This window comes from uncultured Polaribacter sp. (assembly GCF_947497125.1).
GTDB lineage: Bacteria > Bacteroidota > Bacteroidia > Flavobacteriales > Flavobacteriaceae > Polaribacter.
On the sequence record NZ_CANMFI010000007.1, the window covers coordinates 1 to 115343 of the forward strand.

At 31.7% G+C, this 115343-nt stretch carries 113 protein-coding genes (1 of these 113 running past the window's edge); 46 read left to right on the plus strand and 67 right to left on the minus strand.

The genetic code is table 11. The annotated features are described in order from the left end of the window. Positions 1 to 248 precede the first annotated feature (248 nt). Positions 249 to 596, plus strand: a complete 348-nt coding sequence (locus tag Q0678_RS10400; RefSeq protein WP_299057573.1) for a tRNA-binding protein — start codon at positions 249 to 251, stop codon at positions 594 to 596. A 7-nt stretch (positions 597 to 603) separates the two neighbouring features. Here Q0678_RS10400 and Q0678_RS10405 read toward each other — a convergent pair whose 3' ends face one another. The 23 genes from Q0678_RS10405 to Q0678_RS10515 form a co-directional block, all read right to left on the minus strand. After that, a complete protein-coding gene (locus tag Q0678_RS10405) occupies positions 604 to 1470 on the minus strand; it encodes an aldo/keto reductase (RefSeq protein ID WP_299057574.1) in 867 nt (288 codons plus the stop codon). Then, positions 1471 to 2223, minus strand: a complete 753-nt coding sequence (locus Q0678_RS10410) for an SDR family NAD(P)-dependent oxidoreductase (RefSeq protein WP_299057577.1) — start codon at positions 2221 to 2223, stop codon at positions 1471 to 1473. Between the two features lie 191 nt (positions 2224 to 2414). Beyond that, positions 2415 to 3356 (minus strand): hypothetical protein, encoded by a 942-nt coding sequence (locus tag Q0678_RS10415; RefSeq protein ID WP_299057579.1) that lies wholly within the window; start codon positions 3354 to 3356, stop codon positions 2415 to 2417. Between the two features lie 99 nt (positions 3357 to 3455). Next, positions 3456 to 3935: a hypothetical protein gene (locus Q0678_RS10420; protein WP_299057581.1), complete on the minus strand. Its 480-nt coding sequence runs from the start codon at positions 3933 to 3935 to the stop codon at positions 3456 to 3458. A gap of 144 nt (positions 3936 to 4079) precedes the next feature. After that, positions 4080 to 4952 carry an ATP synthase F1 subunit gamma gene (gene atpG / locus Q0678_RS10425; protein WP_299057583.1) on the minus strand — a complete coding sequence of 291 codons (873 nt, stop codon included), beginning with the start codon at positions 4950 to 4952 and terminating at the stop codon, positions 4080 to 4082. A gap of 65 nt (positions 4953 to 5017) precedes the next feature. After that, positions 5018 to 6595, minus strand: coding sequence for a F0F1 ATP synthase subunit alpha (gene atpA, locus Q0678_RS10430; RefSeq protein WP_299057585.1), 1578 nt, complete (start codon positions 6593 to 6595; stop codon positions 5018 to 5020). Positions 6596 to 6664: 69 nt separating this feature from the next. Next, positions 6665 to 7222 (minus strand): ATP synthase F1 subunit delta, encoded by a 558-nt coding sequence (gene atpH, locus Q0678_RS10435; RefSeq protein ID WP_299057587.1) that lies wholly within the window; start codon positions 7220 to 7222, stop codon positions 6665 to 6667. Between the two features lie 7 nt (positions 7223 to 7229). After that, positions 7230 to 7730 carry a F0F1 ATP synthase subunit B gene (locus Q0678_RS10440; RefSeq protein WP_299057589.1) on the minus strand — a complete coding sequence of 167 codons (501 nt, stop codon included), beginning with the start codon at positions 7728 to 7730 and terminating at the stop codon, positions 7230 to 7232. A 91-nt stretch (positions 7731 to 7821) separates the two neighbouring features. Continuing rightward, on the minus strand, positions 7822 to 8010 hold the full coding sequence (gene atpE, locus Q0678_RS10445) for an ATP synthase F0 subunit C (protein ID WP_004569351.1): 189 nt from the start codon (positions 8008 to 8010) through the stop codon (positions 7822 to 7824). A 192-nt stretch (positions 8011 to 8202) separates the two neighbouring features. After that, positions 8203 to 9336 (minus strand): F0F1 ATP synthase subunit A, encoded by a 1134-nt coding sequence (atpB, locus tag Q0678_RS10450; protein ID WP_299057590.1) that lies wholly within the window; start codon positions 9334 to 9336, stop codon positions 8203 to 8205. Positions 9337 to 9413: 77 nt separating this feature from the next. Then, complete coding sequence (locus Q0678_RS10455; protein WP_299057592.1) at positions 9414 to 9803, minus strand: DUF6168 family protein; 390 nt, start codon at positions 9801 to 9803, stop codon at positions 9414 to 9416. Then, the gene (locus tag Q0678_RS10460; protein WP_299057594.1) at positions 9796 to 10014 is read right to left on the minus strand and encodes an AtpZ/AtpI family protein; all 219 of its coding nucleotides are present in this window, start codon (positions 10012 to 10014) and stop codon (positions 9796 to 9798) included. Before Q0678_RS10460 ends, Q0678_RS10455 begins: the two co-directional genes overlap by 8 nt. Continuing rightward, positions 9977 to 10351, minus strand: coding sequence for a polymer-forming cytoskeletal protein (locus Q0678_RS10465; protein ID WP_299057595.1), 375 nt, complete (start codon positions 10349 to 10351; stop codon positions 9977 to 9979). Before Q0678_RS10465 ends, Q0678_RS10460 begins: the two co-directional genes overlap by 38 nt. 43 nt (positions 10352 to 10394) lie before the next feature. Further along, positions 10395 to 12632, minus strand: coding sequence for a tetratricopeptide repeat protein (locus Q0678_RS10470; protein ID WP_299057597.1), 2238 nt, complete (start codon positions 12630 to 12632; stop codon positions 10395 to 10397). 118 nt (positions 12633 to 12750) lie between these two features. Beyond that, positions 12751 to 13446 (minus strand): ABC transporter ATP-binding protein, encoded by a 696-nt coding sequence (locus Q0678_RS10475; protein ID WP_299057599.1) that lies wholly within the window; start codon positions 13444 to 13446, stop codon positions 12751 to 12753. Between the two features lie 11 nt (positions 13447 to 13457). Then, positions 13458 to 14924, minus strand: coding sequence for a DUF5687 family protein (locus tag Q0678_RS10480; protein WP_299057601.1), 1467 nt, complete (start codon positions 14922 to 14924; stop codon positions 13458 to 13460). Positions 14925 to 15126: 202 nt separating this feature from the next. Further along, on the minus strand, positions 15127 to 15834 hold the full coding sequence (locus tag Q0678_RS10485; RefSeq protein ID WP_299057603.1) for a hypothetical protein: 708 nt from the start codon (positions 15832 to 15834) through the stop codon (positions 15127 to 15129). Next, positions 15831 to 16505, minus strand: coding sequence for a hypothetical protein (locus Q0678_RS10490; RefSeq protein ID WP_299057605.1), 675 nt, complete (start codon positions 16503 to 16505; stop codon positions 15831 to 15833). The genes Q0678_RS10485 and Q0678_RS10490 overlap by 4 nt, the downstream gene beginning before the upstream one ends. A gap of 2 nt (positions 16506 to 16507) precedes the next feature. Beyond that, positions 16508 to 17173, minus strand: coding sequence for a hypothetical protein (locus tag Q0678_RS10495; RefSeq protein ID WP_299057607.1), 666 nt, complete (start codon positions 17171 to 17173; stop codon positions 16508 to 16510). Between the two features lie 3 nt (positions 17174 to 17176). Beyond that, positions 17177 to 17830, minus strand: coding sequence for a hypothetical protein (locus Q0678_RS10500; protein WP_299057609.1), 654 nt, complete (start codon positions 17828 to 17830; stop codon positions 17177 to 17179). Position 17831: 1 nt separating this feature from the next. Further along, positions 17832 to 18170, minus strand: coding sequence for a PadR family transcriptional regulator (locus Q0678_RS10505; protein WP_299057611.1), 339 nt, complete (start codon positions 18168 to 18170; stop codon positions 17832 to 17834). 258 nt (positions 18171 to 18428) lie between these two features. Continuing rightward, the gene (locus Q0678_RS10510; protein ID WP_299057613.1) at positions 18429 to 20822 is read right to left on the minus strand and encodes a ribonucleoside-diphosphate reductase subunit alpha; all 2394 of its coding nucleotides are present in this window, start codon (positions 20820 to 20822) and stop codon (positions 18429 to 18431) included. A gap of 102 nt (positions 20823 to 20924) precedes the next feature. After that, on the minus strand, positions 20925 to 21896 hold the full coding sequence (locus Q0678_RS10515) for a ribonucleotide-diphosphate reductase subunit beta (RefSeq protein ID WP_299057615.1): 972 nt from the start codon (positions 21894 to 21896) through the stop codon (positions 20925 to 20927). Positions 21897 to 22306: 410 nt separating this feature from the next. On the opposite strand from Q0678_RS10515, the gene Q0678_RS10520 reads away from it, so the two are divergent. Continuing rightward, positions 22307 to 22498, plus strand: coding sequence for a cold-shock protein (locus tag Q0678_RS10520; RefSeq protein WP_036825331.1), 192 nt, complete (start codon positions 22307 to 22309; stop codon positions 22496 to 22498). An 88-nt stretch (positions 22499 to 22586) separates the two neighbouring features. Next, complete coding sequence (locus tag Q0678_RS10525; RefSeq protein ID WP_299057913.1) at positions 22587 to 23603, plus strand: COX15/CtaA family protein; 1017 nt, start codon at positions 22587 to 22589, stop codon at positions 23601 to 23603. Positions 23604 to 23609: 6 nt separating this feature from the next. On the opposite strand, the gene Q0678_RS10530 is transcribed toward Q0678_RS10525, so the two are convergent. Continuing rightward, complete coding sequence (locus Q0678_RS10530) at positions 23610 to 24032, minus strand: molybdenum cofactor biosynthesis protein MoaE (protein WP_299057624.1); 423 nt, start codon at positions 24030 to 24032, stop codon at positions 23610 to 23612. Positions 24033 to 24129: 97 nt separating this feature from the next. Here Q0678_RS10530 and Q0678_RS10535 point away from each other — a divergent pair, with 97 nt between their 5' ends. After that, a complete protein-coding gene (locus Q0678_RS10535; protein ID WP_299057626.1) occupies positions 24130 to 24405 on the plus strand; it encodes a DUF3817 domain-containing protein in 276 nt (91 codons plus the stop codon). A 1-nt stretch (position 24406) separates the two neighbouring features. Here Q0678_RS10535 and Q0678_RS10540 read toward each other — a convergent pair whose 3' ends face one another. Both Q0678_RS10540 and Q0678_RS10545 read right to left on the minus strand, forming a co-directional pair. Beyond that, entirely contained in the window at positions 24407 to 24649 is a 243-nt protein-coding gene (locus tag Q0678_RS10540; protein ID WP_299057628.1) for a MoaD/ThiS family protein, read from the minus strand. A 1-nt stretch (position 24650) separates the two neighbouring features. After that, the gene (locus tag Q0678_RS10545; protein ID WP_299057630.1) at positions 24651 to 27119 is read right to left on the minus strand and encodes a DUF5686 and carboxypeptidase regulatory-like domain-containing protein; all 2469 of its coding nucleotides are present in this window, start codon (positions 27117 to 27119) and stop codon (positions 24651 to 24653) included. A gap of 246 nt (positions 27120 to 27365) precedes the next feature. Here Q0678_RS10545 and Q0678_RS10550 point away from each other — a divergent pair, with 246 nt between their 5' ends. The 7 genes from Q0678_RS10550 (at position 27366) to Q0678_RS10580 (ending at position 39893) form a co-directional block, all read left to right on the plus strand. Then, the gene (locus tag Q0678_RS10550) at positions 27366 to 29645 is read left to right on the plus strand and encodes an NADP-dependent malic enzyme (protein WP_299057632.1); all 2280 of its coding nucleotides are present in this window, start codon (positions 27366 to 27368) and stop codon (positions 29643 to 29645) included. A 20-nt stretch (positions 29646 to 29665) separates the two neighbouring features. Beyond that, the gene (gene ruvA / locus Q0678_RS10555; RefSeq protein WP_299057634.1) at positions 29666 to 30247 is read left to right on the plus strand and encodes a Holliday junction branch migration protein RuvA; all 582 of its coding nucleotides are present in this window, start codon (positions 29666 to 29668) and stop codon (positions 30245 to 30247) included. Positions 30248 to 30251: 4 nt separating this feature from the next. After that, positions 30252 to 37400 carry a cell surface protein SprA gene (gene sprA / locus Q0678_RS10560; protein WP_299057636.1) on the plus strand — a complete coding sequence of 2383 codons (7149 nt, stop codon included), beginning with the start codon at positions 30252 to 30254 and terminating at the stop codon, positions 37398 to 37400. Positions 37401 to 37417: 17 nt separating this feature from the next. Then, positions 37418 to 37798, plus strand: coding sequence for a glycine cleavage system protein GcvH (gene gcvH / locus Q0678_RS10565; RefSeq protein ID WP_299057638.1), 381 nt, complete (start codon positions 37418 to 37420; stop codon positions 37796 to 37798). Further along, positions 37788 to 38141 carry a VanZ family protein gene (locus Q0678_RS10570; RefSeq protein ID WP_299057640.1) on the plus strand — a complete coding sequence of 118 codons (354 nt, stop codon included), beginning with the start codon at positions 37788 to 37790 and terminating at the stop codon, positions 38139 to 38141. Before gcvH ends, Q0678_RS10570 begins: the two co-directional genes overlap by 11 nt. A 65-nt stretch (positions 38142 to 38206) precedes the next feature. Continuing rightward, positions 38207 to 38926, plus strand: coding sequence for an energy transducer TonB (locus Q0678_RS10575; RefSeq protein WP_299057642.1), 720 nt, complete (start codon positions 38207 to 38209; stop codon positions 38924 to 38926). Between the two features lie 166 nt (positions 38927 to 39092). Continuing rightward, positions 39093 to 39893 carry a mechanosensitive ion channel domain-containing protein gene (locus Q0678_RS10580; protein ID WP_299057644.1) on the plus strand — a complete coding sequence of 267 codons (801 nt, stop codon included), beginning with the start codon at positions 39093 to 39095 and terminating at the stop codon, positions 39891 to 39893. Here Q0678_RS10580 and tsaB read toward each other — a convergent pair. From tsaB to Q0678_RS10655, 15 genes are all read right to left on the minus strand, one after another. After that, on the minus strand, positions 39883 to 40569 hold the full coding sequence (gene tsaB, locus Q0678_RS10585; protein WP_299057646.1) for a tRNA (adenosine(37)-N6)-threonylcarbamoyltransferase complex dimerization subunit type 1 TsaB: 687 nt from the start codon (positions 40567 to 40569) through the stop codon (positions 39883 to 39885). The genes Q0678_RS10580 and tsaB overlap by 11 nt on opposite strands. Before the next feature lie 91 nt (positions 40570 to 40660). Continuing rightward, entirely contained in the window at positions 40661 to 41983 is a 1323-nt protein-coding gene (locus Q0678_RS10590) for a TolC family protein (protein ID WP_299057648.1), read from the minus strand. Between the two features lie 126 nt (positions 41984 to 42109). Next, on the minus strand, positions 42110 to 42331 hold the full coding sequence (locus Q0678_RS10595) for a hypothetical protein (protein WP_299057650.1): 222 nt from the start codon (positions 42329 to 42331) through the stop codon (positions 42110 to 42112). Then, on the minus strand, positions 42324 to 42863 hold the full coding sequence (locus tag Q0678_RS10600; RefSeq protein ID WP_299057652.1) for a DUF420 domain-containing protein: 540 nt from the start codon (positions 42861 to 42863) through the stop codon (positions 42324 to 42326). The genes Q0678_RS10595 and Q0678_RS10600 overlap by 8 nt, the downstream gene beginning before the upstream one ends. After that, complete coding sequence (locus Q0678_RS10605) at positions 42856 to 43557, minus strand: SCO family protein (RefSeq protein ID WP_299057654.1); 702 nt, start codon at positions 43555 to 43557, stop codon at positions 42856 to 42858. The genes Q0678_RS10600 and Q0678_RS10605 overlap by 8 nt, the downstream gene beginning before the upstream one ends. Then, complete coding sequence (locus tag Q0678_RS10610) at positions 43554 to 44216, minus strand: hypothetical protein (RefSeq protein WP_299057657.1); 663 nt, start codon at positions 44214 to 44216, stop codon at positions 43554 to 43556. Before Q0678_RS10610 ends, Q0678_RS10605 begins: the two co-directional genes overlap by 4 nt. A gap of 82 nt (positions 44217 to 44298) precedes the next feature. Then, complete coding sequence (locus Q0678_RS10615; protein ID WP_299057659.1) at positions 44299 to 44640, minus strand: cytochrome C oxidase subunit IV family protein; 342 nt, start codon at positions 44638 to 44640, stop codon at positions 44299 to 44301. An 18-nt stretch (positions 44641 to 44658) separates the two neighbouring features. Beyond that, on the minus strand, positions 44659 to 45642 hold the full coding sequence (locus tag Q0678_RS10620; RefSeq protein ID WP_299057661.1) for a cytochrome c oxidase subunit 3: 984 nt from the start codon (positions 45640 to 45642) through the stop codon (positions 44659 to 44661). A 57-nt stretch (positions 45643 to 45699) separates the two neighbouring features. After that, positions 45700 to 46287 carry a cytochrome c oxidase subunit 3 gene (locus Q0678_RS10625; protein WP_299057663.1) on the minus strand — a complete coding sequence of 196 codons (588 nt, stop codon included), beginning with the start codon at positions 46285 to 46287 and terminating at the stop codon, positions 45700 to 45702. Between the two features lie 4 nt (positions 46288 to 46291). Further along, the gene (cyoE, locus tag Q0678_RS10630; protein ID WP_299057666.1) at positions 46292 to 47194 is read right to left on the minus strand and encodes a heme o synthase; all 903 of its coding nucleotides are present in this window, start codon (positions 47192 to 47194) and stop codon (positions 46292 to 46294) included. Positions 47195 to 47392: 198 nt separating this feature from the next. Next, positions 47393 to 49459, minus strand: a complete 2067-nt coding sequence (locus Q0678_RS10635) for a gliding motility protein RemB (protein WP_299057668.1) — start codon at positions 49457 to 49459, stop codon at positions 47393 to 47395. 1 nt (position 49460) lies between these two features. Next, a complete protein-coding gene (locus Q0678_RS10640) occupies positions 49461 to 50033 on the minus strand; it encodes an acyltransferase (protein WP_299057669.1) in 573 nt (190 codons plus the stop codon). Between the two features lies 1 nt (position 50034). Continuing rightward, positions 50035 to 50781: a deoxyribose-phosphate aldolase gene (gene deoC, locus Q0678_RS10645; protein WP_299057671.1), complete on the minus strand. Its 747-nt coding sequence runs from the start codon at positions 50779 to 50781 to the stop codon at positions 50035 to 50037. 69 nt (positions 50782 to 50850) lie between these two features. Continuing rightward, positions 50851 to 51579 carry an energy transducer TonB gene (locus tag Q0678_RS10650; protein ID WP_299057673.1) on the minus strand — a complete coding sequence of 243 codons (729 nt, stop codon included), beginning with the start codon at positions 51577 to 51579 and terminating at the stop codon, positions 50851 to 50853. Positions 51580 to 51683: 104 nt separating this feature from the next. Continuing rightward, positions 51684 to 52259 carry a DUF3109 family protein gene (locus Q0678_RS10655; RefSeq protein WP_299057675.1) on the minus strand — a complete coding sequence of 192 codons (576 nt, stop codon included), beginning with the start codon at positions 52257 to 52259 and terminating at the stop codon, positions 51684 to 51686. Between the two features lie 83 nt (positions 52260 to 52342). On the opposite strand from Q0678_RS10655, the gene Q0678_RS10660 reads away from it, so the two are divergent. After that, positions 52343 to 52924 carry a MarC family protein gene (locus tag Q0678_RS10660; protein ID WP_299057677.1) on the plus strand — a complete coding sequence of 194 codons (582 nt, stop codon included), beginning with the start codon at positions 52343 to 52345 and terminating at the stop codon, positions 52922 to 52924. Positions 52925 to 52926: 2 nt separating this feature from the next. Beyond that, positions 52927 to 53532 (plus strand): NAD(P)/FAD-dependent oxidoreductase, encoded by a 606-nt coding sequence (locus tag Q0678_RS10665; protein WP_299057679.1) that lies wholly within the window; start codon positions 52927 to 52929, stop codon positions 53530 to 53532. Between the two features lie 65 nt (positions 53533 to 53597). Here Q0678_RS10665 and glmS read toward each other — a convergent pair whose 3' ends face one another. From glmS to Q0678_RS10680, 3 genes are read right to left on the minus strand one after another with little or no spacing between them, the layout of a single operon-like run. After that, the gene (gene glmS / locus Q0678_RS10670) at positions 53598 to 55454 is read right to left on the minus strand and encodes a glutamine--fructose-6-phosphate transaminase (isomerizing) (protein ID WP_299057681.1); all 1857 of its coding nucleotides are present in this window, start codon (positions 55452 to 55454) and stop codon (positions 53598 to 53600) included. A gap of 13 nt (positions 55455 to 55467) precedes the next feature. After that, positions 55468 to 57030 carry a DUF4270 family protein gene (locus Q0678_RS10675; RefSeq protein WP_299057683.1) on the minus strand — a complete coding sequence of 521 codons (1563 nt, stop codon included), beginning with the start codon at positions 57028 to 57030 and terminating at the stop codon, positions 55468 to 55470. A gap of 10 nt (positions 57031 to 57040) precedes the next feature. Next, a complete protein-coding gene (locus tag Q0678_RS10680) occupies positions 57041 to 57850 on the minus strand; it encodes a glycogen/starch synthase (RefSeq protein ID WP_299057685.1) in 810 nt (269 codons plus the stop codon). A 98-nt stretch (positions 57851 to 57948) separates the two neighbouring features. On the opposite strand from Q0678_RS10680, the gene panC reads away from it, so the two are divergent. The 4 genes from panC to radA all read left to right on the plus strand — a co-directional run bounded on the left by panC (position 57949) and on the right by radA (position 61689). Continuing rightward, entirely contained in the window at positions 57949 to 58800 is an 852-nt protein-coding gene (gene panC / locus Q0678_RS10685) for a pantoate--beta-alanine ligase (RefSeq protein WP_299057687.1), read from the plus strand. 24 nt (positions 58801 to 58824) lie between these two features. Beyond that, the gene (panD, locus tag Q0678_RS10690) at positions 58825 to 59175 is read left to right on the plus strand and encodes an aspartate 1-decarboxylase (protein WP_299057690.1); all 351 of its coding nucleotides are present in this window, start codon (positions 58825 to 58827) and stop codon (positions 59173 to 59175) included. Positions 59176 to 59177: 2 nt separating this feature from the next. Next, positions 59178 to 60122 carry a lysylphosphatidylglycerol synthase transmembrane domain-containing protein gene (locus tag Q0678_RS10695; protein ID WP_299057692.1) on the plus strand — a complete coding sequence of 315 codons (945 nt, stop codon included), beginning with the start codon at positions 59178 to 59180 and terminating at the stop codon, positions 60120 to 60122. Between the two features lie 205 nt (positions 60123 to 60327). Then, a complete protein-coding gene (radA, locus tag Q0678_RS10700) occupies positions 60328 to 61689 on the plus strand; it encodes a DNA repair protein RadA (protein ID WP_299057694.1) in 1362 nt (453 codons plus the stop codon). A 64-nt stretch (positions 61690 to 61753) separates the two neighbouring features. Here radA and Q0678_RS10705 read toward each other — a convergent pair whose 3' ends face one another. The 4 genes from Q0678_RS10705 to Q0678_RS11685 form a co-directional block, all read right to left on the minus strand. Beyond that, entirely contained in the window at positions 61754 to 61966 is a 213-nt protein-coding gene (locus tag Q0678_RS10705; protein ID WP_299057696.1) for a DUF2892 domain-containing protein, read from the minus strand. Between the two features lie 76 nt (positions 61967 to 62042). Then, positions 62043 to 62669 carry a Crp/Fnr family transcriptional regulator gene (locus tag Q0678_RS10710; RefSeq protein WP_299057698.1) on the minus strand — a complete coding sequence of 209 codons (627 nt, stop codon included), beginning with the start codon at positions 62667 to 62669 and terminating at the stop codon, positions 62043 to 62045. A 194-nt stretch (positions 62670 to 62863) separates the two neighbouring features. Beyond that, positions 62864 to 63610: a uroporphyrinogen-III synthase gene (locus Q0678_RS10715; protein WP_299057700.1), complete on the minus strand. Its 747-nt coding sequence runs from the start codon at positions 63608 to 63610 to the stop codon at positions 62864 to 62866. Positions 63611 to 63627: 17 nt separating this feature from the next. Further along, positions 63628 to 64218, minus strand: coding sequence for a DUF4271 domain-containing protein (locus Q0678_RS11685; RefSeq protein WP_367181519.1), 591 nt, complete (start codon positions 64216 to 64218; stop codon positions 63628 to 63630). Between the two features lie 126 nt (positions 64219 to 64344). Here Q0678_RS11685 and Q0678_RS10720 point away from each other — a divergent pair, with 126 nt between their 5' ends. The 4 genes from Q0678_RS10720 to Q0678_RS10735 all read left to right on the plus strand — a co-directional run bounded on the left by Q0678_RS10720 (position 64345) and on the right by Q0678_RS10735 (position 67165). Next, positions 64345 to 65064 carry a polyprenol monophosphomannose synthase gene (locus Q0678_RS10720; RefSeq protein WP_299057702.1) on the plus strand — a complete coding sequence of 240 codons (720 nt, stop codon included), beginning with the start codon at positions 64345 to 64347 and terminating at the stop codon, positions 65062 to 65064. After that, positions 65065 to 65310 (plus strand): hypothetical protein, encoded by a 246-nt coding sequence (locus Q0678_RS10725; protein ID WP_299057704.1) that lies wholly within the window; start codon positions 65065 to 65067, stop codon positions 65308 to 65310. It abuts the gene before it with no gap. A gap of 65 nt (positions 65311 to 65375) precedes the next feature. After that, entirely contained in the window at positions 65376 to 66716 is a 1341-nt protein-coding gene (locus Q0678_RS10730; protein WP_299057706.1) for a dihydroorotase, read from the plus strand. 2 nt (positions 66717 to 66718) lie between these two features. Beyond that, positions 66719 to 67165 (plus strand): DUF4296 domain-containing protein, encoded by a 447-nt coding sequence (locus Q0678_RS10735; RefSeq protein WP_299057708.1) that lies wholly within the window; start codon positions 66719 to 66721, stop codon positions 67163 to 67165. Here the strand turns inward: Q0678_RS10735 and Q0678_RS10740 are convergent. Beyond that, positions 67162 to 68169, minus strand: a complete 1008-nt coding sequence (locus tag Q0678_RS10740; RefSeq protein WP_299057710.1) for an NAD-dependent epimerase/dehydratase family protein — start codon at positions 68167 to 68169, stop codon at positions 67162 to 67164. The genes Q0678_RS10735 and Q0678_RS10740 overlap by 4 nt on opposite strands. A 161-nt stretch (positions 68170 to 68330) precedes the next feature. Between Q0678_RS10740 and tyrS the strand changes: the two genes are divergently transcribed. After that, positions 68331 to 69623 carry a tyrosine--tRNA ligase gene (tyrS, locus tag Q0678_RS10745; protein ID WP_299057712.1) on the plus strand — a complete coding sequence of 431 codons (1293 nt, stop codon included), beginning with the start codon at positions 68331 to 68333 and terminating at the stop codon, positions 69621 to 69623. 83 nt (positions 69624 to 69706) lie between these two features. Here the strand turns inward: tyrS and Q0678_RS10750 are convergent, their stop codons facing one another. Next, positions 69707 to 70156: a YHS domain-containing (seleno)protein gene (locus Q0678_RS10750; protein WP_367181517.1), complete on the minus strand. Its 450-nt coding sequence runs from the start codon at positions 70154 to 70156 to the stop codon at positions 69707 to 69709. A gap of 46 nt (positions 70157 to 70202) precedes the next feature. After that, the gene (locus Q0678_RS10755; protein ID WP_299057714.1) at positions 70203 to 70988 is read right to left on the minus strand and encodes an alpha/beta hydrolase; all 786 of its coding nucleotides are present in this window, start codon (positions 70986 to 70988) and stop codon (positions 70203 to 70205) included. A 44-nt stretch (positions 70989 to 71032) separates the two neighbouring features. Between Q0678_RS10755 and brnQ the strand changes: the two genes are divergently transcribed. Then, a complete protein-coding gene (gene brnQ / locus Q0678_RS10760) occupies positions 71033 to 72307 on the plus strand; it encodes a branched-chain amino acid transport system II carrier protein (RefSeq protein WP_299057716.1) in 1275 nt (424 codons plus the stop codon). 34 nt (positions 72308 to 72341) lie between these two features. Here brnQ and Q0678_RS10765 read toward each other — a convergent pair whose 3' ends face one another. Beyond that, positions 72342 to 74159: a TonB-dependent siderophore receptor gene (locus Q0678_RS10765; RefSeq protein WP_299057718.1), complete on the minus strand. Its 1818-nt coding sequence runs from the start codon at positions 74157 to 74159 to the stop codon at positions 72342 to 72344. Positions 74160 to 74233: 74 nt separating this feature from the next. Here Q0678_RS10765 and Q0678_RS10770 point away from each other — a divergent pair, with 74 nt between their 5' ends. From Q0678_RS10770 to Q0678_RS10780, 3 genes are all read left to right on the plus strand, one after another. Continuing rightward, positions 74234 to 75745 (plus strand): PLP-dependent aminotransferase family protein, encoded by a 1512-nt coding sequence (locus Q0678_RS10770; protein ID WP_299057720.1) that lies wholly within the window; start codon positions 74234 to 74236, stop codon positions 75743 to 75745. Positions 75746 to 75813: 68 nt separating this feature from the next. Further along, a complete protein-coding gene (locus Q0678_RS10775; RefSeq protein ID WP_299057722.1) occupies positions 75814 to 77088 on the plus strand; it encodes a Y-family DNA polymerase in 1275 nt (424 codons plus the stop codon). 21 nt (positions 77089 to 77109) lie between these two features. Further along, complete coding sequence (locus Q0678_RS10780) at positions 77110 to 77544, plus strand: LexA family transcriptional regulator (protein WP_299057724.1); 435 nt, start codon at positions 77110 to 77112, stop codon at positions 77542 to 77544. 13 nt (positions 77545 to 77557) lie between these two features. On the opposite strand, the gene Q0678_RS10785 is transcribed toward Q0678_RS10780, so the two are convergent. Next, positions 77558 to 78007 (minus strand): nucleoside deaminase, encoded by a 450-nt coding sequence (locus Q0678_RS10785; RefSeq protein WP_299057725.1) that lies wholly within the window; start codon positions 78005 to 78007, stop codon positions 77558 to 77560. A gap of 112 nt (positions 78008 to 78119) precedes the next feature. Here Q0678_RS10785 and dxs point away from each other — a divergent pair, with 112 nt between their 5' ends. Then, positions 78120 to 79889: a 1-deoxy-D-xylulose-5-phosphate synthase gene (dxs, locus tag Q0678_RS10790; protein ID WP_299057726.1), complete on the plus strand. Its 1770-nt coding sequence runs from the start codon at positions 78120 to 78122 to the stop codon at positions 79887 to 79889. A 46-nt stretch (positions 79890 to 79935) separates the two neighbouring features. On the opposite strand, the gene Q0678_RS10795 is transcribed toward dxs, so the two are convergent. Genes Q0678_RS10795 through rseP form a run of 3 tightly spaced genes read right to left on the minus strand, consistent with a single transcriptional unit; the run spans position 79936 to position 84489 of the window. Continuing rightward, positions 79936 to 80406 carry a hypothetical protein gene (locus Q0678_RS10795; protein WP_299057728.1) on the minus strand — a complete coding sequence of 157 codons (471 nt, stop codon included), beginning with the start codon at positions 80404 to 80406 and terminating at the stop codon, positions 79936 to 79938. A 6-nt stretch (positions 80407 to 80412) separates the two neighbouring features. Continuing rightward, complete coding sequence (locus Q0678_RS10800) at positions 80413 to 83106, minus strand: T9SS type A sorting domain-containing protein (protein ID WP_299057730.1); 2694 nt, start codon at positions 83104 to 83106, stop codon at positions 80413 to 80415. Positions 83107 to 83142: 36 nt separating this feature from the next. Continuing rightward, entirely contained in the window at positions 83143 to 84489 is a 1347-nt protein-coding gene (gene rseP / locus Q0678_RS10805; protein WP_299057732.1) for an RIP metalloprotease RseP, read from the minus strand. A 171-nt stretch (positions 84490 to 84660) separates the two neighbouring features. Here rseP and Q0678_RS10810 point away from each other — a divergent pair, with 171 nt between their 5' ends. The 4 genes from Q0678_RS10810 to Q0678_RS10830 all read left to right on the plus strand — a co-directional run bounded on the left by Q0678_RS10810 (position 84661) and on the right by Q0678_RS10830 (position 88439). Further along, entirely contained in the window at positions 84661 to 85341 is a 681-nt protein-coding gene (locus Q0678_RS10810; RefSeq protein ID WP_299057734.1) for an SCO family protein, read from the plus strand. 51 nt (positions 85342 to 85392) lie between these two features. Next, entirely contained in the window at positions 85393 to 85617 is a 225-nt protein-coding gene (locus Q0678_RS10815; RefSeq protein WP_299057736.1) for a FeoA family protein, read from the plus strand. Positions 85618 to 85624: 7 nt separating this feature from the next. Next, on the plus strand, positions 85625 to 87736 hold the full coding sequence (gene feoB, locus Q0678_RS10820) for a ferrous iron transport protein B (protein WP_299057738.1): 2112 nt from the start codon (positions 85625 to 85627) through the stop codon (positions 87734 to 87736). A 145-nt stretch (positions 87737 to 87881) separates the two neighbouring features. Next, positions 87882 to 88439 carry a DUF2911 domain-containing protein gene (locus tag Q0678_RS10830; protein WP_299057742.1) on the plus strand — a complete coding sequence of 186 codons (558 nt, stop codon included), beginning with the start codon at positions 87882 to 87884 and terminating at the stop codon, positions 88437 to 88439. A 4-nt stretch (positions 88440 to 88443) separates the two neighbouring features. Here Q0678_RS10830 and Q0678_RS10835 read toward each other — a convergent pair whose 3' ends face one another. After that, positions 88444 to 88812 carry an SPOR domain-containing protein gene (locus Q0678_RS10835; RefSeq protein ID WP_299057745.1) on the minus strand — a complete coding sequence of 123 codons (369 nt, stop codon included), beginning with the start codon at positions 88810 to 88812 and terminating at the stop codon, positions 88444 to 88446. Between the two features lie 195 nt (positions 88813 to 89007). On the opposite strand from Q0678_RS10835, the gene Q0678_RS10840 reads away from it, so the two are divergent. From Q0678_RS10840 to Q0678_RS10900, 13 genes are all read left to right on the plus strand, one after another. After that, the gene (locus Q0678_RS10840; RefSeq protein ID WP_299057747.1) at positions 89008 to 90315 is read left to right on the plus strand and encodes a c-type cytochrome; all 1308 of its coding nucleotides are present in this window, start codon (positions 89008 to 89010) and stop codon (positions 90313 to 90315) included. A 77-nt stretch (positions 90316 to 90392) separates the two neighbouring features. Next, entirely contained in the window at positions 90393 to 93443 is a 3051-nt protein-coding gene (locus Q0678_RS10845; protein ID WP_299057749.1) for a TAT-variant-translocated molybdopterin oxidoreductase, read from the plus strand. Positions 93444 to 93551: 108 nt separating this feature from the next. Next, positions 93552 to 95006 carry an NrfD/PsrC family molybdoenzyme membrane anchor subunit gene (gene nrfD, locus Q0678_RS10850; RefSeq protein WP_299057751.1) on the plus strand — a complete coding sequence of 485 codons (1455 nt, stop codon included), beginning with the start codon at positions 93552 to 93554 and terminating at the stop codon, positions 95004 to 95006. Positions 95007 to 95008: 2 nt separating this feature from the next. Further along, complete coding sequence (locus Q0678_RS10855) at positions 95009 to 95536, plus strand: DUF3341 domain-containing protein (RefSeq protein WP_299057753.1); 528 nt, start codon at positions 95009 to 95011, stop codon at positions 95534 to 95536. 10 nt (positions 95537 to 95546) lie between these two features. Continuing rightward, positions 95547 to 96095, plus strand: coding sequence for a cytochrome c (locus Q0678_RS10860; protein WP_299057755.1), 549 nt, complete (start codon positions 95547 to 95549; stop codon positions 96093 to 96095). Positions 96096 to 96123: 28 nt separating this feature from the next. Then, positions 96124 to 97605: a quinol:cytochrome C oxidoreductase gene (locus Q0678_RS10865; protein WP_299057757.1), complete on the plus strand. Its 1482-nt coding sequence runs from the start codon at positions 96124 to 96126 to the stop codon at positions 97603 to 97605. A 38-nt stretch (positions 97606 to 97643) separates the two neighbouring features. Then, positions 97644 to 98651, plus strand: coding sequence for a cytochrome c oxidase subunit II (locus Q0678_RS10870; protein ID WP_299057759.1), 1008 nt, complete (start codon positions 97644 to 97646; stop codon positions 98649 to 98651). A gap of 36 nt (positions 98652 to 98687) precedes the next feature. After that, the gene (locus Q0678_RS10875; protein ID WP_299057762.1) at positions 98688 to 100469 is read left to right on the plus strand and encodes a cbb3-type cytochrome c oxidase subunit I; all 1782 of its coding nucleotides are present in this window, start codon (positions 98688 to 98690) and stop codon (positions 100467 to 100469) included. Between the two features lie 120 nt (positions 100470 to 100589). After that, positions 100590 to 101612, plus strand: coding sequence for a Holliday junction branch migration DNA helicase RuvB (gene ruvB / locus Q0678_RS10880; protein ID WP_299057764.1), 1023 nt, complete (start codon positions 100590 to 100592; stop codon positions 101610 to 101612). Between the two features lie 61 nt (positions 101613 to 101673). Continuing rightward, positions 101674 to 103401: a SulP family inorganic anion transporter gene (locus tag Q0678_RS10885; RefSeq protein ID WP_299057766.1), complete on the plus strand. Its 1728-nt coding sequence runs from the start codon at positions 101674 to 101676 to the stop codon at positions 103399 to 103401. Between the two features lie 28 nt (positions 103402 to 103429). After that, on the plus strand, positions 103430 to 104836 hold the full coding sequence (locus Q0678_RS10890; protein ID WP_299057768.1) for an MBL fold metallo-hydrolase: 1407 nt from the start codon (positions 103430 to 103432) through the stop codon (positions 104834 to 104836). Positions 104837 to 104841: 5 nt separating this feature from the next. Then, positions 104842 to 105207, plus strand: a complete 366-nt coding sequence (locus Q0678_RS10895) for a rhodanese-like domain-containing protein (protein WP_299057770.1) — start codon at positions 104842 to 104844, stop codon at positions 105205 to 105207. Positions 105208 to 105212: 5 nt separating this feature from the next. Further along, the gene (locus Q0678_RS10900; RefSeq protein ID WP_299057772.1) at positions 105213 to 105482 is read left to right on the plus strand and encodes a heavy-metal-associated domain-containing protein; all 270 of its coding nucleotides are present in this window, start codon (positions 105213 to 105215) and stop codon (positions 105480 to 105482) included. Positions 105483 to 105547: 65 nt separating this feature from the next. Here the strand turns inward: Q0678_RS10900 and Q0678_RS10905 are convergent, their stop codons facing one another. The 7 genes from Q0678_RS10905 to Q0678_RS10935 all read right to left on the minus strand — a co-directional run bounded on the left by Q0678_RS10905 (position 105548) and on the right by Q0678_RS10935 (position 112530). Next, positions 105548 to 105925, minus strand: a complete 378-nt coding sequence (locus Q0678_RS10905; protein WP_299057776.1) for a hypothetical protein — start codon at positions 105923 to 105925, stop codon at positions 105548 to 105550. Between the two features lie 318 nt (positions 105926 to 106243). Beyond that, positions 106244 to 108592, minus strand: a complete 2349-nt coding sequence (locus tag Q0678_RS10910) for a TonB-dependent receptor (RefSeq protein WP_299057778.1) — start codon at positions 108590 to 108592, stop codon at positions 106244 to 106246. Between the two features lie 513 nt (positions 108593 to 109105). Then, entirely contained in the window at positions 109106 to 109510 is a 405-nt protein-coding gene (gene arfB, locus Q0678_RS10915; RefSeq protein WP_299057780.1) for an alternative ribosome rescue aminoacyl-tRNA hydrolase ArfB, read from the minus strand. Continuing rightward, the gene (locus Q0678_RS10920) at positions 109510 to 110112 is read right to left on the minus strand and encodes an ATP-binding protein (protein WP_299057782.1); all 603 of its coding nucleotides are present in this window, start codon (positions 110110 to 110112) and stop codon (positions 109510 to 109512) included. The genes arfB and Q0678_RS10920 overlap by 1 nt, the downstream gene beginning before the upstream one ends. Next, positions 110082 to 110705 carry a nicotinamide riboside transporter PnuC gene (gene pnuC / locus Q0678_RS10925; RefSeq protein WP_299057784.1) on the minus strand — a complete coding sequence of 208 codons (624 nt, stop codon included), beginning with the start codon at positions 110703 to 110705 and terminating at the stop codon, positions 110082 to 110084. The genes Q0678_RS10920 and pnuC overlap by 31 nt, the downstream gene beginning before the upstream one ends. Positions 110706 to 110971: 266 nt before the next feature. After that, positions 110972 to 111694, minus strand: a complete 723-nt coding sequence (locus Q0678_RS10930) for a geranylgeranylglyceryl/heptaprenylglyceryl phosphate synthase (protein WP_299057785.1) — start codon at positions 111692 to 111694, stop codon at positions 110972 to 110974. Between the two features lie 209 nt (positions 111695 to 111903). Then, positions 111904 to 112530 (minus strand): 4'-phosphopantetheinyl transferase superfamily protein, encoded by a 627-nt coding sequence (locus Q0678_RS10935; RefSeq protein WP_299057786.1) that lies wholly within the window; start codon positions 112528 to 112530, stop codon positions 111904 to 111906. 63 nt (positions 112531 to 112593) lie between these two features. Here Q0678_RS10935 and ahcY point away from each other — a divergent pair, with 63 nt between their 5' ends. Then, entirely contained in the window at positions 112594 to 113901 is a 1308-nt protein-coding gene (ahcY, locus tag Q0678_RS10940) for an adenosylhomocysteinase (RefSeq protein ID WP_299057788.1), read from the plus strand. Between the two features lie 283 nt (positions 113902 to 114184). Here ahcY and Q0678_RS10945 read toward each other — a convergent pair whose 3' ends face one another. Together Q0678_RS10945 and Q0678_RS10950 are read right to left on the minus strand one after the other, a co-directional pair. Continuing rightward, on the minus strand, positions 114185 to 114487 hold the full coding sequence (locus Q0678_RS10945; protein ID WP_299057790.1) for a type II toxin-antitoxin system RelE/ParE family toxin: 303 nt from the start codon (positions 114485 to 114487) through the stop codon (positions 114185 to 114187). Then, positions 114484 to 114726 carry a type II toxin-antitoxin system ParD family antitoxin gene (locus Q0678_RS10950; protein WP_299057792.1) on the minus strand — a complete coding sequence of 81 codons (243 nt, stop codon included), beginning with the start codon at positions 114724 to 114726 and terminating at the stop codon, positions 114484 to 114486. Before Q0678_RS10950 ends, Q0678_RS10945 begins: the two co-directional genes overlap by 4 nt. 119 nt (positions 114727 to 114845) lie before the next feature. On the opposite strand from Q0678_RS10950, the gene Q0678_RS10955 reads away from it, so the two are divergent. Next, positions 114846 to 115310, plus strand: a complete 465-nt coding sequence (locus tag Q0678_RS10955; RefSeq protein ID WP_299057794.1) for a DUF1569 domain-containing protein — start codon at positions 114846 to 114848, stop codon at positions 115308 to 115310. Between the two features lie 3 nt (positions 115311 to 115313). Here the strand turns inward: Q0678_RS10955 and Q0678_RS10960 are convergent, their stop codons facing one another. Next, positions 115314 to 115343 carry the end of a YifB family Mg chelatase-like AAA ATPase gene (locus tag Q0678_RS10960; RefSeq protein WP_299057796.1) on the minus strand. Its footprint extends 1506 nt past the window's final position, so 30 of the gene's 1536 nt are visible here — the last part of the coding sequence; the start codon falls outside the window, past its right edge; the stop codon is at positions 115314 to 115316.

A 115343-nucleotide genomic window follows, 5' to 3' on the forward strand; every position in this document is an offset into this window, starting at 1 on the left:
TCCTATTGTCGAAGTGACAGGGTATGTATTTCAGTTAGTTCTGTCATTTCGAGTGTTAACGAGAAATCTCATAAAGCTGATTTTGTTTGTCTAGTTTCTAGAGTCTAGACTCTAATCTCTATCATCTAGTCCCTTTTCTGTTTCTCACTGTTATGAGACTTCTTCTGAAATTACAATTGAAATAAATGATAGAGGAGTAAGTAAGATATCATATATTAGAAGCAAGAAATTAAACATCAAAAAATCAAATGAAATTAATTAATGATAAAATTAGTTGGAGCGACTTTGCTAAAATCGAAATGAGAGTAGGCACTATTATCTCTGCAGAGTTTTTTAAACAAGTAAAAAAGCCTGCTTATAAAATGATGGTAGATTTTGGCGAATATGGTATTCGAAAAACATCTGCTCAAATAACTACATTATATACCCCAGAAATGCTAATAGGCAAACAAGTAATTGCTGTATTAAATTTTCCACCGAAGCAGATTGCTAATATTATGAGCGAGTGTTTGGTGTTAGGAGCACTTGGCGATGATAAAGAAGTAACGCTTATACAACCCGAAAAAAGTATTAAAAACGGTTTAAAAATAGGGTAATTTAATTTTAGGCAACTTCATAACCATTACTTGCTTCTAAAAGTAGAAACCAATCTTTAGTTTCTAGATTGATCTCTAACGCTTTATTTGCATTTAAAATTCTTTCTTTGTTAGTGGTTCCAATTACCGGAGATATTTTGGCAGGATGCTTTAAAATCCAACTTAATAATAGAACATCGCTACTAACTGCATATTTTTCAGACATTTCTTTTAAGACTTTTTTTATGCGCTTAGTCTGCTCATTTTCTTCTCTAAAAACACTTCCTAAAGGGCTCCAGCTCATTGGTTGTATGTTTTTTTGTAACATTAAATCTAAAGAGCCATTGTTCATTGCTACAGGGTTTGTTAAAGAAAACTCTACCTGATTTGCAGAAATATTAATCTTCTCTGAAAGTAAATTAACTTGAGTCGGTGTAAAGTTAGAAACTCCAAAATTAAGAATTTTACCACTATCTTTTAGTGTTGTAATTGCTTCGGCAATTTCATCTGGTTGTATTAACGGACTTGGTCTGTGCAGTAAATAGGTGTCTATATACCCTGTTTTTAAATTTTTTAAAGATTGTTCTACACTATCAATTATATACTTTTTATCATATTGATAATGTTTTACAACATTTTTTCTGATGCCTGCATGTAACTGAATTCCGCATTTAGATATTAATTGAATATTTTTTCTTTGGATACCGCTTTCAGCCAAGCCTTTTCCAAAATCTGCTTCTGTGGTGTAATCGCCATAAATATCTGCATGATCAAAAATTGTGTTTCCATTATCAACACAAAACCGAATCATTTCTGCTTGTTCTTTTGTAGAAAATTGTTTTCCCCAACTTCCCCAAGACATACATCCGATAATTATTTTAGAAGCTATTTTCATTTATTTTCTATTTAAAATTGTTGGTGTTGCTTGTGCTGTTGGATACACTACTAAATCTTCAATATTTACATGATAAGGTCTGGTAATTACAAAATGAATAATATCTGCAATATCTGCAGCTTGCAAAGCTTTATAACCAGCATAAACTGATTTTGCTTTTTCTGTATCACCTTTAAAACGTATATCAGAAAAAGCTGTTTCTACAGCACCAGGATGAATGGCAGAAACACGAATGTTATACTTGTTTAAGTCGATTCGCATGGCTTTGTTTAGCGCGTTTACGGCGTGTTTAGAAGCGCAATAAACATTGCCGTTTGCATAGACATCTTTTGCCGCTATAGAGCCAATATTTACTATAAAACCATGGTTTTTTTCTGTCATTTTTGGTATGATTGCTTTAGAAACGTATAAGAGCCCTTTTACATTAATATCAATCATAGCATCCCAATCATCTATGCTACCATTTTGTATGGTAGAAAATCCGTGAGCATTACCAGCATTATTTATTAAGATATCGATATTGCTAAAATTTTCTGGCAGAGAATTGATTGCTGTAAAAACAGCTTCTTTGTTGCTTACATCGAATTGTAGGGTAGTTACTTCTGTAAATTGCCCTAATTCTTTTTGAAGTTCTTGCAAACGTTCTTTTCTTCGGCCACAAAGAATTAAACGAATATTATTTTTTGCAAATATTTCTGCAGTTGCTTTTCCAATTCCAGAGGTTGCGCCGGTTATAAATGCTGTTTGTTTCATGGTTTTGATAGACAAATTTTACTCTTATTTTGTTTTTTGTTCACTTCTATAAATGTATAAAAACAAGATGGTAAGCCCTTTTAAAAGTATCTTATTTATTTATAAATTATCAACAACAAAAAACCGCTCGATTAAGAGCGGTTTTCTTTTCAATTGAGTTTCTCTCAACTGAACAATCAACTAACCAAACTTTATTTTAAATTTCTTCTATTTTTAATCTTTCTTTCTACTTTAGTTCGTTTTCTTCCTTCATTCCTTACAATATCTTTTGCTTCTTTTTTTATTTCTGCTCCTTTTAAATATTGAATAAATCCTTTGCCTTCAAAAACATAGATCGTTTCAGAATTTAGGCTAAATAATTCTATGGTTTGATCGTTTAAAATACTCAACTCAAACTCTTCAATGTAACCATTATCGTAACTTAAAGATAAAATTTTAAGGTCTTCATAGCCAGTTACATCAAACACTTCATAACCACCAATATAGTTCCAGTCAATTAAATCTATAGGGGTGTTAAATGCGTTTTCAGAGCTGTAAAATGTAGTTATATTTTCTGGTGTAAAAGCTAAGTAATTTTCCGCATCAAATATATTTGGCACACCACCATTTGTGGTTGTTTTTTCCCAAGCTTCATATTCTTGTAAAAAATATTCTATGTTTTCGTAAAATAGTTTATCGTAATCAAACTCGTTTATTTGATATCCAATTAAGTAATAATTTACATTTTCTCTGTAGTTATACAACCTAATTTCGTTATTCGAAAGAACGGTAACTTCAAAATCATTTGCGCCATCTAAATCGTGGTTAGTTTCTAGTATGCCGTTAAATGTATTGTAAGTACCAACATCAATACCAAAACCATTACCTGTTCTGCCAATATCTGCAATATTATTGTTTGCATATAAAGTTCCGTTTAAAAAAGAGATTGTAAAAGCTCTAGATAGGTAAGGAATATCTCCGTTACCAGTAGTTCTGTGATAGTCTACATACCATACATCGAAATCAGTTACCAAATTATTTAAGGCAACTTCTTGTTCATATTCATCTTGAAAATTAACATCGTAAACGGTAGTACAAGCATTAAATACTACCACTGTAAATAATATTGATAAAAGTAGTTTTGTAAGTTTCATAAGCTTGTGTTTTATGGTGTTGCTTATGTAATTTCAAAATGCGTGCCAAACTTAAAAAACCACTCATTTTAGCGTGGTTTTTAAATTTATATTTTCTGATTATTTTATTTTAGGATACGTTTCTCCGTTTTGTTTTTGAAGGTCTTTAATCTTAAAATAATTTATTTTTTTACCAACGTAATAACTAATTACAGCTTGGTTTTCTTTTAATTGAAAAGGGAATTCTTTTATTTCTGGTATGCTATTCTTTATTTCTTTTGTTGAATTTGAATGTAAAATTAGTTCTTTTTTATTTGTTGATGTATTAAAATAACCAACTATCACTTTGCTATCAAGTGTTTTTTTAACTTCTAGTGTTACTATTTTATTTGCATAGTAAATTTGATCAAATTTAATTTCTGTGTTAGATGAATAGTAAATTTTTACGTTAGTACCAGAAACACCAGGCACACCACCAGTCCAATTTTCATAGGTTGCATTGGTAATTTTAAATGGTGGATTTTTGCTGAACTTTATACTTTTACACTGTATAAAACTAGTAAGGATTAATAGGATTGATAAAGTTTTTATGGTTTTCATTTTTCATAAATTAAGTCAAACAATATGCCAATATATAAAAAAAGCGAACCTAATTGGTTCGCTTTATATTTTTATAATTTAACTCCGTTTAATTATTAAGTGCTTCCGCACCTTTTAACAATCTAACTTCGTAAAAAACTCCGTTTAATTATTTAGTGCTTCCGCACCACCAACAATTTCTAAAATTTCGTTGGTAATAGCTGCTTGTCTTGCTTTGTTATATGTTAATAACAACTCGTCTCTTAACTCTGTTGCATTGTCGGTTGCTTTGTGCATTGCCGTCATACGCGCACCATGTTCTGATGCAAAACTATCTCTAATAGATTTATACAATTGAGTCTTTAAAGATTTAGGTATCAAAGCCTCTATAATTTCTAATTTCGAAGGTTCAAAAATATAATCAGAATTTACTGCAGCATCCGTTGTATTTTCTATCGGTTTAATTGGTAAAAATTGCTCTACTTGTGTAATTTGCGTAGCAGCGTTTTTAAACTGATTGTAAATAACTTCTATTTTATCATACGTTCCGTCTGCATACATTGCCATTAAGCTTTCTGCAATTTCAGAAACATTATCAAACGTTAAATTGTCAAATAGTTCATTTTTGGTAGCAATAACGTTGTATTTCTTCGATAAAATATCGTTCCCTTTTTTACCAATTGCATAGATATCAACGTCTACGTTGCTATATTTTTCTTGTACAGTTTGTATTACTTTTTTAGTAATCGATGAATTAAAACCACCACACAAACCTCTGTTAGAAGTTATAGCAACTATAAGCACTTTAGAGACTTCTCTTTGTTCAGAGTAGTTACCACCAGCATTACTATCACTATCTAAGGTTGCACTTAAATTCTGCAATAACTCAGTTAGTTTAGAAGAATACGGTCTCATTGCCGTAATTGCATCTTGCGCTTTTTTTAACTTTGCAGCAGATACCATTTTCATGGCAGATGTAATCTGCATTGTCGATTTAATAGAGGTTATTCTATTACGTATTTCTTTTAAGTTTGCCATATTTATTAGTTATTAGTTGATAGTAATTAGTAGTTAAGCGATGCCTAACTACTAAAACTTAACTACTAATTAAAATGAGTAGAAATCTTTTTAGCAGCCGCTTCTAAAACAGCAATAGCCTCGTCGGTTAATTTACCAGACTTTAATACATCTAAAGTATCTCTATGTTTTGCGTTTAAGAAATCGATATAATCTCTTTCGAATTTTTTAACTTGCTCTACAGGCACATCTTTTAACAAGTTTTTAGAACCTGCATAAATAATTGCTACTTGGTCTTCTACAGAATAAGGATCGTTTTGTGCTTGTTTTAAAATTTCAACATTACGTTGTCCTTTAGAAATTACACTCATTGTTGCTGCATCTAAATCAGATCCAAACTTAGCAAATGCCTCTAATTCTCTATATTGTGCTTGATCTAGTTTTAAAGTACCAGATACTTTTTTCATTGCTTTTATCTGTGCATTACCACCAACACGAGATACAGAAATACCTACGTTAATTGCTGGACGAACACCAGAGTTAAATAAATCTCCATCTAAGAAAATTTGTCCATCAGTAATAGATATTACGTTTGTTGGTATGTATGCAGATACATCTCCTGCTTGTGTTTCAATAATTGGCAATGCAGTTAAAGAACCTCCACCTTTTACAATTCCTTTTAAAGAATCTGGTAAATCGTTCATTTCACTAGCAATCTTGTCATCATTAATAACTTTTGCAGCTCTTTCTAATAATCTTGAGTGTAAATAAAATACATCACCAGGATATGCCTCACGTCCTGGAGGTCTTCTTAATAATAAAGAAATTTCACGGTAAGCAACTGCTTGCTTTGATAAATCATCATAAATAATTAAAGCAGGTCTTCCAGAATCTCTAAAGTATTCTCCAATTGCTGCTCCAGCAAATGGTGCATATACTTGCATTGCTGCAGGGTCTGATGCATTTGCTGCTACAATTGTAGTGTATGCTAAAGCACCTTTTTCTTCTAACATGTTTGCAATTGCTGCAACGGTAGAAGCTTTTTGTCCGATAGCTACATAAATACAATATACTGGCTCGCCAGCATCAAAAAATTCTTTCTGATTTAAAATAGTATCAATAGCAACGGTAGACTTTCCTGTTTGACGGTCTCCAATAATCAACTCACGTTGACCTCTACCTACAGGAATCATAGCATCAATAGATTTAATACCTGTCTGTAATGGTTCTGTTACAGGCTCACGATAAATAACTCCAGGAGCTCTACGCTCTAAAGGCATTTCGTAAGTTGTACCTTCAATAGGTCCTTTACCATCGATTGGGCTTCCTAAAGTATCTACAACACGTCCTACAATTCCTTCACCAGCTCTTAAAGAAGCAATACGTTCTGTACGTTTTACGGTAGAACCTTCTTTAATTGATGTAGAAGCACCTAACAATACAACACCTGCATTGTCTTCTTCTAAGTTTAATACGATACCTTCTAATCCGTTTTCGAATTCTACTAGTTCTCCGTATTGAACATTAGACAGACCGTAAACACGTGCGATACCATCACCTACTTGTAAAACAGTTCCTACTTCGTTTAAAGTAGCTTTTGCCTCAAAATTTGTTAACTGTTGCTTTAAAATTGCTGATACTTCAGCTGGTTTAATACTTGCCATTTTTAATTGCTTTAGACTTTAGGCTTTAGACTATATACTTGGGCATATAGCTTCGAGCTTATAGCTTTTTTATATTTTTGGAATGTAATGACTGTTGTCAAATTCCTTTTTCAATTCGTTTAAATAGTTAGAAATACTAGCATCATACTGTACATCTCCAACTCGTAAAATAAAACCACCTAAAATAGCTGGATTTATTTCGTTTTCTAGATTGGCTTTTTCACCGGTTAAAGCTACTATTTTAGCCAATACTTGTGCTTCTATTTCTTCTGATAAAGGAACGGCAGTAGTTACTTTGGCTACTTGAGTACGTTTATCAAAATCATAAATAATTGCAAACTGCTTTGCAATAGCTTGCAACATTGCTATTCTCTTATTGTCTTGTAATAAATGAAACAAGCCAAGCGTAATGTTGTTTATTTTATCGCTAAAGATAGCGTTTAAAACTTTTATTTTGTCAGACGATTTTACAATCGGACTTCTTAACATTACTTCAAACTCATCATTTTCAGAAATTGTATTTGCTATTAATAACATATCGTTATTTACCAAATCTTCTTCTTTAGAGTCTTTCGCAAGGTTTAAGATTGCCTTTGCATAACGTATTGCTGCTCTTGCGTCTTTCATGCCTGACTTAGTTTAAAGTAACATCTTTTAAGATACCTTCAACCAATTCTAGCTGATCTTTCTTATTAGATAATTCTTTTTTAATTACAGATTCTGCAATACCTATAGATAGTTCTGCAACATTCTTTTTAATTTCTGCTAAAGCGGCTTGCTTTTCTTGGTTAATAGAGGCTTGTGCTTTTTCTATTAATGCAGCTGTTACTTCTTTTGCATCTTCTTTTGCTTCTGCAATCATAGCATCTCTAACATCTCTAGCTTCTTTCATCATTGCCTCTCGCTCTGCTCTCGCTTCTTTTACCAACTTAGCATTGTCTGCTTGTAGGTTTTGCATTTCTTTACGTGCATTTTCTGCAGCAGATAATGCATCTTCGATACCAGATTCTCTTTCATCTAAAGAGGTTAAAATAGGTTTCCAAGCAAATTTAGCTAATAATACAATTAGTATTACTAGAATTAATAGTTGCATAAAGAACAACCCTGGCGAAAAATCGTTTAATAAAGTTTCCATTTTTATATGGCTTTTATATTGTTTTTGTTTAATTTAAAAACACTTTCTGTAACCAACCGTTACAGAAAAGTGTTTTTGTCTTTTTTGGGAATTATTTCCCTAAGATTAATGCACCAAATGCTAAACCTTCTAATAAGGCTCCAATGATGATCATTGCAGTTTGAATTTTTCCAGCTGCTTCTGGTTGTCTAGCAATACCTTCCATTGCTTTACCACCAATTTGACCTAGTCCGATTCCACCACCGATTACGATTAATCCTGCTCCAATTAAATTGTACATACTAATTGATTTTAAATATATTAATTAAACAAACTCTAATTCTCTTTTATTTGCTTCCCTTCGGAAGACTTTCTAACTTTTGTTAGATTCCGATTTTCATCGGAGATATCAAAAACAACTTTTTACTTTTGATAATATTCCGATTTTCATCGGAATTAGTTCAACTTACAAAATCATAGATTTTGAGTTTCACTAATGATGCTCGTGCTCTTCTACTGCCATCCCTATAAATAAAGAAGACAACATTGTAAATATAAATGCTTGTAAAAAAGCTACTAAAATTTCAATAACCATAATAAACAATGCAAGTACTAAAGACATTCCTGTAGAGGCTACTGGGCCAAAAGCTTCTTTCATTGTAATCATTAATGCAATTAAACTCATTACCACAAAATGGCCTGCAGTTATGTTTGCAAACAAACGAACTAGTAAAGAGAATGGCTTAATTACAATAAATCCAACCAATTCTATTACGGCTAAAACTGGTCTTAAAATGTAAGGAACACCTGGCATCCACAAGGTGTGTGCCCAAAAATCTTTAGATCCGTTTGTAATGTAGATAATCATTGTTAACAAAGCCAAACAAACTGTTACAGCAATTTGCCCTGTTACGTTGAATCCTAACGGAGTTAATCCTAAAAGATTTAAAAGCCATATAAAAAAGAATACCGTTAATAAAAAAGGCATAAATTTTTTGTGCTTTTTCTCACCAATATTTGGTCTTGCTATTTCATCTCTAACATAAATTACTAAAGGCTCTAAAACACGTCCAAATCCTTTAGGAATTTCTCTTTTTTTGTATTGTTTCGCTAGCTTAGTAAAAGCGAAAAAGATTAACAAACTAGCTAATAAAATACCTACAACAGATTTTGTTATAGAAAAGTCTAATATTTTTTTAGCATTTGTTGCATGGTGAGTTTCATCAAAAGAAACTGTTGCAGCACTACTGTCTAATTCGTAAATTTTAGAATGTATTTTTGCGAATTTTAAGCCATTTTTTTCTACAAGAACATGGCCATCATCATTGTGATGAAATTCTGAAGACATAAAAGTCACAATTCCTTTGCTTGTCCATAAAACCACTGGTAATGGAAAACCAAAATGTTTTCTTTCTCCTTCTTCTGATGTATAAGAAAAGAAAGTAAAATCGTGCGAATCTTTAAGGTGATGTTGAATGTAAGCTTTTACTTCAGTCGGAGTATTTACTTCGCCACCATCTTTTTGTGAAGGGTTCTTTTTGTCTGCTTCTGATGCAAAAGTTGTCGTTGAAATAACGGCTATAACCGCTATTATAAGAAACTTGATTGTTTTTTGTGCAATCTTCATTGTAAAAATACGCTTTCTAAATTCGGTGCAAATGTAAGCAATAAATCAAAAACACAAACTTTTTTTTTTGAAAAAAATCACAGTTTTCTCTTTAGGAATTTTACAACAAAAAGTAGCTCTATCAATAAAAATAAAAATGTAGGTATTAAGATCGATAATTTAATAATGAGACTGCTTTTTTCTTCGGAGGTTATAGTTGGATAAAAGGCGGCAATAAATAACATTATTTTTATAAATAAACTTCCTAAATAAATAAAGCCAATTTGCTCTAAAACTTTTTTTATTTTAGAAATTAAAATGATATTGATACCTACAAGAGTCGAAAACCCTGCGTGAAAGAGGTATAATTTTTTTAATGAAAAAGGCAGCGTTACTTCTATGTTGTTTAAAAGCATCAAATGACCTAAATAGCCAAAATAACCAATACTTAAAAAAACAAAAAGAACAATAATTATTTTTTTAGTCATTAATTTTATTCGCTTGTTTTATCAGTAAATACATAGATAAAAAAATAGCAATTAGCGTTATTGTTTCGGTTAAAAAACTAGTTAAAAACTTACTATCTAACCATTTTCCTAATAAAAATCCTGCATAAATAGTAACGCCCATTTGCAAACCTGCACCAGATAATGCAATTGCTTTATGAAGCGGTTTTTTCTGAGGCTTTTTTTGCTTCATTTCCGGTATTTAATTCTTTTATGGTGCCTTTCATTGCACAAGTTGCATTAAAAGATGCGCCTGGTTCTACAGAAAGTTTTCCAATAATAACATCGCCTGTAATGTTTGCACTTGCTTTTATTGTTAAAGTGTTATTTGCCAATAGTTCTCCAGAAAAAGTGCCTTCAATATCTGTGTTTGTACTATCAATTTTACCTTTAACAACACCATCTGTCCCAATAATAACTCTTCCTTTTGTTATTAAAGATCCTTCTAGAGTTCCGTCTATTCTAAAATCTCCTTCAGATTTAATGTCTCCAATTATTGTCGTATTTTTTGCAATCACGTTTCTTTCCATAACTTTATTTTTCTGTGTATTATTTTCTTTAGCACTAAACATATTATTTTTTTAATTGTTTTTGTATTTCTTTTGCTTTTTTTCCTTCTTCTGTGCTGCCGTAATTTACAGCCACAAATTGTAATGCTGCTTCGTAACTTTCTTTATTCTGAAATTTACCAATAGCAAAAGCTTTTAAAAGCTCGAATTTAGGTAATAATTTAGAACCTTGTATAGAGGGCAGTAGTTTATTTATTGCGGCTACAGTTTCTTCAAACTTATACTCTTTAAAGAGGTAATAAATTTCTTTATAAGTTTCTTCTAATTGATTAACAGACGTTTCTTCTTTAAACGTTGTGTTAGGATTATTAATAATTTGAGCAAATTTTGTCTTTGGATACGTTGTTAAAATAAAGTTCTTATATTTTAATGCTTCTTCATTATTACTGTCATTGTTTAGGTAAAGGTTGTATAAATGCCAGTTGATAGGCAGTATTAAATCTTCTTTAGGATTTAAACTTGCTACTCTTTCTAATCTTTTTACAGCTAGTTTAGGGTCTTTAAACTGTTCTTTATAGATAATTCCGGCTTCATACAAAGCATTGTTTCTATCTAATTTTAAGGTATCAATAGCTCCTTTCCTCGTAGGTATTGTATTGATGTAAGTTTCTAAATTATATCGTAAATTAACCTTTTCGGTTTTTGCGGTATCGCTATTTGTATTATTAATAACTCTTTTAGAAGCCCATCTCCATCCATCTTCAAGAGCTCTGTTTCCCCATATTTTATTAAACTCTGTCTTTCCAAAATCTAATGATTGGCTGTTGTAGAAATACCATTTTCCTTTTTTGTTAGCTTTTAAGGAATTTGCCCCAAAACTTGCTCCAAAAGCTTGTTGATTAAGTTTTAATTGCGCAGCTTCTTCGTCTTTCTTTTTTAAATTCTCTATGTAGTCTTTAAAATAAGTTTCTTTATCAGCATCGGTTAAAGAGGCAATTTTAATAATACTATCATTTTTAATAACTATTTTTTCGAAGCTAATAAGAGATGCTAAATTTTTGTGCTTTCTTTTTATTCTTCTAATTCTAAGATTTAAAGTGTCTTTAGAGATCGATAAAATACTATCAAAATATGCACTTGCATTAATATAATTAGAATTCTTAAAGTTAATGTTGGCTAATTTTTCGAAAGTATATGTTTTTTGTTTATCACTACCAGATAATGCTCTAAGCGATTTATTGTAGTAGTTTACAGCTAAATTTATACTGTCGGTATTTTCGTATAACGAACCAATTTGGTAATACAAAGCATCTAAATATGCCCTATTTTCTCTTTCTTTTGTTAGCTTTTGCAGTCTTTGTAATGTTATGTTAGCAACAGAATCTGAAGTAATATTTTTTGCCAAAGCTGCATAAGCATTCATTTTATACTTGTAGGGCGCTTTTTTAAAGTCGATTAATTTATTTAAATATAGCAATGCAGAATCCTTCTTATTTTCTTGATGATATAATTGCCCAAGAATGAATAAATTTCTGGCTCCTTGATTTTTATTTTGTAAGGTTTTTGTTGCTCTAATTAGGCTTTTTTTAGCCATATCTAAACTATCTGCTTTTACATAAGCCATTGCCAATGCAGTATAACCTTGTTCTTTTATGGCGTCTGGTAATAAAGTTTCTAGAGTATCTTTTACTTTTAATAGCAATTTCAAAGATTCTATTGCAAATTCTTCATTGTCTATTCTAATATTTGCCTTTGCTCTCCAAATTTTTGTTTCCTCTATTAAACTTGCGTTTGGGTAATTAGTAATTACATAATTAAATGCTTCGATTGCCGGTATAAAACGTTGATCGTAATACCTTGCTTTACCCAATAAAAGATAAGCGTCATCAATTTGGCTATTTCGCTCGATACCATTAATATTCATACCATGTTTTTGAATGGCTTTTACAGCTTTTTCTTCTGCAATATCAAAAGGTGTTTTGTTTTCTTCTGCAGCGGTATCTGTATCACCAAAACCACTACCCATAGTAGTTGATGTGCTTTTGATAACAATTTTATCTTCATCAAATTTAATAGGCTCTATTGGTAATTGTGCAAACCAATCGTCTTTATAATCGTTGTTTATCTTTTCTACACCTTCATTAAAAGCTTCTTTACCATTAAATAACACATTAAACTTTGTGGTTAATGCATGGTAATTTCTACTAACTATTGTGTCTTTGTTTGTTTTACAGGCAAGTAAAAGCACAGAAACAGTAATAATAAATAGTATTTTTGAGATGTATTTCGAGGAAATAAACATTTGCTAGGTAACTTTTTTTAAAGGCTAATAAAATAAAAAACTCTTATTTAAAACTCTTTTTTGTGTAAAAAAGTATAAATAAGAATGTAAAAATAGTAATAAATTAAGAACCTAATACTTATATAGAAAAATAGCTTTCTAATTCTTGTAAAGTTGCTGCAGATGTTTCAATATCTTTTACTACGTTTCCTTTATCTAACACTACTATTCGTTCGCAAACTTCGGTTACATGACTTAAATCGTGACTAGAAACCAACAGGGTAATTTCTTTGTTTTCTGTTAATTCTTTTAAAATCTTTTTTAAGCGAATTTGTGTTGTAGGATCTAGGTTGGCAAAAGGTTCATCTAAAATTACTACCTTAGGATTGCCAATCAGTGCTGCTATAATTCCTGCTTTTTTCTGATTTCCCTTACTTAAATCTCTTAAATATTTCTTTTTCCCGATAATTTCACCATTAAAAAACTCCTCAAATTTTGCTACAAAACTGGTTACATCTGCTTTATTCATCCCTCGTAAATCACCTATAAACTCAAAATATTCTTCGGGTGTTAAGTAACCTATCAAAAAAGATTCATCAATAAAAGAACCGGTAAAGTTTTTCCAAGCTTCGCTTTGGTTTACTTGAATTTCATGATTTATAACCGAGCCTGTTGTTGGTCTAATTAAGTCTAATAATAGGTTAAAATAGGTTGTTTTTCCGGCACCATTATTACCAACCAACCCAAAAGATTGCCCTTTCGGAATTTCTAATGCATCGATCTGTAAAACAGCAGTTTGTCCGTATTTTTTTGAAAGTTGTGTTGTTTGTATCATTCTATTTTTTCTTAGTTTTCTTGTTTAAATGCATGAATCATTACGTATTTATTTGCAATGTATTTTTTTGTAATTGTAGCCATTAATTTTTGATGAAAAGCAATGCCAATAAGCCCTAAAATACCCAAAGTAACGGTAGCAATTTCAAAACTTACTAAATAATTAATTAATGCGAATAATCCCATTGGTAAAATCATTAGAGGCAACCCAATTAGCCATTGTACTGCACCAGTTCCCTGAAAATTAAAAGCCGCTTTTTCATCTAAATTTATTTTCTTTCTGTTAAAAGTACCTCCGTATAAAATTACATGCGTGTTTACACCAATGTTATAAATCATGGCAGCAAAGTGTACCGCTAAAATTTTCCATCCAAAGTAAACGTAAGGTATGCCTAGCACAAAAAGCAGTAAAACACTAATAGTCATAATTGTAAATTTCGATTTTAAATAACGTTCGTATTTAAAATTCTGACTCATTAACATGTTGTAATAACTGCTGTCCCAGGCAGGTATAAACTGACCAAAATTGATTAGAAAAGCACCTGTAGAAAAGATACCGACTAAAACAGGCATAAAATTCATTTTTGAATACATTGGGTTTGGATAGAAAAACAAACCATATAATAGGCCCATAGCTAACATCCAGATAGAAGATTTTGTGCGTTTATTTCTCCACATTAAACGTAAATCGTTTTTAATAAATGGCGCTACATCGCCTAGTTTCTCTGTCCAAGATAAATCTGACGAGTTTGCTTCTTTTACTTTTGTAGCAATTGCTTCATCTAAATAAGCTTCGCTTTTTAATTTCTTAAAATTTAAAATGTACAGTATTACTAGTAAAATAACGCCTAATACACTATAGCTTGGGTTTTGGTATACAAAATTAAAACCTTGCCCAACAAACTGATGAATGTTGAATACATTGTAATATTGAATTAAAAATCCACCAATTATTATGGTTAACAAAACACTAAATGCAATGTTACTTTTATTGATTAAAAAATTTAAAAAATTAGCAGATTGTATGAGTAAAAACATCAGGAATAACCAACCTAAGACACCATTTGTATGATACCCTTCTTTTATTAATACAAACGAAAAAGGCACATAAAAAAACAGGCTCATGATGTTAAAGAATGAGCAGGCCGATTTTGCCAATACAAAATGTACTATGTTGTTCTTTTTTATCGATAAAACTAATAGCGGTTTAATGTTTAATACCGGTAAATTTTGCATAAGGTATCTAAAAATTAAATCTGCTGTTATTGCAAAAAGTAAAAAACTATTTACAAGAAATAACGGGTCTTTAGTTGGGTATTGTTTTTTTAGTAGATAAAATCCGCCAATGCCAAAACCTGTAAACATTAAAACAAAGTAGAGTGCAAAAAAGGCTAAAAGTATTTTTACACCAATACTTTTACCAAATGCAGCAGAACGAAAAAATTGTTTCCATTCTAATTTTAAAAAATGTAAAACCATAAGTTTTGTATGTTAGTTTATTTGTTTAATAACGTATTCTTTTGATAAAACATTGAAAATGAATTTGTTTCTCTTTATCCTATTTTTACAATTATTTTTTTGGGGGAAGTTTTATAAAATTACTAAATTTTATCTTCTCTACGGGTAAGAATTTATCTTAAAAAAGTAGAAAGTTAATTTTAGGTTTTATTTAAACCCAAATCTATAAGTTTTTTACCAACTTATATTCTGGGTAGGTTTCTAATAATAACTCTTCTGCTTTTTGTGGCATTAAATAACTAGTAACATAAAATAGAATAACTACCATTGTTAATGATAAAGAAAGTAGTACTAACCAATGGGTTTCTAGATCGCTAAAAGAAACCTTAAAAGCATTTGCAGTGTTAAAAAAATTGATATACAAAAGACCAGAAAAACTGTTTTTGGTATCGCCAATCATTGCTTCTAATAAAAATATTTTTTCTTGCTCTTCTTTTTTCTTTTTTAATTTTTTTCTTGAAATAGTTTGTTTTGTTAAATCGAATACTGCCAGTATTAATAAAAGCCCAAAAAGAACATATTTAGAGTTCGGAATTTTTAAAACCCAGAAAAAAAGGAAAAAGATACCTAGTGTAGTTATAATTTTTGGCATAGTAAACCATTCTTTAAAAAAGCGCCACATTATATTTCTATAACGTTTGTTCATTTGTTTTTGTTTTGCTTCTACAACATCCATAAAACCGAAAACCCCAAACTTTTTAAATGATTTATCTCGTGCATCTTCAAATGATAAAAGTGGCTGTGCTTGCCAAATTTCTTCAATATCATTTGCTAAATGGTCTACCAATTCTGTCTGTACATCATAATGATACACAAAATGTTTTCTGGTGAATTTGTAAAGATTGTCTATTTGTAATGCTGTTAGTTTCATATGCTTTTCAATTTCAATTCCATATTTTTAATTTTTTCACTCGTATCTAAATGGACTAATATGCCTGCAAAAGAAAATATTGTATTTAAAACAGTAATTAAAAACCAAACAAATAAATGTGTGTCTTTTGATACAGGGATAAAACCATCTGGTTTTACAAACTGAATAACCCCGTTTAAAATTAAGAAAGAGAAAAAAATATAAAAACTGCTATAGGTTAAGTGTCCTGATTTTCCTCTTTTTGAGAATTCTAATAAATACGAAATAATACCAAAAATTATAGGTGTAAATAAAATTATTAGCGTAATTAATTTATAAACTTTTAAACTTGAGTACTTGTAAAAAATATAATAAGTTGTTACAAATAGAATTATAAATACTAAAGATTTCAATTTTGTGAAAAGGTTTTTTATTTTTAAAAAATATAGTTTTTTCACAAAACTATTGATAGAGAATAGTCTTTGTTTTGTTAGTTGTTCAAAGTTACCATCCCAACCTAAAAATATAAATGAATTCATTACCGCATTTTTGAAATTTCCACCTAAATCAAGTCTTTTTTCTACATCTAAAACTACATGGTCTAACATTTCTAAACGAATGTCCCAATATTTTACCCCTTCGTTTTCTAAACGATGGTCTATGTATTGTATTTGCTCTTTTGTTAATTCCATACTTATAATGTAACTAAAGGATATAGCGTTCTTACTGTTTTTTTATTTTGATTATATACTGTATTTACAGACCATAATAAGAGTATAAGCATTACATAAATTGTTAACTGAATATTATTGTATAATGGGTTTGTGAAGCTTTCTTTATTTCTAAAAATAGTTAAAGTATTAAATAATATAATCATATTGTGTATAATATGAAAAAGGGCATTGTTTAAGTTTAAAGCTAAAAATTTATTTTTCTTTTCCTTCCTTTTGATTAAAAAAGCGATCAGGTACAAAAACCCAATACCAGTTAGTACATAAAAGTAAAGTTCTTTATCATCAAATAGTTGCATTAATAGCTGTAAGCAATAAAATAAAGCTGCAGCAATAATTATTTTAGGCACTTTAAAAAAGGTAATAAAGTTCTTTAAAGATTGTTTGAAAAATCTTTTTTGTACCGATTTTGTTTTTTCTTTTAAAAGTCTGCTAAAACCTCTATCAGAAAAATTTCTGTGGATATTTTCTATTTCTTTTTTAAAATTTAAATCAGGGTTTTTATTTAATTTTTGTTCTAAAATATTTGCAAAATGATCTACTATTTCTGTTCTAACATCATAGAATTTTATGCCACAAGCAAATATATAATTGTCTATCTGTAAATGTTGCTCTTTTGTTAATTCCATAGTTTATGAAATTCTATTTTTTAATATGGCTTCTTTATGTTTTTTGTAAAAGTGATTGCAGATTAATAAAGCACTAAACCCAGCACCTGTAAAGCTCGCAAACAAAGGGTTAACAAAACCATCCTTATCATTAATACTATCTAAAAATGTGAGGATAACTAAAAAAATTACTCCTAAATATTGTGTTTTTAGAATAAACCTATAGGTAGATTTTACTTTAGTTTGTGTTGTTTTTAGAACCATATAAAGGATGTAGATTGTCGCTAAAACGGCAAGACTTCTAGTTAGAGTGCTAATTGCTTCTCCCATCTGATTTTCAACTTTAAAAGGTATTTTTTTAAATAAAATAAGAGGAAATATGTACGTAGCTAAATATATAAAGTAATATTTTTTAAATATTTTTTTAGCTTTTTTAACGACAATTTTTGATTCAGAAAACTGTAAACCAAAGTAAAAACTAGAAGTTTCTCTAAAGTGTTTTTCCCACCTAATTTTTACCATTATAAATGCCTCAGAAAAAGTATAACCTTTTATTACAAGTGATTCAATATCAGAAATGATATGATCTAAAACTTCAATTTTTAAATCTATAAAATCGAATTTCTTTTCTTTTAGGTAGTTATCTATTTGTAAGAGTTGCTCTTTTGTTAATTCCATCTTATTCTAAACTAAATTTAGGATTCACCAATTGCTGCATGGTTCTTAAAAACTCTTGCATTTCTTCTAACTTGTTGGCTGTTTCTTTGGTGCCATTTTCGGTTAGTTTGTAATATTTGCGTAATCTATTGCCCACTTTTGCAACCTCTACATCTAGCAACCCATCGGCTTCTAATTTGTGTAAAGCAGGGTATAAAGCTCCCTCTGTTATTTTAAGTTCACCTTTGGTTAATTCTTTTACGTGTTGTGTAATTTCGTAACCATACATTTTATCATTGCTTTCTAACAATTTTAAAATAATGGTTTGTAAAGACCCTTTGTATAATTTCTGATTTCCCATTTTTTTGGTGTGTAATCGTATAATTGTTTTTACTAGTAACTTACCTTATCTAAGCTTTTAGCTGAAGCAATCCATAATTTAAACGTATAGATTACTTCATTTTAGACTGTCTAAAAAGACATTTTAAAAATTGTCTATCCGACTCGCATCAAATATACATAATTTTTGTATGCATTGGTTTCTTATGTATTGTTTTTTAATAAAAAAAAGAGAAACCAATTTGGTTTCTCTTTTAATATTTTATGATTAATTGTTGGTTTAAGAACCACACATTAAGCAATCATCATCTGGTGCAGCATTTTTAGAGGCATCTACCATTGCTTTAAATTCTGCAGGAGACATTGGTTTTTCTACCAATTCTTCTGTTTTATCAATATTTAAAGTAAATTGTTTTGCATTTACTGCAGATTTTGTTCTTAAGTAATACATTCCTGTTTTTAAACCAGATTTCCATCCGTAGAAATGCATAGAAGTAAGCTTACCATAATCTGGGTCTTTCATAAATAAGTTTAAAGACTGAGATTGATCTATAAAATAACCTCTATGGCGTGCCATATCAATAATGTCTTTCATACTCATTTCCCAAACCGTTTTATAAAGCTCTCTTAATTCTGCAGGAATCTTTTCTATATGTTGTATAGATCCGTTTGCACGCATAATGTCTTCTTTCATTTCATTGTCCCACAAGCCTAATTCTACTAAGTCTTCTAGTAGGTGTTTGTTTACAACAATAAATTCTCCAGAAAGTACTCTACGAGTGTAAATATTAGATGTATATGGTTCAAAAGCTTCATTGTTACCTAGTATTTGAGAGGTAGAAGCCGTTGGCATTGGTGCAACTAATAAAGAGTTTCTTACACCGTGTTTTTTAACGTCTTTACGTAATTTAGCCCAGTCCCAGTTACCACTTAGTTCATCATCTTTAATGCCCCACATGTTAAACTGAAATTCTCCTTCAGACATTGGCGATCCTTTAAATGTAGAGTATGGTTCTTTTGCTTTTGCTAGCTCCATAGAAGAAGTTACCGCACCAAAATACATGGTTTCAAAAATGTCTTTATTTAACTGTTTTGCTGCATCACTTGTAAAAGGCAAGCGCAAATTAATAAATGTATCTGCTAAACCTTGTATACCTAACCCAACAGGTCTGTGTCTAAAGTTAGAGTTTTCTGCTTCTTTAACAGGATAGTAGTTCATGTCTATCACTGTGTCTAAGTTGCGAGTCACTTTTTTTGTTACATCGAATAATTTTTTGTGATTAAAAAACTTTTCTCCGTTATCTCTTTCAGAAACAAACATTGGCAAAGCAATAGAAGCAAGGTTACATACTGCTACTTCATCGTTTGCAGTGTATTCCATAATTTCTGTACACAAGTTAGAAGAACGAATAGTTCCTAAATTTTTGTGATTCGTTTTACGGTTTACAGCGTCTTTGTATAGCATGTAAGGTGTGCCTGTTTCTATTTGAGATTCTAGAATTTTTTCCCATAATTCTCTGGCCTTAATTGTTTTTCTTCCTTTACCGGCTGCTTCGTAGCTTGTGTATAGGCGCTCAAACTCATCACCATAAGTATCAAATAAATGTGGGCACTCATTTGGGCACATTAATGTCCATTCTGCATCTTGCTCTACACGTTTCATAAATAAATCAGAAATCCACATTGCATAGAAAAGGTCTCTAGCACGCATTTCTTCTTTACCATGATTCTTTTTTAGGTCTAGAAAATCAAAGATATCTGCATGCCATGTTTCTAAGTACATTGCAAAAGAACCTTTACGTTTACCACCACCTTGATCTACATAACGAGCAGTATCATTAAATACTTTTAGCATTGGTACAATTCCGTTAGAGGTACCGTTTGTTCCTCTAATATAAGAACCTGTAGCTCTTACATTGTGTATAGATAATCCGATACCACCTGCAGATTGAGATATTTTTGCTGTTTGTTGTAGTGTGTCGTAAATACCCTCTATACTATCGTCTTGCATTTGTAATAAAAAACAAGATGACATTTGTGGTTTTGGGGTACCTGCGTTAAATAATGTTGGTGTTGCATGGGTAAAGTATTTTTTACTCATTAGCTCATAAGTAGCAATTGCTTCATCAATATCATTTTTATGAATACCGATAGAAACACGCATTAACATGTGCTGTGGTCTTTCGGCAATTTTACCATTTAATTTAAGTAAGTAAGAGCGTTCTAATGTTTTAAACCCAAAATAATCGTAATTAAAATCTCTGTTGTAAATGATGGTAGAGTCTAGTTTTTCTGCGTTGTCTTTTATAATCTTATAAACATCGTCTGCTAGTAATGGAGCTTTTTTGTCTGTACGAGGATTTACATAGTAATACAAATCATCCATCGTTTCCGAAAATGATTTTTTGGTATTTTTATGTAAGTTAGAAACGGCAATTCTTGCAGCTAATTTAGCATAGTCTGGGTGAGCAGTTGTCATTGTTGCTGCAGTTTCTGCGGCAAGGTTGTCTAATTCTGGAGTGGTAACCCCATCATACAAGCCTTCTATTACTCGCATTGCAACTTTTACAGGATCTACAATTTTGTTTAATCCGTAACACATTTTTTTAACTCTCGCTGTAATCTTATCGAACATTACAGGCTCTTTTTTGCCGTCTCTTTTTAATACAAACATTTTTATTTTTTTTGGGTTTATTAATTATTAGAGCCACCAAAAACTCCAATTTTTGGACACTCTTTTTACTGATTAGTTGTTTTTACGTTTTTTAAGTCGCGTTTAAAAGTCAGAATCGAAGCTAATGCTACCTGTACCACCAGATTTTACACCTGCTTTTTGGTATTCTGAAACTCTTTTTTCGAAGAAATTAGTTTTTCCTTCTAAGGAAATCATTTCCATAAAATCGAAAGGATTTGTAGATTCGTATACTTTATCGCATCCAAACTCTAACAATAATCTATCGGTTACGTACTCTAAATATTGCGTCATTAGTTTTGCGTTCATTCCTATTAAACTAACAGGTAAAGACTCTGTAACAAACTCTCTTTCAATATTTAATGCGTCTACTATAATTTCTTTAATACGTTCTGGCGATACTCTATTTACAATATGGTTGTTGTGTAAGTGAACGGCAAAGTCACAGTGCATGCCTTCGTCACGAGAAATTAACTCATTAGAAAAAGTTAATCCTGGTAACAATCCTCTTTTCTTTAACCAGAAGATAGAACAAAATGCTCCTGAAAAGAAGATGCCTTCTACAGCTGCAAAAGCGATTAATCGCTCTGCAAAAGAGTCAGATTCAATCCATTTTAATGCCCAATCTGCTTTCTTTTTAATTGCAGGAAATACTTCTATAGCTCTAAATAAGTTATCTTTTTCAACTTCATCTTTTACATAACTATCTATTAGTAGAGAATAGGTTTCAGAATGAATGTTTTCCATCATTATTTGAAAACCATAGAAAAATTTAGCTTCAGAATATTGTACTTCATTTACAAAGTTTTCTGCTAAATTTTCGTTTACAATACCATCAGAAGCAGCAAAAAACGCTAAAATGTGTTTTATAAAGTAACGTTCGTCGTTGGTAAGTTTTGTAGTCCAGTCTACAATGTCTGCAGTTAAATCAATTTCTTCGGCAGTCCAAAAACAAGCTTGTTGTTTTTTGTACCATTCCCACAAGTCGTCATGTTGTATGGGGAAAATAACAAATCGATTATCATTGTGTTGTAAAATTGGTTCTTGTTTAGACATTTCTCGTGGAGTTTTATGTGTTAATTTGTAAATATTGATCTCAAAATTGGACCCTTACAAAGATTGAATTTTTTGCTCCAAAATAAAAGGCATACTTATCCACAATCCCTATAAGTTTTTAACAATTCATGTTTTTTTTACGCATATTTTTTGTTTTTATACTTTTTTTAATGAATTGATAGTTAGTTTTTTAAGTTGTTAAAAGCGCTGTAAGCACTATGCTTGTTGGTCTTCTTAAATCACTTTTTAATTTTGTTGTTTTTGATGAAAAAATATTTTTTAAAAAAGAATTTTTTGCTCTTAATTAATACAAATTTGGTTGAACAAAATGGTAATAATTTTTGCTTTTGTAAAACCGACTACTATTCTTCTTATATTTGTAATATTATTAACATTTATATTATATTATAGTGAAAAAAGGAACCGTAAAATTCTTCAACGAATCTAAAGGATTTGGATTTGTAACTGAAGATGATTCAAACACAGAGTACTTTGTACATGTATCAGGATTAATTGACGAAATTAGAGAAGGCGACGCCGTAGAGTTTGACCTTAAAGAAGGTAGAAAAGGTTTAAATGCTGTAGACGTTAGAGTTATCTAATAACCACTCTTTTAAATTTTAAAAACAAGTCGCTTAATTTTTTGAGCGACTTTTTTTTTGTCTTATTTTTGTATAAAGTTTTTTGATGATGAAAAATAGATTCCCTCAAATTGTTCAAGTAGCCATTATCTCGGTTTATTTAATATTTTTAGCAGGTGCTGTTGTTCGAATGACAGGTTCTGGAATGGGTTGCCCAGATTGGCCAAAATGCTTTGGCTATTACATACCGCCAACATCAGAATCTCAAATTACTTGGCAACCAAATGCCACTTTTAAAAAAGGAGTTATCATTATTAAAGATGAAGCTTTATTTGTTGCTCAAAAAACATTAAAAACAGGTGCTGCTTTTAATCTTGATAATTGGCAGCCTTATACCAAACACACTTATAATGTATTTAATAAATACCATACCTGGACAGAGTATATCAATAGATTGGCCTCTGTTTTGTCTGGTTTTGTATTCTTATTTTTAGTTTTTGCAGCGTCTAAGTTTTGGTCTACCGATAAAAGAATACCAGTCTTAGCCTACATTGCTTTTGCTTTAATGTTGTTTGAAGCTTGGCTCGGTAAAACGGTGGTAGACACGAATTTAAAACCTACAATTATTACCATTCATATGGTTGTAGGTCTAATTATCATTGGGTTGTTATTACGTTTACAATTTATAACATCTACAAAAAAGAAGGTTTATAAGTACAATGCTCTTTTCTCTAAATTATTAATTGTTTCTGTCTTATTTTCTTTGGTTCAGATAGCAATGGGAACACAGGTAAGGCAATTTATAGACGAGCAAGTAAAGTTATTTGGTTTCGAAAACAAACAATACAGCTTACTTAACCCAAGTTTTAAGTTCTATTTTCATCGTTCTTTTACTATTTTGATAGTTTTAGTGAATTTTGGTCTGTTTTATTTAAATCAAATAAAAAACCTAGGCTATAAACTTGTTAATTGGATTTTACTTTTACTCTTTTTAGAAACCATTACAGGTATTTTAATGTATTATGCATCTTTTCCTATAGGAACACAAGCAGTACATTTATTGTCTGGTGCTGTTTTATTCGGATTGCAATATTACTTACTGTTGCAAAGTCGTTCTGCAAAATAATTGTTTTTATGGGTGTGCATTTACCCATACTTCTCCGTCAGAAAAATATTCTTTTTTCCAGATAGGTACGGTTTCTTTTAAAGTGTCAATCGCAAACTGACAAGCGCTAAACGCTGCTTTTCTATGTTTAGATGAAACGGTTATAATAACAGGAATATCGCCTATTTTTAAAAGACCCTCGGCATGGTGAATGGCAATTTTTTTTATATCAAAATCAGATAGCGCTTTTCTTGCAATTTTTTCTATCTCTTTAATTGCCATGGGTTTATAGGTAGAAAAATCTAACTTAGTTACCTCTTTACCATCAGTGTCGTTTCTAACAGTACCAATAAAAGCAGCAATTCCGCCACTAGAAGCATCTTCAACAAACTGGTAACATGTTTGTAAATCTAATTTATCCGAAGTAATTTTAATAGAAATATTGCTCATTAAGTGTTTGTAAATCTAGTTGCTTATTAGGCAAAAATAGGAAAACAAATTTGTATTTTTGTATTGCAAACATTACTGCTGATAAATAAGATAAGTTATGAAAAACATTTTTAGAGTTGTTAGTTTTTTTGAAGGAGTTTCTTACCTATTACTACTCTTTGTAGCAGTACCCATTAAGTATTTTAGTGCAGATGCTAGTTATGTAAAAATGTTAGGGATGCCTCATGGAATCCTTTTTATGCTTTATATTATTATAGCTTTTTTAATTAAAAAAGAAATGAAATGGAGTCTTAAAGACTTTTGCATTGTTTTGTTAGCATCAATACTTCCTTTTGGTACTTTTTATGTTGATAAAAAATATTTACAAGGCTAAATTATCCTCCGCTAACTGGTGGTATAATTGCAACAACATCTCCCTCTTTTATTACTTCGTTTTCTGTTGCGTAGCTTTCATTTACGGCTATTGCAAAAGAGCTGTTGTTTTGTAACTGCGGATATTTTTCAATAAGCAACACTTTAAAAAGGGCTACAGAACATGCTTCTGGTAGTGTAAATGCAGCTGAAGAGTTGCCTATTAAATCTGTTGTAATTCCGAAAAAAAGAAGTTGAATAGTCATATTAAAAAATATTTAATCGAAATAGGAAACCATTATTTGTAATGCCATTATAATTAGATTGAACAAAGTCTATTCTTAAAAATCGCCATTTATCAAAACCAATGTTATCAATCCCTATCGAGTATTCTGTATATGGTTTTTGGTTTGCCATTAATAATGTTTTAGCACCACCAACCAAATGAAGACTTAGTTTATTTAGCAACGGTATTTTGCCTAAAATAGCTCCTTTAAAACTATGCTCTAAATGTGCTTCTAAATATTTATCATTGGTGTAAAATTGATAATAGTTAAGCAAACCAAAACTGTTTAATTGATTGTCTGTTACAAATGTTAATTGATTGCCGTTGGGTTGCAGGTAATCCATAAAAGCAATGTCTTTCTTTTTAAGAAACATTCCAGCTCTAAGATGATAGGTTAAGTTTCCGTAATTACCAGCACTTATATATTGTCTTAAATTGGTGGTAATAAGGTCTGAATTTAATGCGTTGTTTTCAGCGCCAAAATTTTTTCTATAATTTACATCTAATGTTGGGTACTTGTTGTTGTCTACACGAACTTTTCTATTCGGATATGACAAGTACTTTTGACCAAAAACAAACTCTGCACCAATATTTAAAGAAGCAATTTTATGAGAGGTAAAAGCAGCATCTGTATAATTTGTTTCATCTAACGGATTGTTAGAAGTGTATGGCGCATTGGTACTTTGTTTGGCAAAAGAATAATTACTGGTATTAAAAAGTGGTTTTCTGTTGGCGTACTCTAACGAGGTAGAAAGGTAAATGCCGTTTGTAATCTCTTCTGAATAGCTAATTTTAGCAAATTCTTTTTCGTATATTTTTAAATAATTATCTCGTAATAATAGAGATCTTATAGTGTTGTCTTTTCTAGAAATTGGGTTTCTTGGGTTAAATTGTGCCGTTGTAATACCTGCTGTTATGGCTAGAGTTGGTTTCGATAACGAGTTCCATTTTTTTGTAAAAAAGACAGTAGGTCTTATTTTTTTTTCAGAAAAACCATAGTCTAATTTGGCGCCTGTAGAAAACCATTTGCCGGTTTTATTTACTCTCTTAAAGTAGTTAAAACCTGTAGAGGTTGTAAATCCTTGTACGGTATTAAATCCAAAATCACTTAAAAAACCATTGTAAGAGGCAGACCATTTTTCGTAAGAATTTCGATACGTATACCCCATCAAAGGACTTAATATGTTAAATTTATTTTGCTTTCTGTTTACAGAGTCTAGGTATTTTTTTGATACACGTATGCTTTTTAAGCTATCTTTAACTTTGTAGTCTTTTACTTCTTCTTTGGTAAGCGGTACGGGTCTTAAATTGTTCCAATAAGTATTGTCTTTCTCGGTCGCTTGTTTTTCGAAAGTTAATACCTCATTTGTAAAGGTATTTTTTAAAAAGGTAGGAGAAAAATTATAGTTAGAGTAAGCTGCAGAGAATCGTCCGTCTACCTTAAAACCCAAAACATTTACTTTAAAATCTATGCTTTGCCCAATCAATACCCAAGCATCATTTTGTGTAGCGTAATTGTAGTTTTGCTTTAATAGAAGCACATCTACAACTGGTACATTTATTTGTGCGCCAGTAACCGACACATCAACACCGTAAAGTGCCCAATCATCTTCTACAATATAAATAGCACCATTAAAAACATTATCGTTTTTTCGTTTTGGTAGCAGTTTTATTTTATTGATTAGTTTGCCGTTTTTGTCATAAAAAGAACCCTCTAGCTTATACTTGTAGTAGCTAAATGCATTGTTAGCAATTGGTGATATTAAATTATTACCAAACTCAACATTGTTGCTGTAAAAATTAATATTTGCATCTTCTGCTCTGTTAAAACTAATACCGTTATCTGTACCACTTACTTTTGATGCAATAATAGTTTCTTTAAATCGACTCGGTTTTTTTTGAAATTTAATTTTAGAGACTGTTTCAGAAAGGTAAATAATACCACTTCTGGTAGAATCTAATCCGCCACCAAAATCGCCCATTGTTTGTCCTAAAAATTTTTCAGGAGCATCTTTTATTTTATACAATCCTCTTGAATAGAAATCGGCGGTGTAGGCTGCGTTTTTGTCGGTGTTTTTTTCTTTGTTAGCAATAACTTTTCTAATAATTGCATTTGCAGGGTTGTCTTTTGTAGAAATATAAATTTCGTTTAAAACAACCTGTTCTTCTTCTAGTTCGATATTTAAATTAAAAGGAAAAGAAGTAATAGTTACCTCTTTTTTTACAGTGGTAAAGCCTATAAATTGAAATACCACCGTATACGTTCCTTTTTTAGTGATGTCTAAAATATATTCTCCATTATCGTTAGAGGTTGTGCCTGTAACTGTTTTGTTAAGATAAACACTAACAAATGACAAAGGATTGTTGTTTTTATCTGTAATGGTACCTTGTATTTGTGCAAAAGCACTAGAAGTGATTAATAGCAATAAAAGGAAAGAAAACTTATTCATCTTTTTTTATTACAAACATAAACTTTCTGTTGTAAATAGCGATAAAAACAATGTTAAACCATCAAAAAAAGATATGTTTATTAAGATTTTTATTGCTGAAGGCAATCGTTTTTAAATATTAAAGCATGCTTTAAAGAATGCGAATTTTAACGTCTTTTTTCTGAATTTATATTCTTTTACTATTTCATTTTCTCTTCCGTTGAAAATCATATATTTGTAAGTCAAAAATAAGTAAACAAAAAATATATGAGCGATTCTAGAAAAAGACATGAAGCTTTACTTTACCACGCAAAACCAAAGCCAGGAAAAATAGAAGTTGTACCTACTAAAAAGTATGCTACACAACACGATTTAGCCTTAGCATATTCACCAGGTGTGGCAGAGCCTTGTTTAGAAATTGCAAAAGATAAAAATAACGCATATAAGTATACTGCCAAAGGAAATTTAGTTGCTGTAATTACAGATGGTTCTGCGGTTTTAGGCTTGGGAGATATTGGCCCAGATGCATCTAAACCGGTAATGGAAGGTAAAGGATTGCTTTTTAAGATATTTGCAGATATTGATGTTTTTGATATTGAAGTAGATTCTAAGAATGTAGAGCATTTTATAAGCACTGTAAAAGCAATAGCACCTACTTTTGGAGGTATTAATTTAGAAGATATTAAAGCGCCAGAAGCTTTTGAAATAGAAAGACGTTTAAAAGAAGAATTAGACATACCGGTCATGCATGATGACCAGCACGGAACTGCAATTATTTCTGCAGCTGCCTTAAAAAATGCTGTAGATATTACCGAAAAAGACATTCGTGAAATTAAAATTGTAGTAAACGGAGCAGGTGCTGCGGCCATTTCTTGTACTCGCCTATATTTAAAATTAGGGGTAAAAAGAGAGAACGTAATTATGTGTGATAGTAAGGGTGTTATCAGAAAAGATAGAGACAATCTTACTTCTCAGAAAGCAGAATTTGCTACCGACAGAGATTTACAAACTTTAGAAGAAGCAATGCATCATGCAGATGTTTTTATAGGCTTGTCTAAAGGAAATATAGTTTCGCCAGAGATGCTTTTATCAATGGCAAAAAACCCAATTGTGTTTGCTATGGCAAACCCAGAGCCAGAAATAGAATATGATATTGCTGTTGCTACCAGAGACGATATTATTATGGCAACAGGTAGATCTGATCATCCTAATCAAGTAAATAATGTATTAGGTTTTCCGTTTATTTTTAGAGGCGCTTTAGATGTAAGAGCTACTAAAATTAATGAAGAGATGAAAATGGCAGCGGTACACGCCTTGGCAGATTTAGCAAAAAAATCGGTGCCAGAACAAGTAAATATTGTGTACGATGAGGTAAGCTTAACGTACGGTAAAGAATACATTATTCCAAAACCATTCGATCCAAGATTAATTTATGAAATACCACCAGCAATTGCCAAAGCAGCTATGGATTCTGGTGTAGCTTTAGAGCCAATTGAAGATTGGGAAAAATATAGAGAAGCTTTAATGGAGCGTTCTGGTTCTGGTAATAAAGAAATAAGACTGTTACATAACAGAGCAAAGAGCAATAAAAAAAGTATTGTTTTTGCAGAGGCAGACCATTTAGATGTTTTAAAAGCAGCACAAAGAGTTTATGATGAAAAAATTGGAAACCCTATTTTATTGGGTAGAAAAGACGTTATTTTAGACTTGATGGAAGAAATAGGTTTTACAGCAGATGTGCCTATTATAGACCCAAAAACAGATGAAGAATCGGAGAGAAGAGAGCGATTTGGACAAGCTTACTGGAAAAATAGACAACGTAAAGGACGTACCTTTACAGAGGCAAAAAAATTAATGCGAGAGCGTAATTACTTTGCAGCGATGATGGTTAACGAAGGAGAAGCAGATGCTTTAGTTACCGGATATTCTAGACCTTATCCTACCGTATTAAAGCCAATTTTAGAACTTATTGAAAAAGATAAAGGAATTACAAGAATAGCTGCGAGTAATTTAATGCTTACCAAGCAAGGTCCTTTGTTTTTAGCAGATACCACAATCAATATAAACCCTACAGCAAAAGACCTAGTTAAAATTGCACAAATGACGGGCAACTTTGCAAAAATGTTTGGGATGAAACCAAATATGGCAATGCTCTCTTTTTCTAATTTTGGGGCATCGAGTTCAGAAACTTCTAAGAAAATTAATGAAGCAGTTTCTTATTTGCATCGTCATTTTCCGGAAACAATAGTAGACGGAGAGTTACAAGCAGATTTTGCACTTAACCCAGAAATGCTAGCAAAAGAGTTTCCTTTTTCTAAATTAAATGGTAAAAAAGTAAATGTGTTAATTTTTCCGAACTTAGAGTCGGCAAACATTACATATAAACTTTTAAAGGAAGTAAATAAGGCAGAATCTATAGGCCCTGTAATTTTAGGTTTAAGCAAACCAGTTCATATTTTACAGTTAGGTGCAAGTGTAGATGAAATGGTAAATATGGCTGCTTTAGCTGCTGTAGATGCACAAGAAAAAGAGAAAAGAAACAAATAATAGCGACCTTAAAAAAAGCGATGATTACACAAATTAGAGGAAGACTAGTAGAAAAAAATCCGACAGAAGTTGTTGTAGATTGTAATGGCGTAGGGTATTTGTTACACATATCATTAAATACATTTTCTAGCTTACCAGAAGGAGAAGCGGTTGTTTTGTACACGCATTTGTCTATAAGAGAAGATGCACACACGTTATTTGGTTTTATATCAAAAACAGAAAGAGCCGTTTTTAAGTTCTTAATCTCTGTTTCTGGTGTGGGGCCAAGCATTGCCAGAACGATGTTGTCTTCTATGACATCCGAAGAAATACAGCAAGCAATAGCGTCAGAGAATGTAGCTTTAATTCAGTCTGTAAAAGGTATTGGGGCTAAAACAGCCCAAAGAGTTATTGTAGATTTAAAAGATAAAATACTTAAAACCTTCGAATTAGATGAAGTTTCTATCTCTAATAACAATACAAACAAAGAAGAAGCGTTATCTGCTTTAGAAGTTTTAGGTTTTCATAAGAAACAATCAGAAAAAGTGGTTGCTTCAATTTTAAAAGAAAATCCCGATGCTACTGTAGAGAACTTAATAAAATTAGCTTTAAAGAATTTATAATAAATTGACTACTTTTCTAAAACACGTATTTTTAATTATTGCCTTTGTTTTTGTAGCAAACAATATTGCTTACGCACAAACTGAACAAAAGCAAGACTCTAGCCTTGTAAAAAATGATAGCTTAAGGTATAATTTTAAAAAAGAACAAACAGGTGGTTTGTTTTTAGATTATTTGGCTGAAAAAGAAATTGTTTTTGACAAAGAATTAAACAAGTACGTAATTATAGAAAAAATTGGTGATTATGAAACAAGAACACCTGTTTTTCTTACCCCAAAAGAGTATGCTAATTATCGATTAAAGAGAGATATGTTGCAGTACTTTAAAGAAAAGGTAAGCGCAACAAATAGTAAAAAGAAAGGATCTAAAGAAACACAAAAAAACTTACTGCCAACTTATTATGTAAATTCTAAATTTTTTGAAACAATTTTTGGCGGAAATACGGTTGAGGTTACACCAACCGGGAATTTAAACTTAAAGCTGGGTTTTATTTATCAGAATACAGAAAACCCACAATTATCCGAAGAAAATAGAAGTAGTTTTACGTTTGATTTTGATCAGCAAATAAATGCAAGTATACAAGCAAAAGTAGGTAACCGACTAAAATTTACTGCAAATTATGATACCCAATCTACTTTCGATTTTCAGAATTTAGTAAGAGTAGAATTTATACCACCTTCTTTGTCGGATATTAAATATGGCGAAGACGGAATTATACAAGGCATCGAGGCGGGTAATATTGCCATGCCAATTAAAAACTCTTTAATTAACGGTGCGCAAAGTTTATTTGGTTTAAAAACAGACCTTCAGTTTGGTAATACAAGAGTAACTGCTGTTTTTTCTCAGCAAAACTCAGAAAGTAAAACAGTAGTTGCAGAAGGCGGCGCATCTATTCAAGAATTTGAATTAAGAGCCACCGATTATGATAACGACAGACACTTTTTTTTAGGACAGTATTTTGTTGATAATTATGCAAATTCACTTAAAAATTACCCGTTAATTAACAGTCAGGTTAACGTAACAAGAATAGAAGTTTGGATTACCAATAGAAATTCTAGCACCGAAGATTTTAGAAGCATAGTTGCCTTGGCAGATATTGGTGAGTCTGATGCAGATGTTTTAGTGAACCAAACCGGAGATGTACAACCTACAAACCCACCATTTACTAGTGGCGGAAAGATACCTACAAATAAATCTAACAATATTGCTAGTTTGTTAACACCCAACAGTGGTCTTAGAAGTATTGCTACTATAAATAGTACTTTGCGAACTTTTGGAAATGGTAACATGAACGAAGGTACTGATTATTCGGTGCTAGAAAATGCCAGAAAATTAGAGCCGAATGAGTTTAAATTAAACAGTCAGTTAGGTTTTATTTCTTTAAATAGAAGATTAAATGATGGCGAAGTTTTAGCGGTTTCTTATGAATATACAGTGGCTGGTGGTGTAAGTGGTAGCACAGAAACTTCATTTAAGGTAGGAGAATTTTCTAATGATGGTATTCAATCGCCAGAAGTGTTGGCTGTAAAGTTATTACGTAGCGAAATTTTAACAACGAAGAGAGATAAAATTGTAAATGGGCAAACTATAGAGACTTCTTTTCCTACTTGGCGTTTGATGATGAAAAACGTGTATGCATTAGGTGCTTATCCGTTAACCCAAGACGGTTTTCGATTCGAAATTCAATATAGAGATGATCAAACGGGGATTCCTTCTAATGTATTGCAAAATGCTACTACTGCGGGTATTTCTAACTTACCATTAATACAGGTTTTAAAACTAGATCAGTTAGACCAAAGTCAGTTTAGAGCTTCTGATGGTTTTTTTGATTATGTAGAAGGAATTACTGTAAACTCTGAAAACGGATTTATATTTTTTCCGGAGCCAGAGCCTTTTGGTAATGATTTAGTAGCACAAAATACCAACGATATTGGTTTAGATGAAACTTTAGATGCTGCTTTTTTGTTTAAAGAACTGTATTTAAATACAAAGATTAACATCAAAAACAACTTTCAGAATAAAGATAAATACCTTTTAAAAGGGTATTTTAAGTCAGAAAATTCTGGCGGAATTTCAATAGGCGCTTTCAACGTGCCTAGAGGTTCTGTAAAAGTAACAACTGGCGGAAGGCAATTGGTAGAAGGGGTAGATTATGTAGTTGATTATCAATTAGGACGAGTGCAAATTATAGACCCTGGTTTACAGGCATCCGGATCGCCAATAAACGTATCAACAGAAAACAATGCTATTTTTAATCAACAAAGAAAAACCTTTATGGGTGTTGATGTAGAGCATACTTTTTCTGATAAATTTACACTTGGTGCTACTATTTTAAATGTAAACGAACGCCCAATAACACCTAAAGTAAATTTTGGATCAGACCCGATAAACAATACGATGTTTGGGGTAAATTTAGACTATGCCACAGAAGTACCTTATTTTACAAAACTTGCCAATAAATTGCCTTTTGTAGATACAGATGTGCCTTCTAATTTATCGGTAAGAGCAGATATGGCGTATTTATTACCAGGCACACCAAGCGGAATAGATGTAACCGGAGCAGCAACTACTTATATAGATGATTTTGAAGCCTCGCAAATACCAATTAGTATTTTATCGCCATTAGATTGGTACGAAGCAAGTACACCTAGGTATTTTAATGGATTTAATGGTGCACAAGACGACTTAACCTATAACTATAAAAGAGCCAAGTTGGCTTGGTATAATATTGATCAAATTTTTTATGGTGCTGGTGATACGCCTTCTAATATTGATGCAGATCAACTTTCTAGAGCAGAAACAAGGCAAGTGAATTACACAGAACTCTTTCCGAATGTTCAGTTAGATGTTACTCAAAACTCTTTGGTTAGAACCTTAGATTTAGCCTATTTCCCTTCAGAAAGAGGTTCTTATAATTTAGATACAGGTAATAATGTAGCTACAAATGGTACTTTTTTAGACCCTCAGAATCGTTGGGCCGGTATCATGAGAGCTTTAACGACCAACAATTTCGATCAGGCAAATGTAGAGTATCTTCAGTTTTGGATTATGGATCCATACGAAAATTACTCAATTACCACAGAAGAAGGGTTGCCTGCAGAATTAAATCCGATGAGTGTTGTAAATCAAGTGGGAGATTTATACATTAACCTAGGAAACGTTTCAGAAGATATTTTAAAAGATAGTAGAAAAATGTTTGAAAACGGCTTGCCTGCAGACGGTAGTAGTTTACAAACAGATGCTACAAGTTGGGGTAAAGTACCTACAAACCCATCAATTATATATGCTTTTAACGAGCAAGATGATGCTAGAGCCAATCAAGATCTTGGTTTAGATGGTTTAAAGAATGAAGACGAATTGGCTTTTTACTCGACCAATTATCCATCATTAAATGTAAGTAAGTTAAATCCTGAAGATCCTGCATCAGACAATTTTCAATTTTTTAGAGGTGCCGAACTAGATAATAGAGATGCTTCTATACTAACAAGATATAAAGATTACAATAATACCGAAGGCAACTCGCCAACTCTAAATCAATCTCCGGCCTCTTATCCTACTTCATCTACCACTTATCCAGATGTAGAAGATATTAATAGAGATCAGACAATGAATACTGTAGAGAGCTATTATGAGTATAAAATTTCTTTAGACAAAAACAACTTACAAGTAGGGCAAAATTTTATTGTAGATAAAAAAACTACAGATGTACGTTTAGAAAACGGTAACAATCAAACTACAACTTGGTATCAATTTAGAGTACCGGTTAGAAGTGGTACTCCAATAAATGGTATTTCAGATTTTAATAGCATTCGTTTTATGAGAATGTTTTTAACCAATTTTAAGATGCCTGTTGTACTTCGTTTTGGTGAAATAGATTTAGTTCGTGGAGATTGGAGACGCTATTTAAGAACGTTAGATGAAACCATTACCACACCTGTAGATTTAGACGTAACCGAATTAAAAGATTTTGAAGTAGGTGTAGTAAGTATTGAACAAAACGAGGGTAGTTACATACAACCACCAGGTATAGAAAGAGAAAGATTACAAGGTACTACCACTGTTCAATTACAAAACGAACAATCTGTTACCTTAAAAGTAAACAATTTAGCACCTTTAAAAACTAGGGCTATTTATAAAAATATTAGCATCGATTTAAGGCGTTTTAAAAATTTAAAAATGTTTATGCATCTTCAAAAAAATGAAGGAGCATTAGCTATTAATGATGATGATTTTGCAGCAGTAATTAGGTTAGGTACAGATTTAGATGACAACTATTATCAAATAGAATTGCCATTAAAGGTATCTACAACCGGTACTTCTGCGATTGATATTTGGCCAGAAGCAAACAACTTAAATGCTTTTTTAGAAAACTTTGGTTTGGTAAAGTTAGAGCGAGATTCTCAAAATTTTGCCATTACAGAATTGTTTACTTCTACCAAACAAAATGGAGATATACCTTATAAAATTTCTGTAAAGGGTAACCCTACATTGGCACAATTACAAACCATTGTTTTAGGATTAAAAAATAATACCACCGCTCCTATTAGTGGAGAGGTTTGGTTTAATGAATTACGTGCTGCAGGTTTTGATAACAAAGGCGGTTGGGCGGCAGTTGTAAATGCCGATGTAAATTTTGCAGATGTAGCCAATGTATCTTTGGCAGGTAGTATGTCTACAATAGGTTTTGGTAATGTAGAACAGAGAGTAAACCAACGTAGTTTAGATGAAACAAAACAGTATGATGTTGCTACTACTGTTAATTTAGGCAAAGTATTTACACCAAAAAAATGGGGCATTCAATTGCCAATGAGCTATAGCATTGGCGAAAAATTTATAGACCCTAAGTTCGATCCGCAGTACCAAGATGTTAAGTTAGAAGATGCTTTGGGTGTTAATGAAAATAGCGAGTTTTCTAGAGATTATACCAAAAGAACGAGCATTAGTTTTATCAATGTTAAAAAGAATAGAAACCCTAATTCTACTAAAAAACCTGCTTTTTATGATGTAGAAAACCTTGCGGTTTCTTATGCGCATAACAAAGAGTTTCAAAGAAATTATAACATTAAGAAAAGAATTAACGAAAGCGTAAAAGCAAGTGCTTCGTATAACTTTAGTTTCGATTCTAAGCCAATTGTTCCTTTTAAAAGCGATTCTATTTTAAAGCACAAGTACTGGAAACTAATAAAAGACATCAATTTTAATCCGATACCAAAAACATTGGCCGTTAATTCTACCATACTTAGAAATTACAACGAGCAACAATCTCGAAATTTAGTTGCAGGTTTAGCGCCACAACCAGAATTAAAACAACGAAGATTTTTGTTTGATTGGGATTATACTATAGGTTTCGATTTAACAAAATCGTTACAGTTAAACTTTAACGCGACCAATAGTTATATTTATGATACGTTTAATAGTACAGAAGATATACAAGTTTTTGATGACTTTTTTAATACCGGTAGGGCTAACCATTATCATCAAAAGTTAAACGCAACGTATAATTTACCGATAGATAAAATACCTTTCTTAAAGTTTATAAAAGCAGATTATGCTTATACAGCAGATTTTGATTGGCAAGCGGCACCTCAAAACACGATAAATGTAAACGGAGTAGATGTGTCTTCGGTAGATTTAATTGGTAATGTAATTCAGAATGCAAATACCCACAACCTTAATACTACCTTAAATTTTGAAAGTTTTTATAAAACCTTAGGGTTTGAGAAACTACTACTAACCAAAAGCAAGCGTAAAAGTTTAAAAAGTAAAAAAGGACCTAGTTTACCAAGGATGCCAAAAAATGTTACCTTAAAGAAAACCGCTCCGTTATCAAAAAAGATATTAAAAGGCGTTTATGATGTTTTAACATCTGTAAAACAAGGTAAGCTTAGTTATTCTGAAAATAATGGGCAATTGTTACCTGGTTACAATCAAGATATTGGCTTTTTAGGTGGCGCGCCTACTTCTTTTGCATTTGGTAGTCAAGTAGATATTAGAAATAAAGCATTAGAAAATGGTTGGTTTGTTACCAGAGGTGCAACAGATGAGTATTACAGTAAAACTTTTAGTAAAACACATTACAATAAATTAGATTACACTTTTACTGTAAAACCTGTAAAAGATTTAAATATTGATGTTAGAGGAAATAAAATTCAAACCAGAGATTTATCGCAGCAATTAGATTTAGTAAACGGTGAAACTACTTTTGAAGAAACTCCGTTTTTCGAAAACGGAAACTTTAGCACTAGTTATTCTATGTTATCTACTGTATTTACAGATTCTGATGTGTTGTTTCAAAATTTAAGAGATTACAGAAGTCAAATATCCAATAGATTGGCAAGAGAAAATGGTGTTCCTGCAGATGGTTTTGGTGCAAATAGCCAGCAAGTATTATTGCCGGCATTTATGGCAGCTTACTCAGGTTTAAATCCAGAGAAAGTAAATACAGGTTTGTTTAGAAATGTACCTATTCCTAATTGGACACTTCGTTACAACGGTTTAATGAAAAAGAAATTTTTTAAGAAACACTTTAGCAATTTTGTAATTTCTCACGGATACAGATCTTCTTACACAGTATCTAGTTACACCAATAATTTGCAGTTTGATAGTAGCAATCCGTTTGCAAATAGAAATGTTGCCGACAATTATGAGCCTTCATTATTAGTATCTGCAGTAACTTTGGTTGATGAGTTTTCTCCTTTAATAAAGTTAGATATGAAAATGAGAAACTCTTTTTCTTTACGAGGAGAAGTAAAAAGTGATAGAACCCTAACCATGAACTTTAATAATAGCACATTAACCGATATTAAAGGTACAGAATACATACTTGGTATGGGGTATGTTATTAAAGACGTAAAGTTTAACACCCGTTTTACAGGTAAAAAGCAAACGCTAAAAGGCGATGTTAATATACGAGCAGATGTGTCTTTAAGAGACAATTTAACACAAATAAGAGCCGTAGATGAAGATAATGATCAAATAAGTGGTGGTCAGAAACTTTTTTCTATTAAATTTACAGCCGATTATAGATTAAGTAGTAGTTTAACTGCCTCTTTTTATTACAATCATCAAACATCTAAATATGCTATTTCTACCACATTTCCTAGACAGGCAATTAATGGCGGATTTAATATTATTTACAACTTAGGAGGAAACTAACTTATAAAATTATAAAAATGAATTTACCAGTAGAATTAAAATACACCAAAGACCACGAGTGGATTAAAATTGAAGGAAATATAGCAACTGTTGGAATTACAGATTTTGCGCAAGGAGAATTAGGTGACATTGTTTATGTAGATGTAGATACTTTAGATGATACCGTAGAAGAAGGAGAAGTATTTGGCTCTGTAGAAGCAGTAAAAACAGTTTCTGATTTATTTATGCCTTTAACAGGAGAAGTTGTTGCTTTTAATGAAGAATTAGAAGAAGACCCAGAATTAGTAAATACTGACCCTTACGGAAAAGGTTGGATGATTAAGTTAGAACTTTCAGACAGTTCTCAAATAGCAAACCTATTAGATGCAGCATCGTATAAAACGCTTATTGAAGGGTAATTTTATTATCATAGCTTTTTTTGTTACGCTAGCAGTAGCTTATTTAAGTTTGATAAAAATTACTAAAGTAAGTGTAAAAATTGGTCATATAGATAAGGTGTACCATTTTATTTCTTACTTTACAATTACAATATGCTGGTTATTATCTTTTTATAAGAAGCCAAACCTAAAATACATTATTGTTTTTTGCTGTATTTTATTTGGCATTATTATTGAGTTGTTACAACAAGCAACTACCAGTTATAGAACAGCAGATTATAAAGACGTAATTGCAAATACGATTGGTATATTCTTAGGATTGATAGTATTTAACTATTTTTTTAAAAAAATAGACATTAAATAAGACTAAGAATTGTAAATAAACCAATAATTTATTTAAATTAGCGAACTATTAAAAACTCTTATACAATGGAAATTAAGAAAAACCCAAAGTCTAACTTAGAAAACTACAGTAAAATATTTATGCAAATAGGTTTAGTTTTAGCCCTTTTTGTAACATATGCCGCTATAGAAAAGAAGACTTACGATAGAAATATTGGTGATTTAGGTACTGTAAATATGAACGCAGAAATGGAAGAAGATATTCCAATTACTGAAAGAATTGAGCCGGTACAGCCAAAAACACCACCACCACCAGCACCAGAAAAAATTGAAATCGTAGAAGATGAAAAAGAAGTAGAAGAAACTGTTATAGAATCTACAGAAACAGATGAAACTGAAGCGATTGAAGTAGAAGAAATTGTTGAAGTAGAAGAAGCAGAAGAGGTTATAGAAGATGTAAGTTTTATGATTATCGAAGATGTGCCTGTTTTTCCTGGTTGTAAAGGAAACAAAAATGAGTTAAAAGCTTGTTTTAGTAAAATGGTTCAAAAGCATTTTTCAAGAAAATTTGATGCTGATTTACCTAACGAGTTAGGATTATCTGCAGGAAGAAAAAGAGTGTTTATCGGTTTTAAAATTGATAAAAACGGAAACATTGTAAATGTAAATGCACGTGCACCTCACCCAAAAATTAAGAGTGAAGTTATTAAAGTAATGAAACAATTACCTAAAATGACGCCAGGTAGACAAAGAGGTAAGCCAGTAGGTGTAAAATATAGTATTCCTTTTACATTAATTGTAGAGTAAAAGAAATTATTTAATTTATAAAAAACGTTTAAGGTTAAAACTTTAAACGTTTTTTTTTTGATTAAAACACAACTTGTTTTACAATAGACTTTTTAAAATAAGGGAGTTTTCTAATTTGTTTTCATCAAAGAATTTTTACTTTTGCTAAAAATCAAAATAAAAAAATATGGAAAAGTATATTGAAAATTTAAAAAATTTAATTGTAGAATTTACTCCTAAAATTATAGTAGCACTTGCTATTTTAATTATTGGGCTTTTTGTAATTAAAATAGTTGTTAATAGTAGCAAGAAATTAATGAAAACTAGAGGTGTAGATGTTACACTTCAGAATTTTCTAGGAAACTTAGTAGGAGTTTCTTTAAAGGTATTATTACTAATAACTGTTATTGCAAAGTTAGGGATAGAAACTGCTTCTTTTGCTGCTATTATTGCAGCTGCAGGTTTGGCTGTAGGTTTGGCATTACAAGGTTCTTTAGGGAATTTTGCAGGAGGTGTTTTAATAATGCTTTTTAAGCCTTTTAAAATTGGAGATTTAATTGAAGCTCAAGGAGAAACAGGTGTTGTAAAAGAAATAGAAATTTTTACAACCAAGTTAACAGGTCTTTCAAATAGAGAAATTATTATACCAAACGGTACCCTTTCTAACGGAACAATTATAAATTTTTCTACAGAAGGCACTAGAAGAGTAGATTTGGTAATTGGCGTTTCTTATGATGCAGATATTAAGCAGACAAAAGAGGTAATTACAGCTGTTTTAACAGCACATACAAAAGTTTTAAAGGCTCCATTGCCAACTGTTTCTGTATTAGAATTAGCAGACAGTTCTGTTAATTTTGCAGTAAGACCATGGTGTAATACCGCCGATTATTGGGACGTATATTTTGAAGTTACAGAAAACATAAAATTAGCGTTAGACAAGGCAGGTATAGAAATACCTTATCCACATCAAGTAAACGTTAAAAAGTAGGTTTTTTCTTTTTTTCAGGAATTACAACAAAATCTTTTAAGTAAAAAGGTTCAAAATAAGCGACATCTTCGATGTCGTTTTTTTTGTATTTATCAAAAGACAATTTTGCCATTTCTATTGCTGATGGAAATTTATCATCTATAAAATTAGCATTCTTGTGTAAAATTGTTTGTTTGCATTTGTGAGCACCATCACCTAAAAAATATACTTGCGAATTCTCTAAATACTCACTAAAAGAATTTTCGGAGATTATTTCTGCTTTTATGTCTCTAATTTGTTGATACTTGGCATTGTATACCGATGCATAAACTTCCATTCTTCTTGCGTCTAATAGAGGTATTATTATGCCTTCTTTTATACTTACACTATGTGCTAAAGAATGTAGTGTATGTATAGAAATTAATGGCTTATTAAGCGCAAAACAAAGCCCTTTTGCCGCAGATACACCTATTCTTAAACCTGTGTAAGAGCCAGGGCCTTTACTAATGGCTACAGCATCTATTTGATTGGTATTTATGTTTGCTTCTTTTAATACTTCTAAAATAAAAGGATGCAATACTTCTGCATGCGAGTAATTGCCGTTATTTAATTCTTTTACGGCTAAAACAATCCCTTCTTTTGCAATACTAACCGAACAGTTTTTAGTTGCTGTTTCTATATTTATTATAATTGCCAATTTATTTTTTTTACAAAGATAGTATTTCAAAAAAAGAAAACCTCACTGAAATAAAATCAGTGAGGTTTGTAATTAAATTTTTTTAATTAGTCTATTCTAAAACTAGTTCGCCGGTATAAAATTGCAATACTTTTGTTTTAAAAATGGCATCGTATTTAGAGCGAATCATTGTTGCTTGTGCGTTTACCAATCTAGTTCTTACTTGATCAAAATCAAATAGGGTAACAGCACCAAAATTATATCTTTCTTGTGCGTTTTTAAAAGCTTCTTGCTGTGCTTGTAAAGATATTTCTGCAGCTTCATATGTTTTTAATGCTGTTTTAACATCTAAAAAAGCCTGCTCTATTGTTTGTTTTAAAGCTAGTTTTTCGCTTTCTAATCTTGTTTCAAAAATATTTTTATTGATTTTAGATTTGGCTACATTGTTTTTAGTTTGAAAACGGTTAAAAATAGGGATGCTAATATTAAATCCAACGCCATAACCCAAGTTATCATCTAATTGATTAAAAAATGGCGTATCAGGTCCAGATTTTAGGTTGTAACCGTAATTTGTAGACAAACCAGCAGAGGCAGAAATTGAAGGCATATAGAAACTCTCAGAAATTTTTATATCTAAATCTGCATTTTCTATCGCTAGTTTTGCTCTGGTTATTTCTGGCATTATTTCTAATGATTTTTCATAAACACTAGATGAGTTTGCGTAAATTAAACTGGTTGTTGGTTTTTTAACATCTAACGGAGCAATGTCAAAATTTTCTACTGATACTTGAAGCAATTGTGCTAAATTTAAAAGAGCGATGTCTAATGCATTTTCTTGTGTAATTACATTTTGCAAATTTGTAGCTGCAGTAGATTGTGTGTTTAATAGCTCTCCTTTAGCAATAACACCAGATTTAAATCTACTATCTGCTGCTTCAATCTGTTTTTTACTTATTTCATACTGAATTTTAACTGCCGATAAATTTTCTTTAGCAAATAGTACATTTAAATAGCCATTTACTACAAAAAGAGAAATATCATTTTCTATTTTTTGTAAGTCAAGTAAACTAGATTCGATGCCTAATTCTGCTTGCTTATAAGTGTTGGTGTTTCTAAAACCATTAAAAACAGTGTAGCCAGCACTTAAAGCTACAGAGCCTCCAAAAATACTTGTTGTTACCCTGTTTTGCGATACTGGATCAAAACCAGAACCAAAGTTTAGATTACCACCTGTAGATGCATTTAAGTTTGGTAAAAAGTTACCCTCTGCAATTGCAACGTCTTTTTTAGCTAATTCTAAACTAAGTTTATTTTGTTGAATAGAAATATTTTTTTCTAATGCTTGATCTACACACTCTCTTAGTGTCCATTTTTTCTGAGAAAAAGTATTTAAAGCTGAAAAAAAAGCAGCAAATAATATGATTTTGGTTTTCAAAATATTGTTTTTTGGTTGATGTATAAATTACAGATGTCTATTACAGACAAGTAGTAATTATTTTAACTCTTCTTATACGACGACTAAATGTAAAATTTGTTACACGATAGAGGTCTTATAGTTATGTTAAATTTTAGATTTTTTATTATATCGATAAATTATATAAAATAAAAAACCAATTAATAAGTAGGGGAAAACCATTAAGTATGTAATACCATCATTAATACCTTCTGCCATAGAAGAATCTCCATTTTCAACAACAGCCTTGCACATTGCGCATTGACTGTAGCTTTTTTCTGAGATAGAAATTAGCATTAAAAAAGTAAGAAGTAATAGTCTTTTATACATAGTACGGAGAAATCATTAAGTAAACAATTACACCAGTAACAGCAACATATAACCAAATAGGAAAAGTAATTTTTGCTATTTTTTTATGCTGATCAAAATTGCCCAATTTAGCCCTCATATATGTTAAAAGAACCAACGGAATTATTATAATAGACAGTATAATATGAGTAAATAGAATAGTATAATAAACATACTTTATAACACCTTCTCCGCCAAAAGCTGTAGAGTTAGATGTCATATGGTAAGCAATATACATAACTAAAAAGGCCAAAGAACAAGCGATAGCTGTAGTGTTTAATTGCTCATGTAGTTTTTTGTTCCCTTTTTTAATAGCAATTACTGCCCCAATTAACAATAGTGCAGTTAGTCCGTTTATTGTAGCATAAATTGGCGGTAAAAAAGTTAACGGAGCTACATTAAAACCGAGTTCTTTTAAGTTGATACCAAATAAAGCTGCAACAGCTAAAGGAATGATAACTGATAATGCTGTAATTATTTTTTTATATTTTTTTTCTTTTGCTAAATTACTCATCTAATAAAATTTTAATGTCCTCTTTTAATTCTTCTATTTGATCTGGAAATGTTTGTTCTTTTAAAGCCCTGTAATACATAATTGGATTGCCATAAGTATCTTTTCTAGATCTAATAACTCCTTTTTTATCTACCAATGCAAATAAGCCAGAATGCTCAAAACCAGCATGCTGCTCATCTCCTTTTCCTGCAAAAAGTTTAAATCCGTTGTTTGATAAATCGTATACTATTTCTTCGGATTTACCGGTTAGCAAATGCCAATTGTTATGAGTTATATTATTGTTTTCTGCATAAGACTTCATCACCTCTTGTGTATCAATTTCTGGAGTTATAGAAATTGATGCGATACCAAAAGAGTCATTGCCTTTAAATTCTTTTTGAATAGATAACATTTTAGCATTCATTAACGGGCATATTGTTGGGCATGTTGTAAAAAAGAATTCAACAACATACACTTTACCTTTATAGCTTTCATTGTTAATTACAGCGCCATTTTGATTGATAAACTCAAAGTCGGGCACTTTATTAAATGCATATAAGTCGTTTTTAGTACTTTTTTTAGAAGTAACTTTATTCAAACGATCTCCTTGAACAAGATCGTTGTCATTTATTCTTCTATCTACGTTTCTAACCACATAAATACCAAACAAAAGAATGATAAAAGAAATACCTATGTAAGAATTTTTTTTGCTCATAAACCAACTTCTTTTCTATCTGCCTTGTTTTTGTTTTTTTGTTTAAAAGCCGCATAATACTCATAATACAAAACCAATACATCGTCTTTCATTATTTTATTAAGATCGGCCACAGAATTCATATTATAACCAACTATTTTTCTGTTTACATTATTTAGATCATCTGCTCTTCCTCTAATTTCTGCATTTTTATCAATTAAAAAAGCATTGTTAGTGTATAGTTGGTTTAGCGTATCGTTTATTTTAAAACTTGTATAAAGTTCTGTAATATTATTTTTAGTACCCTTTACAAAATTCCATTTTACCATATCGGTAAACGCGCTAATTTCTTTTTTTAATACTGCTACTTCTTCCTCTTTATTTTCTGGGTAAATAGCTATTATCTGAAAGTTATTATAATCTATAAATTTCTTGTAAATTTTTTCGTTTAGATTAAAGAAACCTCCTTTATTTTTAGAAATTTCATTTCCTAAGAAGCAAACAATAGAAATATTGTTTTTAAAGGTTTTGGTGCTATCTAAAATAGCGATGTCTTTTATGTTTTTATTTACTATTGGTAACTTTGTAAAGTTGTTACTACCTGTAGATAACAATAAAAAACAGATTAAAGGAAAGATAAACAGTAAAAATAATACAACTCTTTTTTTAGTAAGTTTCATTTTCTATTATTTGCAATAACGTTTATATCTTATGATTTTTGCAAAAAAAAGGTGGTTTAAAAACCACCTTTTTTTTAATAAATTACCATTTTACTAGTGGTGCTAATGTACTGTGTAAATAGTCACCTTCTATTAATATTAGGGTAAGTAAATAGCAGATTAGAAATACCGCTGTCCATACAACTGAACGTCTTAGCCATTTTTTTTCACCTTCCATGTGCATAAATGCCCAGGTAATATAGTAAGCTTTTACAAGTGTTAGAATAATGAATATCCAGTTTAAAGGGCTAGTTCCTAAAACACTAGTAAGGTGCAAAGATGCTGGTTTAATAATACCTAATAAAACCTCTACGGTAGTTATTAACGTTAACATTATTAGAACTATCCAAATTCTTTTTTTACTTGATTCGTGTGCGTGTGCCATTTTAATTTCTTTTATAAATTATACTAAGTAGAAGAATGTAAATACAAATACCCAAACTAGATCGACAAAGTGCCAATATAATCCTACTTTTTCTACCATTTCATAATGGCCTCTTTTTTCATAAGTACCAAGAATAACATTAAAGAAAATAATAATGTTTATTAAAATACCAGAAATTACGTGAAACCCATGAAAACCAGTGATAAAGAAAAAGAAATCTGCAAATATGGTATTTCCATATTCATTTACTTTTAAGTTAGCACCTTCTACAACAAGTTTTGTTTTTGCTAGTTGTGCTAATCCTTCTTCTCTAGAAAGAATTACTTTTTGTTTTGTTTCTGGGTTAATCAATTCAGACCTAATCTGAATGTCTGTATTAGCTTGGTATGCATTTTTTATTTGTGCAATAGAGTAGGTTGCTATAGTAGCTTCTTCTTCAAACCAAAGACCATTTTTTCTTGTGTGTTGTACACGGTGGTCTGCTCTTTCTTCTACAACAAAATCAGACAACGCAATTTGATGCCCATCTTTTACAAATTGTAAAATTTTACCATCGGTAGTTTTAACAGCTCCATAAGAACCTTTGATAAAGTTTTTCCATTCCCAAGCTTGAGATCCAACAAATATAATTCCGAAAATGATGGTTGCAAACATATACCAAGCCACCTTTTTTTGTTTCATTTGATGACCTGCATCTACTGCTAATACCATTGTTACCGAAGAGATAATCAGTATAAATGTCATTAAAGCCACATAGTACATAGGTGCATGCACACCATGTAAACCAGGAAAATGGGTAAATACTTCATCGGCAATTGGCCAAGAGTCTATAAACTTAAAACGAGTTAAACCGTAAGCTGCTAAAAACCCAGAAAAGGTTAATGCATCAGAAACGATAAAAAACCACATCATCATTTTACCATAACTTGCTCCAAATGGCTTTACGCCACCACCGCTCCAAGTTTCTTTACTGTCAGTAGGTATAGCAATATTTGCTTCCATATTTATTTCTGTTAATTTAATTTTCTTAATTTATTTGTCAAAAATAACTATTTTTCATCACCTAATAAAATAGAAAAAGAAAAATAGATAAATCCATAGCACATCTACAAAATGCCAAAAGATTGCACCAAGTTCAAAACCAAGCATATTGTCTGATTTGTATTTGTATTTAAAATGATTATAAATAACAACAAATAGCACTATTAACCCAGCAATTAGGTGTAAAACGTGCATAAAAGTAATGCCAATTATAAACGATGTAGATACGGTACTTTCTGGTCCTGTAAAAAATAAGCCTGCATTTTTAAGTTGATTAAAGCCTACATATTGTTGCCAAACAAAACCAACTCCTAATACAAAGGTTAGTACAACTAAAACTAAAGAAAGTTGTCTTTTATCTTCTTTTAAGAATTTTTGCGATAGCAAAAGAGTAATACTACTAGCTACTATAAATGCGGTACTTGTGTAAAACGCTAAGGGCAAATCGAAAGTAACCCAATCGTCTCTGTTCATACTAATTACATAGGCACTTGTTAAACCAGCAAAAAACATTACCATACTTATCATTGAAACCCATAACATCGGTTTTAAAGATTTTTTCTTTGCTAAGCTTAACTCTTCTTGTAATGTTTGTTCTTTTATCATAAGGTTAGTGTGAAAATTTATCAATTACGTAAACTATTTGAACAATAGTAATATATAATACACTAGACAACATAAGTTTTCTAGCATCTGTATTTTCTTCAGATTTATAAAGTTTAATAGCATAATACAACATAAAAACACCTAAAAGAGCTACTATTACAGCTGTTAAAGGGTGTATGTAAAAACTACCCGATACTTTTAAAACTGGTGCAATTGAGACCAATATCATTACAATCGTGTAAAAAATAATTTGTTTTACAGCACCTTTGTCTTTCGTGTTCATTGGTAACATATAAAAACCTGCTTTTTTATATTCTTCATATTGCAACCAACCAATAGACCAAAAATGTGGAAATTGCCAAAAGAACTGAATCATAAATAAAAAACCGGCTTCAATACCAAATTGATCTGTTGCAGCTACCCAACCTAACATAAAAGGAATAGCACCAGGGATAGCACCTACAAATACGGCTAAGGGTGTTACTGGTTTTAAAGGTGTGTAAACACTAGTATATAAAAAAATAGAAATGGCGCCAAATAAAGCAGTTTTAGGGTTGATGCTGTATAGAACTGCAATACCACTTATGGTTAAAATAATGGCAATTGTTAGCGCAACATTTACAGACATTCTACCGGTTGGTAAGGGTCTGTTTTGTGTGCGTTTCATTAACTTATCGGTTTCTTTTTCTATAATTTGATTGAAAGCATTAGAGGCACCTACCATAAAAAAACCACCAATTGCAAGTAAAATTAATGTTGTATAGTTAATACTTTTTACTGCTAAAAGATATCCGGCAACAGAAGAGAAAACCACACTTAAAGACAAGCCAACTTTTGTAAGTTGCTTTAAGTCTGAAATGATTGCTTTCATAGTTGTTTTTTGATATGTAATTACTGATGAGTTCATAGTACAAAACTAGTTTGCAAAGATATTTGATAATTATGACTTTACCATAGTTTTTTACTAGCTTTTATATCAAAAAAAACCCACTCAATAAATTGAGTGGGAAAATTGCTATGAAAAAGAAAAAGTGCGATTTACTTAAAAATCGCATCCAAATATAGTTAATTATTTTTATTTTTTCAAAATATCTTTTCAAAAAAATTAAAAATCAAAATACCAATTAAATAAGTCTGCCCTAATACCAACTGTAAACCAAACATTTGTGCCAGATGGATAACTTGTTAAATTTGTTTCTGATGAAAAATTTCGATACGACAAGTTGGCGAAAAGATTGGTATTGTTGGCTGGGTTTATCAAATAATTAGCTTGTAAGTCTGTTAAAAATACGTTTGCAGTGTTACCTTGTGCCAATTCGATACCACTATCTCCTAAACGATCATTATAAGATTGATAAATATCGCCACCATAACTAACTGTTTGATCTTCTAAATCGAATCCTTTTTTACCGATAATTATTTTTGCACTTCCGCTCCAACGGTCTTTTTTATACCTTAAAATACCAATTGCTTCCCAAAAATTTGCACCCCATAAATGCCCTAAAGGTTGACTGTAGTTTCCGTAATTTAAAATAGGTGATTTATGAGCAAAAGTATAAGGGCGAGCTCTGTTATATTCTACTTGTAAAAATAAGTTGTCTACTTTAAAAGCGTTAAAATATTTAGCTCCTATTTGATAGGCAAATTTATGACGCCAATCGCTTAAGTCAGAAAAATTGCCCACAGAAAATTCATCGACCATTAATTGGGCATATAAAGATACTTTATTGTTTAATTTGTATTTACTGGTAAGCCCTACGATTGCATTTCCGGCATCTTCGCCTCTATTAAACTCTAAAGATCTATAAAATAAAATAGGATTAAAAAAACCAGCATCCATTCCGTTTTCTCCTGCAGAAATTGCTGTTTCAAAAAGACCAATATTCAGTTTTTTAGAAACATTAATACTTAAATAGTGAGCCGCAACGTACTTTCTTGCATGTTCATTTGGGTTGCTTATTGCGCTTAAAGAAGGCTCTGTGTTCCACATCCAGATATTGGTATATTGTATTTTCCAAAAATCTACCTTCATTTTTAGATGAGTAGTTGGTGCAGAAACATCAGACAATATAAAAGAACGGTATCCATCACCAATAAAGTTTTTACCAGTACCAAACTGAAATTGCATGTGTTTGTTTGGTGTGTATGCAATGTAGGCTTCAGCTACAGGATAATCATGACTGTCTGTTTTAAACCCTTTTGTTTTGCCTCTACCAGGTACTAATCCTTCAGAGTTTTTTGGTCTTACATTGGCCGCTCTATTGGTTATAAAACGATTTATATAATCTGCAAAACGACCCTGACTTTCATAATAGCTTGTAGAAAATGAAATATTATTACCAATTTCTCCATTAATATTTATAATTCGAGAGTTGTTGTAAGTGTAGGCAACGTCAGAATTATCTTTACCCAACTGAACATCAAACAAGGCATCAACAGTAAACCAATAATCTTTATTTTTTACTTGTATAAGGTGTTCGTTCCATATTTTTTTGCCTAACCAAGATTTTTTTTCAGGTTTTAAGAGTTTCTTTTTTTCTTCACTAAGGTTATAATATGGGCTAATTTCGTTAAAAGTATAAGGTTTAGAAGCGGAATGAGTACCATCTGCTTGGTGAAGTGCAAACTCATAGTCTACATAATTTCTGTGATTAAACGGAATGTTTAAATTGCTATTATGTTCTAAAAAAGTAGCGTCTGCAAGCTTTTTTTTAGCCACAGTTTCTATCAAACTTTCTTTTTTAATTTTTTTTGTTGATGTGGTATTTTCTGATATAAAATTGTCTGTTATTGGAAATTGAATTGGCAATTCGAATTTCATTTCAATAGCATGATTGTTGTAGGTTGCCGGTGCTACATCAGGAAATTTATCGAAAGCATTTTTAACAGCTGTTTTAATTTCATTGTAAGGGGTATTTATGTAGATTAATTTAAACGCTCCTTCTTTTGTAACAGTAAAAATAGCATTGGTAGTGGCTGTATAATTTTCTTTTTCTATAATAGCAGGTGTTTCAAAGTTCTCGAAAAATATTTTTTTTGTGTTAGTATAAAAACATTTTTCTATAGAGGCAACATCATTGTTTTTGCAATCACTAAAAGTGGGGTATTTCTCTGTTTGAGAAAAGAGACTTAAAGGAAACAATAGAGCTAAAAACAGGTATTTCTTTTTCATTTTATAATTTTGTAACAAGGTTGTTTTTTAATTGATACTTTTGGTTACTTTCTTTACAAGTTGCTATGTTGTTAGCATCAAAAGACAAGCGATGCCCATATTCGCTTACCCAACCTATTTGTTTAGATGGGTTTCCTACAACCAATGCATAGGGTAAAATTTCTTTAGTAACAACACTACCAGCGCCAATAAAAGCAAACTCTCCAATAGTATTGCCACAAACAATAGTAGCATTTGCACCTATAGTTGCACCTTTTTTTACGAGGGTTTTTTGATATTCATTTTTTCTTTTAATGGCACTTCTTGGGTTAATTACATTTGTAAAAACCATAGATGGCCCTAAAAAAACATCATCTTCACAAATAACGCCGGTATAAATAGATACGTTATTTTGAACTTTTACATTTTTTCCTAAAATAACATTCGGAGAAACTACTACATTCTGCCCAATATTACAAGCCTCACCAATGATGCAATTTGGCATTATATGGCTAAAATGCCAAATTTTAGTTTCTTTACCTATGCTACAATTGTCATCAATAATAGCGGTATTATGTGCAAAGTATTCTTTCAATTTAATAAGTGCTATTTATGTTTTTTTCTTTATTTAATATTTCTTTAGCGCTAGAAGTTCCTATTCTATCGACTCCTAAATGAATCATTTTTGCAGCCATCTTGTAATCTTTTACACCACCTGCTGCTTTTACTTTTAATGGTTTTGCATTTTCAATAATTAATTTCATTGCTTTTATTGAAGCTCCATTTGGTTTGTTGTTTTGTGTTTTATAAAACCCTGTTGACGATTTAACAAAAACCCGATCTGCACTTATTTCGCCAAAGGCATTCATTACAGTCTCTTTTATTAGTTGCGAAATTACAATTATTTCTTTATCTGATAATGCAGCAATTTCAATGATCCATTTTATGGTCTTGTTATTTTTTAGACAAAAACTTGTGCCTTTAGTCACTTCTTCTTTTACTAAAGAGTAGTTTTTTTGTTTAAAAGCATTGTAATTTATTACAAAATCTAATTCGTCTACGCCTAAATCAATTGCTTTCTTAGCTTCTTTTAACTTTTCATCAATTGTTAAGTTTCCTTCAGGAAAATCAATAACTGTTCCTATTAATGTTCTAGATTTTGCGGTGTCTAAAAGTTCTTTTACAAGTCTAATATATTCAGCCCGAATCATAATTAGTTTGTAATTGTATGCAATTGCTTCTTTGGTAAGTGTTTTAATTCTTAAAACAGTCTCTTGCTCAGAAATATCAGCTTGTTTTGCTGTTTTTAAATAAGTGGCATCTAAAAACGGATGTATTTTCATATTACAAAAGTAACAAAATCATACTTACAGAAAACAAAATACCCAACCATTTGGTTGGGCATTAGGTGGTTAGTCTACTCTAAAAATAATGGGCAGTGTATATCGCACTCTTACAGGTTTATTTCTTTGTTTGCCAGGTGTAAAATTGGGTAGCTTGTTTAGTAGTTTAGTTGTTTCTTTTTTCAATTCTTTATGTGGAGCTCTAATTTTAATGTCTATAACAGTTCCGTTTTGGTCAATTATAAACTGAGTTTGTATTTTATGAATTCCGCTATGCAAACCTAAATCATTTGCTAGGTTTGCGTTAAAATTACGAAGAACAAATGCTTTCATTTTTCTATCAAAACATTTTTTATTTTCTTCTTTTGATAAGTTTTCACATCCTTTAAAAACGGGTGCTTCTTCAATATTTATAAAAGGCACATCTTCTATAATAGGCTCAAAATCATTAACTTCAACAATCTTATTCGCGTCAAATTTTAGCGAGGTAGGTTGCTCAATAACAGTTTCTATAACTGTATTGTTACCTTTTTCAATGTTATCGATTATAATTTTTTTTACCTTATGAACTGTTGTTTTCGGAACTATTTTTGTTTCTTTTACAAAAACATAAGTTTCATTTTGAGGAATATAGGCTTGCTCATTAAAATCATTTTTTAAAATAGCGACAGTTTGTTTTTCTGTTTGATATTCTAAAGAGATAAATACAATAAAGAGCACTAGTACAAGGCCTAATTGAGTAAAAATGTTCGAAAATTTTTCTAGCTGTTTGTTGGGCACTTTTTTTACATTTTTCATAATAAGAGTGTTTTTAAGATTATAACTACTTAAAAACAAAGAATGTGCCATAAAAAAAGCACCAAATTATTTTGGTGCTTTTTGTTTTTAGTTGATAAACTACATTAATTTTTATTCAAATGTTTTTGTGCTACTTTTTCTAGTTCTGCGTACCAATCTTCGCCAAATTTTCTTACTAGAGCCTGCTTTACAAATTTATAAACGGGCACTTGTAATTCTTTTCCTAGCGTGCAAGCGTCATCACAAATTTCCCATTTATGGTAATTTACCGCCGCAAACTCACTATAATCTTTAACCCTTACAGGATATAAATGGCAAGAAATAGGTTTTTTCCAAGCTATTTCTCCAGAATTATAGGCTTCTTCAATACCACAAAGCGCTGTTTTTTTTTCATCAAAAATAACATAAGCACAATCGGCATCATTAATTAAAGGGGTCTCTAACTCTCCCCATTCATTTTTTATCGAAGTACCTTGTTTTTCAATTTCTACAATTCCTTCTTTACGCAAAAAAGGTTTTACTTTCGGATAAATCTCTTCTAGTATTTTAGCTTCCTCTAAATCTAATGGTGCACCAGCATCTCCATCTACACAACAAGCTCCTTTGCATGCAGATAAATTACACACAAAATCTTTTTCTATAATATCTTCTGATACGATTGTTTTTCCTAGTTGAAACATACTGCAAAAATAGGCTATTTTTTTTCTTTAATTTTATGAAAAGTTGAATTTAGTTGCCTAATTTTGCACAAAAATAAAAAATTATGAAATTTAATTTTCAAGAAATAATTACTGCATTTATGGTTTTGTTTGCAGTAATAGACATCATTGGTAACATTCCAATTATTATCGATTTAAGAAAAAAAGTTGGGCATATTCAATCTGAAAAAGCTTCTATAATTGCGGGAATAATAATGATATTTTTTCTGTTTTTAGGAAAAAGTTTATTAAGCTTAATTGGTATAGACGTAAATTCTTTTGCGGTTGCAGGTGCTTTTATATTGTTTTTTATTGCATTAGAAATGATTTTAGGAATTACACTTTATAAAGACGATTCTAGTTCTGGAACAATTACAGCTACTGTTTTTCCGCTGGCTTTTCCTTTAATTGCGGGTCCTGGTAGTTTAACAACGTTACTTTCTTTACGAGCAGAATTTTCTATAGAAAACATTATTGTTGCAGTACTTTTAAATGTAATTGTAATTTATGTTGTTTTAAAAACTTCTGCAAAAATAGAGCGTATCATTGGTGCAACAGGTATTCAAATAATTAGAAAAGTATTTGGAGTCGTTTTATTAGCCATAGCCGTAAAATTATTTGCAGCCAATATTAAAATGTTATTCTAAAAATGATTTTTGATGCTTTAATCATTGGTGGCGGTGTTTCTGGTTTGCAATGTGCTTTAGTTTTAGGTTCTGCAAATAAAAAACCTTTTGCTTCTTTTAAAAAAGTAGGCATAATAATGCATCAAAAAACATCACACTTACAAAATGCGCTATTCAATAATGTTTTAGGACTTTCTCCTAAAAAATTAGGAAGCGATATTTTGATTGAAGGTAAAGAGCATTTGTCAAGTTTGTACCCATCTGTTTCACAAATAGACAATGAAAAAGTACTTGAGATAGAAGATTTAAAAACCTCGTTTAAAATTATTACTAATAAAGAAACCTATGTTTCTAAAATTGTGGTGTTAGCTTTAAATTATGCAAAACCACTTTTAATTAAAGGCTTAGAAAATTATATAGAACCACACAAGAAAGCCAATAAGGCCAAAGATAGAATTCAATTAAAAAACACAGATTATCTTATCAAACATAATTTGTATTGTTGCGGCACTATTGCAGGTGTTAGAAGTCAGTTTGCCATTGCTGCTGGTTCTGGAGCTAGTGTTGCTACCGATATTTTAACACTCTGGAATGACGGTAACCACACTAAAATTCATGATAAAATTTAAGTTTCTATCAAAAAAAATCTAGCCAAAAGCTAGATTTTTTTATTTTAAATTGTCAAATAACAACTTTACTCCACCGTAACCGATTTTGCTAAGTTTCTTGGCTGATCTACATTTTTGCCAAGTAAAACCGCAATATGATACGATAATAGCTGAAAAGGAATCGTTGTTAATAGAGGTGTTAAAGCCTCTTCTATTTCTGGTATTTCTATTACATGATCTGCAATTTCTTTAACCTGTGTATCTCCTTCTGTTACAATAGCAATTATTTTACCAGATCTCGATTTTATTTCTTGAATGTTACTCACTACTTTTTCATAATGTCCTTTGCTAGTAGCAATCACAAAAATTGGCATGTTTTCATCAATCAATGCAATTGGGCCATGCTTCATTTCTGCTGCAGGATATCCTTCTGCATGTATGTATGAGATTTCTTTTAACTTTAATGCACCTTCTAAAGCAACAGGAAAGTTAAAGCCTCTACCTAAGTACAAACAATTAGGTGCGTCTTTATAAACCTTGGCAATTTCTTCAATCTTAGCATCAATCTTTAAAAGTGCTTCAATTTTTTGAGGTACCAATTGTAATTCTTGTAAATACATTCTGTATTTAGAATTAGATAAAGTGCCTTTTGCACTCGCTAATTTTAAAGAAATTAATGTAAGTACGGTAATTTGTGTTGTAAATGCTTTTGTAGATGCTACACCAATTTCTGGTCCTGCATGCGTATAAGCACCTGCATGTGTTTCTCTTGCAATAGAAGAGCCAACAACATTACAAATACCAAAAACAAATGCGCCTTTTTCTTTTGCCAATTTAATTGCGGCTAAAGTATCTGCAGTTTCACCAGATTGAGAAATAGCAATAACAACGTCATTAGAATTTATAATCGGATTTCTATATCTAAATTCTGATGCATATTCTACTTCTACAGGAATACGCGTCATGTCTTCTAACAAATATTCGCCAACCAAACCAGCGTGCCAAGAAGTACCGCAAGCAATAATAATTATTCTATTAGCGGTTAAAAATTTGTTTAAATGATCGTCTATACCGGCCATTTTTATAATACCCTCGTTCGGTAACATTCTACCTCTATAAGTGTCTATAATTGCCTTTGGCTGTTCGTGTATTTCTTTTAGCATAAAGTGGTCGTAACCCCCTTTTTCTATTTGATCTAAGCTTAGTTTAAGCTTTTGAATGTTAGCGACTACTAAAGAATCGTCATTAATTTTACGAACCTTTATACTTTTACCTAACTTAATAATCGCTAATTCTTCATCTTCTAAATAGATGGCATTTTTTGTATACTCTATAAAAGGAGATGCATCAGAAGCAATAAAAAACTCTTTATTGTCTGTGCCAACACCAATTGCAATTGGGCTTCCTAAACGTGCAACTACTAATTCGTTTGGTTTTGTTTTATCAAAAACAGCAATAGCATAAGCGCCTACTACATTTGTTAAAGCTAACTGTACGGCTTTACCTAGCTTGCATTTTTCATTCTTTTTTACCTCTTCTATAAGATTTACCAATACTTCTGTATCGGTATCACTTTTAAAAACATAGCCTCTAGTAATTAACTCTTTTTTAATGGTATCGTAATTTTCGATAATACCGTTATGCACCATTACCAAATCACCAGACTGCGAAACATGCGGATGAGAGTTTACATCATTAGGTATACCATGTGTAGCCCAACGTGTATGTCCAATTCCTATATTTCCTTTTTTTCGTTTTTCGTCGTTATTTGTAATTTCTTCTAGGTCAGATACTTTTCCTTTGGTTTTAGAAAGTTGAATTTCTTTACCATCAAACATCATTATTCCAGAGCTATCGTAACCTCTGTATTCTAGTCTTTTAAGACCATTAATAACAATAGGATAAGCATCTCTTGTACCTATGTAACCTGTTATTCCACACATATTTTTTCTTTTCTTATTTTTCTTCTGAGTAGGAAATTTTTAGTTCCACCTTTTTATCACCATTTATAGCAGAATGGTTTAAAAGTGTAACTGCTTTGGGGTTCCAACTATAATTTTTAAAGATTGTATCTGTTACCGTTTGTAAATCTGTTGTATTTACGACTTTTAATCTAAGTGTTGGCGAGTAGTTAGTGTTGCCGTTTAAAAGATCTGAGATGTAGTCGGTAATTCTAAAGGTATATTTTTCAAACTGATCATCAGTACCTCTTTCTAACAATCCGCCAAAAGAAGCAATATTTTCAGAATACACGTCTTTTATAATGCTGTAAGTAGGTGTTGGTGCTTCATCAGATTTATATAAATACAATCGATATGGGATTGCCGTTGTATCTGCAGATTGCTTTACATACATTGTTAATAAAGCATCGTTTACCAGTAAATTTTGGGCTCTTAACTCTTCTATTTTATCTGCCAATCCATTTCCATCTGCATCTGCGCCAAAAAGTGTTAAAACACCTTCGCTACCCGCTGCACCTTGTATAATAACTTCTTCGTTAGTTGGGTAAACTTTGTCTTCCATTTTATAGGTTGCTGCTCTAATACCCGCTAAAGGAAAACTGTGGTTTTTAGAAATTGTATCTATAGCAACCCCATTTGCAATAACAGTATTGGTGTAGTATATTTCTATAGATGGGTTGTTTGTACCATTAAAATTAAGAGAAATTAAAGAACCTTCATTTCCTGTAGCTTCTAAAATAACTCCTCTAAAATGATTGTTAAATGCGTCTTGAGTTTCAAATTCTGCACTTTCATATTTGTCTAAAAAAAGCGATTTAATAACATCTTCTTTTAAAGGAATGGCTGCAAAAGGAAGCGGAACAGTTACTGCAGTAGAATTAGTATAAGTAACAGTGTCTTTGTTATATAACGCACCGTTATTTAACCACCTTTTTACTACAATGGCAGTATCCGTAGCTTTTGGTATAAGTTTAAAATTGTTTGTGGTGTTTAATGCAGCACCTGCTTTTTCAAAAACATCATTCGAGTAATAGCTATTTACTTTTGATGGGTCTGCAGGGTTTAACCTACTTAAATAAGTGTTTAATTGAAAAATATTTAGGTCAAACGCTTTTGTTTTATCGCCAATAATAGAATCTAATTCATAACCAGTGCTAGTATCGTTTAGGCTAACTTGGTAAGGTAGTTTTACAAATGCAGTATCTATTGTAGTTATTACAGTAGTATCTGAAACGTACGTATTTTCTGCATCTAAAAGAGTTAAACCCGATGGAACAGCTATTTGAGAAACTATTGAAGCCTCAATTTTCTCATAATCTGCACTTGCATGTACACCTAATAAGTAGGTTCCGGGCTCAAAAGTTAAATTGTCTGAACGTAAATTTGTTACGGGTGCATTTTCTAACGTTACATCTACTAAAATAGAATTTGTAGAAAATTTAGTATTGCTAATAATACTAGCCCCAATATCTGCAAAGTCTTTTTCACAAGAGATAACAGTTGTAAATACCAAAACTAAAGCTGCAATTTTTGCGCTTACTTTTAAATTTCTTTTCACTTTATAACAATTAATCAACTGAAATTAAATCAGCATAAAAATTTAAATAATTTTCTTTTAAGTCTTCTGTTTGATACTCTAAAACAGGGATATCTTTCTCGTCTAAAAAGCTTGTTAGCTCTTCAGAGATTGTTTCGCTACCATGAATAATTGCATCAGAATTTTCAATAGCACTTTTTAAAATATTAATAAAACTAGGTGTTTTAATAATTTCAATTTTTTGATCACTAATATTATCAAACTTTACTTTTTCTGATAAGGTTTCGTTTAAAGTACCTTCAAAAGGGTTGTTGTATAAAGAAGTAACAATTTTACTTTCTGTAAACAAAGGTTCTTCTTTGTAAAACTCTTTTAGGTAAAGAGGTAAAAGAGAAGCCATCCAACCGTGAACATGAATAATATCTGGCGCCCAATTTAATTTTTTTACAGTTTCGATAACACCTTTTGCAAAGAAAATAGCACGCTCGTCATTATCTTCGAACAACTGGTCATCTTCATCTGTAAATACCGCTTTTCTCTTAAAATATTCTTCATTATCAATAAAGTAAACTTGCATTCTTTCTTTCGGAATAGAGGCTACTTTTATAATAAGTGGCATGTCCATGTCGTTCACAACTAGGTTCATACCAGACAAGCGAATTACTTCATGTAATTGATGTCTACGCTCGTTAATTACACCATACCTTGGCATAAATATTCTTGTTTGTACTCCCTTAGAATGTGCGTTTTTTGCAACATTAAAGGCTGTTGATGCTAGTTCTGTTTCCGGCAAATAGGGTACTACTTCCGATGAAACAAATAATATTCTCTTGTCCTTCATTAAATCAAACTCTTTTTGTGAGATTGGCAAAAGTACAAATTAATATGCTAATATCGTGTTAAAATGGTAAGTTTGCACACTTTACATAGCTACAAAGAATGAAAATATTTACTACAAAAAAGGACTTAAAAGACTGTTTGTCAGTATTAAAGTTAAAAAAAGAAACCATCGGTTTTGTACCGACAATGGGTGCTTTGCACGAAGGGCATTTGTCTTTAATAAAAAAAGCAAAACAAAAAACAACAGTAGTTGTTGTTAGTATTTTTGTAAATCCAACTCAGTTTGATAAAAAAGAAGACCTTTTAAAATATCCAAAAACATTTGATAACGATACCAAATTACTAGAAAGTGTTGGGTGCGATGTGCTGTTTTTTCCTTCGGTAGATGAAATTTATTCTGGTAATGTTGTTTCAGAAAAATTTAATTTTGATGGCTTAGAGCATCAAATGGAAGGGAAGTTTAGAGCAGGTCATTTCGATGGTGTTGGTACAGTTGTTAAAGCACTTTTTAACATTGTAGCACCAGACAAAGCCTTTTTTGGTCAAAAAGATTTTCAGCAATTGCAGATCATTAAAAAATTGGTTAAAAAACAACGTTTAAATGTAAAAATTAAAGGGTGTGCTATTTACAGAGATCAAGATGGTTTGGCAATGAGCTCTAGAAATACGCGTTTAAACGATACTCAAAGAATTGCGGCGCCATTTATTTATAAAACACTTAAAAAAGTTCGTAAAAAATTTGGCACAGAAAGTGCTGTTAAAATTACTGCATGGGTAGAAAATCAATTTAAAAACCACCCTTCTTTAAAGTTAGAATATTTTACGATTGCAGATGAAAAATCATTAAAAACGATAGAAACAAAAGAATCTGACAAAAAATACCGTGCTTTTATTGCTGTATTTGCAGGAGATATAAGACTGATAGATAATATTCGTTTAAAACATAATTAATTTTAAAAAACCTATTTTTGTAAGATGTTAGTACAAGTTGTAAAATCAAAAATCCATCGTGTAAGAGTTACAGGTGCAGATTTAAATTATATAGGAAGCATTACCATAGATGAAGATTTAATGGATGCCGCCAATATTATTGAAGGCGAACGCGTTCAAATCGTTAATAATAACAATGGCGAACGTTTAGAAACGTATGCAATTCCTGGACCAAGAGGAAGTGGAGAAATTACTTTAAATGGCGCTGCAGCAAGAAAAGTAGCTGTAAACGATGTTTTAATCTTAATTGTATATGGTTTTTTAGAGCTAGAAGAAGCAAAGAAATTTAAACCAGCATTGGTGTTTCCGAACGAAAAAGACAATACACTTACCTAGTTTTGAACATCAAAAAAATAATAAAAACAATATTACCACTCATTTTGGGGGGTGTTTTAGTATGGTATTCTATCTCTAATATTTCTATCGATGTTTTAATAGGATACTTTAAAGAAGCCAAATATGGTTGGATTTTTCTTGGCCTGTTTTTCGGTATTTTAAGTCATTTATCAAGAGCTTACCGTTGGCAATTTATGTTAGCTCCTCTGGGTTTTAAACCGAAATTAACAAACAGTATTTTAGCGGTTTTAGTCGGTTATTTAGTAAACTTAGCTTTGCCAAGAGCCGGAGAAATTTCTAGAGCAACTGTAATGGCTAACTACGAAAAAATACCTTTCGAAAAAGGCTTCGGTACCATTGTTGCAGAACGCATTGCAGATCTAATTATGATGTTGCTAATTGTAGCAATTACCCTTTTTGTTCAATTCGATTTTATTTACCAACTTTTAACTAAGAATTTTAATCCCATTAAAATTGCAGTCTTTTTAGCTGTATTAATTATCGGTTTTTATACGTTAACGGCGTTAATAAAAAAGGCAAAATCGGGTATTTTACTTAAAATTAAAAACTTTATTGCCGGTTTGGTAGAAGGGGTTACAAGTATTTTTAAGATGAAAAATAAATGGGCATTTATTTTTCATACCGTTTTTATTTGGGCGATGTATGTAGCCATGTTTTGGGCAACAATACCGGCAATAGAAGGTTTAAACGTGCCTTTTGGAGGGGTGTTAATAGGTTTTATTGCTGGCGGATTTTCTATTGCCGCAACTAATGGTGGCATTGGTTTGTATCCAATAGCGGTAGCTGGTGCACTGGCTTTATTTAATGTTCCTACAGAACCCGCAACCGCTTTTGGTTGGATTATGTGGACTGCCCAAACCGCTATGATTATCGTTTTTGGTGGACTAGCATTCTTACTTTTACCGGTTTATAATAAGAGTAAATAATTTTTGGGCGTTTCTTTTTGCTGAAAACATTCAGCACCAAGTCGCGCTTTCATTACTCGCTTCACGCTAAAAAAAGCGTGAGAGCTTAAACAGGCCATTCAATCGCTAACGCAAATTTTTAAGGGCATTTAAAGAAATAAAAGACCATAAGTATTTTAAAAACTTTGTAACTTTGAATCGCTAAAACTTTGCAACTTATTTAAAAATGGCTAAAATTAAAACAACTTTTTTCTGTCAGAACTGTGGTACACAACATGCAAAATGGGTAGGCCAGTGTGGTGCTTGTAAAGAATGGAATACCATTGTAGAAGAAGTAATACAAAAAGAAGAAAAACGCGTTTGGAAACAATCTACAACAGCAAAACAAACAGTAAATAAGCCGTTAAAAATTGCCGATATTCAGTTAAATCCCGAAGAAAGAGTAGTAACTAATAATGCCGAGCTAGATACTGTTTTGGGTGGCGGATTGGTAAAAGGATCTGTTACACTTTTAGGCGGAGAGCCAGGTATTGGTAAGTCTACCTTATTATTGCAAGTAGCTTTAAATATTAGCCAAAAAGTATTGTACGTTTCAGGAGAAGAAAGCCAATCTCAAATAAAAATGAGAGCCGAAAGGTTGGCAGCCAACAATTCTAATTGTTTGATACTTACCGAAACCAACACACAAAACATTTTTAAAAATATAGAAGAAACACAACCAGAAGTTTTAGTGATAGATTCTATACAAACGCTGCATACAAGTTCTATAGAAGCTTCTCCTGGTAGCATTTCTCAAATTAGAGAAACTGCTGCAGAATTAATAAAATATGCCAAAGAAACCGCAACGCCTGTTTTATTAATTGGTCATATTAATAAGGATGGAAACATTGCAGGACCAAAAATTTTAGAGCACATGGTAGATGTTGTTTTACAGTTTGAAGGTGATAGAAACCATACGTATAGAATTTTAAGAAGTCAGAAAAATAGATTTGGCTCTACTTCAGAATTAGGTATTTACGAAATGCTTTCAAACGGATTAAGAGAAATATCAAATCCGTCAGAAATTTTAATCTCTAAAAAAGATGCCGATTTAAGCGGTACTGCAATTGCATCAACTCTAGAAGGCATAAGACCCTTAATGATAGAAATACAAGCTTTAGTTTCTACGGCAGTTTATGGTACACCACAACGTTCTACAACTGGTTATAACTTAAAAAGGCTACACATGATTTTAGCGGTTTTAGAAAAAAGAGCAGGCTTTAAATTAGGTGCCAAAGATGTTTTTTTAAATATTACTGGTGGTATCAATGTAGACGATCCAGCGATAGATTTGGCGGTTGTTGCAGCTATTTTATCATCTAACCAAGACATTGCTATTAACCCAAATGTTTGTTTTGCCGCAGAGGTTGGATTGGCAGGAGAAATAAGGCCAGTTTCTAAAATAGACCAACGAATTACAGAGGCAGAAAAATTAGGTTACAAAACTTTAGTAGCTTCTAAATACAATAAAATTGCCTCTAAAAATCATGGAATTAAATTGGTTTTAGTTGGTAAAATTGAAGAAGCTTTTGCTACTTTATTTGCATAAGTAATAGGCTGTCTAGTAGACTCTTTAGGTTTTAAAAACCTAAAGAGTGCTAACTTATTTAAAATTACTTTTTACCTTTTAAAGAACAAGTATTAATTTTAAAAGGCGCGTATAAAGGACAGAAACCTATAAAGCTAGTTAAAACAAAGATTGCTGCAAGTATTAAAATAATGATACCAAAAACGCCTGAAATAACTCCAGCGTAATAAAGAGTTGCAAAAATTAATGCCAATATTATTCTGATAGATTTATCTATACGACCCATATTTTTTTTCATTTTGTAAAAATTAAAAGTTATTGCATAATTGCATCACAAAATTAAGTTGTATTTTATAATCTTGCAGTGACTATAGTCACCACTCATTAATAATTTTAATTCCATTTTTATTTTGAACAATCTTTTTTTCAATTTCTAGTTTTTTTAAAACTCTAGTCACAACCTCTCTAGCAGTACCTAATTCGTTCGCTATTTTATTATGACTCATTTTAACAGAATCTCCATTTGTTAAACTTGATTTCTTTTTAATATGTTCGTAAAGTCTCTTGTCCATTTTATTGATTAGTAAATGGCCAATTGTATCTAAAAGTTCAGAGTAACGTAAATTAAACTGATTGTAAAATAACTCATTAAAATCAGGATGTTCTTTAAGTAGGTTTGGTAAATATTGCACCGGAATTAACAGAATTGTAGATTGCTCTTCTGTAGTTGCAAAAACTTTACTTGTGGTGTTTTTTAGAGCAGCATAAAAAGTCATTATGCAACTTTGAGCAGGCTCTATATAATAAAGTAGTAATTCTTTTTCTTCAAATCTCGAATAAACTTTAACAAGTCCGTTTATAACGATCGGTATTGCTTTTATATATTGTTCTTCTCTTATTATTTGAGTGTCTTTTGCAAACTCTTTTAAAGTAGATTCTTTTATTAATTTCTCTAGTAGTTTCGGGTTTAAAAACGACAGTATTTTTTTGTCAAAGTACATTTTAAATTATTTATCAAAGGTTATATTAACAATTACCTCTAAGACATAAAGTTAGTAAAAATTGATTAAAATATAGGTAATAACACTCATAGAGTTAAGACCTAATTTTAAATTTAATCAACTAAAAAAACCAAGTATCAATACTTGGTTTTTTTATACTTTATAAGGAGCCTGAAAATAAATTCAGCAAAAAATTATTTCTTATTTGCAGCTTTAATATATTTTTCTAAAGCCATTGTCATAGAAGGTGTTTCTGGAGACGGAGCAACAATGTCACATTTAAAGCCAGCATCTGTAACAGCGTTTACGGTAGAGTTTCCAAAAGCGGCAATTCTAGTATCGTTTTGTTTAAAATTCGGAAAGTTTTTTAGTAAAGATTCTATTCCAGAAGGGCTAAAGAATACTAATACATCATAAAAAACATTTTCTAAATCAGATAGATCACTAATAACCGTTCTGTACAAGTCTAAGCGCGTCCATTTTACCTCTAATTTATCTAGTTCTTCAGGAATTAAAGGTTTTAATTTGTCTGAACTAGGTAGTAAAAAGGTTTCTGTTTTGTGCTTTTTAATTAGTTTTGTTAAATCAGGAAATGTTCTTGCACCTACATAAATTTTACGTTTTCTGTATACAACATATTTTTGTAAGTAATAAGCTACTGCTTCAGACTGACAAAAATACTTCATAGCATCTGGCACTTTAAAGCGCATTTCTTCTGCAATTCTAAAAAAATGATCTACTGCATTTCTGCTCGTTAATATAATTGCGGTAAAATTATTTAAGTCAACTTTTTGCCCTCTAACTTCTTTAACAGGAATGCCTTCTACATGAATAAAAGACCTAAAATCTATTTTTACTTTTTGTTTAGTAGACAAGTCAAAATATGGGGATGTTTCTGTCTTTGGCTCTGGTTGCGATACTAGTATCGTTTTCACTTTCATACGCTTTCTTTTTGTAGTTAAAACATCAATTTAAACAGTATAAATAGCGGTGCTATTTCGAAGGCGCAAAGGTACAAAATAAAATAAAACAACTTACTAAAAATCAGGTTTTTATTAATTGATATAATAAGAACAAACCGAAAGAGAAATAAAATTGCAGAAAAATAAAATAAGAAACTACTTGATATTCCAGAAAACTCAACAATAATAAGGCTTATTAGTAGTAAAAAAGCAATAGCATTTAAATAACTAAATTTAGAGGTTACAAAAAAATGGAGTTCTTTTTCTATCTTAAAAGTAAAGGTTAGCAACTGTTCTAGATTTCTTTTTAGGATAAAAAACGAAAAAACAACACTAAATATTTTAAAAAAAGTAAAAAAACCTTCTTTCGATTCTGTTACGTAATAGGTTGTTAACTTGTAGATTAAAAAAGAAATGCTTGCTGTCAAAAAAATAAAAAGAACACTTTTAAAAGCATCAAAAAAAGAGCTTGTTTCTTCGGTTTCGTGCTCTATGTAATTACTATTTAAAGGGCTTAAAATAATTTCTTTTAATCTGTTAGCATCTATTTTTTTTAAAACAACAATGCAAATCAAAAGGAAAACCATTAATAAGGTTATCCAGTTTGTACTTGTTACTGTTCTTTCTAATGCGTGCACTAATTATTGTTTTAGAATTACAAAATTACTAATAAAACACGTATATTTGTGTACTTACATATATAAAGCTTATTTATGTCAGATTCATTGGTAATTATACCAACATATAACGAGAAAGAGAACATAGAAAGTATTATAAGAGCTACTTTTAATCAAGAAAAAGAGTTCGATATTTTAGTTGTTGATGATAACTCTCCCGACGGCACTTCTAAAATTGTAACAACATTAATTTTAGAATTTCCAAATCGCCTTTATTTAGAAAAACGAGTTGGTAAAAATGGTTTAGGCACTGCCTATATTCATGGTTTTAAATGGGCAATCAATAAAAAATATGATTATATTTTTGAGATGGATGCAGATTTTTCTCACAATCCAAAAGATTTAATTCGTTTATACAATGCTTGTGCTCAACAGGGTGCAGATGTTTCTGTAGGCTCTAGATATTCGCAAGGAGTAAATGTAGTAAACTGGCCAATGAAGCGAGTTTTGCTTTCTTATTTTGCATCTAAATATGTGCGTTTTATTACTAGAATACCTTTGTATGATACCACCGCAGGTTTTGTTTGTTGGAAAAGAGAAGTATTAGAAAAAATACAATTAGACAAAATAAAATTTGTAGGATATGCATTTCAAATAGAAATGAAATTTAAAGCATGGAAACATGGTTTTAATATTAAAGAAGTTTCTGTAATTTTTACAGACAGAACCTTAGGGACTTCTAAAATGAGTGGGAATATTATTTACGAAGCGTTGTTTGGCGTTCTTAAAATGAAATTAAAAGGGTTGCCTAAATAGATGAGTACAATTTTTACATTAACATTAAAACAGCATACAACCCCAAGCTATTTAAGTATTAAAAAAGCTCAGTTTTTATATAGAAAACAGCAGTTTGGTGGTGCTTTTTACACCTCGGTAAGCCCTGTTTATAAAAAAAACAGACAACTTGTTATTGTTTTAAAGTCTTTAGTAACTTGGGCTAGTGAGAAAAAAATTAAAAAGTTAGCAAACATTCTTCTTTTCAGAATAAACAAATGTATCTAAGAAAAAAAGAATTTTAAAAACACTAAAATTTTTATAGATTTTAGTACCAATATTACAGAAATATCATGAAAAATAGCGTCCTAATTACCAATGCAAAAATTGTAAACGAAAACAAGACTTTTATAGCAGATGTTTTAATAGAAGATAGTTTTATCAAGCAAATTTCTTCAAACATTACTGCTCCACAAAACACAACTATTATAGATGCAGCCGGCAATTATTTAATTCCTGGTTTTATAGATGATCAAGTTCATTTTAGAGAGCCAGGGTTAACACACAAGGCAAATATTGCTACCGAAAGTAAAGCTGCTGTTGCTGGCGGAATTACCACTTTTATAGAAATGCCTAACACAGTACCACAAGCTACTACGCAAGATTTGTTAGAAGATAAGTTTGCCATTGCCGCAAACGATTCTTATGCAAATTACTCTTTTATGTTTGGCGGTACAAATGATAATTTAGAAGAATTATTAAAAACAGATCCTAAAAAAGTAGCTGGTATTAAATTGTTTTTAGGCTCTTCTACAGGTAATATGTTGGTAGATAATCAAGAAGTATTAGAAAAAATATTTTCATCAACAAAAATGATTATTTCTGTTCATTGTGAAGATGAAGCTACCATCAGAAAAAATACAGCTGCATTTAAAGAGAAATACGGAGAAGATATTCCTATGAAATATCATCCTATTATTAGAAGTGAAGAGGCTTGTTATATATCTTCTTCTAAGGCAATTGAATTGGCTAAAAAAACAGGTGCAAGGTTGCATGTTTTTCATTTATCAACCGAAAAAGAAACCCATTTGTTTAGAAATGACATTCCGTTAGAAGAAAAGCAAATAACGTCGGAAGTTTGTATTCATCATTTATGGTTTAATGATAAAGATTATGACAAAAAAGGGGCTTTTATCAAATGGAATCCTGCAGTAAAAACAGAAGCAGATAGATTAGGACTTTGGAAAGCCTTGTTAGACGACAGAATAGATGTTTTAGCAACAGACCATGCGCCTCATACTTTAGAAGAAAAAAACAATAAATACTTAAAAGCACCAAGTGGCGGACCTTTGGTACAACATGCAGTAATTGCTCTTTTAGAAAAAGTGAAAGAAGGGGTTATTTCTATCGAAAAGTTAGTGGAAAAAATGAGTCATAATCCTGCCAAATTATTTCAAATAGAAAAGCGTGGTTTTATAAAAGAAGGGTATTATGCAGATTTGGTAATTATAGATGCAAACCAATCGCAAACCGTTTCTAAAGAAAATTTATTGTATAAATGTGGTTGGTCTCCTTTTGAAGGAACAACTTTTTCATCGACCATAACACATACCTTTATTAATGGGAATTTAATTTACAATCAAGGTGTTTTTAATGACGAAATAAAAGGACAGCGAATTACTTTTAACAGATAAACATGAAAAATATAAGCCATATAATACTATTACTTTTGTTATTTTCTTGTACTAGTAATACCATCTTTAAAAAGCCGAAAGACTTAATACCTAAAGACACAATGAGTCTTTTAATACAAGATATGATGGTAGCTTCTTCTGCAAAATTTATAAAAAATAAACATTTACAAAAGAACATAAATTATATGGCTTTTATTTATGATAGATATTTAATAGACAGTCTTCGTTTTCAGACAAGCAATTTATACTATACTTCAAAAATAGATGAATACGAAGAAATTATAAATGATGTTAACGTTCAGTTAGAAAAAAAGAAAGCATATTATAAGGGAGTTAAAGCAGAAAGAGATTCTCTTAAAAGGGACTCCATTAAAAACACACGTTTAGAGATAATAGATACCACAAAGATTAAAAAGCGTGCTCTAGATTTAATAAAAAAAGAAGATTAACTGTCTTTATTTGTATAGCTAATACATACTTTTTTAATAACAGTTTCTATTTCTTCAAACTGAAAGTCTAACGCTTCTTTTATTTTTTTAGAGGAGTATTTAGAAACAGTATGTGCACTTTTTGCAGTATATTTTGTTAATAAAGGGTCTTTTTTGGTAAATTTAGAAATCAACAATGCTATTCGCCAAAAAATAGCAGTTTGCCACTTTTTCACTCTAATTTTTGGAGCTTTCTTGCCTAAATACTTTGCTATTAAAGAGAAGATTTCTTTATAAGAGTTGTTTTCAGAAACTAAAATAAAGCGCTCATTTTTAATGGTAGAGTTCATTAATAACACCATACATTTTACAACATCATTTACACCTACATAACCGGTAATGCCTTCTGTGTAATATTGAAGTCCGTTATTAATATTGCTAAACAAAGCGCCAGAGCCAGTCTTAAAAAAACCACTTCCTAAAATAACACCTGGGTTTACAATAACCACATTGACACCTTCTTGGCTTGCGCGCCAAATTTCCATTTCTGCGCCAAACTTTGTAATAGAGTAGCCACTGTTATCGTCTTCAGAGTTCCATTCAGATTCTTCGGTAATAAAGCCATCGTATAAAGAATTACCCACAGCAGCAATAGAGCCAACAAAGCAAATTTTATCAACCTTAGCATCAATAGCAAGATTGGCAATAATAGCGGTGCCATGAATATTAACCTTTCGCATTTCTCTATAATCTTTTGGATTAAAAGAAATAAATGCAGCACAATGATATACTTTTTTAACATCTGTAAATGCCGGAATCATAGCAGGTACGTCTGTAATATCGGCCTTAAACCAAGTTATTTTATCAAATAAAGATTGCCCGTTTACTTCATTATAAAAGACTTTTTTTACGGCTTCAATTTTTTTAGAAGACCTATAAATAGCTCTAATATTCTCGTCATTTTTTGCCAATTGATACAATAAATGTGCGCCAACTAAACCGGTTCCTCCTGTAACTAAAATCATGCTGCTAATTTATGGTTTTTTGATTGATAAGTTTATCTTTGCCAACCTAAAAGACTAAAGTTTCACAATGTTTTATTAAGTGTTGTATAAAGAGGTTTAAAATATTTAAAACGAAGAATAATTCTCTATACACTTTAACAGACAATATCACATACCATACAATGAAAAATTTTATTGAAGAATTAACATGGAGAGGAATGCTACACGACAGCATGCCAACAACAGAAGAACATTTAATGGAAAGTATGAGAAGTGCTTATGTTGGTTTCGATCCTACATCAGATTCTTTACATATCGGTAACCTAGTTCCTATCATGTTGTTGGCGCATTTTCAAAGGTGTGGGCATCAGCCAATTGCTTTAGTTGGTGGTGCAACAGGGATGATTGGTGATCCGTCAGGAAAATCTTCTGAACGTAATTTGTTAGATGAAAAGACTTTAAGACACAACCAAGAGGCTATAAAAGGGCAGTTAAGTCACTTTTTAGATTTTACTTCTGAAGCAAAAAATGCAGCAGTATTAGTAAATAATTACGACTGGATGAAAGATTTTTCTTTCTTAGAGTTTATACGAGATATCGGTAAACATATTACCGTAAATTACATGATGGCTAAAGATTCTGTTAAAAACAGAATTAGTTCAGAGTCTAAAGACGGTATGTCTTTTACCGAATTTACCTATCAGCTTGTTCAAGGATATGATTTTTTACACTTATATCAAAACAACAATGCCTCTATTCAAATGGGTGGTTCAGACCAATGGGGTAATATTACAACCGGTACAGAGTTAATTAGACGTATTGGTGGTGGTAAAGGGTATGCAATTACCTGTCCTTTAATTACAAAGTCTGATGGTAGTAAATTTGGAAAATCTGAAGGTGGAAATGTTTGGTTAGATAGCAAAAGAACGTCTCCTTATAAGTTTTATCAATATTGGTTAAATGCTTCGGATGAAGATGCGGAGAAGTATGTTAAAATTTTTACTTTTTTAGATAAAGAAACAATAGCGTCTTTAATTTCTGCGCATAATGAAACACCTCACGAACGTATTTTACAAAAAAGAATTGCAGAAGAGGTTACTTTATTAGTACATGGTAATGAGGCTTTAGAGAATGCAATAAAAGCATCTAATATTTTATTTGGTAAAGCTACTGCAGACAATTTAAAATCTTTAGACGAGCAAACTTTTTTAGATGTTTTTGATGGTGTGCCTCAAGCCACTATTGCAGCGACAGATTTTGAAGAAGGGTTAGATATGATTGGTGCTTTATCTGCAAAAACAAATTTTTTGACTTCTAACGGAGAGGCAAGAAGAGCATTAAAAGAAAATGCAATATCTGTAAATAAAGAAAAGGTAAAAGAAGATTTTATAATCTCTAAAGAAGATTTAATTGCCAATAAGTATGTGTTATTACAAAGAGGTAAAAAAACGTATTATTTATTAGTAATTGCTTAAAATAATTTTTAAACAAAAACGAGCACTACTTTCGTAGTGCTCGTTTTTTCATTTTCATTCACAAAACTCCCCCAAGATTGCTTTCAATCGTTCTTTTGTATCAATTTTAACCAGTTTTTATCTGCTGCTTTTTTAAGTGCTTCGGCATCTTCTTTTAACCAAAGATCTAGCGTGTTTGTTCCCCAAGAATTGTAAAACAGATATAATTTACCGTCTCTAATTTCAAATGTTTTTGGGTTAATACTTACTTTTTCTCCCTTTAAACCAATTGCATATGCACAATAGCCGCCATAAGCCGGAATGTATTTTTTAGGTGATTTTTTAAATAGCTCTAAATTTTCTTTTGATATAAATTTAAATTTAACACCATCGTACTCTGTAGTAAATTCTTTATTACCACTTTCTGCTTTGTTATTAAAATAGGCAACAACATCATATCCTTCTGCTACAAAACCTTTTTTTGTATTGTAATCTTGACTAAAAGCAATTGCAGGTAATAATAATAGTATTAGTAAAAATTTATTTTTCATCATCTGTTTTTACAAGTAGTCGAGAAAAAAAACAAACATTACAGTATTATTAAATATTTTTTATAAATTTTTTTAAAACAACAATTAGTTCATCACTATTTTCAATGTGACTCATATGTCCATTAGGTAAAACAACAGCCTCAGAACCTGTTTCTTTGGCTTCTTTAATGGATAGTTTAAAATCTAAAACAGGGTCTTTTTCTCCGATAACAATCAGTTTTTTAAAACTGCCATTTGCTAAAACATGATTTCTGTTCAAACGGATTCTCATTCCTTCTTGTGCGGCTATATAACCTTGTATTGGCGTTTTTAGAGCCTCTGTTAATGCAAAATTAATTTCTTCTTTAAACAATATTTTACTTTCTGATGCAAAAAGATTTGCAAAAGACATGTTTACCATTTGCTTAAAATTATTTACAATCATTTTATTTGCTCGAACGCGTAGCTGTTTTCTTTCAGCGTCGTCTTCATTAGAAGTAGCATTAAGTAGACACAGACCTTTTATTTTCTCTGAATATTTTTCGGCAAACGCTAACGCAACATAACCTCCTAAAGAATGCCCAATTAAAGTACATTTTCTAATTTTTAGTGCTTTTAAAACAGCTAAAATAGTTTCAGCAAAAATTTCCATAGTATGCACATAGCCAATACAATCTGTGTTGCCATGCCCTAATAAGTCAATGGTAATCACTCTATTTTTTTTAGAAAGTGGCGTAATTATTTTTTGCCACATAGTAGAATTTTCTAAAAAACCATAAATTAATACTACCGCAGCACCTTTTCCGTGATCTGTATAAAAAATTTTAGCATTTTTAAAATTTATAGACTTTTGCATCCCTCAAAAATATGTATATTTCGCCCATTAAGTTAATAATTATCATGAATAAAACAAAAGAAATTTGGATTGCAGGTTTTGCATTATTTTCTCTCTTTTTCGGAGCCGGAAATTTAATTTTACCGCCTAATTTAGGTGTAAAAGCGGGTGCAGATTGGTGGATTATAGTTCTTGGTTTTATTATAACAGCGATTATAATTCCTATTTTTGCCATTTTTGCACATTCAAAATTACAGGGTACGTTATTTGATTTCGGTAAAAAAGTATCTCCGCTGTTTAGTTCGGTATTTTGTTTTTTAATTTATAGTATTGCCATTGCAATACCCTCGCCCAGAACTGCTGCTGTTACTCATGAAATGGCTGTAGAGCCTTTTTTTAATACGCCGCCTATTTTAACCAGTGTTATTTATTTTTTATTGGTTTTTCTTTTTGCGGTCAATCGTTCTAAAATTATCACTTTAATTGGGCAGTTTTTAACACCAATAATTGTATTTATTTTATTTGTTATTATTGCTCTTTCATTCTTTACACCTTCGGTAGATTTTGTTTCATCAACATTTAAAAGTCCTTTTGTAGATGGTATTTTAGAAGGGTATCAAACATTTGATGCCATTGCAGGTGTAGTTGTAGGTGCGGTAATTATCATCTCTTTAGATTATAGCAGTCATACTACTTTTGATGCAAAAAGAGCCCTTATTAGAAAAGCAGGTTTTATTGCAGGAGCAGGGTTGTTGTTGATTTATGGAGGCTTAATTTATAGTGGTGCTATTTTTTCATCAACATTTAATGAAAATGCAACAAGAATAGAAGTTTTAACCGGTTTAAGCTCTCAAACTCTTGGTGGTTTTGGGGCTAGTTTTTTAAGTGTTTTAGTTGCTTTAGCGTGTTTTACAACCGCAGTTGGTATTGTAACAGGTACTGCAGATTATATAAAAGGCATTTGTAATAATTCTAGAAAAGCATACATTATTACAGCGGCATTAGCATCTATAGTTGGTATTATTGTAGGTAGTTATAATGTGGCTTTTATAATTACTATTGCAATTCCTGCCTTAATGTTTTTGTACCCAATAACTATTGTGTTAATTATTTTAAACGTGGTGCCAGATAAATTTGCATCAAAACTAGTTTTTAGAGGAGTTGTTATCACAACATTTATTTTTAGCATAACCGATTTTTTAGGTTTTATAATTCCTGTAGAAAACATTTCGGGGTTTAAAAATAGTATTCCTTTAGCAAATTATAATTTAGGTTGGGTATTGCCAGCATTAGCAGTTTTTGTTGTACTAAATTTATCAAAAAAAAACCAATACACCTAAGTGCATTGGTTTTGTAGATATAAGGCAATTTACGCTATAAATTATAACGCAGACCAATTAAAAAGTTACCTGTTGGCATTGGTATAAATCCAGATTCTATATATTCTGCATTAAAAATGTTGTTTGCAGTTAGTGTAATATTAAATTTATTAAGGCTTACAAGTACCGATGCATCCCAAACATTATAGCTTGTGCCTACGGTTCTTTCGGCATGTTTGTAGATAATGTTTTGTTGTACATTTTTAAATAGTTTACTACTAAATCGTGTTATAAATTGATGTTTTAAAGTATTTAAAGAGTAGCGAGATAACTCTTTATTTTGATCTAAAATATCATCATTTAAATAAGTATATCCAACAGATAATGACTGCCTATAATTCATCATTTTAAAGTTGTAATCACCTTCTAATTCTAATCCTTGTGTATTTAGTTTTGCAATATTGGTTGCTGTAAAAACAGAGGTGTCTGTATTGGGTCTAACAAAATCGATTAAATTATCTGAATCTCTATTAAACAATGCCAGAGAACCAGAAAAATGTGCATTGGTATATTTTACACCTATTTCTTGTGCAAAAGCACTTTCGGGTTTTAAATCTGTGTTACCTGCAGTAGAAGGACTGTTGTAATAAAGGTCTGTAAAAGTAGGAACTCTAAAAGTAGTACCAATATTACCATATGCCTTAAAATTATCTGAAATTTTTATGCCTAAATCTAGCCCAGGAAAGGCATTAAACTTAAAGTCAGAAAAATAGGTAGCTGCAATACCTGGAGTTATATCAATATTGTCTCCTATTTTAAAACGGTGTTCTAAAAATAGATTTGCCATGGTTCTATTTCTATCACCAAGATTATTACTGCTAATAGAAAAACGAGAAATATCAACACCAAAACCAGTAATACCTATTTTAGAGGTGAAAGAAGCATTGGTTTCTAATCCTATTTTGTTGGTAATATGAAGGTTTCTAAAAAAACTAGGATCGTTTCTTTTTAATAGAAAAATATCTTGTCCGCGTCTCCAATAAATTTTTGGGGTAACCTTTAGTTTTTCATTTTTAAAAGTAGTAGCAACACCAAGTAAGCTGTTTTGTGTTTCCTCATACTCATTCCATGCAGGATTTGTGGTGTAAAAATTTTCGGCACCCATTTTTTTATCAAAAAAAGTAGCAATTACATTTATGGGTTGCTTGTTTTTATTAAAAGTTCCTTTAAGAAAGTAATTGTAGTTTTTGTAATCAGAGTTATTTCGATATCCGTCTGAAGTTAAGGCGCCAACATGTGCTATAAATGAGCTGTTTTTAAACTCTTTACCAAAAGTTAAAGAGCCGTTTAGTTGCCCAAAAGATCCTGTTTCTATGTTTGCAGATGCCTTGTTTTTTAAGGCCTTTTTTGTAACAATATTAATAGCACCTGTAAATGCATTTTGCCCAAAAACCCTTGCAGCGGGTCCTTTTATAATTTCTATTCGTTCTATAACTTCTATTGGTAAAGCCGCATTCATGGTATGATGCCCTGTTTGCGCGTCATCCATTTTAATGCCATCGATAAGTAATAATGTTTGATCGAAACCACCACCTCTAATATATAAATCTGCTTGTCCGCCACCAGTTCCTCTTCTTCTAATATCTACACCAGCAACTTGCTGTAATAAATCTGAAACATTTGTTACAGCGCTATTTTTTATCACTTCGGATGTAATAATATTTATAGTTCTAGAATTTTCTTTAAAGGGTAATTCTATTCTTGTCGATTTAATAACAACAGAGTCTAATTTTTGGGTTTGTATTTTTTCTTGTGATGAAAGCTGTATTGTAGCTAGAAAAAATAAAAAAAGGAGGCCTTTGTTTTGATACATTGTAAGTTTTTTTAGTTTATAAAACGATGCAAAAGTCGTAACTTTCCGGACGATTAAACTAGTCCGATTTTAAAATGAAAGATAGTCCGGTTAATAACTTGTTTCAAAAGCTCATCAATTTTAATAAATCGATTGCAAAACCTGTGTATTTGCAAGTTGCACAGCAAATAATAAATGCCATACAGCGCAGTTATTTAACAAAAGGAATGTTGTTGCCAGGTACACGAGCTTTAGCAAGCTTATTACAAGTACATAGAAATACTGCTGTAGCTATTTATAATGAGTTAGCAGCCCAAGGTTGGGTAGAAATAATTCCTAATAAAGGTACTTTTGTTTTAGCCCCGGAAGAAAAAGTATCAATCGAAAAAAAGTTTACTAAAGAAATAAACAACGCTTATAGTGCTGCAAAGATTACCGGATTTCCTTTTCAAAACTCGTTTCATTTAGCTTCAACAGTTCAAACAACAAAAGCCAAGTATATTATTAACGACGGCAAACCAGATTTAAGGTTGCATCCTGTAAATGAGTTTACAAGATGGTATAGCGCCGCCATGAAACGTAAAACTTTGGTGCATAAATGGAACCGCCCTAACGATTTTTTAGCGGCCAATTTTAAAGCACAATTAAGCAATTATTTAAACATTACCAGAGGGTTTCATATAACACCCAACAATTTAATAAGCACACGTAGCTCTGAAATGAGTTTGTACATTGTATCTCAATTATTAATACAAAAAAACGATATAGTGTTGGTGGGTAATTTAAGTAATTATGCTGCTAATATGATTTTTCAGCAAGCAGGCGCCATTATAAAAACAATTCCTGTAGATGACAATGGTTTAGAGGTAGATTATATAAAAAAACACTTTGTAAAACAACGTATTAGGTGTCTTTATATTTGTGCGCATAGAGATTATCCGACCACGGTAAAGTTAAGTAATAAGCGTCGTTTAGAGTTGTTGCAACTTGCCAAAGAATATCAATTTGCTATTATTGAAGATGATTATGATTACGATTTTCAGTTTGAAACTTCTGCCATGCTGCCAATGGCAAGTGCAGACATTAACGGGGTAGTTATTTATTTAGGAAAAATGGGTCAATCTTTATTCCCTAGCTTTCAAACAGGCTTTGTAGTTGCCCCAGAAAATTTAATTTTAGAAGCAAATAACTACCTGCAATTACTAGACACCCAAGGCGATTTAATACAAGAACAAATGTTGTCTGAACTTATTAATGAGGGAGAGATTTATCGTCTCATGAAAAAGAATATTGTTGTTTATAAACAAAGGCGTAATTATTTAGATAAGCTGTTAACACAACATTTTTTAACAATAGCTACTTGGCAAATACCCTCTGGCGGATTGGCAATTTGGTTGCAATTTAATTCAACGATATCTTTAATAAAATTGGCAGAAGAAGCCGAAAAAAACGATTTATTTTTACCCAAAACAATCTTATATCAAGATAAAAATAATTGCGCAATTCGTTTTGGTTTTGGTCATTTAGAAGAACAAGAAATGCAAATTGTTCTTATTAAATTAAAAGAGGCATATCTTAAAACCGCTTTAAAAGAGCTAAATACCTAGGTTGTTTTTTTACAGATTAAGATATTAACAACCTTATTTTGTGTGCTATTTTTTGATATTTTTATAGCATGTTTGCACTAGTAGATTGTAATAATTTTTATGCTTCTTGCGAGCGGGTTTTTAACCCTGCTTTGCAAGGCAAACCTTTGGCTATTTTAAGTAATAATGATGGTTGTGTAATCTCTTTAAGTGATGAAGCAAAAAAATTACAACTTCCTTTTGGTGCGCCAATTTTTAAATGGGAAGCCTTTTGCAAAGCAAATAATATTACAGTATTATCTTCTAACTATCCTTTGTATGGCGATATGAGTACAAGGGTTATGAATATTTTAGCAGATTTTTCTCCTGATATTGAAGTGTATTCTATAGACGAGTCTTTTTTAGAATTAAAAGGTTTCGAAAATTACAATTTTACAGAGTATGCTACCAAAATGAGAAGTAAAATTTTAAAATGGACAGGCATACCAACTTGTGTAGGCATAGCACCAACAAAGGCATTAAGTAAAGTAGCTAATAAAATTGCACGTTCTAACTTAAAACAATCTAAAGGGGTTTGCATTATAGATTCTGAAGAAAAAAGAATTAAAGCTTTAAAATGGACAAAAATTGGGAAAGTTTGGGGCATAGGTAGTCGTTTGCAAAAACGATTAGAAGCAAAAGGGGTTGTTACCGCATATGATTTTACACAGTTGCCAAGCGATTGGGTTTTAAAAAATTTTTCAATTGTAGAATGGCGTTTACAGAAAGATTTGCAGGGCATCTCTAAAATACCTTTAGAGACTTTTATTGCCTCTAAAAAAATGATTGCAACCACACGTAGTTTCGAAAACACTTATTCTAATATAGATGATATTACAGAGCGTGTTTCTACGTTTGCTAGTGTTTGTGCAAAAAAGTTACGAGCACAAAAATCGAGTTGTCATTTAATTACTGTTTTTTTAAGAAGCAATCGGTTTGATACGCAACAAGCTTATCAAAGAGAAAATAGAACGGTTGTTTTATCTTACCCAACAGATTCTTCTTTAACTATTTCTAATGCCGCAGTTACGGCAGTAAAAAGTATTTTTAAAAAAGGAATTCAATATAAAAAAGCAGGCGTTATCATTGCAGGTTTTGTACCAAATGACAATTTTCAATTAAATTTATTTTCAGAAGAAAATCCGAAGCATAAACCATTAATGTCTGCAATAGATCATTTAAATAAAAAATTTAAGAGTGATAAAATTAAATTAGGAAATCAAGATTTAAATCGCACCTGGAAAATGCGTCAAAAAAGATTGTCTAAAAAATTTACGACCAATATAAATGAGGTTCTTATTGTAAAAGCTTCTAAAAACAATTAAAAAGTTATAATTTGCATCTAAATGAAAACAACAAAAAATCTTGTCTTTTTTACACCAAAAGCATCGTCTGGTAAAGGTGTTATTTTAGTAGACACAGGTATTTCTGCAGGTTTTCCGTCGCCTGCAACCGATTTTACAGAAACAAGAATTTCTTTAGATGATGAACTTATTCAGAACAAAGACGCTACTTTTTTTGCAAAAGTAAAAGGGCAATCGATGATTGATGCCGGGCTAGATGATAATGATTTATTAGTAATTGACAGAAGTTTAGAGCCAGCAAATAATAAAATAGCTGTTTGTTTTTTAGACGGAGAATTTACCGTAAAACGATTACGAGTAGAAAAAGATGAGGTTTGGCTACAGCCAGAAAACCCAAATTATCCGATTATTAAAATAACAGAAGAGAACGATTTTATGATTTGGGGAATTGTAACCAGTGTTATTAAAAAAGTGTAATGCTAAAAAAAATCTAATTAAGGTTTCGCTTCTCTATAAAAAAGCGTTTCAATAATACAGAGCAATCATTTTCTAAAATACCACCAATTACTTTTGTTTTTGGATGTAGAGTAGTTTTTAAATTGATAAAACCTCTATCTGGCTCAGAAGCACCATATACAATTTTACCAATTTGCGCCCAATAACTAGCGCCAGCACACATTTGGCAAGGCTCTAAAGTAACATACAATACGCATTCTTTTAAGTATTTACCACCTAAAAAATCTGCAGCAGCAGTAAATGCCTGCATTTCTGCATGAGCGGTAACATCATTTAATGTTTCTGTTAAGTTATGGCCTCTTGCAATAATTTTATCTTTTAAAACAATAATTGCTCCTACCGGAACCTCGCCTTTATCAAAGGCAGTATGAGCCTCTTGCAAAGCTTTCTTCATAAAATAATTATCATCAAAGGGCTGTATCATCTATTGTGATTGTAAGTTAGTGTAAATTTAAGAATTTTTTTTACGATAGATTTGTAATAATTACGTTTCTGTAATACAGACACAAAAAGTTATATTGTATTTTTGCAATCGGATGAAAGACTTATTAAACAATATTTCTAATGTTTTAGATTTAAGAAAATTAAATCAAGAGCAATTGCCGCAATTGGCAAAAGAGCTAAGAGCATTTATTATAGATGTTGTTGCTACAAAAGAAGGGCATTTAGGAGCAAGTTTAGGCGTTGTAGAACTTACAATAGCGTTGCATTATTTGTTTGATACACCAAAAGATTTACTTGTTTGGGATGTTGGACATCAAGCTTATGGTCATAAAATTTTAACGGGCAGAAAAGATGTTTTTCATACCAATCGTCAGTTTGGTGGTATTGCCGGTTTTCCATCCAAAGAAGAAAGTGAATTTGATGCTTTTGGTGTTGGTCATTCTTCTACTTCAATTTCTGCAGCATTAGGAATGGCAATAGCTTCTGGCTTAAAAGGAAAAACTACAAAACAACATATTGCTGTTATAGGTGATGCTTCTATTGCAAGCGGTATGGCTTTTGAAGCCTTAAACCATGCAGGTGTTTCTGAGGCAAATTTACTGATTATTTTAAATGACAATGCAATCGGGATAGATCCTTCTGTAGGTGCTTTAAAAGAGTATTTAACAAAAGTAAAAACAGATAAAAAATTAGCGGCACAAAATAACATTATTAAAGCTTTAAACTTTGATTATTCAGGTCCGATTGATGGGCACGATCTGCCTAAATTGTTAGCAGAATTAGCACGGTTAAAAAATGTAAAAGGGCCTAAATTTTTACACGTAATTACTACCAAAGGCAAAGGCTTGTTACAAGCAGAAGAAGATCAAGTAACCTATCATGCGCCTGGTAAGTTCGATAAAGTTTCTGGGCAAAGAATACTCAAAGAAAAAAGTGTTTATACCAAATACCAAGATGTTTTTGGAAAAACACTTGTAGAATTAGCAGCAGAAAATGATAAAATTGTAGGTATTACCCCCGCAATGTTAACTGGTAGTTCTTTAAAGTTGATGCTTCAAAAATTTCCAGAAAGAACTTTTGATGTAGGCATTGCAGAGCAACACGCTGTAACTTTAGCTGCAGGTATGGCAACGCAGGGTTTATTGCCGTTTTGCGCTATTTACTCTACCTTTTTACAGCGCGCCTATGATCAGGTAATACATGATGTTGCCTTGCAAAATTTACCAGTTGTTTTTTGTATAGACAGAGCTGGTTTGGTGGGCGAAGATGGTGCAACTCACCATGGTGTGTTCGATTTTTCTTACTTAAGATGCATTCCTAACTTAATTATTTTTGCACCAAGTAACGAAATAGAATTGCGTAATATTTTATATACGGCTCAATTAGGTTTAAAGAACCCTATTGCAATTAGATATCCTAGAGGAACTGGCTCAATTGTAAATTGGCAGCAACCGTTTCAAAAAATTCAAATAGGAACCGCTAAGCAATTAAAAAAAGGATCTGAAATAGCTGTTTTGTCAATTGGTACCATTGCATTAAATGTTGAAGGGGCAATTGCTTTGGCAACCAATAGCGAGCAAATATCTCATTATGATATGCGCTTTGTTAAACCTTTAGATGAGCAACAATTACACACTATTTTTACTACATATAAAAAAATTGTAACCATAGAAGATGCAAGTGTATGTGGTGGCTTTGGGAGTGCTATTTTAGAGTTTGCCTCTAAAAATAAGTATCAAAACAACTTAACTCTTTTAGGGATTCCAGATACCTTTGTTGCGCACGGGAGTATTGATAACTTACAAAGTAAACTAGGTTTAGATGCTAAAAGTATTGCAAATAAATTGAATTTATTATCATAAAAAAAAGACGCATTACAGCGTCTTTTTTTAATATCAATTTAAAGGGTTACATGGGTATATCCATTGTCTCCTTCTTAGTTAGTATAATTTTAAAATAGTGTTGTTTTTCTTTTATCAGATATTTTACAACGGCTTCATTGTCCTTTAAAGTAAAAGGTATTTTTTCTTTAACTACCGTTTTTGTTATTTGTTTGCTAATTGGCTTTAAAGACTCTGTTGTACTTTCTTCTTTAATAAAAGCTTGGTATTCATTATTTTTTTGAAACTTAAGTTTAGCGTACTGTTCTTTAAAATAAATACCTTGAATTTTAATATTCTTATCTGAAAAGTTGCTATTTAAGGCGGTTTCAATAAAAATATTAAAACCACTACCACCACCTTTAACACCAGAAGACCAAATTGTATAATATGACTCTGAAAGCTCGAAATTAGCTTTTTTGTCTAATTGATAGGTATTGGCACATCCAAAGAAAAGACTACCAACTAATAGAATTGCTGAAAATTTTATTTTCCCCATTGTAAACTAGTTTTTAATAAATTTAAAACTTTGGTTTTTTCCTTCAGCTATTAATTGAACAATATAGATACCATTGTTTAATGTTTCAACATTTATTTTTTGGGCGTTAAGCGTTCCTTTTTTGGCTATTTTCCCTGTAATATCAGAAATGGTGTAAGTAACATTTTTACTTAAATCTAAAGAATTACTCTGTAGGTTTAGAGTTTTTTGAGTTGGATTTGGGTAAAAAGAAACTTCAAGATTGTTGGTGTTAAAATTCTTTGTAGAAAGTGTGCTTTCTACTGTAGTTTCAAACATACCATTACCATGAGTACCAATTAACAGTTTATTGTCAGAAGGTCTGTAAACTAATCCGCTAATTAAAGATAACCCAATTTCAGAAGCACCTTCCATTTCCCAGTCGGTTGTTGTTGGGTCTAAAGAGCTATACAAGCCTCTCGCAGTTCCTACATAATATACTGTTTCTGCACCTACTTGCGCAATAGCTGCAGAACGAATTGAGTGTGCAGAAAGGTTTCTTTCTACAAGTGTCCAAGTTGGTGATGCAGAAGTTGCATCATTAGATAAAAAGATACTTTGTATACCATAATTAGCATAAGTAACTAATACGATGTCTGGGTTTGTTGGGTGTATAGCAATACCACTAACAATGGTGTTGTTTGTGGTAGTTGCGCCAGAAGGTGTTATGTTTACAGCGTTGCCAATACTTGAAGTGTTTTTTGGGTTTACCACTTTAAAAACGCCACCACTATTACCACCTACTAGTAAAAAGCTTGTAAAATCGTTATAATTACCTCTGGTGGTTGCAAAAGTTCTTAAATTTTCATTTGTAGGTAAGCTTCCTGCATTTACCCAATCTGCACTTGTTACTGTTTCAGAAGCATTGGTTCTATATAAATCGTTATTACCTGCATAATATAGTAAATCATTGTTATCTGGGTCTACATAAAAATAAGTAACAAATTGAGCGCTATTACCACTAGGAGAACCTGTTGGTTTTATGTTTCTTAATCCACTTGGGTAATTTGTGTAAATGTTACCTTGTTGAGAACCCAAAAAGTATTGTAAAGCTGAACCTGTAGCTGTATTTCTTCTCGCTAAGCCAACGGCAACACCGTCTCCACCAAATACAGAGTTCATTGTTTTATTATCTGCTAAGCCAGCATCTGTACCACCAACTGTAGTTCCGTTATCTTGTGCGCCACCAAGAACAATGTTACTACCAGATAAAGGGTCTAGAGCTACATGGTAATATTGGTAAGTAATGTAGTTGTTATTTAAACTTTCCCAAACTATTGGGTTTGCAGAAATGTCTGTTGTTTTGTGAACACCACCATCTGTACCACTGAATAAGGTAGAATAATTGTTTGGGTCGAAAGTTAAATCATGTATGTCTGGGTGATGATTTGAATACTGAGCATACCCAGAGTTACTTGCATACCCACCAATTCTTAAGAAAGTAGGATCTGTATTGATGTTTTCTATCTTATAAGCGTTGGTACCCCCAATTACTACAAAGTTTTCATCATCTGGTTTTACAGAAACAACAAGATCGTAACCACCTTGTACTGCTATAGGGTCGTTTCCAGCAGAATCTCCGCCAGCTTCATCTGGTAATTTGCTCGAAAAGTTTACCCATGTGTTTAATGTTGGGTTAAATTGCCATAAATCTGCTTCCTTTCCACCAGAATTTCCATTTACGTATAAAGCATATATCATCCCTTCTTCAGAAGGAGCATCACCTAAAACAATTCTACCTGTTGCAGCCCAGTCTGTTGGAGTACCATTTTTAGCAATTTGTGTCCAAGAGCCTGTTCCTGTAGGAGATAACCAAACACCTTCTAAAGTAGTTCCACCATCAAAACTTGCATACACTTTTCCTGCATCAGAAATAACCAGGTCAGAAAAGTCTTGCGTATCATTAGATAACTCTATATGAAAAGTAGTGCCATCATACCTGTAAATATTTTGTGTACTTGCTATAAATAACTCACCAGTTACGGGGTGTACTTCTAGTGCGTTTGTATAATCAAAAGGAGTGTCAAATACTGTTTGATCTGAGTCTGTTCCTGATAAAATACTCCAAGTTAAACCGTTATCTGTAGATTTCCAAATTCCTTGTCCACGATATGAAGAACCAAGACTTGCGCTATTGCCAGACCACTCGCCAGTTCCATAATACCAAATATTTTGAAATCCTGTTCTAGGGTCTTGTGCCAAAGCAGATACATTGTGAATTTGTCCTTGAGTGGTTACTTTTGTCCAATTTGCACCGCCATCAGTGGTTCTAAATAAACCGCTACTTACTCCACCAGACAACATTGTTTTACTAGTAGGGTCAGATAAATCTAAAGCAAAAGCCCTTGTTCTACCACCTAAGTTAGAAGGACCTCTACTTGTATAGGTACTTATGGTAGCTCTTTGTAATTCTTTTTTCTTTTTAAGCTCTAGAGAAACTGCTAGTTCTTTTTCTTTTTCTTCTAAAGGAACAACCCCTGTTAAAGGGTTTTTTTGCATTTCTAATTCATGTTTTTCTCTTTCAATAGCATACAATTGTCTTGTGCTTTCTGTTTTTTTAGTAGTTTTTAGTTTTTCTTCTTTATTAATAAAAGAAGAAGAATTGTTTTTGTTGCTGTAATAAAAACTTATCATCGTAATAGCGACAACTGCAAAACAAGGTATAAGTAATTTTCTTTTCATAATTATTTTTTTAAGTAGCGTCTAAATTTAATATTTTTATTTAAATAATCTAAAAATATCATTTCCGTTAGCAAAAAGTAGCAAGGCAATTAACAATATAAAGCCTGTAACTTGGGCGTATTCTAAAAATTTATCTCCTGGTTTTTTACCCGTAATCATTTCCCATAAGGTAAACACAACATGCCCACCATCTAGTGCCGGTATTGGTAAAAGGTTCATAAAACCTAACATGATAGATAAAAATGCAGTAATATTCCAAAAAGATTCTGCACTCCATTCACTAGGGAAAATACTACCAATAGAGATAAACCCTCCCAAACCTTTGTAAGCCCCTGTACTTGGATTAAAAATCTTTTTTAATTGTTTGATGTAATCTGTAAGTGTTTTTACAGATTTGTTCCATCCGGCAGGTATTGCTTCTGCAAAAGAATATTCTACTTCAGCTAATTTATAATACCCTAATTGCTCTAAATCTTTTGCACCTAATTTACCTAAACCAACACCTAATTTACCTTCTGTAGTTACTTTTACGGCAATTTCTTTAAGTTCATCACCTCGTTTTACATTGATAAAAATATCTTGATTTTTAAACTTATCTAACTCATTTTGTGCCTGATCGAAATATTTTATCGGCGTACCATTAATGCCTACTACAATATCTTTTACTTTTAATTCTGAATTAATATTTGGCGAATCTTTAGAAACATTTGCAATAGCAAACGGATATCTTGGGTATAAAAAGGCGCCAGCATCTTTACCTCTGTCTACTAATTGAGAAATAAAATCTTCTGGTATTTCTTGGTTAATAAGCGTGCCATTTCTTTCTATTTGATAATTGTTTCCGTTGATAAAACCAAGGGTTAATTCATTAAATTTCTGAACCTTTTTACCATCAATAGAAATTACTTTGTCACCAGTTTGTAATCCTAGATTTACAGCCAAAGAATCTTGTACCCATACTCCGTCTGCAACGCTATCGTTTGGTAAAAACTTTTCGCCGTAAGCGTACATTAACAAAATATAGATGAAGATACCAAGTACAAAATTAACAAAAACACCACCAAGCATTATGATTAAACGTTGCCATGCAGGTTTAGATCGAAACTCCCATGGTTTTGGTGGTAAAGCCATTTGTTCGGTGTCCATACTTTCATCTATCATGCCCGATATTTTTACATATCCACCTAAAGGAATCCAGCCAATACCATAAACGGTATCGCCAATCTTTTTCTTAAAAATAGAGAATTTGTAATCGAAGAATAAATAAAATTTTTCGACTCTTGTTTTAAATAATTTTGCAGGGATAAAGTGCCCTAATTCGTGCAAAACAATTAATAAAGATAAACTTAAAATAAATTGCGATGCTTTTATTAATATTTCCATTCAGTATTAAATCATAATTAAAATAGTGACAAATGTACGTTTTTAAAGGTCGTATAAAAAGTACAAATTTAGTTCCCTTTTTATTTTAACAAAATTTTTTGAAAGTATTTGTTTTCGTTTCCTTTACTAAAGTCCTATTATATTGTAAATTTGTTGTTATAAATTATTTATATGGATGTAAAATTCTTTAAAAAGTCGACACCAACTCTTGTGTTTTTTGTAGTTTTTTCTGCAATATCTCTCCCAGTTTTTTATCATTTATTAAAAGTAGAAAACCGTTTAAAAGTTTACAATCCTATCGATGTAAACCCTAGATTGGTAGATGAGAGCCTTTTACATGTTCAAAAGAACCATACAATTGCAGATTTTGAATTGATCAATCAAAACGGAAAAATAATTACCAATAAAGACTATCAAGATAAAATTTATATTGCAGATTTCTTTTTTACGCGTTGCCAAACCATTTGTCTTGCAATGGCTTTTAATATGAGTGAATTGCAAGAATTTTATAAAAATGATACTGATATCATGTTTCTCTCTCACTCGGTAACACCTGTAATTGATAGTGTTTCTGTTTTAAAAGAATATGCTTTAAAAAAAGGGGTTTTAGATGGTAAATGGAATGTAACTACAGGGCCTAAAAAGCACATTTATAACTTAGCAAGAAAAAGTTATTTTGCTGTTTTAGATGAAGGTAATGGCGATGAAAACGACTTTATTCATACCGAGCAATTTGTCTTGGTAGACAAGCAAAGACGCATTAGAGGCTATTATGATGGTACCGATACAAAAGAGATGCAGCAGTTAAAAGAAGACATTGTTTTGCTAAAAGAAGAATATGCATCGAAATAACTTGTTTAGAATCATTCTAAATGAGTATCTTTGTTCTCCAAAATAAAAATATTGAATACAATAGCATCTTTACTAATTGGAGAAATAGGGTATGTTTCTGAAGAGTCTTTAGAGTCAATTCCGCTAAAGTTATTAGAAATGGGTTGTTTACCAGGCGCAGAGGTAGAATTGGTGCAAATTGCACCTTTAAAAGACCCGTTATATATTTGTGTTAATGGTAGTCATTTGGCCATTAGAAAAGAGACTGCAGCTATGATTCAAATTTTAAAAAGCTAGTATTTATATGGCTAAAAATGATATAAAAGTTGCATTAATAGGAAACCCTAATACAGGTAAAACCTCTCTTTTTAATCAGCTAACTGGTTTAAATCAAAAAGTAGGTAATTACCCTGGGGTAACGGTCGATAAAAAAGAAGGTGTTAGTAAATTGTCTTCTACACAAAATGCTATCATTACAGATTTACCGGGTACTTATAGTATTAATCCAACTTCGTTAGACGAGAGTATTGTTTTAAAAACGCTATTAAAAAAAGATATTAAAGAGTCTCCAGATGTAATTTTAGTGGTTGCAGATGTAGAGAACTTAAAAAGAAATTTACTTTTATTTTCACAAATTAAAGATTTAGAAGTGCCAACTGTTTTAGCGATCAATATGGTAGATCAAATGAACAGAAAGGGCATTACAATTGATTTATCACTATTAAAAAAAGAGTTAAATACAGAAGTTGTTTTAATAAGTGCCAGAAAAAATGAAGGTATAAATGAGGTAAAATCGGCAATTATTCGTTGCCATGTTGCTGCAAAAGCATCACCGCTTTGTGGTATTAACCATCAAATAGATCCAGATTATTTTGACAAGCTAAAAGAAATAAGTCCAAATTATTCTTTGTACGAGTTGTGGTTAATGGTTACACAAAACAATTACCCAGATACCATCACAAAATCAGAAAAAGAAAAATTATTAGCCTTTAAAAAAGACGTTTCTAAATTAAAGAAATATCAACACAAAGAAACCATATATCGTTATCAAGAAATTAATAAAATTTTAAAGAAAACATATATTGTAGACAAAACAAAAGCAACAGATTTGCGTGGTAAATTAGATAAAATTTTTACCCATAAAATTTTCGGTTATTTCTTTTTTGTATTGTTATTGTTTTTGATTTTTCAGTCTGTTTTTGATTGGGCAACATTGCCAATGGATCTTATAGACAACACCTTTGCATCGCTTTCTAATTTTGCAAGAAGTAATCTAGATCCGGGTGTTTTAACAGATTTATTAGCAGAAGGCATTATACCAGGTATTGGTGGTGTTATTATTTTTATACCTCAAATTGCCATTCTTTTTCTATTTATTGCCATACTAGAAGAAACAGGTTACATGAGTCGTGTTGTTTTTTTAATGGACAAAATTATGCGTCGTTTTGGGATGAATGGTAAAAGTGTTATTCCGTTAATTTCTGGAACAGCTTGTGCCATACCAGCAATTATGGCAACTCGAACAATCTCTAGTTGGAAAGAGCGATTAATTACCATTTTAGTAACCCCTTTTACTACCTGTTCTGCACGTTTGCCTGTATATGCAATTCTGATTTCTTTAATTATACCAGACACAAAAATTTTAGGTTTTATAAATTTACAGGGCTTGGTTTTGTTGTCTTTATATGCATTGGGTTTTATAACAGCAATTATAGCGGCGTATATTTTACACAAGACATTAGATATTAAAACACGGTCGTTTTTTGTTGTAGAAATGCCAAATTACAAACTACCATCTTTTAAAAATGTATTTTTCGAAGTTGTAGAAAAAACTAAATCATTTGTACTAGAGGCTGGTAAAATTATATTAGCCTTGTCGGTTGTTTTGTGGTTTTTAGCGTCTAACGGTCCTTCTTCTTTTGATAATGTAGCTCAGAATATAGAAAAAGATCCAATAAACATCAATTTATCTACTAAAGAATTGCAGCAAAAAATAGCCTCTGTAAAGTTGGAAAAATCTTATATCGGTATTTTAGGAAAAACAGTAGAGCCAGTTATCAAACCGCTGGGTTACGATTGGAAAATTGGGATTGCATTAATTACCTCTTTAGCAGCAAGAGAGGTTTTTGTAGGTACTTTAGCAACAATTTATAGTGTAGCTTCTGATGATGAAAATACTGCAACTATTAAAGAAAAAATGCAGTCTGAAGTAAATACTGTAACAGGTGAAAAGCGTTTTAACTTTCCGGTAGGCATGTCTTTAATGATTTTTTACGCCTTTGCAATGCAGTGTATGGCTACTTTAGCGATTGTTAAGCGAGAAACAAAAACATGGAAATGGCCTTTAATACAATTATTTGGTATGGGGTTATTAGCTTATGTTGCCTCATTTATAACCTATCAAATACTTAGTTAATGCAAGAAGTTATAGCTTATTCATTGGTTGTTTTCGCAGTATTTTTTTTGATAAAAAAATATTTCTTCCCTCGTAAAATTAAAGGATGTAGTTCAGATTGTAAGTGTTAATATTGTATATTTAACAAAATAAAACTACTTAAAAAATGAAAAATATTTTCTCTACCGTTTTAATTCTTTTTTTGTCAATCTTTGTGAGTAGCACTTCTGTTGCGCAAAACTTCCCAAGGTTAGATTTAAGTCCGATGGATGCAGCTGTGTATCCTACAGATTGGAAAAACAATGACAAATTGGTGAAGGTTATTTATGGCAGACCACAACTAAAAGGGAGAGATTTTGCAAAGTTAGCAGCAGTTTCCGACAAAGGAGTTTGGAGAACCGGTGCCAATGAAGCGCCAGAAATTACTTTTTTTAAAGATGTTTTATTTGCTGGTAAAAAAGTAAAAGCAGGTACTTATACGTTGTTTACCATTCCGTCTGAAAAAGAATGGACTCTAATTTTAAGCAGTGTTAGAAACGTTTGGGGGCACTATACCTACGATGAAAAACAAGATGTTTTAAGGGTAGAAGCAGCGGTGGTAAATTCAGAAAAAACCATAGAGGCTTTTTCAATGCTATTTAGCTTAAATGAGTTTGATGTTTTAACTTTTTATATCGGATGGGGCAATACGGTTGTTTCAGTACCGATATCAGAAATATTATAAAAGATTATTTGCCCATTGGTACTACAATAATACCAGTGTATTTTTTCTGATACTTTTCGATCTCTTTATCGGCTTCTAGTTTAGTTTTATAGTTTCCTACATGAACTTTCCATTCAGGAGCTTTGTAAACTAATTTAGAGAAATTTCCAGAAAAATGTTCATCAAAACTAGCTTTTATACTTCTTGCCTTTTCTTCATAGCCGTTGTAAAGTTGAATTCTATAACCAAAACCATGTTTGCTGTTATAGCTTCTTTTTTTAGCAATCATATTTTCTATTTCTACAGACTGTTTTGTAACACCTTGTGAAAAAGAAGAATAGCTAATTGCAAGAAGTAGCCAAGTAAAAATAAAGCGTGTTAATTTGTTTTTCATCTCGATAGTTTTTTTACAAAAATAACCACAACTTTGGTATTATATTGAACTTTTTACTTATTTAGAATAAATATAAATTAGTATTTAAGCTTCCTTTAGTATTTTAAATTTTGGCAATAAGTAGTACTTTTGTTGAGATAAAAAAAAATGGGATTTCTCATTTAATTATAGATATTTTTAAACAAAGTTTTAAATATGAAAAGTGTAGCATTGCACAGCAAACGAACCACAGTACTTCTTAAGAGCTTATTAATGCTCTTATTTTTTGCATTTAGTATTTCTACGTATGCACAAGATGTAGACGAAGCGAGGCAAAAAGAAGGGAAAAAGTTATTTAAATCTCTATGTGCTTCTTGTCATAAATTAGATAAGAAATTGGTAGGTCCTGCGTTAGCTGGTATCGAATCTCGTAGAGAGAACGATTGGTTAAAAGCATGGATAAAAAACAACGCAGAATTAAGAGCAACTGGCGATGCAGATGCTGTTGCTATTTTTGAAGAATACAATGGCTCTAACATGAGTGCTTTTCCGCAGTTAACAGATCAAAATATAGATGATATTTTATATTATACAACTGTTGGCGAAATAAAGAAAGCAGCTCCTGCAGGTGCTGTAGCAGCTGTTTCAGCTGGTTCTACTAGTGGGGCGCCAGAGTGGATTATCTATCTTTTAGCAGGTGCAATTGTTGTAGCCTTTTTAATGATAGCTTCATTGCTAAAACAAGTAAATGAATTAAAAGGTGTTAAAAAACCTTCTGTAGAATCTAACTTAAAAAGAGATTTGCAAGAACTTTGGGAAGGTATAAAGAAGAATACTTTCTTACATGTTTTGTTTGTGATATTTGCAGCTTTAATGGGTGCTTATATTGTTTTCGGCACACTTTTTAAAGTAGGTGTAGATGAAGGTTATCAGCCTGTGCAGCCAATTGTGTTTTCACACAAAATTCATGCAGGAGATAATAAGATAGATTGTCAATACTGTCACTCTTCGGCGAAACATAGTAAGCATTCTGGTATTCCTTCGGTAAACGTTTGTATGAACTGTCATAAAAACATTTCTGAAGTAGCAGAGAATACTGTGGTAGAATTAGAAGATGGAGTAGTTCTTGGTAAGCAAGAATTAGACAAAGAAATTGCAAAGGTTTATAAAGCCGCTGGCTGGGATGCAGAAAATCTTGAGTATACGGGAGAAACACAGCCAATTAAATGGGTGCGTATCCATAACCTGCCAGACTTTGTGTATTTTAATCACTCTCAACACGTAACGGTACAGGGTGTTAAATGTCAGAAATGTCACGGACCTGTAGAGGAAATGGAAGAATTGTATCAGCACGCTCCATTAACAATGGGTTGGTGTATTGATTGTCATAGAGAAACAAAAGTAGATTTAAAAGGAAATGAGTATTACGCTAAAATACATGAACAGCTAGCTAAAAAGTACGGTGTAGAAAAAGTTACAGCGGCACAGTTAGGTGGTTTAGAGTGTGGTAAATGTCATTACTAATTAATAGAAATATAAGTATAGTTTGGTTTTAGCGATAATTTAAAACCGAAAACTAACAACTAATAACAAAAGATAAGATGGCTTCAAACAAAAAATACTGGAAAAGTGTTGAGGAACTAAAAGATAGTTCTATTGTTGAAACGTTAAGTAAAAACGAATTTATAGAAGATATTTCTACAGAAGCGTTTTTAGGTGATAAAGAAACATTAGAGACTTCGTCTACTTCTCGTAGAGATTTCTTAAAATATGTTGGCTTTACTACAGCTGCTGCTTCGTTAGCTGCGTGTCAAGGACCGGTTGTAAAATCGATACCTTACGTAGTACAACCAGATGATGTAATTCCTGGAGTTGCAGATTGGTATGCTACTTCAATGGCAGATGGTTTTGATTTTGCAAATGTTTTGGTAAAAACTCGCGAGGGTCGTCCGATTCAAATTATGCCAAACAAAGAGGCAAACGGAACAACAAGTGCAAGAGTACAAGCTGCTATTTTATCTTTATATGATGAAAAACTACGTTTAAAAGAACCAACAAAGTCTGGTGAAGCAATTTCATGGAATACTGCTGATAAAGAGATTGTTGCAAAATTAAACGAACTTAAAGAGGCAAACAAACCTGTTGTTTTATTAACAGGTTCTATGGCAAGCCCTTCTACAGAGAAAATTGTAGCAGAGTTTTTGGTTTCTTATCCAAATGCTAAACACGTTGTTTATGATGCTGTTTCAGAAGCAGGTGCTGCAGATGCAATGTTAGCAATGTATGGCAAACGTGCATTACCAAATTATCACCTTAACAAAGCAAAGACAATTGTTTCTTTTGGTGCCGATTTTTTAGGTGATTTTCATGGTGGTTTCGAAAAACAATACATAGCTGGTAGAAAGCCAGAAGCAGGTCACATGTCTTACCATGTGCAAGTAGAGAGTAACATGTCTTTAACAGGTGCAAATTCTGATAAAAGAGTGGTTGTAAAACCTTCTGATCAAGTGTTTGCGTTGTTAAATTTATACAACCAAATTACTGGGCAAAATTTACCTTCTAAAGCAACTCCTGTAGATGCAACAATCAAAAAGTTAGCATCTCAACTTAAGAAATCAGGTTCTAAAGGTGTTGTGTTAACAGGTTTAAATGATAAAAACGCTCAATTAATTTCGTTAGCAATTAACAATGCTATCAATAGTGAAATTATTGATGTAAATAATACTTTAAATATCCGTCAAGGAAACGATGTTGATGTTGCAGAATTAGTTGCAAACATGAATGCTGGTAATGTATCAGGTCTTATTTCTTACAATGTAGACCCTGCGTATTCTTTATCAAACGCTGGTGCATTTTTAGAAGGACTTAAAAAAGTAGAATTATCTGTTGCTTTATCAACTGATAATAACAAAACTGTAGATGCTTCAACATTTGTATTGCCAACACCTCACTTTTTAGAGTCTTGGGGCGATGCTCAGTTTAATGAAGAAACATATGGTTTAATGCAACCAACAATTCAGCCTTTATTTAACACTCGTCAAGTACAAGACACGTTGTTAAATTGGTCTGGTAACACCACCAAATATTACGATTATTTAAAAGCTTTTGCAACTTCAAATGTTTTAAATGGTAGTTCTTGGTCTACAGCATTACACAATGGTTTTTACAACAAAACAGTTGTAGCTTCATCAAACAAAAAATCAATTTCAATTTCAGATGCTGCCGCTGCATTATATGCTTCTGCAAATAAAGCTACTGGGTTTGAATTAAACTTATATACCAAAACAGGTTTAGGAGATGGTAAGCAAGCAAACAACCCTTGGTTACAAGAGTTTCCAGACCCTATAACAAGAGCCTCTTGGGATAATTATTTAACCATGTCTATTTCAGATGCAAATACGTTAGGTTTTGCAAATCCTGTAAAAGATAATGGTGCTATTGATGGTGATTATGCCAAAGTAACTGTTAACGGTGTTTCTGTAACAGTACCGGTAATGATACAGCCAGGGCAAGCAAACGGATCTATTGGATTGGCACTTGGTTTTGGTAAAACATTTGGTTTAAAAGAAGAAATGCAAGTTGGTGTAAACGCATATGCACTATACAACAACGCAAACAATATACAATACGGAGCAACTATTGAAAAAGCTTCTGGTACGCATCAATTTGCTTGTACTCAGGTGCAAAAAACAATTGCTGGCCGTCATGATATTTTAAAAGTAGCTACTTTAAAAGAATACAATAGCAATGTAGATCCAAAGCATTCTTGGAACAAGCCTGCATTTGTCTCTTACGATCATAAAGAAGTAGAAGCTAAAACAATTGATTTATGGGACGAGCACAACAGAGAAGTTGGGCATCACTTTAATTTATCAATCGATTTAACCTCTTGTACTGGTTGTGGTGCTTGTGTTGTTGCATGTCATGCAGAAAACAATGTGCCAGTTGTAGGTAAAAAAGAAGTAAGAGTAGGTAGAGATATGCACTGGTTGCGTATTGATAGATATTATTCTTCTGAAGTAGAAACAAGAGAAGATGCAAAAGAGCTTGGCTTAAGCAGAGGCGATATGTATAAGGCATTAGAAACGGAGGCAGAAAATCCAGAAGTTACTTTTCAGCCAATGATGTGTCAGCACTGTAACCATGCACCATGTGAAACAGTTTGTCCGGTTGCGGCAACAACACACGGTCGTCAGGGTCAAAACCAAATGACATATAATAGATGTGTGGGTACAAGATATTGTGCAAACAACTGCCCTTATAGAGTTCGTCGTTTTAACTGGTTTAATTACGCAGACAATAAAGAGTTCGACTTTAATATGAACAATGAATACGGTAAAATGGTGTTAAACCCAGATGTTGTAGTTCGTTCTAGAGGAGTTATGGAAAAATGTTCTATGTGTATTCAAATGACACAAGCAACTATTTTAAAAGCTAAAAAAGAAGGAAGAGCTGTAAATAAAGATGAGTTTTCTACAGCATGTTCTTCTGCATGTACTACCGGAGCAATGGTTTTTGGTGATGTAAATAATGATAAAGATCAGGTAGCTGCTTTGGCAGAAGACAAGAGAGCTTACCACGTTTTAGATTATCTACAAACCAAGCCAAACGTAGTGTATCAAGTAAAAGTTAGAAATACAAACGAAGTGTAAATGAGTTAAAAAAGTTGTAAAAGTATAAAGTAAAAAAAGTAAGTTTAGCTTTATAACTTTAAGAACATTTTAAAACTTTTAAACTAAAAATAAAAATAAGTAATAAATATGTCTCATTACGAAGCACCCATAAGGGAACCTTTAGTATTAGGTGATAAAAGTTATCACGATATTACCGAAGACATTGCAAAGCCAATAGAAGGCGCTGCAAATAAAAATTGGTATATAGCATTTTACATTTCTTTAGCAGCAATGCTATGGGGATTTGGATGTATTTTCTATACCGTAGGAACAGGTATTGGAGTTTGGGGATTAAACAAGAACATTGGTTGGGCTTGGGATATTACCAACTTTGTATGGTGGGTAGGTATCGGTCATGCAGGTACATTAATTTCTGCAGTACTTTTATTATTCAGACAAAAATGGAGAATGGCGATTAACCGTTCTGCAGAAGCAATGACAATTTTTGCCGTTTTTCAAGCAGGTTTGTTTCCAATTATTCACATGGGTAGACCATGGAATGCTTATTGGGTATTGCCTTTGCCAAACCAATTCGGTTCGTTATGGGTAAACTTTAACTCACCATTACTTTGGGATGTTTTTGCAATATCTACTTATTTATCAGTTTCATTAGTTTTCTGGTGGACAGGTTTATTACCAGATTTTGCAATGATTAGAGACAGAGCAGTAAAGCCATTTCAAAAGAAAATATACGCTTTATTATCTTTCGGATGGTCGGGTAGAGCAAAAGATTGGCAACGTTTTGAAGAAGTTTCTTTGGTACTTGCAGGTTTAGCAACACCATTAGTACTTTCTGTACACACTATCGTATCTATGGATTTTGCTACTTCTATCAATCCAGGATGGCACTCAACTATTTTTCCACCTTATTTCGTAGCGGGTGCAATCTTTTCAGGATTTGCCATGGTACAGACTTTATTAGGTATCATGAGAAAAGTAACCAATTTAGAAGATTACATAACACGTATGCACATAGAGTATATGAACATTGTAATTATTTTAACTGGTGGTATTGTAGCCGTAGCTTATGCAACAGAATTTTTTATTGCATGGTACACAGGTTCGCCTTATGAAAACTATACGTACTTATCTGTAGGAGCTGCAACAGGTCCTTATGCTTGGGCATTCTGGTCGTTAATTATATTTAATATTATAACGCCTCAGTTATTATGGATTAAGAAATTCAGAAGAAGTTTTATCATTACGTTTATTATTTCTATTGCCATTAACATTGGTATGTGGTTCGAGCGTTTCGATATTATTGCTATTGTATTAAGTAAAGGTCATTTACCATCTACATGGTGGCGTTTCGAGCCTACTTTTGTAGATGTAGGTATCTTTATTGGTACTATTGGATTCTTCTTTGTGTTATTCTTATTATATGCAAGAACTTTTCCAGTAATAGCACAAGCAGAAGTAAAAACAATATTAAAATCTTCTGGAGAATTTTATAAGAAAAGAAGAGAACAAGGAATACCAACTAAGCCAGCTATTAATGTAGTTAGTAATGCAGGTACAACCGATAAATTAGATAAAGAGTAATTATGGAATCATCAAAAGTTATTCATGCGTTTTATACTGATGACGAGGTGCTTTTAGACGCCGTAAAAGACGTAAAAGCAGCACATCATCACATCGAAGAAGTCTTTTGTCCTTTTCCAGTGCATGGTTTAGACAAAGCAATGGGATTAGCACCAACCAGATTGGCAATTACTGCCTTCTTATATGGTATTACTGGATTAAGTTTTGCTATTTGGATGACTAATTACATGATGATACAAGATTGGCCACAAGATATTGGTGGTAAACCAAACTTTTCTTGGTTTGCAAACATGCCAGCTTTTGTGCCAATTATGTTTGAATTAACAGTATTTTTTGCAGCCCATTTAATGGTAATTACTTTTTATATGAGAAGTAGATTATGGCCTTTTAAGGATGCAGAAAACCCTGATCCAAGAACAACAGATGACCACTTTTTGATGGAAATACCTGTACATAATAATGAAGCAGAATTAACAGCTTTATTAGCAAAAACAGGTGCTGTAGAAATTAATGTAGTAGATAAGCACTAATATATAGATAATGAAGAATATTAAAATAATTTTTGCTTTAGTTGTATTTACAAGTATTATATCTTGTAATGATAAACGTACGCCTCAATTACAATATATGCCAGACATGTATGAATCTGTACCTTACAATACAGATGCAGAAAACGGCCTATTAGGAGACCCTGTAAATTTAAAGCCAGTAGCAGGTACAATTGCTAGAGGTGGCCATGCTGCTTATGAGTATTTAGATACCAATGAAGGGTATGAGTTGGCTAAAACAAACTTAAAGAATCCTTTAGAGGCTACTGAAGAAAATTTAGCAAATGGTAAAGCTATGTACACGATATATTGTACTTCTTGCCATGGTAGTAAAGGAGACGGAAATGGATACTTATCTCAAGCAGAAAAGTTTTTAGGTATCCCAAATTATAAAGACAGAGACCTTACAGAAGGTAGTATTTATCATGTTTTAATGCACGGTAAAAACCTTATGGGTTCTCATTCATCTCAATTAACTTATAAAGAACGTTGGCAAATAGTACAGTACGTAGAAGTTTTACGTGCAGATTTGTCAAAATAGATTCTAACAAGATAGAACAGGATAAGATATGTATCAATTCTCAGGTAAATTAAAAAAAGTTTCTTTAGCCCTAATTATTTTAGGTGCCTTTGGTATTGTATTTAGTTTTTTAAATGCACCCTCTACAATTGAAGAAGCAAAAGAAATTATAGCTCATCAGTCAGCACATGGTTCTTCTCATGGTGCTTCACATGGTGATAGTCAAGAACAAGCTCATCATGATGAGAAAGTAGTTGTAGCAGATGCTCATGCTTCAGAAGCTGCACACGCTCATGATGATAATGGTCATCATGTAACAGAAGATTCTCATGCTAAGACAGACGCTCATGCAGAAAATCATGATGATGAACATGCTTTACACGTTTTACATCAATTACAAAACAAACCTTGGGCTGCATTATATGTAGCATTGTTTTTCTTTTTAGGAACAACATTATTAGTATTAGCTTTTTACGCTATACAACGTGTTGCACAAGCAGGTTGGTCTATTGTTTTATTTAGAGTGATGGAGGCTATTACAGCGAATATTGTACCTACATCTATTGCAATGTTATTAGTAATTATTGCAACAGTTATGCATTTAAATCATTTATTCCCTTGGATGGGCGAGGGTGTTTTTGACCCAGCTAGTCCAAATTACGACCCTATTGTAGATGGTAAATCTTGGTGGATGAATGTACCAGGTTGGGCAATTAGAAGTATTGCTTATTTAGCAATATGGAATGCTTACAGATGGTTTATCAGAAAAAATTCTATTAAAGAAGATACAGCAAATGACGGTGGTAAAACATATAAGTTAAACTACAATGTTTCTGTTGGATTCTTGTTTTTGTTCATGATTACTGAATCGATGATGTCTTGGGATTGGATTATGGGCCTAGACCCACACTGGTTCTCTACATTATTTGGTTGGTATGTATTATCTAGTTTATTAGTTAGTGCATTAACAGTAATTGCTTTAGTAACTATTTATTTAAGACATAAAGGAGCTTTACCTGCAGTTAATGACAGTCATATTCATGATTTAGCAAAATTCATGTTCGGTTTTTCAGTATTCTGGACGTACCTATGGTTCTCTCAATTTATGTTAATCTGGTATGCAGACATTCCAGAAGAGACTACTTATTTTGTAGCAAGGTTTAATGAATATAAAGTACCTTTCTTAGCCATGGTAGCTATGAACTTTATTTTCCCAGTTCTATTGTTATTAAATAGCGACTTTAAGAGCCTTCCTTGGTTTGTAGTATTAGGTGGTATTGTTATACTTGCAGGTCATTATATAGATGTATTTGTAATGGTAATGCCTGCAACAGTAGGTGCTCAATGGTCATTTGGTATTGCAGAAATTAGTGCCCTATTATTTTTCTTAGGAATCTTTATTTATGCTACATTTGCAGCCTTTGCAAAAGCAAATCCAATACCAAAAGGAAATCCTTTTTTAGAAGAAAGTAATCACTTTCATTATTATAATATAGAACATAGAGGTGAAGATTCAGGAGATCATCATTAACAAATAAATTGAATTAAAATAATTAAGACGAGATAACTATGCTAGCTTTATTTTATATTTTTATAGCTGTTGCAATTGGAGTAAGTTTCTGGCAAATTACCAGAATAATGAACTTTAGAGGCATTATTGCTACTGATGACGACAACAAGAAACAAGGTACATATGCCATTTATTTTATGGTTTTCCTTTATGCAATGATGATTTATTGCTTAATATTTATGAATGTAATTATGTTACCAGAGTCTGCTTCTTTTGAAGGAGAACATGATGACAATCTTTTTAATATTACATTTTGGTTAATTGGTATTGTTCAGTTTTTTATGCAATTCTTAATTTTTTACTTTACGTTTAAATACAGAGGTAAAAAAGGTCAGAAAGCTAAATTTTACTCTGATAGTCATAAATTAGAGGCAATTTGGACAATTACACCAGCTGTGGTGTTGGTTTTATTAATTGGTTACGGATTGTGGCAATGGAACAACATCATGGATTTATCTAACTCAGAAGACCCTGTAGTTATTGAGGTATATTCTCAACAATTTAGATGGGATGCACGTTATGCCGGTGAAGATAATACTTTAGGTTTTGGTAATGTTAATTTTATCAAAGGTATTAACACAATGGGTGTAGATATGTCTGATAAAAATTCTGCTGATGACAAACAAGTTACAGAATTGTATTTACCAAAAGGTAGAAAGGTACATTTTAAGTTCCGTTCTCAAGATGTTTTACATTCTGCATACATGCCACACTTTAGAGCACAAATGAATTGTGTACCAGGTATGGTTACAGAGTTTGGTTTTACACCAAAGTATACTACCGATGAAATGAGACAAAATCCAGAGGTAATTGAAAAAACCAATGGTATTAATAAGATAAGAAAAGCAAAAGGAGAAGACCCTTATGTTTTTGATTACCTACTGTTATGTAACAAAATCTGTGGTGCATCTCATTACAACATGCAAATGAAAATTACTGTTGTAGAGCAAGATGAATACGATAAATGGATTGCAGAACAGCCAACATTATCATCAGTTATTAAATAATTATAATTAAATAAGACCCTACAAATTTATAAGATTATGTCAGAACATCATCATAAAGAAACATTTGTAACAAAATATCTTTTTTCTCAAGATCATAAAATGATCTCTAAGCAATTCCTAGTAACAGGTATGTTTATGGGTATTATAGGTGTATTTATGTCTATGTTATTTCGTATGCAAATAGCATGGCCAGAAAAATCATTTTCTATCATAGAAGCTTTTTTAGGCCCTCATCAAACAGACGGTGTAATGAATCCAGATATTTACCTTGCATTGGTTACAATACATGGTACAATAATGGTTTTCTTTGTACTTACAGCTGGTTTAAGTGGTACTTTTTCGAACCTTTTAATTCCTTTGCAAATTGGTGCAAGAGACATGGCTTCTGGCTTTTTAAACATGGTATCTTACTGGTTGTTTTTTCTATCTAGTATTATCATGGTTATCTCTTTATTTGTTGAAGCAGGTCCTGCTTCTTCAGGATGGACAGTTTACCCACCGCTTTCTGCATTGCCACAAGCAATACCAGGTTCTGGTGCAGGTATGACATTATGGTTGGTTTCTATGGCTATATTTATTGCATCTTCTTTAATAGGTTCTTTAAACTATATCGTAACTGTATTAAACTTAAGAACAAAAGGAATGACAATGACAAGAATGCCATTAACAATTTGGGCTTTCTTTATCACTGCAATTATTGGTGTAGTTTCTTTCCCGGTATTATTATCTGCAGCACTATTATTAGTTTTTGATAGAAGCTTTGGAACTTCTTTTTACCTATCAGACATCTTTATTTCAGGTGAAGTATTGCATTATCAAGGAGGATCACCAGTATTATATGAACATTTATTTTGGTTCTTAGGTCACCCAGAAGTATATATTGTATTATTACCTGCTTTGGGTATAACATCAGAAATTATTTCTACACACTCTAGAAAACCAATTTTCGGATATCGAGCAATGATTGGTTCTATTATGGCAATTGCATTTTTATCTACAATTGTTTGGGGTCACCATATGTTTGTATCTGGTATGAATCCGTTTTTAGGATCTGTATTTACCTTTACAACATTGTTAATTGCAATTCCTTCTGCGGTTAAAGCGTTTAATTATGTAACTACTCTATGGAAAGGAAACTTACAGTTAAACCCAGCCATGCTTTTTTCTATTGGTTTGGTATCTACTTTTGTAACTGGTGGTTTAACAGGGTTAGTTTTAGGAGATTCTGCTTTAGATATTAATATACATGACACGTACTTTGTTGTTGCACACTTTCACCTAGTAATGGGTGTATCTGCTATCTTTGGTATGTACGCAGGTGTTTATCATTGGTTTCCTAAAATGTACGGTAGAATGATGAATAAAACATTAGGTTACTGGCACTTCTGGATTACTATTATCTGTGCTTATGGCGTATTTTGGCCAATGCATTTTATTGGATTAGCAGGTTTACCAAGAAGATATTATTCGAATACAAACTTTCCAATGTTTGATGATTTATTAGAAATCAATGTTGTAATTACAATTTTTGCATTAGTTGGTGGTTTAGCTCAAATTATATTTATTGCAAACTTCTTTATCTCAATGTATAGAGGTCAAAAAGCAACTCAAAACCCATGGAATTCTAATACTTTAGAGTGGACAACACCTGTAGAGCACGTTCACGGTAACTGGCCAGGTAAATTACCAGAAGTACATAGATGGGCTTACGATTACAGTAAACGTGTAGATCCAAAAGATGATGATAGTGATTATTTACACGGTCAAGATTTTGTTTTACAAACAACACCTTTATTAGAAGGAGAAGACCCTTCATAAAAAAAGATTATTTAAGAGTACACTATACTTATAAAAACCTTTCCAAGTTTCTTGGAAAGGTTTTTTGTTATGTAACAATTCTTACATAAATGTCGTTTAAAATCATTTATCTTTGTTATTATGAATGAGCATTTAAATCCTGAAAACACAAATTTATCTAACGAAGAATTAGACGTAGAAAAAAAATTACGTCCACTTTCTTTTGACGATTTTACAGGTCAAGATCAAGCACTCGATAACTTAAAAGTTTTTGTTGCAGCAGCCAATCAGCGAGACGAAGCCTTAGATCATACCCTATTCCATGGCCCTCCTGGTTTAGGTAAAACAACACTTGCACATATTTTAGCAAATGAATTACAAGTAGGCATTAAGGTAACTTCTGGGCCTGTTTTAGACAAACCAGGTGATCTTGCGGGACTGTTAACCAACCTTGAAGAGCGAGATGTATTGTTTATTGATGAAATACACCGACTAAGCCCTATTGTTGAAGAGTATTTGTATTCTGCAATGGAAGATTATAAAATTGACATTATGATAGAGTCTGGCCCAAATGCCAGAACTGTTCAAATTAATTTAGAACCTTTTACGCTTATAGGTGCAACTACTCGTTCAGGATTATTAACAGCACCAATGCGAGCGCGTTTTGGTATTAGTAGCCGATTACATTATTATAAAACGGAGTTATTAACCACTATAATTCAAAGAAGTGCTCATATTTTAGGAGTGCCAATTTCTATGGAATCTGCGATAGAAATTGCAGGTAGAAGTAGAGGAACACCTAGAATAGCAAATGCTCTATTACGTAGAGTTAGAGATTTTGCACAGATAAAAGGAGATGGAAGTATTACCATAGAGATTGCAAAATATGCCTTAAAAGCATTGAATGTAGATGCACATGGTTTAGATGAAATGGATAATAAAATATTACTAACTATTATTGATAAATTTAAAGGAGGCCCTGTTGGTTTAAGCACTATTGCAACTGCAGTATCAGAAAATACTGAGACTATAGAAGAAGTATATGAACCTTTTTTAATACAGCAAGGTTTTATTATGAGAACACCTAGAGGAAGAGAAGTTACCGAATTGGCGTATACTCATTTAGGTAGAGAAAGAGGAAGAAATCAAGGAGAATTGTTTTAAAAAATAGAAATTAAAGTATAATACAAAGAAATTAATAAGCCTATTTTATAGGCAGAGTAGCATGAATATTAAAAAGATAATACCAATTTTAGACTGGTTACCAACGTATAATGTTTCTTATTTTAAGGGAGATTTAATTGGTGGTATTACAGTAGGTATTGTTTTAATTCCGCAAGGTATTGCCTATGCACTTATTGCAGGTTTACCACCTATTTATGGGTTGTATTGTGCGTTAATTCCCCAAGTTATGTATGCTATTTTTGGATCTTCTAGGCAAGTGGCTATTGGGCCTGTTGCCATGGATTCTTTAATAGTTGCCACAGGCGTTTCTACACTGGCATTAACAGGATCTGATAGTTATATCTCTATTGCCATTTTATTAGCATTAATGGTAGGTTCCCTTCAATTTTTAATGGGTATTTTTCGTTTAGGTTTTATTGTAAATTTTTTATCGAAGCCAGTAATTACTGGTTTTACATCTGCGATAGCACTTATTATCGGTTTCAATCAGTTTCGCAATTTGTTTGGTGTAAATTTTATTCAAAGCGAACAAATACAATATGTTATAGAAGATATTTGGCTTCAAATGGCAAGTTATAATTACCATACAACAGGTATTGGTATTCTCTCTATGCTGATAATTATTATTTTTAGAAAGATTAATAAGAAAATTCCAAATGCTTTAATTGTTGTTATTCTTGGGATTGTAACCATGAGATATTTTGGTAGTTCTTTTAATGATGTTGCTATTATAAGAGAAATTCCGTCTGGGTTACCAACGTTTTCTATTCCTGAATACGATACAGATTTAATAACCGAATTGTTACCCATAGCATTTACACTTGTAATGGTTGGGTATTTAGAAACTATTTCTATCGGAAAATCACTCGAAGCGAAACAAGACGAGTACAGAATAAGACCCAATCAAGAACTAATTGCACTTGGAATTAGTAATATTATGGGCTCTTTTTTTAAGGCATATCCTTCTACTTCAAGTTTTTCTAGATCGGCAATAAATCAAGAGAGCGGAGCAAAAACAGGTATGGCTGCCCTAATTTCTGTAGTAATGGTTGTAATAACATTACTATACTTAACACCATATTTTTATTATTTACCCAAAACAGTACTTGCAGCAATTATTATTGTTGCTGTTTTTGGCTTGGTAAATTTTAAAGAAGCCGCTTTTTTATGGAAAGCAAATCACTTAGATTTTTGGTTGATGTTGTCTACATTTATTGCTACGTTATCATTAGGTATTAAATTTGGAATTATAGTAGGTGTCGGACTTTCTTTAATTGTATTAATTTTTAGAACCTCTAGACCTTATGTAGCCGAGTTAGGCAAAGTGCCTGATTCTAATTTTTATCGAAATAAAAGCCGTTTCGAAGAAGTAGAAATTCAAAATGATATCTTAATTTTTAGGTTTGATGCACAAATTTATTATGCGAATTCTAGTTATTTTAGAGATAAACTCGATGAAATGGCGCTTGTTAAAGGCAACGATTTAAAAATAATTGTGGTAGATGCAGAAAGTATAAACAGAGTAGATAGTACAGGGGTAGAAATGCTTAAAGAACGTATTAGTTTTTATAAAAAGAAAGGAGTTACCTTTTTATTTGCAGGCGTAAAAGGCCCGGTAAGAGACGACTTGTTTCGAAGCGGAATTTTATCAATAATAGATATCAATCATTTTTTTATGCGGGTAAATGATGCGGTAAAATTTTACAAAACAGGAGACAGAAAAAAACAAGAAAAGTATGCAAAATACATCCATCAAGCATACAAATAAATACCATTAGAGTTTTAAAAATTAGAACATGATTATAGAACAAATTTATACAGGTTGCCTAGCACAAGGTGCTTATTATATAGAGAGTAACGGAGAAGTTGCTATTATAGATCCTTTAAGAGAAGTACAAGATTATATAGATCGTGCCACTAAAAATAAGGCGAAAATAAAATACATTTTTGAAACTCATTTTCATGCCGATTTTGTAAGTGGTCATGTTACATTGGCTGAAAAAACAGGCGCAAAAATTGTATATGGACCATCAGCAAAAACAGATTTCGAAGCAATTATTGCAACAGACAATCAGGTTTTTAAAGTAGGTGATATAACCATAACTGTTTTACATACACCCGGTCATACAATGGAGAGTTCTTGTTTTTTATTAAAAGACAAAGACGGAAAAGACCATGCGCTTTTTAGTGGTGATACTCTTTTTTTAGGAGATGTTGGTCGTCCAGATTTAGCCCAAAAAGGAGCAATTACAGAGGCTGACTTAGCGGGTTATTTATTTGATAGCCTACGAACAAAAATTATGACTTTGGCAGATACCGTTATTGTGTACCCTGCTCATGGTGCAGGATCTGCTTGTGGTAAAAATTTAAGTAAAGAAACTGTTGGTACAATTGGCAATCAAAAAGAAACCAATTATGCATTAAGAGCAGACATGACTAAAGAAGAATTTATAAAAGAAGTTACTGATGGTTTATTGCCACCACCAGCGTATTTTCCTTTAAATGTAAAATTAAATAAAGAAGGATATGCAGCAATAGACGACGTGCTTAAAAAAAGTATAAAGCCAATTGCAGCAAAAGATTTTGAAGCATTAGCAAATGAAACCGGAGCTGTTATTTTAGATGTTCGTCATCAAACAGAATTTGTAAAAGGCTTTATACCGCAATCTATTTTTATTGGTATTGATGGTGGATTTGCTCCTTGGGTAGGCACACTGATTAAAGATGTAAAACAACCTATCTTGTTGGTAGCGCCAATTGGTAAAGAAGAAGATACCATTACACGTTTATCTAGAGTAGGTTTCGATAATGTTTTAGGCTATTTAGAAGGTAGTTTTAAAGCTTGGCAAAATACAGGCAAAGAGATAGATACGTTAACATCAATATCTGCAGACGATTTAGAGCATAGGATAAAAGAAGACGCAGTTGTTTTTGATGTAAGAAAACCAGGAGAATACCAAAGTGAACATATTATTTCTGCAGCATCAACTCCGTTAAGCTTTTTAAATGATCATCTTAACGAGTTTCCAAAAAAAGAGGCCTTTTATGTGCATTGTGCAGGCGGTTATCGTTCTGTAATTGCAGCGTCTATATTAAAAGCAAGAGGTTACCATAATGTAATTGATGTTGCGGGTGGTTATGCAGCCATTCGAAATACGCAAATAGAAAGAACAGTGGCCGTTTGCCCATCAACTTTAAAATAAATAAAATGAGAAAATTTGTATTTTTTTTATTCCTTGTATTTTCTATGGGAAGTTGTACTTCACAAGAGCAAATTAAAACGATTGCTCCTAAAGATTTAAAAGTTTTATTAGCGAAAAAAAACGTACAAATACTCGATGTAAGAACACCAGAAGAAATAGCACAAGGCACTCTTAAAAATGCGAAGTTTGCAAACTATTTTGATGTAAATTTTACAGAAAATGCGAGTACAAAGTTAAACAAATCAAAACCAGTATACATTCTTTGTAGAAGCGGAAACAGAAGTTTAAAAGCCTGTAAAATTCTTAAAGAAAAAGGGTTTGATGTTATAAATATTTCTGGCGGAATTAACCAATGGAAAAAAGAAAATTAATACTTATGAAAACAATAGAAATACAGATAGAAAATTTAAAATGTGGCGGATGTGCTGCTACAATTAAAAAAGGATTATTAGAGATAGAAAACATACAAGAAGTAGCCATTGATGTAGAAAAATCTATCGTAGCTATTTCTTCTGAAAATGCAGATTTAGAATTGGTAAAAACAAAACTATCTAAACTTGGGTATCCAGAAGTTGGCGATAAAAATACAGTATTGCACAAAGCAAAATCTTTTGTGAGTTGTGCAGTGGGCAAGTTTGAAGCATAAAACCTTTATGCTTTTACAGATTAATAAAATAGCGTTTGCATAATTAAGCAAACGCTATTTTTTTATCAATTATAAGAAATACAGGCTTTAATAAAGCTATACGGGTATGTTCCGCCAAAAAGCGATAAAACATATTCTCCGTTGGGTATGTTGTGCGTACCGCCTCTAAAATGCCTAATTCCGTTACCAGGGACACTTCTTAATTGTATTTTTTTAACATTTCTACCCAGACTAACAGAAACCCGACCACCAGTAATAACTACGTTTGGTTTTTCGTACACACCGTTAGAGTGTAAAACAGTGCAATCTCGATTAATAAAAGCAGAGTCTTTTTCTAAATGATCTTCAATAGTAGACATTTCGATATCTAATTCATGTTGATGCATTTCTTCTCCTGTTGCATTAAATCCTTTGTGAAGCTCGTTGGCTAAATCTTCTATCATAATAAATTGGTTTAATTATGCTAACAAGAACTCTACAAAAGGAAACAAATAAAACTGTTAGCTTACTTTATTTGTTACTAAACCAAAAAATATACATATAAAAATGTAGTTATATTTTACTATCATTTTGCTGAAAGCAAAAAAATAAAACGATATTCTTTAAAAAAGGGGAATTGATACTTTTTAGACTAAGTAGGGAAGTTTCTAAAGCATAAATCTAAGCATTAAAAATTTAAAAACAAAAAATAGCTGTAAATCAGTTTTTTACAAAAAAAATCCCAAGCTAAGCTTGGGATTTAAAAATTGTTTACTTTTTTTTTAGAAACGTAGGGTAACTCCCATTAAAAAGTTTCTGGTTGCTTGCGGATAGTAACCTGCACCATCTACTGTTGTTGTAACATTTGCTTGAGACCAAGTATCATCAAACGTATAATAATATCCTCTGTCTACAATTTCTACATTAAAAATATTATTTACCAAAGCTGTAAATGTAATCGATGTAAAGATAGATTTTGGTGCTATTTCATATACAACATTTACATCAGAAGTAAAGAAATTGTCTAAAACATCGGTGTCTGAAATTGCACTGCTAAAATTACTCATAAACTGTTGCCCTACATATTTAGATAAAAATGTAAACTGTAAATTTTCTACTGGCATGTAGGTAATCATATTTCCAAGAACAACGTCTGGTGAAAATGAAATGTCTGTTTCGCCCAAAGACTGTGGTGTAGGATTGCCATCTCTAGTAATAAAAAAGTCTCTGTTTTTATTGGTGCTAAAAGAAGCATTGGGCCTTATTTTAAATTGATTAGACAAACGGATGTCTGCATCGATCTCTAAACCTAATCGGTAACTGCTACCAGAAGTTGCTCTAATTTGCTGTCCAACATCATCTAAAGCACCTGTTAAAACCAGCTGATTCTTATAATCCATATAATAGATGTTGGTATTTAGTGTTAGATTTTCTTTGTTTAAACGCCAGCCTAATTCAAGGTCATTTAATGTTTCTGGTGTGTCTACACCGTTTTCAAAATCGTTTCTATTAGGTTCTTTATTGGCTACAGCAAACGAAGTATATAAATTATTTTGACTATTAATTTTATAGGTAAATCCGAATTTAGGGTTGAAAAAGTTAAAATTAGCATCTACATCAATTGCATCTCTATCAGATGTTAAACCTGCTGTTTGATAACTTACAAAACGACCTTGTAAATCTACATATCCAGAAAGCTTTTCTGAAATTGCAAATGTTGCTTTGCTAAATACAGAAAAATCATTTTTTGTAGCATCAGAAAAATAATAACGATCTCTAATAGTAGTGTTTGATGTTAAATTATTTCCCCAAATTACTTCCCCGAAATGGTCTCCGGTGTAATTAGAATAAGAAATTCCTGAAATGAAATTCAGTTTTTCTGTTTTGTAATTGGTATTAAAATTAACCACATAAAAATCATTGTCTAACCAACGTCTTACAATTACATCAGAACCATCAACAATTAAATTATTAAAATCTGCGGCATCTTCACTTGCTTTAAATTGCTCAAAATAACCCGCACCTTTGGTGTAGTTTAAACCTAGATTTGTAGACCAGTTATCGGTTAATTTTTCGTTCCAATGCAATTGATAATGGTCTTGTTGGTAATTGTCTACTTCATTATCATACGTGTATGGGTTCTGCCTTCTGTTTTCCTGTAATTGAGCTTCAGTTAAGCCTTCCCACGCTTGGTATGTTTTTTCTTTACCTCCAAAAGTAATTGCTTTTATCAGGGTGTTTTCATCAGTATAACTTGCTTGTAAAAAATACGACTTTAAATCTGCAAAAGCCCTGTCTACATAACCATCAGAATAAATATTAGACACACGACCCGCAATTTCTATATGGTCATTTATTTTTCCGGTGCTAAATTTTACCGTATGTTTTCTGGTGTTAAAAGACCCAAAAGAATTAGCAATTTCACCAAAAGCATTATCAGAAACGGCATCTGTTAAAATATTTAAACTTGCGCCAAAAGCACCAGAACCATTGGTAGATGTTCCTACACCACGTTGCAATTGCAAACTTTCTGTAGAAGAGGCAAAATCGCCTAAATTTACCCAAAAAGTACCCTGACTTTCAGCATCGTTATACGGAATTCCGTTTACAGTTACATTAATCCTTTCAGAGTTAGAACCACGCACATTCATATACGTATAACCAATACCAGCACCAGCATCACTAGAAGAAATCACGTTTGGTAAATAATTTAGTAAAACCGGAATGTCTTGTCCTAAATTACGTTTGGCAATTTCTTTTTTAGACAAATTAGAAAACGTAACAGGTACGTCTGCATTTACACGAACGGCAGATACCAGAATTTCATCTAAAACCGAAAATTCTGCTTTTAACTGCACCACATAATACTCGTTTTTAGAAAGTGTAATTTTTTCTGAAACCGTTTTGTACCCTAAAAAAGAAACAGCCACAGTGTAGGTTCCTTTTTGTAGGTTCAGATTAAAGTTTCCTGCTTCATCAGAAGAAACTCCTTTTTTAAGTTCTTTAACCACAATAGATGCGCCAGTTAAAGGTTTTTTGTTTTCATCTACTACTTTTCCAGAAAGTGTAAATTGTTGTGCGTTTGCAAGTATACTTACAAACAAGAATAAAAAAAGTGTAATTTTTTTCATTTTAAAAAAATTTAAAACGAATAAAAAGAGGTAATTATTCTTGTGATTAATATTGAATAATTAGTGTTTGTTTTACAAATTAAGAATAATGAAAAAATCTATTTTACAAATAGAGATTACTTCCCTCGCTTCTTATTTGCAAAACATGTTTTACAAAATGGCGATTATCGCCTCCCTAAACAGCATTATCTGTTCTAGGTTCATTGGGTATGATCTCAGCCTTTTAAAGTTAAAAGTTAAAAAGTCTAAGTAGACTAAAAACCAACAACTAAAATTAGCACCCCTTTATGAGAACGATGCAAAATTAAGGTGGATTTTTTTATTGTGAAATAGAAAAGTGTTTTTTTTTTAGAAGCTATTTCCAGCTTTTCGTTTTATCTTTTTATGCTGAATTTATTTTAGCCTCTATTATTACTTAGAAGTCTTCACTTTCTTTGGTAGCTATTTAATAGTGTTTTGCATAAAAAGGATGCCACTGCAATCTGGGCTAAACTTGTTTGCCAGCTTTTAGATTTACTCTAAGTTTGGTTTTTTACGAAGTGCTTTTTTTACAGAAGTCTTTTTTTTAGTTTCAACACGTTTTTTTAAAACACCTTTACTAGGTTTTGTAGGTCTTCTTTTTTTGGGTCTAACTAAGTTTGTTTTTATCAGATTTAAAAAACGCTTTATTGCCAACTCTTTATTTTTATGTTGAGAACGAGTTTCTTCGCAAAATAAAATTAAAATCTGTTGGTTGGTTAATTTAGAGGAAAGCTTATTTTTTAAAAGCGCCTTTTCATTTTCAGATAAAGCAAGTGAATTTTCTAAATCGAAAGTCAATACTACTTTAGAAGAGGTTTTATTTACATGTTGCCCACCAGCGCCACTACTTCTAGTTGCTTTAAAAACAAGTTCTTTAATTAGTTTTTCTGGTGCCATTATTTTTCTAAGCTTTTAGAAAATAAATTTAAATTGGTGCTAGTTGCAATTAACTTATCTATAGCGTTTACAGCATTTTGTAAACGAGTTTCTTTATTGCCTTTTAATAGAATGTAGTTTTTGTTGTGTTTTTTTAAAGCATTTTCAAAGGCAGTAAACATCTCTAAACGCAACTCGGGTCTGTCTCTTAAATCGTCTTCTTCCCAAGGAGTATCTATATACGTTAGTAAATATAAATCGTAGGTATTCTTATTGGCAGCTTCGTTTAAATGTGAGTCTACAAAACCACCATAATATTCTTCAGAGTATACTTTGGTTTCTAGTAAATCGGTATCACAAATTAATACTTTGTCTGCTTTTTTTGCCAACTTATTTTCTAGTTTCATTTGTCCAACGGCAATAGGAAGTAAATCGTCTGCTTCACATGTTTTGCGCTCATTATTCCATTTTTTTTGTAAGTACTCTCTGGCAAATTCTGGTGCCCAAACCGTATTGTAGTGTCTTGCAAGTTGTTTAGAAAGTGTTGTTTTTCCGGTAGATTCTGGTCCAAATAAAACAACTTTTATAATGTTTATTGGTTTCTGAGTAAGTTCTTTTTCCATGCTAAATAGCCAAAAATGGCAATAAATGTAAATCCTAAGTATTGAAAACTAGTAAATGTAAATCCTTTATAAAGGTATAAAGGTACAGAAATGATGTTTCCAACAATCCAAAATAACCAGTTTTCTATTTTTCTTTTTGCCATTAACCACATTCCCACAAAGAAAATTGCCGTTGTAACAGTGTCTGCATATGCAACCCAATTGGTCCATTTATCGAAATAGTTATAAACGATAAAAACAAAAACAAGAGTTGCTAAAAAAATAGCAGTTGATGTCTTTTTTTCATTTAAAGTAGTTCTAGATATTTTAGTAACATAGCTATCATCAACAGTTCTCGTCCAAATATACCAACCATAAACACTCATTATAAAGTAGTATGCGTTGATCATCATGTCTCCTAAAAGCGACCATTTTAAGAGTAAATAAACAAAAATAGCGGTGCTAATCATTCCTGTAGGAAACACCCAAATTTTATTTTGTTTAGAAAACCAGACAGATAAAAAGCCAAAAATTACGGCAATAATTTCTAAAAAAATATCAATAGTTTCGTAGGTTTTATATTGTTCGAAAAGAAAATTAAAAATCTCTTGCATCTGTTTTGTTTGAACAGTAAAAATAGTGTTTTATACTGTTTATTTTAATTTTCAAATATGTTAAAAACATAATCTTGTCATTTTCCCCCAAAAAAAAAGTCGAAATGACAGGTTTTTTTTTATTGTAGAAGATTAGAGTATTTCATTTAGTCTTGTCGTTTCGATTTTAAGAGAAATCACACAAGAAAAGACCATAAATTTTTAGCCGCTTTATGAGATTTCTCACTAGCGTACGAAATGACAAACTGTATACTATAGTAAGACAACTACTTTTTCAAATCCTCAAAAAAAGTTTCATCATTTTCAAAAGCAGTGCCAATAACTACCAAATCTGCACCTGCAGAAAAAGCAGTTTCCAATTGTTTTTTAGACTTAATTCCGCCACCAACTATTAAAGGAATTGTTAGGTTTTTAGAAACGAGACTTATAATATTTTCGGCTACAGGTATTGTAGCTCCAGAACCGGCTTCTAAATAAATTAATTTTTTTCCAGAAAATTGCCCAGCCAAACCAGTGTTTAAAATTAGTGTTGTATTATCTTGATCAATAGGTGTTGTCTTGCTTACTTTTTGTACAGCAGTTTCTTTTCCGCCATCAATTAAAATATATCCGGTAGGTATAATTTCTAAGTGTGTATCCTTTACAAAAGGCACACTTTTTATTTGTTGCTCTATTAAATATTCTGGATTTCGTCCAGAAAGTAAACTTAAAAACAACAAACCATCTGCTTTGTTTGTAATCTGACGTACATCACCAGGAAATAAAACAACAGGCAATTGGGTGTTTTTTTTAATAGCAGCTACTACTTTTTCTGTTTGATTGTTAATATCTGTACTACCACCAACAAAAATATGCGTAGCAATAGATGCTGTTACTTTCTTAAAAAAAGAGGGAATGTTCTGAAGCGGCATTTTTTCTGGATCAATTAAAACTGCTAACAGTTTTTTGCCTTCCTTTTTAGCTTCTAAAATATTTTGGTAGATATTCATATCAATTTCAAAAATACAAATTAGTTCTCGACTGCGCTCGAACTGACAACATTTTTCAGTTTAGAAACTTTGTGAATACTGTCACCTCGAGCGCAGTCGAGAGGTTTTTAGTTTAGACAGTTATTTATTATAAATATAAATTAGTACTGTTCTGAGCTCGAACTGACAACACTTTTCAATTTTAGTACTTTAAAATCCTTCTAACTCTTTTAATACGCATACACACAGGTAAATCCTTCAAACTCTAAAAACTCAATTTTATACGGTGTCATTTGACCATCAAATCGAATTTCTCCACTCGTTTTTTCATCTTCAAACTTAAAATCATCAATATAAATATGGTGTAAAAATAAGAGTTTCTTTTTGCCATAAATTTTATACAAACTTTCTTTTGCACCCCAAACAATCGTTAATTTGCTAATTAAAGCATCTGCGTTTGCAATAGTTTTGTATTCCTCTAGAGGTGTAAATTTATGCGCTATTTTTAAAATTTTATCACGTTGTTTTTCAATATCAATGCCCACCTGTAAATCATCAGAAACAATAATAGCGGTAAACGTAAAAGAATGGGTAATAGAAATTAATTTTTTATCTATTAAATGTGGCTTTCCAAAGGCATCATAAATTAAGTCAGAATCGGTATAACCAACTTCTTTTAATAAGTGTCTAATGCTTAAAAACCCTTTTTGATGCAGTTCAGATTTCATAGACTGCAATCTGTTTTTACTGCTTTCTGTAAGTAAAATGCCTTGCTGTAAATTGATTAATGATTCTTCAATCTTCCATATCAGTACTTTAGTTGTACTGTTAACTGTTATTGTTTTGTAAAGAGACATAGATTTTAAAATGTATGTTGTACCTTTGCAACTGCAAAAAATTAGATTTTAAATATACAAAATATGAGCACAAATACAGCCTATGTACCTTTTAAAGTTAAAGATATTTCTTTAGCTGATTGGGGAAGAAAAGAAATTGAATTAGCAGAAGCAGAAATGCCTGGATTGATGAGTTTAAGAGAAGAGTACGGAGACTCTCAACCCTTAAAAGGAGCAAGAATTGCAGGTTGTTTGCACATGACTATTCAAACTGCTGTTTTAATTGAAACTTTACAAGCTTTAGGTGCAGAAGTTACTTGGAGTTCTTGTAACATTTTTTCTACACAAGACCAAGCTGCTGCTGCAATAGCTGCTACAGGTACTCCTGTTTATGCTTGGAAAGGGATGAATGAAGAAGAGTTTGATTGGTGTATAGAACAAACCTTGTTTTTTGGTGAAGATAAAAAACCATTGAACATGATTTTAGATGATGGTGGCGATTTAACCAATATGGTTTTAGACAGGTATCCAGAATTGGCTGCAGGTATTAATGGTTTGTCAGAAGAAACTACAACAGGAGTTCACAGATTATACGAAAGAGTAAAAAACGGAACTTTACCAATGCCAGCAATTAATATTAACGATTCTGTTACCAAATCGAAATTCGATAATAAATATGGTTGTAAAGAATCTGCAGTAGATGCAATTCGTAGAGCAACAGACATTATGTTAGCAGGTAAACGAGTAGTTGTTTGTGGTTATGGAGATGTTGGTAAAGGTACTGCTGCCTCTTTTAAAGGTGCAGGTTCTATAGTAACTGTTACAGAAATAGACCCAATTTGTGCGTTACAAGCTGCAATGGATGGTTTTGAAGTAAAAAAATTAGAAACAGTAGTTGGTAATGCAGATATTGTAATTACTACAACTGGTAACAAAGGAATTGTTAGAGGAGAGCACTTTGAAGCAATGAAAGACAAGGTAATTGTTGCAAATATTGGTCATTTCGATAACGAGATTGATGTACCTTACTTAAACAACAATAGCGAAAAAGTAGAAATTAAGCCACAAGTAGATAAGTACAACATCAACGGAAAAGATATTATTCTTCTTGCAGAAGGACGTTTGGTAAATTTAGGTTGCGCAACAGGGCACCCAAGTTTTGTAATGTCTAACTCGTTTACAAACCAAACTTTGGCACAAATGGAACTTTGGAACAACGCAAAAGCGTATAAGAACGAAGTGTATATGTTGCCAAAACATTTAGACGAAAAAGTAGCGTATTTACACTTGGCAAAAATTGGTGTAGAGCTTACAGAATTAAGCCAAGACCAAGCAGAATATATTGGTGTAACACAAGCAGGGCCTTACAAGCCAGAGCATTACAGATATTAAATAGCATATAAAAAAGAGCTCTTTTAGGCCTCTCGACTTTGCTCGAGATAAACTAATTAGAAATCTTATATTACTTAAAAACGCTTTCATTTGAGAGCGTTTTTTTTATTTGGGCGTTTTAACAGGCTTTACATTACAATCTTTTGTGCAGCAAAAGCACAAAAGGATTTCCATTGCAATCCTTAACGCGAATTATGTCTTTTAAATAAGAGTCGGCCTTAATAAAAAGTAGTAAAACAGTTTCAATATTCTAACACAAAATATCCTTATTGTGTATATTTTTTTATTCCATTTGTCTTTTAATATCCATTCTTTGGTGTAAAATTCTTACAATTTCTAAAGTTTCATTTTCGACTTTTCTATAAAAAATTAGATGTGATTTGACTTTTATACATCTGTAATTTTTTCGAGTTTTTTCAGCCGATTTCCCTATCATAAAGTTGTCAGCAATAAATTCAATTTCTCCTATAATAAGGTCATAATATCTATCTGCTTGCTTTTTAGACCATTTTTGAAAGGTGTAAATCCAAATATCATTTAAATCTTTAATTGCTTGTTCACTTATTCTGTACTTATATATACTCATAAGTACTTGTGATGTAATTCAGCTAGATTTTGTTTTGGATCAAAATTTTCAATAAATCCACTTTTTTCTCCAATCTCAAGTGCCTTAATCAATTCTCTTTCTTTTTTTTCTTCCGTTTCTAACAAACGTAAAGCAGAGCGTATCACTTCACTTACAGAACTATATCTTCCAGATTTTACTTCTTCTTTAATAAATTCTTCAAAATAATTTCCGAGTGATATTGATGTGTTTTTTCCCATTTAAACTAAATTTATTTAAAAATACCAAATCTTGGTAACATAACCAAATTATAAACAATTAATAACTATTCTAAAAGCATTTGTAGTTTTTAAGTACCTTTAAAAAAACAAAAGCTAGCATGCAAGCAACAAAAACCATAGAAAATCAACTACAACAAATAGAACATTATTGTTCTAGTTACCAAAGAGTAAACACAAAGGTATCTGCAGTAAATGTAGGTTGGCATTTAGATCATAGTTTAAAAGTTATAAATGCAGTGGTTAAAAATATGGAGCAATCAGACCCTAGTTTGTACACAGACAACTTTAGTTTTGTAGGCAAATTATTGTTAGCATTTAATTACTTTCCTAGAGGAAAAGCCAAAGCACCCAAACATGTAAAACCACCAGAAATTGTTTTAAAAGAAGCTATTATTTTACAATTAGACTTAGCCAAAAAGAATGTTCAAGAAATAGAAAAATTAAATAGCAACGCTTATTTTAAACATCCAATGTTTGGAAATGTCAATAAGGCAAGGGTATCGTCTTTTTTAAAAGCACATACCAATCATCATCTAAAAATTGTAAAAAGTATTTTAAAATAGGTTTTATCCTAACCAACCTTCTCTGTCTAGACT

Excerpts from the sequence above, each read along its gene's own strand:
- Q0678_RS10775 (WP_299057722.1), top strand. The coding sequence starts at position 75,814 with ATGTTTGCACTAGTAGATTGTAATAATTTTTATGCTTCTTGCGAGCGG.
- Q0678_RS10795 (WP_299057728.1), bottom strand. The coding sequence starts at position 80,406 with ATGGGGAAAATAAAATTTTCAGCAATTCTATTAGTTGGTAGTCTTTTC.
- Q0678_RS10725 (WP_299057704.1), top strand. The coding sequence starts at position 65,065 with ATGAGTACAATTTTTACATTAACATTAAAACAGCATACAACCCCAAGC.
- Q0678_RS10505 (WP_299057611.1), bottom strand. The coding sequence starts at position 18,170 with ATGGGAAATCAGAAATTATACAAAGGGTCTTTACAAACCATTATTTTA.
- Q0678_RS10635 (WP_299057668.1), bottom strand. The coding sequence starts at position 49,459 with ATGAAAAAGAAATACCTGTTTTTAGCTCTATTGTTTCCTTTAAGTCTC.
- Q0678_RS10460 (WP_299057594.1), bottom strand. The coding sequence starts at position 10,014 with ATGAAGCAAAAAAAGCCTCAGAAAAAACCGCTTCATAAAGCAATTGCA.
- Q0678_RS10620 (WP_299057661.1), bottom strand. The coding sequence starts at position 45,642 with ATGGAAGCAAATATTGCTATACCTACTGACAGTAAAGAAACTTGGAGC.
- Q0678_RS10495 (WP_299057607.1), bottom strand. The coding sequence starts at position 17,173 with ATGGAATTAACAAAAGAGCAACATTTACAGATAGACAATTATATATTT.
- Q0678_RS10770 (WP_299057720.1), top strand. The coding sequence starts at position 74,234 with ATGAAAGATAGTCCGGTTAATAACTTGTTTCAAAAGCTCATCAATTTT.
- Q0678_RS10890 (WP_299057768.1), top strand. The coding sequence starts at position 103,430 with ATGATTATAGAACAAATTTATACAGGTTGCCTAGCACAAGGTGCTTAT.
- deoC (WP_299057671.1), bottom strand. The coding sequence starts at position 50,781 with ATGAAAATACATCCGTTTTTAGATGCCACTTATTTAAAAACAGCAAAA.
- Q0678_RS10840 (WP_299057747.1), top strand. The coding sequence starts at position 89,008 with ATGAAAAGTGTAGCATTGCACAGCAAACGAACCACAGTACTTCTTAAG.
- Q0678_RS10490 (WP_299057605.1), bottom strand. The coding sequence starts at position 16,505 with ATGGAATTAACAAAAGAGCAAATACAATACATAGACCATCGTTTAGAA.
- glmS (WP_299057681.1), bottom strand. The coding sequence starts at position 55,454 with ATGTGTGGAATAACAGGTTACATAGGTACAAGAGATGCTTATCCTATT.
- dxs (WP_299057726.1), top strand. The coding sequence starts at position 78,120 with ATGAAAGACTTATTAAACAATATTTCTAATGTTTTAGATTTAAGAAAA.
- feoB (WP_299057738.1), top strand. The coding sequence starts at position 85,625 with ATGGCTAAAAATGATATAAAAGTTGCATTAATAGGAAACCCTAATACA.
- ruvA (WP_299057634.1), top strand. The coding sequence starts at position 29,666 with ATGATTACACAAATTAGAGGAAGACTAGTAGAAAAAAATCCGACAGAA.
- Q0678_RS11685 (WP_367181519.1), bottom strand. The coding sequence starts at position 64,218 with ATGGTTTTCCTTTTGATTTGCATTGTTGTTTTAAAAAAAATAGATGCT.
- Q0678_RS10860 (WP_299057755.1), top strand. The coding sequence starts at position 95,547 with ATGAAGAATATTAAAATAATTTTTGCTTTAGTTGTATTTACAAGTATT.
- atpE (WP_004569351.1), bottom strand. The coding sequence starts at position 8,010 with ATGTACAATTTAATTGGAGCAGGATTAATCGTAATCGGTGGTGGAATC.
- Q0678_RS10575 (WP_299057642.1), top strand. The coding sequence starts at position 38,207 with ATGGAAATTAAGAAAAACCCAAAGTCTAACTTAGAAAACTACAGTAAA.
- tyrS (WP_299057712.1), top strand. The coding sequence starts at position 68,331 with ATGAAAAATTTTATTGAAGAATTAACATGGAGAGGAATGCTACACGAC.
- Q0678_RS10615 (WP_299057659.1), bottom strand. The coding sequence starts at position 44,640 with ATGGCACACGCACACGAATCAAGTAAAAAAAGAATTTGGATAGTTCTA.
- Q0678_RS10625 (WP_299057663.1), bottom strand. The coding sequence starts at position 46,287 with ATGATAAAAGAACAAACATTACAAGAAGAGTTAAGCTTAGCAAAGAAA.
- Q0678_RS10510 (WP_299057613.1), bottom strand. The coding sequence starts at position 20,822 with ATGTTTGTATTAAAAAGAGACGGCAAAAAAGAGCCTGTAATGTTCGAT.
- Q0678_RS10735 (WP_299057708.1), top strand. The coding sequence starts at position 66,719 with ATGAAAAATATAAGCCATATAATACTATTACTTTTGTTATTTTCTTGT.
- Q0678_RS10405 (WP_299057574.1), bottom strand. The coding sequence starts at position 1,470 with ATGAAAATAGCTTCTAAAATAATTATCGGATGTATGTCTTGGGGAAGT.
- Q0678_RS10420 (WP_299057581.1), bottom strand. The coding sequence starts at position 3,935 with ATGAAAACCATAAAAACTTTATCAATCCTATTAATCCTTACTAGTTTT.
- Q0678_RS10655 (WP_299057675.1), bottom strand. The coding sequence starts at position 52,259 with ATGTTTCAACTAGGAAAAACAATCGTATCAGAAGATATTATAGAAAAA.
- gcvH (WP_299057638.1), top strand. The coding sequence starts at position 37,418 with ATGAATTTACCAGTAGAATTAAAATACACCAAAGACCACGAGTGGATT.
- Q0678_RS10535 (WP_299057626.1), top strand. The coding sequence starts at position 24,130 with ATGAAAAACATTTTTAGAGTTGTTAGTTTTTTTGAAGGAGTTTCTTAC.
- Q0678_RS10785 (WP_299057725.1), bottom strand. The coding sequence starts at position 78,007 with ATGATACAGCCCTTTGATGATAATTATTTTATGAAGAAAGCTTTGCAA.
- Q0678_RS10855 (WP_299057753.1), top strand. The coding sequence starts at position 95,009 with ATGGAATCATCAAAAGTTATTCATGCGTTTTATACTGATGACGAGGTG.
- Q0678_RS10665 (WP_299057679.1), top strand. The coding sequence starts at position 52,927 with ATGATTTTTGATGCTTTAATCATTGGTGGCGGTGTTTCTGGTTTGCAA.
- Q0678_RS10920 (WP_299057782.1), bottom strand. The coding sequence starts at position 110,112 with ATGGAAAAAGAACTTACTCAGAAACCAATAAACATTATAAAAGTTGTT.
- Q0678_RS10595 (WP_299057650.1), bottom strand. The coding sequence starts at position 42,331 with ATGTATAAAAGACTATTACTTCTTACTTTTTTAATGCTAATTTCTATC.
- Q0678_RS10710 (WP_299057698.1), bottom strand. The coding sequence starts at position 62,669 with ATGTACTTTGACAAAAAAATACTGTCGTTTTTAAACCCGAAACTACTA.
- ahcY (WP_299057788.1), top strand. The coding sequence starts at position 112,594 with ATGAGCACAAATACAGCCTATGTACCTTTTAAAGTTAAAGATATTTCT.
- Q0678_RS10500 (WP_299057609.1), bottom strand. The coding sequence starts at position 17,830 with ATGGAATTAACAAAAGAGCAACTCTTACAAATAGATAACTACCTAAAA.
- Q0678_RS10955 (WP_299057794.1), top strand. The coding sequence starts at position 114,846 with ATGCAAGCAACAAAAACCATAGAAAATCAACTACAACAAATAGAACAT.
- Q0678_RS10935 (WP_299057786.1), bottom strand. The coding sequence starts at position 112,530 with ATGTCTCTTTACAAAACAATAACAGTTAACAGTACAACTAAAGTACTG.
- Q0678_RS10895 (WP_299057770.1), top strand. The coding sequence starts at position 104,842 with ATGAGAAAATTTGTATTTTTTTTATTCCTTGTATTTTCTATGGGAAGT.
- Q0678_RS10465 (WP_299057595.1), bottom strand. The coding sequence starts at position 10,351 with ATGGAAAGAAACGTGATTGCAAAAAATACGACAATAATTGGAGACATT.
- Q0678_RS10470 (WP_299057597.1), bottom strand. The coding sequence starts at position 12,632 with ATGTTTATTTCCTCGAAATACATCTCAAAAATACTATTTATTATTACT.
- cyoE (WP_299057666.1), bottom strand. The coding sequence starts at position 47,194 with ATGAACTCATCAGTAATTACATATCAAAAAACAACTATGAAAGCAATC.
- Q0678_RS10810 (WP_299057734.1), top strand. The coding sequence starts at position 84,661 with ATGGATGTAAAATTCTTTAAAAAGTCGACACCAACTCTTGTGTTTTTT.
- Q0678_RS10400 (WP_299057573.1), top strand. The coding sequence starts at position 249 with ATGAAATTAATTAATGATAAAATTAGTTGGAGCGACTTTGCTAAAATC.
- Q0678_RS10525 (WP_299057913.1), top strand. The coding sequence starts at position 22,587 with ATGAAAAATAGATTCCCTCAAATTGTTCAAGTAGCCATTATCTCGGTT.
- atpA (WP_299057585.1), bottom strand. The coding sequence starts at position 6,595 with ATGGCAAGTATTAAACCAGCTGAAGTATCAGCAATTTTAAAGCAACAG.
- Q0678_RS10835 (WP_299057745.1), bottom strand. The coding sequence starts at position 88,812 with ATGAAAAACAAATTAACACGCTTTATTTTTACTTGGCTACTTCTTGCA.
- Q0678_RS10730 (WP_299057706.1), top strand. The coding sequence starts at position 65,376 with ATGAAAAATAGCGTCCTAATTACCAATGCAAAAATTGTAAACGAAAAC.
- panD (WP_299057690.1), top strand. The coding sequence starts at position 58,825 with ATGTTAGTACAAGTTGTAAAATCAAAAATCCATCGTGTAAGAGTTACA.
- Q0678_RS10580 (WP_299057644.1), top strand. The coding sequence starts at position 39,093 with ATGGAAAAGTATATTGAAAATTTAAAAAATTTAATTGTAGAATTTACT.
- ruvB (WP_299057764.1), top strand. The coding sequence starts at position 100,590 with ATGAATGAGCATTTAAATCCTGAAAACACAAATTTATCTAACGAAGAA.
- Q0678_RS10650 (WP_299057673.1), bottom strand. The coding sequence starts at position 51,579 with ATGAAAAATGTAAAAAAAGTGCCCAACAAACAGCTAGAAAAATTTTCG.
- Q0678_RS10530 (WP_299057624.1), bottom strand. The coding sequence starts at position 24,032 with ATGAGCAATATTTCTATTAAAATTACTTCGGATAAATTAGATTTACAA.
- Q0678_RS10515 (WP_299057615.1), bottom strand. The coding sequence starts at position 21,896 with ATGTCTAAACAAGAACCAATTTTACAACACAATGATAATCGATTTGTT.
- Q0678_RS10800 (WP_299057730.1), bottom strand. The coding sequence starts at position 83,106 with ATGAAAAGAAAATTACTTATACCTTGTTTTGCAGTTGTCGCTATTACG.
- brnQ (WP_299057716.1), top strand. The coding sequence starts at position 71,033 with ATGAATAAAACAAAAGAAATTTGGATTGCAGGTTTTGCATTATTTTCT.
- Q0678_RS10455 (WP_299057592.1), bottom strand. The coding sequence starts at position 9,803 with ATGACTAAAAAAATAATTATTGTTCTTTTTGTTTTTTTAAGTATTGGT.
- Q0678_RS10750 (WP_367181517.1), bottom strand. The coding sequence starts at position 70,156 with ATGATGAAAAATAAATTTTTACTAATACTATTATTATTACCTGCAATT.
- Q0678_RS10945 (WP_299057790.1), bottom strand. The coding sequence starts at position 114,487 with ATGAGTATATATAAGTACAGAATAAGTGAACAAGCAATTAAAGATTTA.
- atpG (WP_299057583.1), bottom strand. The coding sequence starts at position 4,952 with ATGGCAAACTTAAAAGAAATACGTAATAGAATAACCTCTATTAAATCG.
- Q0678_RS10755 (WP_299057714.1), bottom strand. The coding sequence starts at position 70,988 with ATGCAAAAGTCTATAAATTTTAAAAATGCTAAAATTTTTTATACAGAT.
- Q0678_RS10440 (WP_299057589.1), bottom strand. The coding sequence starts at position 7,730 with ATGGAAACTTTATTAAACGATTTTTCGCCAGGGTTGTTCTTTATGCAA.
- Q0678_RS10950 (WP_299057792.1), bottom strand. The coding sequence starts at position 114,726 with ATGGGAAAAAACACATCAATATCACTCGGAAATTATTTTGAAGAATTT.
- atpH (WP_299057587.1), bottom strand. The coding sequence starts at position 7,222 with ATGAAAGACGCAAGAGCAGCAATACGTTATGCAAAGGCAATCTTAAAC.
- Q0678_RS10715 (WP_299057700.1), bottom strand. The coding sequence starts at position 63,610 with ATGAAAGTGAAAACGATACTAGTATCGCAACCAGAGCCAAAGACAGAA.
- Q0678_RS10875 (WP_299057762.1), top strand. The coding sequence starts at position 98,688 with ATGTCAGAACATCATCATAAAGAAACATTTGTAACAAAATATCTTTTT.
- rseP (WP_299057732.1), bottom strand. The coding sequence starts at position 84,489 with ATGGAAATATTAATAAAAGCATCGCAATTTATTTTAAGTTTATCTTTA.
- Q0678_RS10415 (WP_299057579.1), bottom strand. The coding sequence starts at position 3,356 with ATGAAACTTACAAAACTACTTTTATCAATATTATTTACAGTGGTAGTA.
- Q0678_RS10910 (WP_299057778.1), bottom strand. The coding sequence starts at position 108,592 with ATGAAAAAAATTACACTTTTTTTATTCTTGTTTGTAAGTATACTTGCA.
- Q0678_RS10605 (WP_299057654.1), bottom strand. The coding sequence starts at position 43,557 with ATGAGCAAAAAAAATTCTTACATAGGTATTTCTTTTATCATTCTTTTG.
- Q0678_RS10410 (WP_299057577.1), bottom strand. The coding sequence starts at position 2,223 with ATGAAACAAACAGCATTTATAACCGGCGCAACCTCTGGAATTGGAAAA.
- Q0678_RS10480 (WP_299057601.1), bottom strand. The coding sequence starts at position 14,924 with ATGGTTTTACATTTTTTAAAATTAGAATGGAAACAATTTTTTCGTTCT.
- Q0678_RS10905 (WP_299057776.1), bottom strand. The coding sequence starts at position 105,925 with ATGATAGAAGATTTAGCCAACGAGCTTCACAAAGGATTTAATGCAACA.
- Q0678_RS10865 (WP_299057757.1), top strand. The coding sequence starts at position 96,124 with ATGTATCAATTCTCAGGTAAATTAAAAAAAGTTTCTTTAGCCCTAATT.
- Q0678_RS10610 (WP_299057657.1), bottom strand. The coding sequence starts at position 44,216 with ATGAAACTTACTAAAAAAAGAGTTGTATTATTTTTACTGTTTATCTTT.
- arfB (WP_299057780.1), bottom strand. The coding sequence starts at position 109,510 with ATGGCACCAGAAAAACTAATTAAAGAACTTGTTTTTAAAGCAACTAGA.
- Q0678_RS10600 (WP_299057652.1), bottom strand. The coding sequence starts at position 42,863 with ATGAGTAATTTAGCAAAAGAAAAAAAATATAAAAAAATAATTACAGCA.
- Q0678_RS10680 (WP_299057685.1), bottom strand. The coding sequence starts at position 57,850 with ATGAAGGACAAGAGAATATTATTTGTTTCATCGGAAGTAGTACCCTAT.
- Q0678_RS10885 (WP_299057766.1), top strand. The coding sequence starts at position 101,674 with ATGAATATTAAAAAGATAATACCAATTTTAGACTGGTTACCAACGTAT.
- pnuC (WP_299057784.1), bottom strand. The coding sequence starts at position 110,705 with ATGCAAGAGATTTTTAATTTTCTTTTCGAACAATATAAAACCTACGAA.
- Q0678_RS10930 (WP_299057785.1), bottom strand. The coding sequence starts at position 111,694 with ATGAATATCTACCAAAATATTTTAGAAGCTAAAAAGGAAGGCAAAAAA.
- Q0678_RS10485 (WP_299057603.1), bottom strand. The coding sequence starts at position 15,834 with ATGAAACTAACAGCATTACAAATAGACAATCTTTACAAATTCACCAGA.
- Q0678_RS10845 (WP_299057749.1), top strand. The coding sequence starts at position 90,393 with ATGGCTTCAAACAAAAAATACTGGAAAAGTGTTGAGGAACTAAAAGAT.
- Q0678_RS10545 (WP_299057630.1), bottom strand. The coding sequence starts at position 27,119 with ATGAATAAGTTTTCTTTCCTTTTATTGCTATTAATCACTTCTAGTGCT.
- Q0678_RS10540 (WP_299057628.1), bottom strand. The coding sequence starts at position 24,649 with ATGACTATTCAACTTCTTTTTTTCGGAATTACAACAGATTTAATAGGC.
- Q0678_RS10705 (WP_299057696.1), bottom strand. The coding sequence starts at position 61,966 with ATGAAAAAAAATATGGGTCGTATAGATAAATCTATCAGAATAATATTG.
- Q0678_RS10870 (WP_299057759.1), top strand. The coding sequence starts at position 97,644 with ATGCTAGCTTTATTTTATATTTTTATAGCTGTTGCAATTGGAGTAAGT.
- Q0678_RS10780 (WP_299057724.1), top strand. The coding sequence starts at position 77,110 with ATGAAAACAACAAAAAATCTTGTCTTTTTTACACCAAAAGCATCGTCT.
- Q0678_RS10900 (WP_299057772.1), top strand. The coding sequence starts at position 105,213 with ATGAAAACAATAGAAATACAGATAGAAAATTTAAAATGTGGCGGATGT.
- atpB (WP_299057590.1), bottom strand. The coding sequence starts at position 9,336 with ATGAAGATTGCACAAAAAACAATCAAGTTTCTTATAATAGCGGTTATA.
- Q0678_RS10720 (WP_299057702.1), top strand. The coding sequence starts at position 64,345 with ATGTCAGATTCATTGGTAATTATACCAACATATAACGAGAAAGAGAAC.
- Q0678_RS10765 (WP_299057718.1), bottom strand. The coding sequence starts at position 74,159 with ATGTATCAAAACAAAGGCCTCCTTTTTTTATTTTTTCTAGCTACAATA.
- nrfD (WP_299057751.1), top strand. The coding sequence starts at position 93,552 with ATGTCTCATTACGAAGCACCCATAAGGGAACCTTTAGTATTAGGTGAT.
- panC (WP_299057687.1), top strand. The coding sequence starts at position 57,949 with ATGAAAATATTTACTACAAAAAAGGACTTAAAAGACTGTTTGTCAGTA.
- Q0678_RS10740 (WP_299057710.1), bottom strand. The coding sequence starts at position 68,169 with ATGATTTTAGTTACAGGAGGAACCGGTTTAGTTGGCGCACATTTATTG.
- Q0678_RS10660 (WP_299057677.1), top strand. The coding sequence starts at position 52,343 with ATGAAATTTAATTTTCAAGAAATAATTACTGCATTTATGGTTTTGTTT.
- radA (WP_299057694.1), top strand. The coding sequence starts at position 60,328 with ATGGCTAAAATTAAAACAACTTTTTTCTGTCAGAACTGTGGTACACAA.
- Q0678_RS10830 (WP_299057742.1), top strand. The coding sequence starts at position 87,882 with ATGAAAAATATTTTCTCTACCGTTTTAATTCTTTTTTTGTCAATCTTT.
- Q0678_RS10550 (WP_299057632.1), top strand. The coding sequence starts at position 27,366 with ATGAGCGATTCTAGAAAAAGACATGAAGCTTTACTTTACCACGCAAAA.
- Q0678_RS10475 (WP_299057599.1), bottom strand. The coding sequence starts at position 13,446 with ATGATACAAACAACACAACTTTCAAAAAAATACGGACAAACTGCTGTT.